77 protein-coding genes, 1 tRNA gene and 1 riboswitch are annotated in these 91,626 nt (G+C 70.5%); of the genes, 46 read left to right on the plus strand and 32 right to left on the minus strand.

Translation table 11 applies throughout. The features are described 5' to 3' along the window. The first annotated feature begins 306 nt into the window (after positions 1-306). On the plus strand, positions 307-3,837 hold the full coding sequence (gene mfd / locus ACWFR3_RS22390) for a transcription-repair coupling factor (RefSeq protein WP_453736361.1): 3,531 nt from the start codon (positions 307-309) through the stop codon (positions 3,835-3,837). 76 nt (positions 3,838-3,913) lie between these two features. On the opposite strand, the gene ACWFR3_RS22395 is transcribed toward mfd, so the two are convergent. Genes ACWFR3_RS22395 through ACWFR3_RS22410 form a run of 4 tightly spaced genes read right to left on the minus strand, consistent with a single transcriptional unit; the run spans position 3,914 to position 10,443 of the window. Next, positions 3,914-5,185, minus strand: a complete 1,272-nt coding sequence (locus ACWFR3_RS22395; RefSeq protein WP_453736362.1) for a beta-ketoacyl-[acyl-carrier-protein] synthase family protein — start codon at positions 5,183-5,185, stop codon at positions 3,914-3,916. Then, positions 5,182-5,445 carry an acyl carrier protein gene (locus ACWFR3_RS22400; protein ID WP_453736363.1) on the minus strand — a complete coding sequence of 88 codons (264 nt, stop codon included), beginning with the start codon at positions 5,443-5,445 and terminating at the stop codon, positions 5,182-5,184. Before ACWFR3_RS22400 ends, ACWFR3_RS22395 begins: the two co-directional genes overlap by 4 nt. A gap of 55 nt (positions 5,446-5,500) precedes the next feature. Then, the gene (locus ACWFR3_RS22405; protein ID WP_453736364.1) at positions 5,501-8,065 is read right to left on the minus strand and encodes an aminotransferase class III-fold pyridoxal phosphate-dependent enzyme; all 2,565 of its coding nucleotides are present in this window, start codon (positions 8,063-8,065) and stop codon (positions 5,501-5,503) included. A gap of 56 nt (positions 8,066-8,121) precedes the next feature. Further along, on the minus strand, positions 8,122-10,443 hold the full coding sequence (locus ACWFR3_RS22410; RefSeq protein WP_453736365.1) for a hypothetical protein: 2,322 nt from the start codon (positions 10,441-10,443) through the stop codon (positions 8,122-8,124). Between the two features lie 618 nt (positions 10,444-11,061). Here ACWFR3_RS22410 and ACWFR3_RS22415 point away from each other — a divergent pair. Further along, positions 11,062-12,132: a saccharopine dehydrogenase NADP-binding domain-containing protein gene (locus ACWFR3_RS22415; RefSeq protein WP_453736366.1), complete on the plus strand. Its 1,071-nt coding sequence runs from the start codon at positions 11,062-11,064 to the stop codon at positions 12,130-12,132. 71 nt (positions 12,133-12,203) lie between these two features. Here the strand turns inward: ACWFR3_RS22415 and ACWFR3_RS22420 are convergent, their stop codons facing one another. Then, positions 12,204-14,600 carry an MMPL family transporter gene (locus ACWFR3_RS22420; RefSeq protein WP_453736367.1) on the minus strand — a complete coding sequence of 799 codons (2,397 nt, stop codon included), beginning with the start codon at positions 14,598-14,600 and terminating at the stop codon, positions 12,204-12,206. A gap of 157 nt (positions 14,601-14,757) precedes the next feature. Between ACWFR3_RS22420 and ACWFR3_RS22425 the strand changes: the two genes are divergently transcribed. Further along, a complete protein-coding gene (locus tag ACWFR3_RS22425) occupies positions 14,758-15,399 on the plus strand; it encodes a TetR/AcrR family transcriptional regulator (protein WP_453736368.1) in 642 nt (213 codons plus the stop codon). Between the two features lie 8 nt (positions 15,400-15,407). Here the strand turns inward: ACWFR3_RS22425 and ACWFR3_RS22430 are convergent, their stop codons facing one another. Further along, positions 15,408-16,151: a GNAT family N-acetyltransferase gene (locus ACWFR3_RS22430; protein WP_453736369.1), complete on the minus strand. Its 744-nt coding sequence runs from the start codon at positions 16,149-16,151 to the stop codon at positions 15,408-15,410. Between the two features lie 132 nt (positions 16,152-16,283). Beyond that, a complete protein-coding gene (locus ACWFR3_RS22435) occupies positions 16,284-16,706 on the minus strand; it encodes a nuclear transport factor 2 family protein (protein ID WP_453736370.1) in 423 nt (140 codons plus the stop codon). A 201-nt stretch (positions 16,707-16,907) separates the two neighbouring features. Between ACWFR3_RS22435 and ACWFR3_RS22440 the strand changes: the two genes are divergently transcribed. From ACWFR3_RS22440 to ACWFR3_RS22450, 3 genes are all read left to right on the plus strand, one after another. After that, positions 16,908-17,579: an MOSC domain-containing protein gene (locus ACWFR3_RS22440; RefSeq protein WP_453736371.1), complete on the plus strand. Its 672-nt coding sequence runs from the start codon at positions 16,908-16,910 to the stop codon at positions 17,577-17,579. 2 nt (positions 17,580-17,581) lie between these two features. After that, positions 17,582-18,325, plus strand: a complete 744-nt coding sequence (locus ACWFR3_RS22445; RefSeq protein ID WP_453736430.1) for an HNH endonuclease family protein — start codon at positions 17,582-17,584, stop codon at positions 18,323-18,325. 76 nt (positions 18,326-18,401) lie between these two features. Beyond that, on the plus strand, positions 18,402-19,145 hold the full coding sequence (locus ACWFR3_RS22450; protein ID WP_453736372.1) for an N-acetyltransferase: 744 nt from the start codon (positions 18,402-18,404) through the stop codon (positions 19,143-19,145). A 40-nt stretch (positions 19,146-19,185) separates the two neighbouring features. On the opposite strand, the gene ACWFR3_RS22455 is transcribed toward ACWFR3_RS22450, so the two are convergent. Then, positions 19,186-19,947 carry a hypothetical protein gene (locus tag ACWFR3_RS22455; protein ID WP_453736373.1) on the minus strand — a complete coding sequence of 254 codons (762 nt, stop codon included), beginning with the start codon at positions 19,945-19,947 and terminating at the stop codon, positions 19,186-19,188. A 196-nt stretch (positions 19,948-20,143) separates the two neighbouring features. Here ACWFR3_RS22455 and ACWFR3_RS22460 point away from each other — a divergent pair, with 196 nt between their 5' ends. From ACWFR3_RS22460 to ACWFR3_RS22525, 14 genes are all read left to right on the plus strand, one after another. After that, on the plus strand, positions 20,144-22,345 hold the full coding sequence (locus ACWFR3_RS22460) for an N-6 DNA methylase (RefSeq protein ID WP_453736374.1): 2,202 nt from the start codon (positions 20,144-20,146) through the stop codon (positions 22,343-22,345). Between the two features lie 183 nt (positions 22,346-22,528). After that, positions 22,529-23,128 (plus strand): hypothetical protein, encoded by a 600-nt coding sequence (locus tag ACWFR3_RS22465; protein WP_453736375.1) that lies wholly within the window; start codon positions 22,529-22,531, stop codon positions 23,126-23,128. A 38-nt stretch (positions 23,129-23,166) separates the two neighbouring features. Continuing rightward, positions 23,167-24,702, plus strand: coding sequence for a protein kinase domain-containing protein (locus tag ACWFR3_RS22470; protein ID WP_453736431.1), 1,536 nt, complete (start codon positions 23,167-23,169; stop codon positions 24,700-24,702). A gap of 132 nt (positions 24,703-24,834) precedes the next feature. Next, positions 24,835-25,500, plus strand: a complete 666-nt coding sequence (locus ACWFR3_RS22475) for a SurA N-terminal domain-containing protein (protein ID WP_453736376.1) — start codon at positions 24,835-24,837, stop codon at positions 25,498-25,500. 45 nt (positions 25,501-25,545) lie between these two features. Further along, positions 25,546-26,541, plus strand: a complete 996-nt coding sequence (locus tag ACWFR3_RS22480; protein ID WP_453736377.1) for a nucleoside triphosphate pyrophosphohydrolase — start codon at positions 25,546-25,548, stop codon at positions 26,539-26,541. 139 nt (positions 26,542-26,680) lie between these two features. Next, positions 26,681-28,003 (plus strand): cytochrome P450 family protein, encoded by a 1,323-nt coding sequence (locus ACWFR3_RS22485; protein ID WP_453736378.1) that lies wholly within the window; start codon positions 26,681-26,683, stop codon positions 28,001-28,003. Between the two features lie 135 nt (positions 28,004-28,138). After that, complete coding sequence (locus ACWFR3_RS22490) at positions 28,139-29,137, plus strand: transglycosylase family protein (protein WP_453736379.1); 999 nt, start codon at positions 28,139-28,141, stop codon at positions 29,135-29,137. A gap of 181 nt (positions 29,138-29,318) precedes the next feature. Further along, a riboswitch (cyclic di-AMP (ydaO/yuaA leader) is annotated at positions 29,319-29,511 on the plus strand. A 3-nt stretch (positions 29,512-29,514) separates the two neighbouring features. Continuing rightward, a complete protein-coding gene (locus tag ACWFR3_RS22495) occupies positions 29,515-30,231 on the plus strand; it encodes a transglycosylase family protein (RefSeq protein ID WP_453736380.1) in 717 nt (238 codons plus the stop codon). A 292-nt stretch (positions 30,232-30,523) separates the two neighbouring features. Continuing rightward, a complete protein-coding gene (eno, locus tag ACWFR3_RS22500; protein ID WP_453736381.1) occupies positions 30,524-31,804 on the plus strand; it encodes a phosphopyruvate hydratase in 1,281 nt (426 codons plus the stop codon). A gap of 101 nt (positions 31,805-31,905) precedes the next feature. After that, the gene (locus ACWFR3_RS22505; protein ID WP_453736382.1) at positions 31,906-32,385 is read left to right on the plus strand and encodes an FtsB family cell division protein; all 480 of its coding nucleotides are present in this window, start codon (positions 31,906-31,908) and stop codon (positions 32,383-32,385) included. Positions 32,386-32,441: 56 nt separating this feature from the next. Further along, positions 32,442-32,990, plus strand: a complete 549-nt coding sequence (locus tag ACWFR3_RS22510) for a DUF501 domain-containing protein (RefSeq protein ID WP_453736383.1) — start codon at positions 32,442-32,444, stop codon at positions 32,988-32,990. Continuing rightward, on the plus strand, positions 32,987-33,913 hold the full coding sequence (locus ACWFR3_RS22515) for a Ppx/GppA phosphatase family protein (protein ID WP_453736384.1): 927 nt from the start codon (positions 32,987-32,989) through the stop codon (positions 33,911-33,913). Before ACWFR3_RS22510 ends, ACWFR3_RS22515 begins: the two co-directional genes overlap by 4 nt. A 398-nt stretch (positions 33,914-34,311) precedes the next feature. Continuing rightward, the gene (locus ACWFR3_RS22520) at positions 34,312-35,709 is read left to right on the plus strand and encodes an NAD(P)/FAD-dependent oxidoreductase (RefSeq protein ID WP_453736385.1); all 1,398 of its coding nucleotides are present in this window, start codon (positions 34,312-34,314) and stop codon (positions 35,707-35,709) included. A 200-nt stretch (positions 35,710-35,909) separates the two neighbouring features. Then, on the plus strand, positions 35,910-37,205 hold the full coding sequence (locus tag ACWFR3_RS22525; protein ID WP_453736386.1) for a class I SAM-dependent methyltransferase: 1,296 nt from the start codon (positions 35,910-35,912) through the stop codon (positions 37,203-37,205). 69 nt (positions 37,206-37,274) lie between these two features. Here ACWFR3_RS22525 and ACWFR3_RS22530 read toward each other — a convergent pair whose 3' ends face one another. Together ACWFR3_RS22530 and ACWFR3_RS22535 are read right to left on the minus strand one after the other, a co-directional pair. Beyond that, entirely contained in the window at positions 37,275-39,806 is a 2,532-nt protein-coding gene (locus ACWFR3_RS22530; protein ID WP_453736387.1) for an ABC transporter permease, read from the minus strand. A 118-nt stretch (positions 39,807-39,924) separates the two neighbouring features. Continuing rightward, positions 39,925-40,695, minus strand: a complete 771-nt coding sequence (locus ACWFR3_RS22535) for an ABC transporter ATP-binding protein (RefSeq protein ID WP_453736388.1) — start codon at positions 40,693-40,695, stop codon at positions 39,925-39,927. 387 nt (positions 40,696-41,082) lie between these two features. On the opposite strand from ACWFR3_RS22535, the gene ACWFR3_RS22540 reads away from it, so the two are divergent. Further along, positions 41,083-41,165 (plus strand) — tRNA-Leu (locus ACWFR3_RS22540). Positions 41,166-41,193: 28 nt separating this feature from the next. On the opposite strand, the gene ACWFR3_RS22545 is transcribed toward ACWFR3_RS22540, so the two are convergent. Further along, the gene (locus ACWFR3_RS22545; RefSeq protein ID WP_453736389.1) at positions 41,194-42,843 is read right to left on the minus strand and encodes an IclR family transcriptional regulator domain-containing protein; all 1,650 of its coding nucleotides are present in this window, start codon (positions 42,841-42,843) and stop codon (positions 41,194-41,196) included. 145 nt (positions 42,844-42,988) lie between these two features. On the opposite strand from ACWFR3_RS22545, the gene ACWFR3_RS22550 reads away from it, so the two are divergent. The 3 genes from ACWFR3_RS22550 to ACWFR3_RS22560 all read left to right on the plus strand — a co-directional run bounded on the left by ACWFR3_RS22550 (position 42,989) and on the right by ACWFR3_RS22560 (position 46,615). Next, positions 42,989-44,167, plus strand: coding sequence for a 4-hydroxybenzoate 3-monooxygenase (locus ACWFR3_RS22550; RefSeq protein ID WP_453736390.1), 1,179 nt, complete (start codon positions 42,989-42,991; stop codon positions 44,165-44,167). 66 nt (positions 44,168-44,233) lie between these two features. Continuing rightward, on the plus strand, positions 44,234-45,631 hold the full coding sequence (locus ACWFR3_RS22555) for an MFS transporter (protein WP_453736391.1): 1,398 nt from the start codon (positions 44,234-44,236) through the stop codon (positions 45,629-45,631). 66 nt (positions 45,632-45,697) lie between these two features. Further along, positions 45,698-46,615, plus strand: coding sequence for a Bax inhibitor-1/YccA family protein (locus ACWFR3_RS22560; protein ID WP_453736392.1), 918 nt, complete (start codon positions 45,698-45,700; stop codon positions 46,613-46,615). Positions 46,616-46,728: 113 nt separating this feature from the next. On the opposite strand, the gene ACWFR3_RS22565 is transcribed toward ACWFR3_RS22560, so the two are convergent. Further along, complete coding sequence (locus tag ACWFR3_RS22565) at positions 46,729-46,959, minus strand: DUF4287 domain-containing protein (protein ID WP_160505450.1); 231 nt, start codon at positions 46,957-46,959, stop codon at positions 46,729-46,731. 132 nt (positions 46,960-47,091) lie between these two features. Here ACWFR3_RS22565 and ACWFR3_RS22570 point away from each other — a divergent pair, with 132 nt between their 5' ends. Continuing rightward, complete coding sequence (locus tag ACWFR3_RS22570; protein ID WP_453736393.1) at positions 47,092-47,373, plus strand: hypothetical protein; 282 nt, start codon at positions 47,092-47,094, stop codon at positions 47,371-47,373. A 54-nt stretch (positions 47,374-47,427) separates the two neighbouring features. On the opposite strand, the gene ACWFR3_RS22575 is transcribed toward ACWFR3_RS22570, so the two are convergent. The 3 genes from ACWFR3_RS22575 to ACWFR3_RS22585 form a co-directional block, all read right to left on the minus strand. Continuing rightward, a complete protein-coding gene (locus tag ACWFR3_RS22575; RefSeq protein ID WP_453736394.1) occupies positions 47,428-48,246 on the minus strand; it encodes a hypothetical protein in 819 nt (272 codons plus the stop codon). A 255-nt stretch (positions 48,247-48,501) separates the two neighbouring features. Beyond that, positions 48,502-49,722: an acetyl-CoA C-acetyltransferase gene (locus tag ACWFR3_RS22580; protein WP_453736395.1), complete on the minus strand. Its 1,221-nt coding sequence runs from the start codon at positions 49,720-49,722 to the stop codon at positions 48,502-48,504. Between the two features lie 141 nt (positions 49,723-49,863). Further along, complete coding sequence (locus tag ACWFR3_RS22585; RefSeq protein WP_453736396.1) at positions 49,864-50,892, minus strand: SGNH/GDSL hydrolase family protein; 1,029 nt, start codon at positions 50,890-50,892, stop codon at positions 49,864-49,866. A 155-nt stretch (positions 50,893-51,047) separates the two neighbouring features. Here ACWFR3_RS22585 and ACWFR3_RS22590 point away from each other — a divergent pair, with 155 nt between their 5' ends. Next, positions 51,048-52,439 (plus strand): cystathionine beta-synthase, encoded by a 1,392-nt coding sequence (locus tag ACWFR3_RS22590; protein ID WP_453736397.1) that lies wholly within the window; start codon positions 51,048-51,050, stop codon positions 52,437-52,439. Positions 52,440-52,771: 332 nt separating this feature from the next. On the opposite strand, the gene ACWFR3_RS22595 is transcribed toward ACWFR3_RS22590, so the two are convergent. Genes ACWFR3_RS22595 through ACWFR3_RS22625 form a run of 7 tightly spaced genes read right to left on the minus strand, consistent with a single transcriptional unit; the run spans position 52,772 to position 58,944 of the window. Beyond that, positions 52,772-53,557 (minus strand): phosphodiesterase, encoded by a 786-nt coding sequence (locus ACWFR3_RS22595; RefSeq protein WP_453736398.1) that lies wholly within the window; start codon positions 53,555-53,557, stop codon positions 52,772-52,774. A 58-nt stretch (positions 53,558-53,615) separates the two neighbouring features. Next, entirely contained in the window at positions 53,616-54,038 is a 423-nt protein-coding gene (locus ACWFR3_RS22600) for a hypothetical protein (RefSeq protein ID WP_453736399.1), read from the minus strand. Between the two features lie 56 nt (positions 54,039-54,094). Further along, on the minus strand, positions 54,095-55,510 hold the full coding sequence (locus ACWFR3_RS22605) for a purine-cytosine permease family protein (RefSeq protein WP_453736400.1): 1,416 nt from the start codon (positions 55,508-55,510) through the stop codon (positions 54,095-54,097). A gap of 32 nt (positions 55,511-55,542) precedes the next feature. Continuing rightward, on the minus strand, positions 55,543-56,478 hold the full coding sequence (locus tag ACWFR3_RS22610) for an ABC transporter substrate-binding protein (RefSeq protein WP_453736401.1): 936 nt from the start codon (positions 56,476-56,478) through the stop codon (positions 55,543-55,545). Positions 56,479-56,499: 21 nt separating this feature from the next. Continuing rightward, entirely contained in the window at positions 56,500-57,171 is a 672-nt protein-coding gene (locus tag ACWFR3_RS22615) for an ABC transporter permease (protein WP_453736402.1), read from the minus strand. 1 nt (position 57,172) lies between these two features. Continuing rightward, positions 57,173-57,820, minus strand: a complete 648-nt coding sequence (locus ACWFR3_RS22620) for an ABC transporter permease (protein WP_453736403.1) — start codon at positions 57,818-57,820, stop codon at positions 57,173-57,175. After that, positions 57,817-58,944, minus strand: coding sequence for an ABC transporter ATP-binding protein (locus tag ACWFR3_RS22625; RefSeq protein ID WP_453736404.1), 1,128 nt, complete (start codon positions 58,942-58,944; stop codon positions 57,817-57,819). The genes ACWFR3_RS22620 and ACWFR3_RS22625 overlap by 4 nt, the downstream gene beginning before the upstream one ends. A gap of 151 nt (positions 58,945-59,095) precedes the next feature. Here ACWFR3_RS22625 and ACWFR3_RS22630 point away from each other — a divergent pair, with 151 nt between their 5' ends. After that, positions 59,096-60,655 carry an aromatic amino acid ammonia-lyase gene (locus ACWFR3_RS22630; RefSeq protein ID WP_453736405.1) on the plus strand — a complete coding sequence of 520 codons (1,560 nt, stop codon included), beginning with the start codon at positions 59,096-59,098 and terminating at the stop codon, positions 60,653-60,655. Continuing rightward, complete coding sequence (locus ACWFR3_RS22635) at positions 60,652-61,485, plus strand: MurR/RpiR family transcriptional regulator (RefSeq protein WP_453736406.1); 834 nt, start codon at positions 60,652-60,654, stop codon at positions 61,483-61,485. Before ACWFR3_RS22630 ends, ACWFR3_RS22635 begins: the two co-directional genes overlap by 4 nt. A 79-nt stretch (positions 61,486-61,564) precedes the next feature. On the opposite strand, the gene ACWFR3_RS22640 is transcribed toward ACWFR3_RS22635, so the two are convergent. The 6 genes from ACWFR3_RS22640 to ACWFR3_RS22665 all read right to left on the minus strand — a co-directional run bounded on the left by ACWFR3_RS22640 (position 61,565) and on the right by ACWFR3_RS22665 (position 66,968). Continuing rightward, positions 61,565-61,939, minus strand: coding sequence for a hypothetical protein (locus ACWFR3_RS22640; protein ID WP_453736407.1), 375 nt, complete (start codon positions 61,937-61,939; stop codon positions 61,565-61,567). A gap of 75 nt (positions 61,940-62,014) precedes the next feature. Then, positions 62,015-62,407 carry a roadblock/LC7 domain-containing protein gene (locus tag ACWFR3_RS22645; protein WP_453736408.1) on the minus strand — a complete coding sequence of 131 codons (393 nt, stop codon included), beginning with the start codon at positions 62,405-62,407 and terminating at the stop codon, positions 62,015-62,017. An 82-nt stretch (positions 62,408-62,489) separates the two neighbouring features. After that, entirely contained in the window at positions 62,490-63,260 is a 771-nt protein-coding gene (locus ACWFR3_RS22650; RefSeq protein ID WP_453736432.1) for a transcriptional regulator, read from the minus strand. Between the two features lie 5 nt (positions 63,261-63,265). Continuing rightward, on the minus strand, positions 63,266-63,679 hold the full coding sequence (locus ACWFR3_RS22655; RefSeq protein ID WP_453736409.1) for a hypothetical protein: 414 nt from the start codon (positions 63,677-63,679) through the stop codon (positions 63,266-63,268). Between the two features lie 324 nt (positions 63,680-64,003). Beyond that, a complete protein-coding gene (locus ACWFR3_RS22660; protein ID WP_453736410.1) occupies positions 64,004-65,371 on the minus strand; it encodes an APC family permease in 1,368 nt (455 codons plus the stop codon). Positions 65,372-65,513: 142 nt separating this feature from the next. Further along, positions 65,514-66,968: a diaminopimelate decarboxylase gene (locus tag ACWFR3_RS22665; protein ID WP_453736411.1), complete on the minus strand. Its 1,455-nt coding sequence runs from the start codon at positions 66,966-66,968 to the stop codon at positions 65,514-65,516. A gap of 125 nt (positions 66,969-67,093) precedes the next feature. On the opposite strand from ACWFR3_RS22665, the gene hutU reads away from it, so the two are divergent. The 7 genes from hutU (at position 67,094) to ACWFR3_RS22700 (ending at position 75,607) form a co-directional block, all read left to right on the plus strand. After that, positions 67,094-68,758 carry a urocanate hydratase gene (gene hutU, locus ACWFR3_RS22670; RefSeq protein WP_453736412.1) on the plus strand — a complete coding sequence of 555 codons (1,665 nt, stop codon included), beginning with the start codon at positions 67,094-67,096 and terminating at the stop codon, positions 68,756-68,758. Between the two features lie 17 nt (positions 68,759-68,775). Next, positions 68,776-69,972 (plus strand): allantoate amidohydrolase, encoded by a 1,197-nt coding sequence (locus ACWFR3_RS22675; RefSeq protein ID WP_453736433.1) that lies wholly within the window; start codon positions 68,776-68,778, stop codon positions 69,970-69,972. Next, a complete protein-coding gene (locus ACWFR3_RS22680; protein ID WP_453736413.1) occupies positions 69,969-71,336 on the plus strand; it encodes a formimidoylglutamate deiminase in 1,368 nt (455 codons plus the stop codon). The genes ACWFR3_RS22675 and ACWFR3_RS22680 overlap by 4 nt, the downstream gene beginning before the upstream one ends. Before the next feature lie 207 nt (positions 71,337-71,543). Continuing rightward, complete coding sequence (gene hutI, locus ACWFR3_RS22685) at positions 71,544-72,716, plus strand: imidazolonepropionase (protein ID WP_453736414.1); 1,173 nt, start codon at positions 71,544-71,546, stop codon at positions 72,714-72,716. A gap of 262 nt (positions 72,717-72,978) precedes the next feature. Further along, positions 72,979-74,226 carry a DNA sulfur modification protein DndB gene (locus ACWFR3_RS22690; protein WP_453736415.1) on the plus strand — a complete coding sequence of 416 codons (1,248 nt, stop codon included), beginning with the start codon at positions 72,979-72,981 and terminating at the stop codon, positions 74,224-74,226. A 296-nt stretch (positions 74,227-74,522) separates the two neighbouring features. Next, positions 74,523-74,906, plus strand: coding sequence for a hypothetical protein (locus ACWFR3_RS22695; protein WP_453736416.1), 384 nt, complete (start codon positions 74,523-74,525; stop codon positions 74,904-74,906). 2 nt (positions 74,907-74,908) lie between these two features. Beyond that, positions 74,909-75,607 (plus strand): aspartate/glutamate racemase family protein, encoded by a 699-nt coding sequence (locus ACWFR3_RS22700; protein WP_453736417.1) that lies wholly within the window; start codon positions 74,909-74,911, stop codon positions 75,605-75,607. A gap of 141 nt (positions 75,608-75,748) precedes the next feature. On the opposite strand, the gene ACWFR3_RS22705 is transcribed toward ACWFR3_RS22700, so the two are convergent. Next, on the minus strand, positions 75,749-76,720 hold the full coding sequence (locus ACWFR3_RS22705; RefSeq protein ID WP_453736418.1) for an RNA polymerase sigma factor SigF: 972 nt from the start codon (positions 76,718-76,720) through the stop codon (positions 75,749-75,751). A 238-nt stretch (positions 76,721-76,958) separates the two neighbouring features. Between ACWFR3_RS22705 and ACWFR3_RS22710 the strand changes: the two genes are divergently transcribed. The 6 genes from ACWFR3_RS22710 to ACWFR3_RS22735 all read left to right on the plus strand — a co-directional run bounded on the left by ACWFR3_RS22710 (position 76,959) and on the right by ACWFR3_RS22735 (position 82,684). Next, on the plus strand, positions 76,959-77,327 hold the full coding sequence (locus ACWFR3_RS22710) for an STAS domain-containing protein (protein ID WP_453736419.1): 369 nt from the start codon (positions 76,959-76,961) through the stop codon (positions 77,325-77,327). A gap of 287 nt (positions 77,328-77,614) precedes the next feature. Then, positions 77,615-78,133: an ATP-binding protein gene (locus ACWFR3_RS22715; protein WP_453736420.1), complete on the plus strand. Its 519-nt coding sequence runs from the start codon at positions 77,615-77,617 to the stop codon at positions 78,131-78,133. Positions 78,134-78,365: 232 nt separating this feature from the next. Further along, a complete protein-coding gene (locus ACWFR3_RS22720; protein WP_453736421.1) occupies positions 78,366-79,103 on the plus strand; it encodes an LPXTG cell wall anchor domain-containing protein in 738 nt (245 codons plus the stop codon). Positions 79,104-79,203: 100 nt separating this feature from the next. After that, positions 79,204-80,181, plus strand: a complete 978-nt coding sequence (locus tag ACWFR3_RS22725; RefSeq protein ID WP_453736422.1) for a COG1470 family protein — start codon at positions 79,204-79,206, stop codon at positions 80,179-80,181. Further along, positions 80,178-81,338, plus strand: a complete 1,161-nt coding sequence (locus tag ACWFR3_RS22730; RefSeq protein ID WP_453736423.1) for a hypothetical protein — start codon at positions 80,178-80,180, stop codon at positions 81,336-81,338. The genes ACWFR3_RS22725 and ACWFR3_RS22730 overlap by 4 nt, the downstream gene beginning before the upstream one ends. After that, entirely contained in the window at positions 81,338-82,684 is a 1,347-nt protein-coding gene (locus ACWFR3_RS22735; RefSeq protein ID WP_453736434.1) for a hypothetical protein, read from the plus strand. The genes ACWFR3_RS22730 and ACWFR3_RS22735 overlap by 1 nt, the downstream gene beginning before the upstream one ends. Positions 82,685-82,810: 126 nt before the next feature. On the opposite strand, the gene ACWFR3_RS22740 is transcribed toward ACWFR3_RS22735, so the two are convergent. Beyond that, positions 82,811-83,647 carry an alpha/beta hydrolase gene (locus tag ACWFR3_RS22740; RefSeq protein WP_453736424.1) on the minus strand — a complete coding sequence of 279 codons (837 nt, stop codon included), beginning with the start codon at positions 83,645-83,647 and terminating at the stop codon, positions 82,811-82,813. Positions 83,648-83,855: 208 nt separating this feature from the next. After that, positions 83,856-85,352, minus strand: a complete 1,497-nt coding sequence (locus ACWFR3_RS22745) for a peptide MFS transporter (protein WP_453736425.1) — start codon at positions 85,350-85,352, stop codon at positions 83,856-83,858. A gap of 473 nt (positions 85,353-85,825) precedes the next feature. Here ACWFR3_RS22745 and ACWFR3_RS22750 point away from each other — a divergent pair, with 473 nt between their 5' ends. Together ACWFR3_RS22750 and ACWFR3_RS22755 are read left to right on the plus strand one after the other, a co-directional pair. Then, on the plus strand, positions 85,826-86,503 hold the full coding sequence (locus tag ACWFR3_RS22750) for a response regulator transcription factor (RefSeq protein ID WP_190083462.1): 678 nt from the start codon (positions 85,826-85,828) through the stop codon (positions 86,501-86,503). Positions 86,504-86,712: 209 nt separating this feature from the next. Then, on the plus strand, positions 86,713-87,984 hold the full coding sequence (locus ACWFR3_RS22755; protein WP_453736426.1) for an ATP-binding protein: 1,272 nt from the start codon (positions 86,713-86,715) through the stop codon (positions 87,982-87,984). Here the strand turns inward: ACWFR3_RS22755 and ACWFR3_RS22760 are convergent. After that, a complete protein-coding gene (locus ACWFR3_RS22760) occupies positions 87,981-88,508 on the minus strand; it encodes a GtrA family protein (RefSeq protein WP_453736427.1) in 528 nt (175 codons plus the stop codon). The two genes, ACWFR3_RS22755 and ACWFR3_RS22760, sit on opposite strands and share 4 nt — an antisense overlap. 187 nt (positions 88,509-88,695) lie before the next feature. Between ACWFR3_RS22760 and ACWFR3_RS22765 the strand changes: the two genes are divergently transcribed. From ACWFR3_RS22765 to ACWFR3_RS22775, 3 genes are read left to right on the plus strand one after another with little or no spacing between them, the layout of a single operon-like run. Next, complete coding sequence (locus ACWFR3_RS22765; RefSeq protein WP_453736435.1) at positions 88,696-89,865, plus strand: 5-(carboxyamino)imidazole ribonucleotide synthase; 1,170 nt, start codon at positions 88,696-88,698, stop codon at positions 89,863-89,865. Then, complete coding sequence (gene purE, locus ACWFR3_RS22770; RefSeq protein WP_453736428.1) at positions 89,862-90,395, plus strand: 5-(carboxyamino)imidazole ribonucleotide mutase; 534 nt, start codon at positions 89,862-89,864, stop codon at positions 90,393-90,395. The genes ACWFR3_RS22765 and purE overlap by 4 nt, the downstream gene beginning before the upstream one ends. Positions 90,396-90,400: 5 nt before the next feature. After that, positions 90,401-91,585, plus strand: coding sequence for a dipeptidase (locus ACWFR3_RS22775; RefSeq protein ID WP_453736429.1), 1,185 nt, complete (start codon positions 90,401-90,403; stop codon positions 91,583-91,585). Positions 91,586-91,626 lie beyond the last annotated feature (41 nt).

Here is a 91,626-nt window from a genome sequence, read left to right on the forward strand (position 1 = left end):
GCCGCTTCTGGGGTTCCTTCTTTTTTTTTTGGGGGCTTCAACTAAAAAATCCCCCCCCCCGGGGGGGGGGGGGACCCGCCCCGGGGGGGCCCCCCGCCCCCCGCCGGGGCCGGCTGCTGTTCCCGGCCGGCCCCCGGGCGTCCCCGGGGCTGTTCCGGACGGGCCGGATCTTGCCAGCAGGCCTCGGACGACCAGCGGCTGTCACTCGGTAGTCGTACGCTGGAGACCCCCCGGCCCGTTTACGTTGCCGGGCGGTTCGCGTTGCCCCCGCGCGCCCTCGAACCTGGACGGAAAGCGAAAGCCCACATGAGCCTGCAAGGTCTGCTCGACGCTGTCGTCAAGGACGCCGCCCTCGCCGAAGCGGTCAAGACCGCCACCGACGGCAACCGCATGCATGTGGACCTGGTCGGCCCGCCCGCGGCCCGCCCCTTCGCCATCGCTGCCCTCGCCCGCGAGACGAACCGCACCGTCCTGGCCGTGACGGCGACCGGCCGCGAGGCCGAGGACCTGGCGGCGGCCCTGCGCACGATCGTCCCGCCGGACGGAGTCGTCGAGTACCCCTCCTGGGAGACGCTCCCGCACGAGCGCCTCTCGCCCCGCTCCGACACCGTCGGCCGCCGCCTCGCGGTGCTGCGCCGGCTCGCACACCCGCGCCCCGACGACCCCGAGACCGGCCCGGTCTCCGTCATCGTCGCCCCCGTCCGCTCGGTCCTCCAGCCGCAGGTCAAGGGCCTGGGCGACCTGGAGCCCGTCGCCCTGCGCACGGGTGAGAGCACGGACCTGAACGAAACCGTGGAGGCTCTCGCGGCAGCCGCGTACTCCCGCGTCGAGCTGGTCGAGAAGCGCGGCGAGTTCGCCGTGCGCGGCGGCATCCTGGACGTCTTCCCGCCGACCGAGGAACACCCCCTGCGCGTCGAGTTCTGGGGCGACGACGTCGAGGAGATCCGCTACTTCAAGGTCGCCGACCAGCGCTCCCTCGAAGTCGCCGACCACGGCCTGTGGGCCCCGCCCTGCCGCGAGCTGCTCCTCACGGACGACGTACGGGAGCGGGCCGCCGCCCTCGCCGAGCAGCACCCCGAGCTGGGCGAGCTGCTCGGCAAGATCGCCGAGGGCATCGCCGTAGAGGGCATGGAATCCCTCGCGCCTGTCCTGGTCGACGACATGGAGCTGCTGCTCGACGTCCTGCCGCAGGACAGCATGGCCGTGGTCTGCGACCCCGAGCGCGTGCGCACCCGCGCGGCCGACCTGGTGGCGACCAGTCAGGAGTTCCTCCAGGCCAGCTGGGCGGCGACCGCCGGTGGCGGCGAGGCCCCGATCGACGTGGGCGCCGCCTCCCTCTGGGGCATCGCCGACGTCCGTGACCACGCGAGCGACCTCGGCATGATGTGGTGGTCGGTCTCGCCGTTCGCCGCCGACGAAGAGCTGGGCGACGACACCCTCAAGCTCGGCATGCACGCCACCGAGACCTACCGCGGCGACACCGCGAAGGCGCTCGCCGACACCAAGGGCTGGCTCGCCGGGGGCTGGCGCACCGTCTATGTGACGGAGGGCCACGGCCCCGCGGCCCGCACGGTCGAGGTGCTCGGCGGCGAGGGCATCGCGGCCCGCCTGGACGCGGAACTCGGCGAGCTCACGCCCTCCCTCGTGCACGTCTCCTGCGGCTCGATCGACTACGGCTTCATCGACCCCGCGCTGAAGCTCGCCGTCCTCACCGAGACCGACCTCTCCGGCCAGAAGGCGGCCGGCAAGGACGGCCAGCGGATGCCCGCCCGCCGCAGGAAGACGATCGACCCGCTGACCCTGGAGGTCGGCGACTACATCGTCCACGAGGGGCACGGCGTGGGCCGCTACATCGAAATGGTGCAGCGCACCGTCCAGGGCGCGACGCGCGAATACCTGGTCGTCGAGTACGCCCCCGCCAAGCGCGGCCAGCCCGGCGACCGTCTCTACATCCCCACCGACCAGCTGGAGCAGATCACCAAGTACGTCGGCGGCGAGGCCCCCACGCTGCACCGCCTGGGCGGCGCCGACTGGACGAAGACGAAGGCGCGCGCGAAGAAGGCGGTCAAGGAGATCGCCGCCGACCTCATCAAGCTCTACAGCGCCCGCATGGCGGCCCCCGGCCACGCCTTCGCCGCCGACACCCCCTGGCAGCGCGAGCTGGAGGACGCCTTCCCGTACGTGGAGACGCCCGACCAGCTCACCACCATCGCCGAGGTCAAGGACGACATGGAGAAGACGGTCCCGATGGACCGCCTGATCTGCGGCGACGTCGGCTACGGAAAGACGGAGATCGCGGTACGTGCCGCGTTCAAGGCCGTCCAGGACGGCAAGCAGGTCGCGGTCCTAGTCCCCACCACGCTCCTGGTGCAGCAGCACTTCGGCACGTTCTCGGAGCGGTACTCCCAATTCCCCGTCAAGGTGAAGGCGTTGAGTCGCTTCCAGACGGAGACGGAGTCCAAGGCGACCCTGGAGGGCCTGCGCGACGGCTCGGTCGACATCGTCATCGGCACGCACCGCCTCTTCTCCTCCGAGACGAAGTTCAAGGACCTGGGCCTGGTCATCGTCGACGAGGAGCAGCGCTTCGGCGTCGAGCACAAGGAGCAGCTGAAGAAGCTCCGCGCCAACGTCGACGTCCTGACCATGTCGGCAACGCCCATTCCCCGTACGCTCGAAATGGCCGTGACCGGCATCCGCGAGATGTCGACGATCACCACGCCCCCCGAGGAGCGCCACCCGGTCCTGACCTTCGTCGGTCCCTACGAGGAGAAGCAGATCGGCGCGGCCATCCGCCGCGAACTCCTGCGCGAGGGCCAGGTCTTCTACATCCACAACCGGGTCGAGTCGATCGACCGCGCCGCCGCCCGCCTCAGGGACATCGTCCCCGAGGCCCGCATCGCCACCGCCCACGGCCAGATGTCCGAACAGGCCCTGGAACAGGTGGTGGTGGACTTCTGGGAGAAGAAGTTCGACGTGCTCGTCTCCACGACCATCGTCGAATCGGGCATCGACATCTCCAACGCCAACACCCTGATCGTCGAACGCGGCGACAACTTCGGCCTCTCCCAGCTCCACCAGCTGCGCGGCCGCGTGGGACGAGGCCGCGAGCGCGGTTACGCCTACTTCCTCTACCCGCCGGAGAAGCCCCTCACCGAGACCGCCCACGAGCGCCTCGCCACGATCGCCCAGCACACGGAGATGGGCGCGGGCATGTACGTGGCGATGAAGGACCTGGAGATCCGCGGCGCGGGCAACCTCCTGGGCGGCGAACAGTCAGGACACATCGCGGGCGTCGGCTTCGACCTCTACGTACGCATGGTGGGCGAGGCGGTGGCCGACTACCGCGCGTCCCTGGAGGGCGGAGTGGAGGAGGAGCCGCCGCTGGAGGTCAAGGTCGAGCTGCCGGTCGACGCGCACGTCCCGCACGACTACGCCCCCGGCGAGCGGCTGCGCCTCGCGGCCTACCGCTCGATCGCGTCGGCGAGCAGCGAGGAGGACATCAAGGCGGTGCGCGAGGAACTCACCGACCGCTACGGCAAGCTGCCGGAGCCCGTGGAGAACCTCCTCCTGGTGGCGGGGATGCGGATGCTGGCCCGCGCGTGCTCGGTCGGCGAGATCGTGCTCCAGGGCAACAACATCCGGTTCGCCCCGGTGGAGCTGCGGGAGTCGCAGGAGCTGCGCCTCAAGCGGCTCTACCCCGGCACGGTCATCAAGGCGAACTCCCACCAGCTCCTGGTCCCGCGCCCCAAGACGGCCAAGGTAGGCGGAAAGCCGCTGGTCGGCCGCGAACTGCTCGGCTGGGTGGGGGAGTTCCTCACCTCGATCCTGGGTTCGTAGCAGGTAGAAGGCGGAACCCCGCGCCCCATCAGGGGCGCGGGGAACTGCGCGACGAGCCACGACGGACCGGCGGATGTCAGCGCTGCCCCAGCCGCTGGAACACCAGAACAACGTTGTGCCCGCCGAAGGCGAACGAGTTCGACAGCACGGTGTCGACGTCAGCCTCCCTGCCGCCCGCCCCCACCACGTCAAGGCCCAGCGCCGCGTCAGGCGTAACGAGATTGGCGGTGGGCGGCACCACCCGGTGGACGATGCTCTGCACCGCGGACACCGCCTCGATCGCACCGGACGCCCCCAGCGTGTGCCCGGTGAGCGACTTCGTGGCGGTCACCGGGATATCCCGCACCGCCTCGCCCAACGCCAGGTGCAGCGCGGCCGCTTCCCCCGCGTCGTTGAAGGACGTGGCCGTCCCGTGCGCGTTGACGAGGGAGACGTCCTGCGGGGCGAGCCCGGTGAAGCGGAGGGCAGCGGTCACCGCCTTGGCCGCTCCCGAGCCGTCGGGGCGGGGCGCGGTGACGTGGTACGCGTCCGAGGCGCGCCCGTAGCCGCTGAACTCCGCGAGCGGCACGGCGCCCCGCGCCGCCGCGTGCCCGGCCTCCTCCAGTACGAGGACGGCGGCGCCCTCACCGAGCACGAAGCCGTCCCGGTCGGCGCTGAACGGACGGCTCGCCTCGGCGGGCGCGTCGTTGCGCGTGGACAGGGCCCGCATCTTGGCGAAGCCGCCGAGCACCGACTCGATGACCGGGGCGTCGGTGCCGCCGGCGAGCACGACGTCGGCCTCCCCGCTGGTGATCATCTGGTGCGCGGCCACCAGGGAGTCGGCCGCGGACGCGCAGGCGGTCACCGATGCGCTGCTGGGCCCGGTCAGGCCGTACTTGATGCTGACCCAGGCGGCCGAGGCGTTGACCATCGTCGCCGGGATGAACCGCGCCGAAAGGCCGCGGTAGCCGCCCTTCTCGTGGGCCGCGTGCAGGTTCTCCTCCGTGCTCCCGCCGCCGCCGACGCCGGAGCCGATGACCACGCCGATCCGGTCGGGGTCCTCGGCCGCCAGGTCCAGGGCGCTGTCCCGCAGGGCGAGTTCGGCCGCAGCGAAGGCGAGGTGGGTCGCCCGGTCGGTGATCCTCTCGGTGCGCCGGTCCGGGGCGAGATCCTCGGGCAGGTCCACCTCGCCGGCTATCCGGACGGGCAGTCCGGAGGCGTCGATGCGGGTGATGGGACGTATCGCGCTGCGGCCCTCCATCTGGGCCACCTGGAAGTGCTTCGCGCCGATCGCGAGGGGCGTGACCGGGCCGAGGCCGGTGACGACGACGCGGCGTGCGGGGGCGCCGGCGCTCCGGGGCGCGCTCACGCGGCGGCCTCGGAGGTGGCGGTGGTGCCGTGCTCCTCCAGGTACGTGACGACGTCCTGGAGGGTGGTGAGGTGCTCCAGGGCGGTGTCGGCGACGGCGGCGCCCAGGTGGGACTCCAGGAGGGAGACGAGCTCGACCATGTCGAGGGAGTCCAGGCCCATGTCCTCCTTGAACCGGGCCTTCGGGCCGATCTCCTCGGGGAGCAGGCCGAGCCGGTCGACGAGGTAGTCGGTCATCTGCTGCTGAAGGGTGTTGCTCATGGTGGACGGTCCTTTCACAGGTGCATGAGGAGTGCGGAAAAGGTGGGGGGAAAGATCACGGTGAGGACGATGCGGTCGGGGAGAGGGCGGGCCGCTGCCAGGCCCCCAGGTCGGCGTGGAGGGCGAGGCCCTGGCACACCTCGGCGACCGCGTCGGCGAAGCGGTCGGCCTGGGCCGTGTCGAGGACGAGCGGCGGCTGGATGCGCAGGACGCCGGTGCGGTTGGCGGTGACGAAGGTCAGCATCTTGTGGTCGCGCGCCAGGGTGCCGACGAACCGCAGGCACATCAGGTCGCCGAGGGTGGACTCCACGGCCCGGCCGACGCCGGACAGGGCGCCGCGCAGCTCGTCGGGCAGCCAGTCCACCAGGGTGTGCAGATCGCCGGGGAAGCGGGTGAGCGCCTCGTCGGTGAGGGCGCGCACGGCTCCCGAGAAGTCCCCGTCGAACTCGATGGCGGTCATCATGCCGATGCCGCGCACATCCTTGACGAAGCCGTACGGAGCGGTCACCTCGCGCAGCCTGCCGCGCAGGTGCTCGCCGACCTTGCGGGCGTGGGCGGGCAGGTCGTCGCCGGTCAGGACGTCGAGCGTGGCGAGCCCGGCGGCCGCCGCGAAGTTGCCGCCGCCGAACGTCGACGAGTGCAGCATGGAGCGGTTGGTGGTGCCGTACGCGGCGTCCCACAGATCGGCGCCGCACAGTGTCGCGCCGATCGGGACCAGGCCCCCGGACAGGGATTTGGCCAGGCACAGGATGTCCGGTTCGAGACCGTCGTGGTCGGCGGCGAACAGGGCTCCGGTGCGGCCGAGTCCCGTCTGGATCTCGTCGAGGATGAACGCGGCCCCGGCCTTGCGGCAGAGCTCACGCGCGGCGCGCAGATAGCCGGGCGGCGGCAGGACGACACCGCCCTCGCCCTGCACGGGCTCGACGATGAATCCCGCCGCCCCTTCGATCGCCCGCTCCAGGGCTTCGAGATCCCCGTACGGCACCTCGGCGGTCTCCGGGAGCAGCGGTCCGAAGGGCGCGCGGTGGCCGTCGCGGCCGGTGACGGAGAGCGCGCCGAGAGTCTTTCCGTGGTAGCTGTTCTCCGCGTACACGAGGCGGGTGCGGCCGGTGCCGGCCCGGGCCAGCTTCAGCGCGGCCTCGACCGCCTCCGTACCGGAGTTGCTGAAGAAGACCCGCTCCAGGCGGCCGGGGGAGAGCGCGCTGAGCCGCTCGGCGAGCTCGGCGGAGTGCGTGGGCATGGAGACGTACTGCACGAAGGTCGGCGTGGACGCGTCGAGGAACTGCCGCAGCCTGCCCGTCACTTCGGGGTGGTTGTGGCCGAGGTTGAGGCAGCCGTATCCGGCGATGAAGTCGAGGTAGTCGGTGCCGTCGGCCGTCGTGAGGGTGGCGCCGTTGCCGCCGGTGAAGACCCGGTCGAGTCCGTGCGCGGCGAAGAGGCGGGCCATGGGCGGGTTGACGTGCTGCTCGAAGCGGCGCGGCGTCTCGGCTGCGGCGTCGGGCAGGGGGGCGGGCCCCGCGGCGGCGGACTTGGCCGGATGCCGGTGGTGGCGGGCCAGGCGCGCCACGTCGTCGTCGTGGACGGTGCGCCCGAAGGAGGCGAGCGGTGTGGGCAAAAAGCCGTGCCGGGCGGCGAGGGAGCCGATGGTGCGCACTCGCTCCAGGTCGAGCTCGCGGCCGAGCGAGAAGGACTCGGCGCGGCCTTCGAGGGCCAGCACGATGGTCTCCGCGAGGCAGCCGTTGAGCTGCTGCGCGGGCGCGGGCAGCGCACCGTCGCCGACCTGGACCTCGTCCGAGGCGCTGACCAGGCCGCCGTCGACGACCAGGACGTCGCTGCCCGGCGGGGGCGGCTCGGCCACGTCGCGGGGCAGTGCCACGTCGACCACGATCGATCCCGGCCGCAGCGCGGTGGGGTCGACGAGTCCGCCGACCGAGGAAGCGGTGACGTAGAGGAGCGTCTCGGCGGTGCACCGGGCGACGTCCTCGACGAGCCGCACCCGGTCGTGGTGGACCGGGTCCAGGTGGCGCAGGAGCCGCTCGGGGGACTGGGTGCCGATGCGGGCCACCAGGTCGAGCGGGTGGCCGTCGTCGAGCAGCAGCTTCGCGATGGCCAGGCCGATGGAGCCGGGGTAGCCGACGACGGCGACCCGGGTGTTCCCGGGGGCGAGCCCCAGGAGCCGTACGACGTGGGAGATCTCGGCGTGGGCGGCGTACACGGTCAGGGAGTTGCCGCTGGTGACGGGGACGCCCACCTGCTCGGCGGTCCACAGGCCGCGGTCGCCCACGATGGAGGTCGCGCCGCCGAGCCCGACGAGCTGCGCGCCCGTCTCCTCGCGCAGCGCGGTGACCTCCGCGACGACGAGCTCCCGTGCGGTCGTCGGTCGGGCGAGCAACTGCTGTGCGGTGTACGGCAGATGGCGGACCTCGCCGGTCGCGGTGACGCCGGTGGCGGAGGTGACGGAGGTGAGGAGCGGTACGGGCACGTGGTGGCGGCGGGTGCCGGGCGGCTCGGGTGTGCCGCGGTGGTCGTCGAAGAGGCGGCCGAGCAGGTCGAGGGCGCGGACCTGGTTGCGGTGGCCGGAACTGATGGGGTGAGCGAGGAAGCCGAAGGTGGCCGGCATGGGGAGATGACTCCGATTCGTGGTTGTCAGGAGACGTCTGTGGTCGCGGTCCGCGGTCAGCGGGCCGCGCGCGCCATGGCGAAGGTCAGCTCGGGCAGGTCGTCGCGCTGCCAGCCGAGCGAGGAGAGCAGGCTCAGTCCGTCGCCCTCGTTGTTGTGGGAGAGCAGGACCGAGGCGAAGGTGACGGCGGCGCGCTGCTGGAGCAGGCCGCGCAGGTCGGTGCGGGCCGCGTCGGTGATGTGCCGGTGCCGGACGGTGAGTTCGCCGTAGCGGCGGGTCCACTCCGGTTCCAGGAGGGAGAGCACCTGCGTCTGGCGGCTGGCCTCGGCGCCGGTGCGGCCCTCGTGGTAGGTGCGGATGACGGAGTGGCCGCCGTCGACGAGGCGGAAGACGGTGACGTTCTTCTTCAACCGCCGTCCGTAGAGCGCCGATTGCTGTACGAGGGTCGGTGTGATGTCGGGGACGAGCGAGGCCGCGCCGTCACCGATGAAGGCCAGGACGTTGTCGTCGCGGGTGAGGGCGACGGTGGGCACGGCCTGCAGCGCGTCACCCATCAGCGCCCTGCCGTACCAGCCGGAGAAGCCGGGGCCCGTACGCGGCAGGTTGCGGACGGCGGAGATGCCGCCGCGCCCCACGTCGAAGACGCCCGTGTAGGTGTAGCCGTGCCGGGTGATCAGTTCTTCCAGCACGGTGCGAAGGTGCTGGAAGAAGTAGTTGGCGCTCATCGGGAGCACGGGGAGCCCGTGCACCACGTCGGAGGCGCTGTCGCGGGTGCGTGCGATGGCCTCCCTGCGTGCGTCGAGTACGCCCGGCGTGACGTCGAGGCGTTCGCGTACGGCCTTGAGGAAGGCGCGCGCGTCGGCGTGCACGGGATGATCCGCGTACGGCGCGAGGTGCGCCTTCTCGTTGCTGACCTGGACGATGCGCAGCTGGCGGCCGAGCGTGCGGGGCGAGAAGGGCGTGGCCGCTTCGGTGATGCGGCTCTTGAGGAAGAACAGTGCCTGTTCGCCGCGCGGGCGCAGTCTGCCGTCCTCGTGCAGATAGGCGTGGACGCGCGAGGAGAACGCGTACAGGCCCAGGGTGCCCAGATACTCCTCTACCACGGCACCGTCGCGGTGGCGGCCCACGCTGCCGGGCCTGGTGAGGGAGTCCGCGAGGCCGACGCCCGCCCTCGACGCGATGTCGTGGACGAGCCACGACTCCTCCGCGTCGAGCGAGCCGCACTGCCAAAGGAGCCTGCTGGGCTCGGAGTTGACGATGCGGAGCACCGGCTCCAGTTCGCTCTCCCGCACCTGGAGGGCGGCGGTGGCGGGCGGCTCGACGGCCTGTGGCCGGTTCAGTCCGTCCGCGGTGCCCGTCGCGTCGAGCACGGCGGGGGTGGCGAGCAGGAAGACCGGGCCGCGGTGCGCGTGGTACGCGGCGTACGCGTCGGCGAGGTCGTCCGCGATGCGCTCCGGGTCGTCGAGATAGACGTACTCGATGCCCTTGGCGGCGAGCACGGAGCGGGAGTCCTCGGCCGCGTGCACCGTCCCCTGGAAGGGGAACCACGCGTCGGGCGGGGTGTCGGCGCAGATGACGAAGCCGCGGGCGCGGGCGTCGCGCAGGTTGGCCAGGGTGCCGCGGAACTCGTCGACCATGCCGCTGGTCACGACGATGACGAACGGCGCCCGGTCGAGCTGCCAGCGCGCGAGGGCCCCGCTGGCCAGGCTGTGTTCGCTCGGCCCGCGCAGGACCGGGTTGCCGGTGGCGGTGGCCAGGCGGTCCAGGTCGGAGATGGTGCCGGAGACCACGGAGCCCGTGTAGTAGTGCAGGCCCCAGGGTCCGTCGTCCTGCGCGCGGGGCTGCCGGCCGAGGAAGTCGTGCAGGGCGGTGGCGAGGGCCGACGGACCCTTCCTGGTGGCCGCGCGCAGGGCGGAGCCGGTGTGCCGCAGCTGGACGTGGTCGGTGAACGCGCAGATGACGTCGGCCGCCAGGACCCAGGCGTCGGCGGGAAAGGCGCGCAGCACGTAGGGGCGGGCGACCTGGGCCGCGGCGAGGCTCTCGGGGGTGCCGCCGAGCCCGTAGACGTAGGTGCTGTGCGCGGAGAGCGTGGCGCGCAGCGGGGCGGGCAGTCCCTCGGCCAGCTCGTCGAGGGCCTCGGGGAGCGAGCGGTCGAAGGCGTCGGCGCTCAGGCCCGCTCCGTCGGCGTCGATCAGGACCAGCGAGAGGGCGGCGGACAGGGGCGATTCCCGGACACTGCGAGCGGCGGCCGCCGTGCTGTCCGCGGTGATGATTTCTATGTCGAGACCGGGAACCGCACGGTCGAGAAAACGTCGGGATCTGGCCAGAGTTTCGCGGTAGGCCGGGGCGTTTATGGAGGAGTCGGCGGACCCGCCCATAAGATCGTGCAACCCGGTGGCAACCTGCTCGTGGAAGTCCGCTCTTTTACTTACGGAGAGGACGAAAAAGCGATTGCTTAATTGGCTCGGCGTTTTTGTTGATGAACTCGATGACACCTTTGCTGCTCCCGGACGGGTAAACGGAAAAGGGCATCGCAAAGGCCTTCAGTCGCACAGTGAAGACCTCGTGCGAGGGTTGCGTGAGGAAAGCGTGAAGCCTGTGATGAAGGCATCAAGCCTGGAATCAAGGCATCGCAAACTAGGCCAAGCGCTGGCTTGACCTGCACTTATGCAGAGACCTTGAGGGAAGTCGGAGAGTCGTCCCCGATCGGTGGCCGGATTTTTGGCCAGATCGCTGGTCTACGACTCGTCGATGAAGTGACACATGTGAGCCCCCGTTGTCGAACGTCACCGGGCGTCGTTGCCCGGTTTTCTGGTTCAAGAGTCATCATTCAGCAGCGAAGTTGTTCGGGTCAAGCAGATCAATGGACGCGTCGCGTGATGCGGGTCACGTAATCCGGGAAACGTGCGGGAAAGTTGAATACTGTTCGGTGTCCGGTAACCCGGAATTGATGTCACCGCTTGCTTCGCCGTGGGTTTAATTGATTCCATTGGGTCATGCAGAATTTAACGAAATCGAAGAAGCAGGACGGGAATATCCTGGTCCTCGGCGGCTACGGCGCCGTGGGTCGGGTCACCGCGATCGACCTCGCGGGACGGCTGCCGGGCCGGGTGATCGTCGCCGGCCGCGACCGGGACCGCGCCGCCGCGCTCGCCGCGGACAGCGGCGGCACCCTGCTCCCCGCGCGCGCCGACCTCGCGGACCCCGCCTCACTGGAACAGGCGCTGGAGGGGGTCTCCCTCGTGGTGCTCTGCGTGGAACCCCGCACCCCGGCCGCGCATCCCGCGCGGCTTCTCTTCGAACGCGGCATCGGCCTGGTCGACGTCACCGCGACACACACGCTGATCACCGAGGTCGAGCGGCACGACGCGCTCGCCCGCAAGACGGAGGCGACCGCCGTGCTCAGCGTCGGAGTCGCCCCCGGCCTCACCAACCTGCTGGCCCGCCGGGCGTCCGAGGCGGTCGGCGGCGCGGAACGCCTCGACATATCCGTCGTACTCGGAGCGGGCGAGGCCCACGGCAAGGACGCGGTGCGCTGGACCGTCGCCCAGCTCACGGCCGGGGGAGCGGGCGGGGCGCGGCCCCTGCGCGCGGCGACCTGGCCGCCCGGCCGGGAGCGCACCCACCATCCGTTCCCGTTCTCCGACCAGCACACCCTGCGCCGCACCCTCGGTGTCCCGGACATCACCACCCGGCTCGGCCTCGACTCCGGCGCGCTCACGGGTCTGCTGTTCGGGCTGCGCCGGGCGGGGGTCTTCCGCGCCGCGCGCCGCGCCCGGCTCGACGGACTGCTCACCGCCTCGCTCACCCGGATCCATCTGGGCGGCGACCGGTTCGCGGTGCGGGTCGACGCGCACCGGGGCGGGCGCCGGGCGACGCGGGCCCTGACCGCCACGGCGCAGTCCCGCTTCACGGGGCTGGCCGCGGCCGAGGTCGCGGCCAGGGTGTACGAGGGCGAAGTGCCCGGCGGGGTGCACCACATCGAGGAGGCCGCGGGCCTCGCGGAGGTGCCCGAGGCGCTCGCCGCGCACGGTCTGACGGCTTGGGCCGGCGACACGGGGATGTAGCCGGCCCAAGCCCGGCCGGTTCCGGGGCGGGGGATGGATGCCCGGAACCGGACCCGGCGCGTGGGGACGCGTCACTTGCCGGCCCCACGCCGTTCTGTGAGCGGGCGGTCGCCGCCCGCGTGGCTGTCGCCGTCCGTGCGTCCGCCGCCCGCGTGGCTGTCGACCAGGCCGTCCTCGTCGCGGCTGCCCGCACCGCCGCCGGCAGCGGAGCCGGCCGTGCCCGGCGTGTCGCCCGCCAGCTGCGCGGAGAGCCGCTCGCCCTCCATGTCGACGTGCGGCACGGTCCGTTCCAGGAAGCGCGGGAACCACCAGGCGGCCTTGCCGAGCAGCGTCATGACGGCGGGCACCAGCGTCATCCGCACCACGAAGGCGTCGACGAAGACTCCGACGGCCAGCGCGAAGCCGATGGGCTGCACGATCGGATCGTGGCCGATGACGAACCCGGCGAAGACCGAGATCATGATCAGCGCGGCGGCCACCACCACGCGCGAACCGTCCCGGAACCCGGCGATCACCGCGTCCCGCGCGGCTGCCCCGCGCGAGCTCTCCTCCTTCATGCGGGACACGAGGAACAACTCGTAGTCCATGGCGAGTCCGAAGAGCACCCCGATCAGCAGGATCGGCAGGAAGCTCACCACGGGCCCCACCTTCGGCACCGCGATGAAGTCCGAAAGCCAGCCCCACTGGTAGACGGCGACCACCGCGCCCGCGGATCCCGCGATGCTCAGCAGGAAGCCGACGACGGCCTTGAGCGGGACGAGCAGCGAGCGGAAGGCCAGCGCGAGCAGGACGAGCGAGATGCCGACGATCACCGCGAGGAACGGCGGCAGGGCGTCGCTCAGCTTCTTGGACACGTCGATGTTGGCGGCGGTGGTGCCGGTGACCGTGAGCTTCATGCCGGCGCCGGCCGCCGTGCGCTCGCCCTCGTCCCTGATGTCGGCGACCAGGTCCTCGGTGGCCTTCGAGTCGGGGCCGCCCTTCGGGATCACGGGAATCGCGGCGAGCTGCCCCGACTTGTCGACGGAGGGCGGCAGCGGCGTCTCCACGCCGGGCAACTGGCCGAGCTTCTGAGTGAGTTGCTTGACGCCGCCCTCGGAGAGGGGAGCGTCTCCCTCGGCCTCGGCGACCGCGATGAGCGGTCCGTTGAAGCCCTGCCCGAACCCCTCGCTGACCAGGTCGTACGCCTGGCGTGCCGAAGTGCTCGCGGGATACGAGCCGTTGCCGGGGAGGCCGAGCCGGAGGTCCTTGGCGGGAATGGCCACCGCTCCGATGCCGAGCAGGCAGGCGATGAGTACGAGGACGGGGCGCCGCGCGACACCGCGCACCCAGCGCTCGCCCGCCGAGGGCTTCGTGCGCCGCGGCTCCTTCCCGCCGCCGTCCTTCCCGCTGTCGTCCCTGCCTCCGCCGTCCTGCCCGCGGCCGTCCTTCCCGCCGCCGAGGCCCGGCAGTGGCAAGCGGTCGACCGAGCGGCCCGCGTACCCGAAGAGGGCGGGCAGCAGGGTGACGGCGACCAGCATGGCGATGATCACGGCCCCGGCCGCCGACAGACCCATCACGGTCAGGAACGGCACCCCGGCCACCGCGAGCCCGGCGAGCGCCACCACGACGGTCGCCCCGGCGAAGACCACTGCACTGCCCGCCGTGCCGCCCGCCCGCGACGCCGCTTCCCGCGGCTCCATCCCCTCGGCCAGGTTCTGCCGGTGCCGGGAGACGATGAACAGCGCGTAGTCGATGCCGACCGCCATGCCGATCATCAGGGCGAGGACGGGCGCGGTGGAGATGATGTCGAAGGAGCCGCTCAGGGCGAGCAGCCCCGCCATGCCGATGCCCACCCCGACCAGGGCGCTGAGCAGCGGAAGCCCGGCGGCGAGCATGGAGCCGAAGGTGATGAGCAGGACGAGCACCGCGACGCCGACCCCGATGGCCTCACCGCCCTCCACGGCCACCGTCGGCGTATAGGCGTCACCCCCGAACTCGACCTGGAGACCGGCCTTTTCCGCGCTCTCGCCGGCTTCCCGCACCGCGTCGCGCGGCCCGTCGCCGAGGTCGTGCAGGCGGGTGTCGAACACCACCTGGGTCAGGGCGATGCGGCCGTCCCGTGACACGGCCTGCGCGGAGAACGGCTCGACCACCTGAGCCACCCCGTCCGCCTTGCCGATGGCGGCAGCGGCGGCGGAGACGGCCTCGCGCCGCTCGGGCGCGGTGAGCGATTCGCCGTCCGGGGCCGCGAAGACGACCTGCGCCGAGGCGTTCGCGTACTCGGGAAGGCGGTCGGAGATGCGGTCGATGGTGGTCTGGGCCTCGGTGCCCGGCACGCGGAACTCGTCGGTGGTCTTGCCGGAGAACGCCGCTGCGAGCCCGCCCACCGCGAGCAGCAGGACGAGCCAGACGGCGACCACGGCATGGCGGCGCCGATAGCAGAGCCCGGCCAATCGGTAGAGGAGCAGGGCCATGGGAGGAGCCTCCATCACGGGTGCGTACGTGGCGCGGGGCCGGGAGAACAGCCCCCCTTCGCCTGTCTACGCCGACCACCATACGCGCAAGTTTGTCACCTGACAAAGTCGGGTGATGAAGTCGTACGTCAGGGTCGACTGATTGAGTCGCCCTCACCGATACTCTGGGCCCATGGCACACATCCCCGCCGCCGAGCGGCGTCCGCAACTCGTCCGAGCCGCCATCGATCTGATGGCCCGCGAGGGCGTCGACGCCGGATCGACCCGCGCCATCGCCGCCGAGCTGGGCGTGGCGCAGGCGACGGTGCACTACACCTTCGGCACCAAGCGCGATCTCTACCGCGCGGTCATCGAGCAGATGACCGCGGAACTCGTCGAGCTGGTGCGCGGCGCCGTACCCGCCGACGAGGAAGGGCCCGCGGACTTCGAACGGTCCGTGCGCCGGATGGCCGAGGCGCTCTATCGCGCGCTCCAGGAGCAGCCCGGCCGCTTCCGGCTCTACATCGAACTGACCACGTACTCCGTGCGCAGCCCCGACCTGCACGAGCTGCTCCGCCGCCACCAGCGCGACCTGGAGGAGACGGCGGCGGACATGATCGCGGGCGTACTCGCCGAGACGGACGGCGTCCACGCCGCCGAACCCCTCGTCGTGGCCCGCTTCTTCCTCCAGGGCTTCGACGGTCTCTCGCTGCGGCACCTGGTGATGGCGGACGGCGAGCCGGATTCGGCGGCGGGCGCGGAAGCGGACGCGGATTCGGCGGCGGACCTGGAGCGCCTGCTCGAAGCGACGCTCAACCTCACGCGGGCGAAGTAGGTGTACTCCTACGCGTACTCCCGCACGAGGAGCTTGAGCCCCGGCGCGCCCAGCAACTCCTCGAACTCCCGCCCCCGGTAGTCGGCGCGCACCTCGAACCCGGCGCGCTCCCAGGTGTGCTGGGCCCGTGCGTTGCCGTTGAGGCAGAGGACCTGCGCACAGGCGTAGCCCTGCTCGCGCCCCAGCTCCAGGGCGTGGTCGAGCAGGGCTTCGACGACGCCGGTGCCCCGGAACTCCGGGACGACGGCGACGTTCTCGATCCCCCAGGCGCCGGCGTAGTCCGCGGGCAGACAGGACCGGAAGATCTGCTGACGCTCGTACACGTCCTCGAAGGCGGCCGTGCCGGGCCAGGCGTCGGTCGCCGCGAGCGCGCCGCACTGCTCGCCGATCGCGGCGTGCCCTTCGGTGGCGGGGTCGTAGGCGGTGAGGGCGCCCACGGGGCGGGGGCCGTGGCCGTCCGCCGTCTCCGCCACCCAGAAGCGGGACAGGTGACACCAGTGGGGGCGCGGCGAGAGCGCGAGCTTGCGCAGGATCTCCCGGGTGACCTCGGTCCGCTCGCCGAGGAGCGGCTCCCAGCAGCAGCGGTCCAGGTGGGAGGTGGCGGCGGTCTCCATGACCCGGACGAGGAAGTCGAGGTCGGCGGTGACGGCGGGGCGGACCGTGACTGCGGGGTTCCGGGGGTTCCGGGGGTTACGAGTGCTTTCGGCGCTCTGGGTGCTCTGGGCGCTCCGGGCGCTCTGGGTGTTCTGCACGATGACCACCTGTTTCCGCAGCTGTGGCTGCCCATGTCCTGGTGGGGGTCGATTGGCTCCCTGTTGTGACGGTAGACGGATCTTGTTCGGCTGACCAAGTCGGGTGAACGGATTTCGGCCGGACGGATGAGGTCAGGGGGTGCAGGCGTCGGCGATCGAGCGGCTGTTCTCGTACAGGTGGTGCCGGGTGACCCGCCCGTCCTCGACGGTGAGCCGCAGCGCGAAGGGGCCTTCGAAGGGCTTGCCGGTCTCGCGCACGGTGCCCCACAGCTGTCCGAAGATCACCGCTTCCGTCCCGTCGACCATGATCGTGTCGACGGTGGCGCCGGCCTTCTCCGGGACCGTGTGCGCGGCGAGTTCGGCCGACTGGGCGGCGCACTCGGCGGCGGTGGACCGCGGCCGGATCCACGGCACGCCCGGGTTCTCGGCGAGCATCCAGTCGACCTCGTCGGAGAAGAGGGCGGCGAGGCCCTCGGCGTCGCCGTTCAGCCGGTAGCCCAGGAAGGCCTGGACTGCGGCGCGGGTGGCGTCCTCGGTGGCGGTCTTGGCGGTCATCCGGACTCCTCGGTCGGTGTTCCTGGTTCCTGCGGTGCCGCGTTCCTGCGCTTCCGCGTTCCTGCGGTGCCTCCGATACTTCCGCAGCGCCGGGGATGGGTCGATTACGCCGGAGGTAATACCGGTGGCCATTACGGTGACGGTGGCAGACCGAAGCGCGAGGGTCAGGGGAGGGGATGTGCCGTGGGGCATGGAGCCGTTGTGGGGCTCGTCTGTTTTCCGGTGAAGTCGATGCTGGGGCAGGAGCGCGAGAGCGTCGTCGTCGACGAGCGGGGCGTGGCCGGTGACCGGTTGTGGGCCCTGCGGTACGAGGACGGGAAGCTGGGGAGCGGCAAGAACAGCCGCAGGTTCCGGCACGCGCCGGGAATGCTGGAGTACTCCGCCGTGTACGAGGACGGCGACCCCGTCGTCACCACCCCGGACGGCGAGACGCTGCGGCCCGGTGATCCGCGTGTCCCCGAACTCTTCGGCACGGGAGCGGAGTTGGCACGCGAGGGCGAGGTGGGCCATCAGGACGCGGGCGCCGTCTCCCTCGTCGGCGTCGCCTCGCTGCGCGCGCTCGGCGAGTTGCTCGGCGACTCCGACCCCGTCGACGTACGCCGGCTGCGCAAGAACATCGTGGTCGGGACCGACGAGCCGTGGATCGAGGAGGACTGGGTCGGGCGGGAGATCGGCTTCGACGGCGGCCTGCGGCTGCGCGTCACCGAGCGCATCGAACGCTGCGTCATGACCACCCAGGCCCAGCGCGGACTCCCGGCCGACAACCGCATCCTGAAGACGCTCACCGCGTCGCGCGACAGGTGCGTCGGCGTGTACGCGGACGTCGTGACGCCCGGCACGCTCGCACTGGGAGCGCGGGTGACCGTCAAGTGAGCATGCGTACCCACGGAGTCCGGACCGCGCTGCTGCTCGCGCTTGTCGTCACCGGAACCGCGGCCGGCACCCTCACCGGCTGCTCGCCGGAGGAGAAGACCGGCGGCGCTTCCGGCCCCGACGGCCCCGATGCCAAGGCAGGACCCGCGCTCACCGCCGTCGACACCCTGACGGTCAAGGGCCGCGCGCCCAAGACCGGCTACGACCGGGACCGGTTCGGCAGCCCCTGGGCCGACACGGACTCCAACGGCTGCGGCACCCGCGACGACATACTCAAGCGCGACCTGGAGGACGTGAAGTACCGCGACGGCGGTGACTGCGACGTGGCCTCCGGGAAGCTCGCGCCCGACCCCTACACCGGCAGAGAAGTGACGTTCGTGCGCGGCCGCAGCCAGGTCGACATCGACCATCTCGTCGCCCTCTCGGACGCCTGGCAGAAGGGCGCGGGCAAATGGGAGCCGAGCAAACGCATCGCCTTCGCCAACGACCCGCTCAACCTCCTCGCGGTCGACGCGGGCCCCAACCGCGGCAAGGGCGACGGCGACACGGCCACGTGGCTGCCGCCGGACAAGGGCTACCGGTGCACCTACGTGGCCCGGCAGGTGGCGGTGAAGAAGAAGTACGGGGTGTGGGTGACGGGCGCGGAACGCGACGCCATGAAGCGGGTCCTGTCCGACTGCCCCGAGGAGAAGCTGCCGACCGGCGACAGTCCCACGGCGGCGCCGGGCCGCTTCCACGCGCGCTGAGGCATGCTCCCGGCTCCGGCTCGGTCGTACGAAAAATGGCTTAACAGGGGAGTCCGTGCCCGCTAGCGTCCGGGGCATGGACCTGAAGATCACGACCCTGTCCGAGCGGCCCGAACTGGCGGGCCCGCTCTGGGCGATGGACGACACCTGGCCGGAGTTCATCGGGAACGACCCCGTCGCGTGGTCGATGATCGGCAGGATCGTCAAGGAGTTCCCCGACTACGTCCTGGTCGCCACGGACGAGCGGGGCGGGGTCGCGGCCAAGGCGTTCAGCGTGCCGTTCGCGCTGGCCGCCGAGGGGCGCGGGGAGCTGCCGGACGGCGGCTGGGACCAGGTCATGCTGTGGGCGTTCTCGGATCTGCGGCACGGCAGGAAGCCCGACACGGTGAGCGCGATCGAGATCACCGTGGCGAAGGAGTGCCTCGGGAAGGGTGTCTCCGGGCGGATGCTCGCCGCGATGCGCGAGAACGCACGCGCGCGTGGCTTCGCGGAAGTCGTCGCCCCGGTACGCCCGAACGCCAAGCACCTCGAACCGGCCGCGCTGATCGACACGTACGCACGGCGCGAGCGGGAGGACGGGCTGCCCGCCGACCCGTGGCTGCGGGTGCACGTGCGGGCGGGCGGCACGATCGTGAAGGTGGCGCACGCTTCGATGACGGTGTCCGGATCGACCGCGCAGTGGCGGGCGTGGACGGGCCTTCCCTTCGACACGGCGGGCCCCGTCGAGGTGCCGGGCGCGCTGGTGCCGGTGCACTGCGAGCCGGAACGCGGGTACGCGGTGTACGTGGAGCCGAATGTGTGGGTGCGGCACGTGCTGTGACGACGTACCGCACCGTTCGTTCGGCCGGGGCCGTGCGGGGCTAGAACTTGTCGATGTCCATGACGTCGCCGGTGGGCGGCGTCGCGTCGACCGGCTTGTCGAAGTCACTGAACGCCAGGACCTGCGGCGTCTCGGCGGTCTCGTTCACCACCTTCAGCAGGTACGGCTTGCCCTCCGTCGCGACGTAGAGGGTGTGCCGGTCCTTGCCGTCCCGCTCGGTGAGCGTGAGGGCCGGTGTGCCGTCGACCGTGGTCGCCTTTCCCCTGCGGGCGGCGGAGTTGACGTCCTTGAACGCGGCGAGCAGGACGTCCAGGTCGCAGAACTCGGCGATCTCCTTGGCGTCCCCGCCGGTCGCGGACGTCTTCACCCACCTGCCGGCGAGCATCTCCACCGCGGCGTCGGTCTCGGCGGCGGGCTCGCCCTTGCCCTGGGCGCGCAGGAAGTCCTCGTCGTACTTCATGTAGACCGTGCTCGCGGTCGTGATGAGGTCGAGGGAGCCTTCTTCACCCATCCCCATCGTGCCCGCGCACCGGCCCTTGGTGTCGAAGGCCATGTCCAGGTCGATGGTGCCGGTCTCGTCCGGGACCTTGCCCTTCACGGTGAGGGACGAGGCGCCGGTCGTCGCCTGCACGGCCTTGTCGACGATGTCGGGCCCGGAAAGGCCGGGGAAGGGCCCCGCCTCCTTCGTCTTCTCCTTCTTCCCGGGCTCCTGCGCGGAGCCGCCGGTCTCGGTGCCGCAGGCGGTCAGCCCGACGGTTGCCGCGGTGACCAGGCAGAAGGCGGCAAGAGTGGTACGTCGCATGAAGATCCCCCCACGGGAACTCGGAAGTGCTACCGATATCTCAGCAGAGCTTGTGAACCGAGTCAACACGAAGCAATCTGATTGGACGGTTAACGGCCGTGAAGTCGGCGCTCCCGCATACGTGAGTAGGATCGGCGCCACAGCGCCGCGGGCGGCACGCTCGCGGCAGGGCAGTGGGACCGAGGGGAGCCGGGCGGTGCGGGACAACGCGACAGAGGTGACCGCCGCCGGGATCGCGCGGCTCGCCGGCGTCGGCCGGGCGGCCGTCAGCAACTGGCGGCGCCGCCACCCGGACTTCCCCCGGCCCGTCGGCGGCACCGAGACCAGCCCCTCCTTCGCCCTCGCGGAGATCGAGGCGTGGCTGCGGGCCCAGGGCAAGCTGGGCGAAGTGCCGCTCCGGGAGCGCGTCTGGCAGCACCTCGCGGGCCACCCCGCGGGCCCCCTCACCGCCCTCCTGCACGCGGGCTGCGCCCTGCTCCTCCTGCGCGACCGCCCGTCGGACTGGCGCACGGTGAGCGCGGCGCCGGACGAGCGGATGGCGGAGTTGCTTCCGGGGGCACTCGCGGATGTCGTCACTCCGCTCTTCGCCGCGCCCCCGGCCGGCGCCCCGGACTCCGGCGGCGGCCCGCGGCAGGCGGTGCGCGTCCCGGACGCCCCGCAGCTCATGCCTTCCGTCCCCCTCCTGCGAGGCGCGGCCGAGCTTGCTTCCGAGACGGGTGCCCGGGAGGCGTACGAATTCCTGATCGGGCGGCACATCGATGCCAACCCCCGGCAGTACACCCTCACTCCGGCCGGACCCGCCGACCTCATGGCCGCGCTCGCCGCGCCGGCGCCCATCGCGCCCGCGCCCATCGCGCCCGCCACCGCGCCCATCACCGTGCTCGACCCCGCCTGCGGCACCGGCGCCCTGCTGCGAGCCGTGCCGCCGGGCCCCGGCCAGTGCCTCTACGGCCAGGACAGCGCCCCCGAACTCGCCGCCCTCACCGCGCTGCGCCTCGCCCTGCACTCCGAAGCCGCCGTGCGCGCCGCCACCTCGAACACCCTGCGCGCGGACGCCTTCGCCGAGGTGCGGGCCGACGCCGTGCTCTGCCACCCGCCGTTCAACGAGCGCAACTGGGGACACGACGAACTCGCCTACGACCCCCGGTGGGAGTACGGCTTCCCGGCCCGTACGGAATCCGAACTCGCCTGGGTCCAGCACGCGTTGGCCCGGCTGCGGGACGGCGGCACCGCCGTCCTGCTGATGCCGCCCGCCGCCGCGTCCCGCCGCTCCGGCCGCCGGGTCCGCGCCGACCTCCTGCGCCGCGGCGCCCTGCGTGCCGTGATCGCGCTGCCCGCCGGCGCGGCACCCCCGTACAACATCCCGCTGCACGTCTGGGTCCTGAAGAGGCCGATCCCCGCAACGCAGACCCCGCCCGGGCTGCTCCTCGTCGAGACGGCGGGGCTCGCCGCCGCCGACGCCAGGGACCGGCAGGCGTGGCGGCCCGTGCAGGATGCCGTGGTGGACGTCTGGCGCCGCTTCGACCGGGACGGCACGGTCGACGAACAGCCGGGGCTCGCCCGCTGCGTGCCGGTGCTCGAACTCCTCGACGACGAGGTCGACCTGGCTCCGGCCCGCCGCCTGCCGCCGCCCGCAGCGGGCGGCGGGGCCGAGGAGCTGACGGCCCTGCGCGAACGGCTCGGGGAAGCGGTACGGCGGACGGCCGACCTCATGCCGCCGCCCGTGAAGGCGGGCGACGCGGTCAGCAGGCCGCTCACCACCGTGGGCGAACTCGCCCGCGCGGGCGCGCTGTCGCTCCGCACGGGGGCGGGCTCCGGGGCGGTGGCGCCGGGCGTCACGCGGGTCCTCACCGAGCACGACGTACTGGCCGGAACACGACCCTCCGGGTCTGCCGACCCGCTGGCTGACCAGGCCCACAAGGCTGACCCGGCCCACAAGGCTGACCCGGCCCACAAGGCCGACCAATCCCACAAGGCTGATCCGGCCGACCAGGCCGATGCCGTGGTGACCCGCCCCGGCGACGTCGTCATCCCCGTCTCCGGCGGCACCACCGCCGCCCGCGTCATCGACGAGGCCACGGCGGGCGCCGCGCTCGGCAGGGGACTCACCCTCCTGCGCCCCGACCCGGCCGCCCTGGACCCCTGGTTCCTCGCCGGGTTCCTGCGCGGCACCGCCAACAACCGCCAGGCGAGCAGCTACGCGTCCACCGCCGCCCGGCTCGACGTCCGCCGAATCCAGCTGCCGCGCCTGCCCCTTGAGGGACAGCGCGGCTACGGAGAGCGGTTCCGTGCGCTCGCCGCCTTCGAGGACACCCTGCGTCTGGCGGGCAGGCTGGGCGAACAGTTGGTGCGCGGCCTGCACGACGGGCTGACGGACGGCACGCTTCCGCCGGAATGACATGACCGGGTTCCGCCGGGGCCCGCGATCAGGACGTGACCAGTACGGCAACGGTTCGGTACAACCCGGGACCGCTTCTCCTTGTCGGCCTATACGCTCGAATCTGCATCCGTTCGTATGAAGACATTCGGCCGTGCGTCCCCGCGGGGGAACGTACGGCCGCATCAGGCACCAGGAGCAGCCATGCACGGCCACGGCTACGCGCCGCAGCAACCGCCGCCGACCTCCGGCGGCACCCATGTGACGCTGCGCGTGATGTTCGTGGTCCTCGCCGTCGTGACGTGCGGACTCGCCGCCTGGGCGCCGATGCTGCGGCTCGCGATCGTGACGCGCAAGTCGTACGACTGGGGGCTCTTCGCGCTCGTGTCCGCGCTCGACCTGACGGCTCTGGTGCTCATCGCCGTCGACCCCGGCGAGGAAGACTTCCAAGGGCCGGGCAACGCGGGCATGGTGGTCATGCTCACGACGATGCTGGCCGCGGTCATCTACTACCTCTTCGCGGACATACGGCACTTCAGCCGGTACCGCCGGCCGACGTACCCGGGCTACGCCGCGACGCCGCCCGCCTACGGCTATCCGCAGCAGCAGGGCCCCGCCCCCGTCCACCTGCAGGCCACGCATCTGTCGCACCAGCCGCCGGTACAGCAGCCGCCGGTGCAGCAGCCGCCCGTCCAGCAGACGCCGCCCCCGCCCACACGTCCCGCACCGGCCCGCATCCACCAAGTACAGGCCGAACTGGACGAACTCAGTGACTACCTGCGCAAGCAGGAAGGCGGCAACTGAACGTGTCACCGGGGACGCCACTGGGGGCGGGCGGCCGTGTGATCGCCGGGCGCTACGAACTCTCCACGCTCATCGGCCAGGGCGGCATGGGCCAGGTCTGGACGGCGTACGACCAACGCCTCGACCGCCGCGTCGCGGTCAAACTCCTGCGCCCCGACCGGGTTGCGGGCGCCGAGGCCGAGGAGCTGCGCCGCCGCTTCGTGCGCGAGTGCCGCGTCACCGCACAGGTCGACCACCCCGGCCTCGTCACCGTGCACGACGCGGGCACGGAGGGCGAGGACCTCTACCTCGTCATGCAGTACGTGGACGGGGCCGACCTCGGCGACCACCTCGCCGAGCACGACCCCTACCCGTGGCAGTGGGCCGTCGCGATAGCGGCCCAGCTGTGCGCCGTGCTCTCCGCGGTGCACGCCGTGCCGATCGTGCACCGCGACCTCAAGCCGCGGAACGTGATGGTCAAGCAGGACGGCACCGTCTCCATCCTCGACCTGGGCATCGCCTCGGTCATGGACACCGACACCACCCGCCTCACCCACACCGGCTCACCCATCGGCAGCCCGGCGTACATGGCGCCCGAGCAGGCGATGGGCGGCGCGGTCGGCCCGTACACCGATCTGTACGCCCTCGGAGTCCTGCTGCACGAACTCCTCAGCGGTGACGTGCCGTTCTCCGGCTCCACCGCGCTCGGCGTCCTGCACCGCCACCTCTACGAACCGCCGGTCCCCGTCCGCCGCCTGCGCGCCGAGGTGCCCGAAGCCCTCGAAGCCCTGGTGCTCCGGCTCCTGGCCAAGGACCCCCAGCACCGGCACGGCAGCGCGCAGGAGGTCTACGAAGAGCTGGCACCGCTCTTGCCCGCACGCGGCATTCCGACCGGCGGCCCGCTGGACCCGACCCGCCCCTTCCTGCGCCCGCACGCACCGTGGCCCGACCGCGCGGCGACACCGGCGCCCACCCCCGACATCCAGCCGGACAGGACCGACCAGCACCGGGGTTCCGGCGGCCCCGGCAGCCAGACGGACGTCGTCCGCGCGGTCGACGAGGTCAAGCGGCTCCTCGGCGAAGGCCGCATCACACAGGCCGTCGACATCCTCGGCTCGATCCTGCCCGCGGCCGCCGCCAAGCACGGCGAGCACTCCCCGGTGGTCCGCTCCCTGCGCAAGCAGTACGCGGCGACGCTCATGGACGACGGCCAGTACCGCCGCGCCCTGCCCGAACTGCGCCGCCTCGCCGACGAACGAGCCGCCGAATCCGGCCAGGCCGACCCGCACTCGCTCCAGTTCCGCTACGAGGCCGCGCAGTGCCTGGAGCAACTCGGCGAACCGGCGGCGGCACTGGCGGAGTACAGGGCGCTCCTCCCGTACTACGAGAACCGCTACGCCTCCGACGACCGCGAACGCCCCCTCGACATCCGCCGCCGCATCGGCCATCTGCTCCTGGCCCTCGGCGACCGGGCGGCGGCGCACGACACGCTGGCGCGGCTGCTCATGGACGCCGAGCGGATGCACGGCGTCGGGCATCCGTTCCCGGCGGAGATCCGGCGTACGTTGCAGTGGTTGGGGCAAGTGCGCGGTTAGCGGGGGCCAGGGGTACCCCAACTGCACCCGAATCGTTGGTCGAATGGGTGGCCGAGAGACCGGCCACTGCCTAACATCGATCACCGCAAGACTTTGTGCACCGCCGCACAATCTCTCGACCGGGAGGCTCACTTGCACCGCCGCCGTCGCACCGCGCTCGTTCTCTCCGCCGCAGCCGTCGCCGCGGCTCCCCTCCTCACCGCCTGCGGCAGCGAGGCCCATCCGGGCGCCGCGGCCGTCGTCGGCGACGACCGGATCACGGTCTCGCAGCTGGAGAGCCGGGTGAACGAGGTACGCGACGCGCAGCGCGCCGCGATCCCGGACGAGCAGCAGTACGAGCAGGCCATCGCCAAGACGGGCGGCCTCACCCGCAGCACGCTGCACACGATGGTCCTGGACAAGGTCCTGCACCGCGCGGCGGCCGACGCGGGCGTCAGCGTCTCGCGCCGCGAGCTCCAGACCCTGCGGTCGGGCCTCGAACAGCAGCAGGGCGGCAAGAAGGCCCTCGAACAGGGCTGGCTCCAGCAGTACAGCGTCGCCCCCGCCCACCTCGACGACAGCCTCCGTACGGAGATCGAGGCCCAGAAGCTGGCGAAGAAACTGGGCGCGGACATGAACGCCCCGGAGGGCCAGGCGATTTTCTGGAAGGCGCTTTCCAAGGCCTCCAAGAAGCTGGACGTGGACCTGAACCCGCGCTACGGCAAGTGGGACGTGAAGAAGAGCCAGCGCGCGGATGCGAAGACGCCGTGGGTGCGCGAGGTGTCCGCGGACGCGTCGGCCAAGCCGCAGCAGGCGTAACGATCGGCCGGAGGCACTGTCGGCGCGGTGGGTTACGTTCGACGGGTGACGAACGAAACCACGCCCCCGGCCGGCGCCCCCGGCCGCGTCATCCTGCTCACGACCAGCCACCGGGTGGCCCCCGGCCTCCTGTCCTGGCCCGCATGGCAGGCCCTGCACGGGGCGGACGAGGTCCTGTGCGCCGACGCCGCGCACCCGCAGCTGCCGTACCTGAGCGAGGCGGGCGTGGCGGTCGACCACGCATCGCCCACGGCACAGGACCTGGTGGACGCCTGCGCGGGCGGTCGCACGGTCCTGGTCATCGCCACGGCCGAGGGCGACAGCGCCCTGACGGACGGCCTGGCGAGGCTCGCGGGCTCGGGCCGCGTGTCGATGCCGGACCTCGAACTGCTCCCGGCGTCGTACGACCTGCCGGGCGCGCGGCTCCTGGACCTCGTCCAGGTCATGGACCAGATCCGGGTCGAGTGCCCGTGGTCGTCCCAGCAGACGCACAAGGGCCTGGCGAAGTACGCGATCGAGGAGGCGTACGAACTGGTCGAGGCGATCGAGGAGGGCGATCGCGAGGAACTGCGGGAGGAGCTGGGCGATGTCCTGCTCCAGGTGGTCTTCCACTCCCGCATCGCGGAGGAGGACGAGGACTCCCCCTTCTCCGTGGACGACGTGGCGGGCACGATCGTCGACAAGCTGATCAACCGCCACCCGCACATCTTCGGCGACGGCTCGGCGGAGACCCCCGAGGACGTAAAGGCACACTGGCTGCGCACCAAGGCCCAGGAGAAGCAGCGTTCGTCGGTCACGGAGGGCATCCCCCTGGGCCAGCCGGGCCTGGCCCTCGCGTCGAAGCTGGCTTCCCGGGTCAGGACGGCGGGCCTGGAGGTCCCCGTCCCCTCCGGAGAGGGCATCGGCTACGACCTCCTGGCGCTGGCCCTACGGGCAGAGTCGGAGGGCATCGACCCCGAGGCAGCGCTGCGGGCGGCGGCCCGGGCTTACCGGGATGCGGTACTGGCCGCCGAGGGGGGTATCAGCCCGTCCGGCGTTTGAGGACGAACCCGGCGAAGCCGGTGATGGACGTGCGCGCGGGGTTTCAGCCTGTCCGGCGTTTGAGGACGAACCCGGCGGAGCCGGTGATGACGGCAACCAAGGCCCAGGGGCCAGTAGAAAGCCGGATAACGTCGTCCCCATGCAAGACCAGCCACCCGCCCCCGCAGCCTGCCCCGCAGGGGCCCACGAGTCCGAGGCCCAGGGGCCAGAACTTTTCACATGGGAGTTCGCCACAGACCCCTACCCCGCCTACGCCTGGCTCCGCCAGCACGCCCCCGTGCGCAAGACCCGGCTGCCCAGTGGTGTGGAGGCCTGGCTGGTCACCCGGTACGTCGATGCCAAGCAGGCGCTCGCCGATCCGCGGCTCAGCAAGAATCCGGCCCATCACGGCGAGCCCGCGCACGCGAAGGGCAAGACCGGCATCCCCGGCGAGCGCAGTGCGAACCTCATGACGCATCTGCTCAACATCGACCCGCCGGACCACACAAGGCTGCGTCGCCTCGTGTCCAAGGCATTCACTCCCCGCCGCGTCGCCGAGTTCGCGCCCCGCGTGCAGGAACTGGCCGATCACCTCATCGACCAGTTCGCGGAGAAGGGGGAGGCCGACCTCATCCACGACTTCGCCTTCCCGCTCCCCATCTACGCCATCTGCGACCTGCTCGGCGTCCCCCGTGAGGACCAGGACGACTTCCGCGACTGGGCGGGAATGATGATCCGGCACGGGGGCGGGCCCAGAGGCGGGGTCGCCCGGTCCGTGAAGAAGATGCGCGGCTACCTCGCCGAGCTGATCCACCGCAAGCGCCTCGAACCCGGCGACGACCTCATCTCCGGGATCATCCGCGCCTCCGACCACGGCGAGCACCTCACCGAGAACGAGGCCGCGGCGATGGCCTTCATCCTGCTGTTCGCCGGCTTCGAGACGACCGTCAACCTCATCGGCAACGGCACTTTCGCCCTCCTCACCCACCCCGAGCAGCGCGAGCGGCTCCAGGACTCCCTCAGGGACGGCGACACCGGCCTTCTGGAGACAGGGCTCGAAGAACTCCTCCGCTTCGACGGTCCCGTAGAACTCGCCACCTGGCGGTACGCCACCGAACCGCTGACCGTTGGAGGGGAGGAGATCGCCACCGGCGACCCCGTCCTCGTCGTCCTCGCCGCCGCCGATCGCGACCCGGAACGATTCCGCTATCCGGACACGCTCGACCTCTCCCGCCGGGACAACCAACACCTCGGCTACGGCCATGGCATTCATTACTGTCTCGGCGCTCCGCTCGCCCGGCTCGAAGGACAGACCGCCCTCGCGACCCTGCTGCGCCGCCTTCCTGACCTGCGACTCGCGGCGGAACCGGATGATTTGAGATGGCGTGGCGGGCTCATCATGCGTGGACTGCGCACGCTACCCGTGGAGTTCGCACCCGCACAGCGGAGCAAATATCAGGTGTCCGGAACGCCGTCCAGCTGACATGCCGTCAAGACTGTGACTTTCACGTGATCTCCGCTGCATCGACTTGTGACAAGCGTTCGACTGCCGCTACGTTCACGACGACTCGGCCTCCCGTGCCGCAGTCGTCGCTCCAGTCACGCGAAAGGCAACCGCATGCTCTCCGGCAATGGTCGTCACCGACGCCCCCGCCAGGCCCCGGCCCTGATCGTCGCGGCAGGAGTCGCAGGATCGGCGATCGCCATCCCGCTGCTCGGCGCCACCAGCGCGAGCGCGGCGGACACCGCCACGTGGGACAAGCTGGCGGAGTGCGAGAGCGGCGGATCCTGGAGCGCGGACGTGGGCAACGGGTACTACGGCGGACTCCAGCTCTCGCAGGAGGTCTGGGAGAACTACGGCGGCCTCGACTTCGCGCCGAGCGCCGACCAGGCCAGCCGTTCGCAGCAGATATCCGTCGCCGAGGCGGTCCTTGACGACCAGGGCACCAAGGCCTGGCCGAGCTGCGCGCCGATCGCCGGTCTCACCCGGGGTGGCGCCGCCGCCGAGGTCGACCCGGGCGCGCCGATCACGACGGTGCCTTCCGACGAGTCGACGGAGTCGTCCGGTTCGTCGGAGTCGACGAAGCCCGGCGGGTCGAAGAAGGAGTCGGACGAACCGAGCGCGTCGCCGAGCGAGTCGGCCGACCCCTCGGACAGCGCCGAGCCTTCGGACGAGGCTTCGGATGAACCGTCCGGTGAGTCCGGTAAGTCCGGTGGCTCCGGTGCCGACGACGAGGCGCGAGACAAGAATCACGACGAGTCGGACAAGTCGGATGACTCGGCCAAGTCCGGCCGGGACGACGCCACTTCGTCCGACCCCACTCCCTCCACCGGTGACGGCGAAGGCCGCCACCGCGGCGGCAGCGCGGCCGACGAGGCCTCGGAAGGCTCCTCCCGCGAAGGTTCGGGCCGGCACGCCTCCCGCGGCGACGAGCGCGAGCAGGACGGCTCCGACGGGACGTACACGGTCCGTTCCGGAGACAACCTGTGGGCCATCGCCGACGACCTGGACGTGAAGGGCGGGTGGACCGAGCTGTACGCGGGGAACGAGGAGTCGGTCGGCTCCGACCCCGACCTCATCCTTCCCGGTCAGAGCCTCGATTTGGGCGAAAAGTAGGGGTAGTTGGCGAGTCGCTTTGCCTCTGATGTCCAGATTGGCGCAAGTGAGACATGGGTCTCAAAGGCCCTGATCGTCTTTGGAATTCGGCCGCGGTCATGCCTACGGTCGTGACCGCTCGCCACAGCGGGCCCCGCCGGTCGGTACGCCGAGTCCTGCCAACGGCCGTTCGGGAACAGTCGTCGCGTAAGCGCCGTAGGCAGGAGCGGGGGACCCAAGGTTTCCGCCGGGCCCGGCCGTTCAGTCTCGCGAGAGCGAGGCGGAGAGACGGTCAGGAACGGCTAGGGGTTAAGTCGCGCTCAAGGAAGCGCGGCCGGGCAACTTCATCGGCCCGAACCCGACAGCTCACCTCGCAGGCGTCGGTGAGGGGATCACTCATGCTGTTTTCCAGCAAGGGCAAGCACCGCCGCCCGTCCAAGGCCACTCGTGTCGCCACGCTCGCCGGCGTCACCGGTGTCGCGGTCGCAGCCCCGCTGATGGCGGCCGGCCAGGCCTCCGCCGCGACGAACTCCGAGTGGGACGCCGTCGCCCAGTGCGAGTCCGGCGGCAACTGGTCGATCAACACCGGTAACGGCTACACCGGCGGCCTGCAGTTCTCGTCGTCCACCTGGTCCGCGTACGGCGGCACCAAGTACGCGCCCAGCGCCGACAAGGCCTCCAAGGCCCAGCAGATAGAGATCGGCGAGAAGGTTCTCGCGGGTCAGGGCAAGGGTGCCTGGCCGAGCTGCGGCGTCGGCCTCTCGGGCGCCTCCAACGAGGGTGGCGGTGCACAGGAGAGCGCCCCGCAGCAGACCCAGGAGCAGCCCAAGAGCCAGCCCACCCCGCAGACCGAGCAGCCGCAGCAGGCCGCTCCGAAGGCCGCGCCCAAGGCCGAGGCTCCCAAGACCGAGTCCAAGAAGACCGTCGAGACCCCGACCGGCAAGAAGGTCAAGAAGGGCGACGGCGAGTACAAGGTCGAGAAGGGTGACACCCTCTCCAAGATCGCCGAGGCGAAGAACGTCAAGGGCGGCTGGCACAAGGTGTACAAGCTCAACGGCGACATCATCGACAACGCCGACATGATCTACCCCGGTCAGCAGCTGCACCTCAGCTAGTTCTGGCGGGGCGCCTCAGCGGTCTTGATCGTCTGCGGGTGCTCCGTGGCTTGTCGCGCAGTTCCCCGCGCCCCTTCGGGCGCTACCCCGTCCCCACGGACTCCCCGCCCCCGGTGCGCGTATCCCCCGTACGCACCGGGGGCGGGGTATGTTTGTTCCGTTCGTAAACATTTTGCTCTCGGTTTGTCCACAGGACGGGCGGTCGGCTGGCTGTTGTCCGGGAGCCGGTTAGGCTCGTGTCCGCGGGGCCGATGCCCCGCGTACTCGCGTCACATCCCAGAAGGAGATGCTCGTGCCGTCCATCGACGTCGTCGTAGCCCGGGAAATCCTGGACTCCCGAGGCAACCCCACGGTCGAGGTCGAGGTCGGCCTCGACGACGGCAGCACGGGTCGTGCCGCCGTTCCGTCCGGTGCGTCCACCGGTGCTTTCGAGGCCATCGAACTCCGTGACGGTGACCCCAACCGTTACCAGGGCAAGGGCGTCGAGAAGGCCGTCCTCGCCGTCATCGAGCAGATCGGCCCGGAGCTCGTCGGGTACGACGCGACCGAGCAGCGCCTGATCGACCAGGCGATGTTCGACCTCGACGCCACCGACAACAAGGGCTCGCTCGGCGCCAACGCCATCCTCGGCGTCTCGCTCGCCGTCGCGCACGCCGCGTCGGAGGCCTCCGACCTCCCGCTCTTCCGCTACCTCGGCGGCCCGAACGCGCACCTGCTGCCCGTTCCGATGATGAACATCCTGAACGGCGGGTCGCACGCCGACTCGAACGTCGACATCCAGGAGTTCATGATCGCGCCGATCGGCGCCGAGTCGTTCTCCGAGGCCCTGCGCTGGGGCACCGAGGTCTACCACACGCTGAAGAAGGTCCTGAAGGACAAGGGCCTGTCCACCGGCCTGGGCGACGAGGGCGGCTTCGCGCCGAACCTCGACTCCAACCGCGCCGCGCTCGACCTCATCCTCGAGGCCATCAAGCAGGCCGGTTACGTCCCCGGCGAGCAGATCGCGCTCGCGCTCGACGTCGCCGCGTCCGAGTTCTACAAGGACGGCAGTTACGACTTCGAGGGCAAGTCCCGCTCGGCCGCCGAGATGACCGAGTACTACGAGGAGCTCGTCTCCTCGTACCCGCTCGTCTCCATCGAGGACCCGCTGTTCGAGGACGACTGGGCCGGCTGGAACGTCATCACCGAGAAGCTCGGCGAGAAGGTCCAGCTCGTGGGCGACGACCTGTTCGTCACCAACCCGGAGCGCCTCGCCCGCGGCATCGAGGAGAAGTCCGCGAACGCCCTCCTGGTGAAGGTCAACCAGATCGGCTCGCTGACCGAGACCCTGGACGCCGTCGAGATGGCCCAGCGCAGCGGCTTCAAGTGCATGATGTCGCACCGCTCCGGCGAGACCGAGGACGTCACCATCGCCGACCTCGCCGTCGCCACCAACTGCGGCCAGATCAAGACCGGCGCCCCGGCCCGCTCCGAGCGCGTCGCCAAGTACAACCAGCTCCTGCGCATCGAGGAGATCCTGGACGACGCCGCGGTCTACGCCGGTCGTTCGGCGTTCCCCCGCTTCAAGGGCTGAGCTGCACCGAGCTCCGGCTCCGCTGAGTAGTTACGTACGTCCCCGTACTCGGTCCCGTACCGTGTGCGGGGACGTTCGTACGTATCGGGGAGGCGGCACACATGGCCGTGAAGGACCGCGACCGGTTCTCCACCGCGACCAGGCTGCGGCTGCTCGGCGAGCAGACCGCGGAGCGTGTCTACCGCTCCCAGACCAAGCGCCAGGCGCGCCGCTCCCGGCTCACGGGACGCGCCGCGCTCCTCGCGCTCGTGCTCTGCTCGCTGGTCGTCGCGCTTGCCTACCCGATAAGGCAGTACGTGTCGCAGCGGGCGGAGATCGCCGATCAGCGCCGCGAGCAGGCCGAGCGCCGCGAGCACGTCGAGAAGCTGCGGGACGAGAAGGCCCGCTGGCGGGACGACGCGTACGCGGAGCAGCGCATCCGGGACCGGCTGCACTACGTGATGCCGGGCGAGACCGGCTATACGGTGATCGATCCGGCGGCGGCGAACAAGCAGCGCGCCGACCAGGGGGCGGCAGCCAGGCCCTGGTACTCGAACGTCTGGGACGGCGTCGACAAGGCGGACCGCCCGGACGAGGACTGACTTTCCACCACCCCTACTTGCACTCCCTCTCGTAGTAAACCGATCGAAAGACAGGCATGGAAACGCCCCCGCCGACCACCCCGCGCACCGAGCCCACCGACGCCGACGTCGAGGCCTTCAAGCAGCAGCTCGGCCGTCCGCCGCGCGGCCTGCGGGCCATCGCCCACCGCTGCCCGTGCGGGCAGCCGGACGTCGTCGAGACGGCGCCGCGCCTGCCGGACGGGACGCCGTTCCCGACGACGTACTACCTGACGTGCCCGCGGGCCGCGTCCGCGATCGGCACCCTTGAGGCCAACGGCGTCATGAAGGAGATGTCGGAGCGCCTGAAGACGGACCCCGAGCTGGCCGCGGCGTACCGCAAGGCGCACGAGGACTACATCGCGCGCCGTGACGCCATCGAGGTCCTTGAGGGCTTCCCCAGCGCGGGCGGCATGCCGGACCGCGTGAAGTGCCTGCACGTCCTGGTCGGCCACTCCCTGGCCGCGGGCCCCGGCGTGAACCCGCTGGGCGACGAGGCGATCGCGATGCTGCCTCAGTGGTGGGCCAAGGGACCGTGCGTCACGCCGTGTGCCGACAAGGAGTCGGACAAGGAGCCCGCCAAGTGACCCGCGTGGCAGCCATCGACTGCGGCACGAACTCGATCCGCCTCCTGGTGGCGGACGCCGACCCGCAGACCGGCGAGCTGGTCGACCTGGACCGCAGGATGACCGTCGTCCGCCTTGGCCAGGGGGTGGACAAGACGGGCCGCCTGGCCCCGGAGGCCCTGGAGCGGACCTTCGCGGCCTGCCGCGAGTACGCGCGGATCATCAAGGAGCACGGCGCCGAACGCCTCCGCTTCGTGGCGACCTCCGCATCGCGCGACGCCGAGAACCGTGACGACTTCGTACGCGGAGTCCTGGACATCCTCGGCGTCGAGCCGGAGGTCATCAGCGGTGACCAGGAGGCCGAGTTCTCCTTCACGGGCGCGACGAAGGAGCTTGCGGGCAGCGACCACCTGGCCAAGCCCTACCTGGTGGTGGACATCGGCGGCGGCTCCACGGAGTTCGTCGTCGGCGACGACGGGGTCCGCGCCGCGCGCTCCGTGGACGTCGGCTGCGTACGGCTCACCGAGCGGCACATCCGCACCGACCCGCCCTCGCCCGCCGAACTCGACGCCGTGCGGGCGGACATCACGGCCGCCCTCGACCTCGCCGAGCAGACAGTCCCGATCGGCGAGGCCCGCACTCTGGTCGGGCTCGCCGGCTCGGTGACGACGGTGGCCGCGATCGCGCTCGGCCTCGACGCGTACGACTCCGCGGCGATCCACCACTCCCGCGTCTCCTACGAGCAGGTGAGTGAGATCGTCGGCCGTCTGAGCCGGGCCACGCACGACGAGCGGGCCGCGATCCCCGTCATGCACCCCGGCCGCGTGGACGTCATCGTGTCGGGCGCTCTCGTACTCCTGTCGATCATGGACCGGACCGGCGCCCGGGAGGTCGTCGTGAGCGAGCACGACATCCTCGACGGCATCGGCTGGTCGATCGCCTGAGCGCGTGATGTAGCGTCTGAGCGGCTGGTGGAGGGGTCGAAAGGCCCCTCGGCGACTCGCTGTCGGGAAACTTCGTGAAGTTCTTCACAAGGAAATCGGCTCGGTTGGACGAGATTCAGGGGTCGCGGACCCCTGAAAGTGACCTCGGAGAGCCTCGCAACCCATGACAGTGAAGGTTCGGGAGTGTGTCCCGAGCGTGAACCGGGCGAGTGGTCCACCGGGCCCGGGACGCCAGAGCGGCAGCTCACAAGGGGTGCACAACGACTCGTGATGTCCCGTGGTTCCCCTGGGGCGCTATGGCCTGTGTCACGTGGGCGGCGAAGTGTAGCAGAGGCCCTGCTCATGCTTGTGAAGGGGCGCACGAGCGACCCCCCTCGGGCAGGTGGATACTCGATGGCATGAGCACCACGGAGCGTCCCAGGATCCTCGTAGTAGGCGGTGGGTACGTAGGCCTGTACGCAGCTCGGCGCATCCTCAAGAAGATGCGCTACGGAGAGGCGACCGTCACGGTCGTCGACCCCCGGTCGTACATGACCTACCAGCCCTTCCTCCCCGAAGCCGCAGCCGGCAGCATTTCGCCTCGGCACGTCGTCGTCCCGCTGCGACGCGTGCTGCCCAAGGCGGAAGTTCTGACCGGGCGGGTCACCACCATCGATCAGGACCGCAAGGTCGCCACGATCGCCCCCCTCGTGGGCGAGGCGTACGAGCTGCCTTTCGACTACCTGGTCATCGCGATGGGCGCGGTCTCCCGCACCTTCCCGATCCCCGGCCTCGCCGAGCAGGGCATCGGCATGAAGGGCATCGAGGAGGCCATCGGCCTGCGCAACCACGTCCTTGAGCAGCTGGACAAGGCTGACTCCACGACGGACGAGGAGGTCCGCCGCAAGGCGCTGACCTTCGTCTTCGTCGGCGGTGGCTTCGCGGGTGCGGAGACCATCGGTGAGGTCGAGGACATGGCCCGCGACGCGGCCAAGTACTACAACAACGTGAAGCGCGAGGACATGCGCTTCGTGCTCGTCGACGTCGCGGACAAGATCCTCCCCGAGGTCGGCCCGAAGCTCGGCCAGTACGGCAAGGAGCACCTCGAGGGCCGCGGTGTCGAGGTCTACCTCAAGACCGGCATGGACTCCTGCGTGGACGGCCACGTGGTGCTCAACAACGGCCTCGAGGTCGACTCCAGCACCATCGTGTGGACCGCAGGCGTCAAGCCGAACCCGGCGCTCGCCCGCTTCGGTCTGCCGCTGGGCCCCCGTGGCCACGTCGACACCCAGACGACCCTCCAGGTCCAGGGCACCGACTACATCTGGGCCGCGGGCGACAACGCCCAGGTGCCGGACATGGTCGGCCGCAAGGCCGGCAACGAGAACGCCTGGTGCCCGCCGAACGCCCAGCACGCGCTGCGTCAGGCCAAGGTCCTCGGCGACAACGTGATCTCCGGCATGCGGGGCTTCCCGCAGAAGGAGTACAGCCACGCCAACAAGGGTGCGGTCGCCGGTCTCGGCCTGCACAAGGGCGTCGCGATGATCGTCATGGGCAAGATGAAGATCAAGCTGAAGGGCCGTCTGGCCTGGTACATGCACCGCGCGTACCACGGCATGGCGATGCCGACGTTCAACCGCAAGATCCGGGTCTTCGCCGACTGGACGCTCGCGGTGTTCCTCAAGCGCGAGGTCGTCTCGCTGGGCGCCATGGAGACTCCCCGCGAGGAGTTCTACGAGGCCGCCAAGCCCGCGCCGAAGCCTGCGGCCAAGGCTGAACCGGTTGCCCCCGTCGAGGAGAAGGCCAAGGCCTCCTGACGGCTCGCTGACCAAACCCCGAAGGGGCTGCTCGCCATCCGTGGTGCGAGTGGCCCCTTCGGGTTTTTCCGGACCGCATACATGGTGGCTACATGTATTTTGCCGATCCATGACGCAATAACGGGACTGCGCAAGCGTGCGGTTGGTGTTTACGTGGTGTCGAACCTATCCGGGATTTCTCTGTCACGGAGGTGTGCACCATGCCCGATGCCGCACTGCGGCTGAAGCACCTTGCCGAACAATTGCTGGGGGCACCGCTCCCCGTACGTATTCGTGCCTGGGACGGTTCCGAGGCGGGACCACCCAGTGGCCCCGTCCTCGTCATACGCAATCGCCGCGCCCTGCGCCGGGTGATGTGGAAGCCGGGCGAACTGGGTCTGGCCCGTGCCTGGGTGGCCGGGGACCTGGACGTCGAGGGCGATCTGTACGTCGCCCTCGACCGGCTCGCCGGGTTCATCTGGGAGCGCGACGAGGAGGCGAAGGGCCTCAGGGAGTCCCTGCGCGACCCGCGGTTCCGCGCCGCCGCCCGCTCCCTGATCGGCCTCGCCGCGCCCTTCCTGCCGCCGCCCCCGCCGCAGGAGGAGATGCGCAGGCCGCGCAGGCTCCACCTGCACACCAAGGGCAGCGACCGGCAGGCCATCAGCCACCACTACGACGTGGGCAACGACTTCTACGAGCTGGTGCTCGGCCCCTCGATGGTCTACTCGTGCGCGTACTGGGAGTCCGAGGACTCCACCCTGGAGAACGCCCAGCGCGACAAGCTGGAGCTCATCGCCCGCAAGCTCGCACTCAAGCCCGGCATGCGGCTGCTCGACGTCGGCTGTGGCTGGGGCTCCATGGCCATCCACGCGGCGCGCGAGCACGGCGTCACCGTCGTCGGCGTCACGCTCTCCCAGGAACAGGCCGCGTACGCCAGGAAGCGCATCGCGGAGGAGGGCCTGACCGACCGGGTCGAGATCCGCGTCCAGGACTACCGCGACGTGCGCGATGGTCCGTACGACGCCATCTCCTCCATCGGCATGGCCGAACACGTCGGCGCCGAGCAGTACTTGGAGTACGCACACGACCTGCACGCCCTCCTGAAGCCGGGCGGCAGGCTCCTCAACCACCAGATCGCCCGGCGGCCGCAGGCCGACGAGTCCGCGTACTCGGTGGACGACTTCATCGACGCCTATGTCTTCCCTGGTGGCGAGCTCGCTCCCGTCGGGTCCACCGTCGGCATCCTGGAGCGCGCCGGGTTCGAGGTGCGTGACGTGGAGGCGATCCGCGAGCACTACGCCCTCACGCTGCGCGGCTGGGTCGCCAACCTGGAGGCCCACTGGAAGGAGGGCCAGCGGCTCACCTCGCCGGGCCGCGCCCGCATCTGGCGTCTCTATATGGCGGCGTCCGCGCTGGCCTTCGAGCGCAACCGCATAGGTGTCAACCAGGTCCTCGCGGTGAAGACCCCGGAGGCCGGCGCCTCCGGAATGCCGCTGCGGGCCCGCGCCTGGCAGTAGCTTCGTATGTGAAAGGGCCCCGGACGGTGAGTGTCCGGGGCCCCGTTCATGTGCGCCTGCCGTCAGGTGCTACTCGGCCTTGATCGCCATCAGCGGGTTCAGCTTGGCCGCGCTGCGGGCCGGCCACATCGCCGCGAGGACACCGACCAGGCCCGCGATGCAGAGGAACACCGCGATACGGCCGAGCGGGATCTCCATGGTGTACGTCTTCACCGAGTCCGTGATGCTGTTGCCCGCGGCCCAGCCCATGAAGAGGCCGAGACCGATGCCGAGCACCGCGCCGAACAGGGAGATGATGACCGCCTCCAGGCGCACCATCTGCTTGACCTTCGCGCGGTCGAGGCCGATGGCCCGCATCATGCCGATCTCGTGCTTCCGCTCGAAGACCGACATGGCGAGGGTGTTGATGACGCCGAGCACCGCGATCAGGATGGCCATCGCGAGCAGGCCGTAGAGCATGTTCAGCATGAGGTTGATCGCGCCGGCGATCTCGTTGCTGATCGCGTCCTTGTCCTGGATCTTGATGGCGGGGTTGTCGCCGAGGGCCTTGACGATGGTGTCCTCGGCCTTGTCGGAGGTGCCGCCCTTCATCTTCACCAGGACCTGCTCGTCGGTGATCTTCGACAGGTGCGGGTCGACCACGGCGAGCGGCGTGAAGAGACCGTTGATCATCTCGTTCTGCTGGTAGACACCGGCGACCTTCAGCTTCGCCGTCTTGTCGTCGTCGAACTTCACCGGGACGGTGTCGCCCGCCTTCAGGCCCTTCTTGTCCGCGGTCTCCTTGTCGATCAGCGTGGAGCTGCCGGTCAGGTTCGCCAGGGAGCCGCTGGTGAAGTCCAGGCTCGTCAGCTTGCCGAAGTCCTGCTCGTCGACGCCGGCGATCCGTGCGTACGAGCCGTCCACCTCGCCGTAGGCCATGCGCATCGGGCTGCTGGCCTCGACCTCGGGGAGCTTGTCCAGCTTCTCGCGGACCTCCGGGGTCAGCGGCTGGTAGTTCGCCATGGAGACGGTGTAGTCGGCCTTCAGGGAGCCCGCGGCCATCTTGTTGATCGCGCTGCTCATGGAGGTCGCCACGACCGTCATCGCGGTGATGAGGGTCAGGCCGATCATCAGGGCCGCTGCGGTGGACGCCGTGCGGCGCGGGTTGCGCACCGCGTTGAGGCGGGACAGCTTGCCCGTGACGCCGAACGGCTTCAGGAGCGGGGCCGACGCGGCGATGAACGGACGCGACAGGAGCGGCGTGAGGACGATGACGCCGACCATGATCACGGCTGCGCCGCCGGCCATCACGTAGTTGTCGTCCATGAAGAGCATGAGCACGCCGAGGGCGACGATGATCGAGCCGAAGGTGTTGCGGACGACCAGGCCGCGCATGGTGGGCGTCGCGTGGACGCTGTTCATCGCGGCGACCGGCGGGATTTTCGCGGCGCGGCGGCCGGGCAGCCAGGCGGCCAGCATGGTCACGACCACGCCGATGATCAGGGCGACGACGATCGTGGTCGGGGCGATGACGATCGGCCCGTCGGGCAGCGAGGCGCCCGCGGAATTCATCAGGGCCTCCAGGCCCATGGCCACGCCGATGCCGAGCGCGAAGCCGGTCACGGCGGCCACCAGGCCCACCAGGAACGCCTCGATGAGCACGGAGCGCGTCACCTGGCGGCGCGAGGCGCCGACGGCCCGCATGAGCGCGAGCTCCTTGGTGCGCTGGGCGACCAGCATGGTGAAGGTGTTGGCGATGATGAAGATGCCGACGAAGAGCGCGATGCCCGCGAAGATCAGCAGGACCTGGCTCATCGAGCTGGTCTGCTCCTCGATCATCTTCTCCTGGTCGTCGGAGAGCTGGGCGCCGGTGACGGCGTCCGTGTCCTTCGGCAGGATCTTCTCGACCGAGGTCTTCAGCGCGGCCTCGGAGGTGCCCGCGGCGGCCTTCACGTCGATCTCGTCGTACTCGGTCTTGCCGAGGACGGTGCGCGCCGTGTCGTCGTCGAACACCACCAGGCTGCCGCCCGCGAGGACGCTGCCGTCCTCGGTGTCGAAGACGCCGCTGATCTTCGCCGTCCTCACCGGTCCGTCGGTGGAGTAGCGGACCGTGTCGCCGACCTTGTAGCCGGTGCGCTCGGCGGTCCTGGAGTCGAGGGCGATGTCACCGGCGGACTTCGGGGCCGCGCCCCGGGTGAAGTCGTAGCGCGGGTCCTTGCCGTCCTTGCCGGGGAAGTAGTTGGCGCCGGAGGAGCCCCACTCGCCGCCGACCAGCTTGCCGTCCTTGTCGGCGACCGCGGTGAACCCGGAGACGGACCCGATCGCCGACTCGGCGCCGGGCAGGTTCTGCGTCTTCTTCAGGAAGGCGTCGGTCAGCCGCGGCGGCTTCTTGGCCTCGCCGCCTTCGTCACCGCCACCGTACGAGGAGGCGGAACCGTCCCCCTGGATGGCGACGGAGACGTGGTCGAAGCTCTTGGCCGACTTGTTCTTGTAGGCGTTGCCGAAGGTGTCGGTGAAGACCAGCGTGCCGGAGACGAAGGCGACGCCGAGCATGACGGCGAGCACGGTCATCAACAGCCTGGCCTTGTGCGCGAGCACGTTGCGCAGGGCGGTACGGAACATGGGTGTGAGTCCTGTGGGAGGAGGGAGGAGCGCTGGGGAGCGCCCCGAAGGGGCGCGGGGAACTGCGCGATCAGCCACGACGTACCCGCAGACAGTGCCTACGGACGTCGCCCGGCGCTTAGCTGGTCCGCCCCTTGGCGTCGAAGTCCTTCATCCGGTCAAGAACGCCCTCGGCGGTAGGCCCGTGCATCTCGTCGACGATCCGTCCGTCCGCCAGGAAGATCACGCGATCCGCGTACGCCGCGGCGACCGGGTCGTGGGTGACCATCACCACGGTCTGCCCCAGCTCCCGCACGGAGTTGCGAAGGAAGCCGAGGACCTCCGCGCCCGAGCGCGAGTCGAGGTTTCCGGTCGGCTCGTCGCCGAAGATGATGTCGGGCTGCGAGGCCAGCGCGCGGGCCACGGCGACGCGCTGCTGCTGGCCGCCGGAGAGCTCGGTGGGCCGGTGGGAGAGGCGCCCGGCCAGACCGACCATGGAGATGACCTGCTCCAGCCACTGCTTGTCGGGCTTGCGCCCTGCGATGTCCATCGGCAGCGTGATGTTCTCCAGGGCCGTCAGGGTCGGCAGCAGGTTGAACGCCTGGAAGATGAAGCCGATCTTGTCCCGGCGGAGCTTGGTGAGCTGCTTGTCCTTGAGGGTGGAGAGCTCGGTCTCGCCGATCCGCACGGAGCCGCCGCTGAAGCTGTCGAGCCCCGCGACGCAGTGCATCAGGGTCGACTTGCCGGAGCCCGACGGGCCCATGATCGCGGTGAACTCGCCCTGCCGGAAGTCGACGGAGACATGGTCCAGGGCGACCACCTGGGTCTCGCCCTGGCCGTACACCTTGGAGAGGTCCGTGGCGCGCGCGGCCACTGCGGTGGTGCGGGCGGCGTAGGGGGTGGTGGTCACGGGGCGGTGCTCCTGTCGGGACGACGAGTGGGGACGTATTCCATCGTCCTTGCGGATCCGCGCCGTGTAGTCAGCCGCTGTTCCGGTTCCGGGGGCCCTCTCCAGTCGGACTCGAGTCGTCTGTGTCATACCTGGGGATGACCTCGGCCCCTGACACGAGTACCACCCGCCAGTGACCCGACGGCGTTCCGGAGGCAGCTAAATTCCGTCATTCCGTACAGGAGGCCCCGCAGCGGCGGAAGGGCCTGCGGCATGTGCCGATGGGCCGGGCCGGTGGCTGATGCACCCTCAGACGTCAATAAAATAAGACAACATCGGGCTGTTGTTCCGCTGTTCGGGGGACGCCTCCCGATAGGGTCGAATCACTTGATGCGGAGCCCATGGCCTGCCCGGATGGTGGAATGCAGACACGGCGAGCTTAAACCTCGCTGCCCCTAGCGGGCGTGCCGGTTCAAGTCCGGCTCCGGGCACCTCCACAAGCCGTCGGCGGCATTTCCGCTACGGCGTCAGTACGCCGTTGAAGCGGGCCGCCGTGTGCAGGTCCGCTTCGATCGCCGCCGCCGTCGCGCGCAGTGCGGGAAGCAGCGCATCGACGGTCTCCGCCAGGGGAGCGGTGCCCGCGTGCTGCGCCACGTTCAGGGCCGCGACCACCCGCCCCCGTGCGTCCTTCAGCGGTACGGCGACCGAGCGCAGGCCCTCCTCCAGTTCCTCGTCCGCGGTTGCGTACCCGTCGGCGGCGGCCCGGTCCAGGATGCGGTGCAGGGCCGCCGGGTCGGTGACGGTGTGCCGGGTGAGAGGGCGGGGCGGGGCGGCCTCCAGGATGCGTGCGCGGTCCCCCTGCGGCAGCCCGGCGAGCAGGACCCGGCCCATGGCGGTGGGGCAGGCGGGGAAGCGGGTGCCGAGCGTGATGTAGACGCTCATGACGCGCGTCGTCGCCGCCCGTGCCACGTACAGGATGTCCGTGCCGTCGAGCACCGTCACGGAGGCCGACTGGTGGACACGGGCCGTCAGTTGGCGCAGATGCGGATCGGCGATGTCGGCGAAGCCGAGGCCGGAGAGGCGGGCGTAGCCGAGCTCCAGGATGCGGGGGAGCGGGCGGTAGAGGCGGCCGTCGTGAGCCGCGTAGCCCTCGAGCTCCAGGGTGTGCAGACAGCGGCGTGCGGTGGCCCGCGGAAGGCCGGTGGCGGCGGCGGTCGCGGTGAGCGGGAGGCCGTCGCCGCGGGCCCCGCCGAGGGCGCGCAGGACGGTGAGGCCGCGGGCGAGCGACTGGAGGTAGCCGGGGCCGAGTTCGGCCTTGGCGTCACTCGGCTGCTCGTGGGGGAGGGTTTCGCCCGCCGTATGAGGTGCCGTCACATCGGCTTGATCGCCCGGTAGTTGCGCCGCAGGCAGGGACTCCAGGTGCGCGGCCTCCGCCCGCAGCCGTGGCAGTACGAGCTCCGCGAGGCCCTGTGCCGTGTGCCTGCTGGTGTGGCTCACCGCGGACAGGGCGTACCGGGCGCGCCCCGTCGCGTCGCGCACCGGGACCGCCGTCGCGATCAGGCCCGGCTCGATCAGCTGGTCGTCCAGGGCCCAGCCCGTACCCCGCGAGTGCTCCACGCGGTCCGTGAGTTCCGGCGGCGGGGAAGCCGGCCCCGGCGGCAGCGCGGGAAAGGCCTCGCCCCCGGGGTCGGCGGCCACCCGGGCCCGCCATGCCGCCCACGCCGCCTCGTCCCACTCGGCGGCGAACAGCGCGCCTGGGGCGCACCGCTCGGCGGGCAGCAGATCGCCGATGCGGAAGGCCACCGACATCGCGCGGCGCCGCGCGGCCTGCGTGACGAAGCGGACGCCGTCGCCGTCCGGCACCGCGAGGGACACCGACTCGTCGAGCTCGTCCGCGAGCCGGGCGGTGCGCGCCGCGACCTCGCCGCTCAGTCCGCTCGCCGCGAGGTAGGCGTTGCCGAGCTCCATCAGGCGGGGCGTGAGGCGCAGTTCCTGGCCGTGCTCGCGCACGTACCCGATGCGGGCCAGGGTCGCCACGACCCGGTCCACCGTCGAGCGGGCAAGGCCGGTCGCGCGCACCAGGTCGCCCGCTCTGACCTGATCGGCGACCGCGAGGGCGCGCAGGACCGCGAGGCCGCGCTCCAGGGGGCGTACGGACTCTTCCGGCATGGCGCTGCTCCTCGTACAGGTGGAAACCGGGTGCCCCGAAAGTGGATGGCCCGCAACCGTTGACAGCCGATGGGTCCGGTCGGAGACTCCCGTCAGCACATTATGAACGAAAGTTCACCAGGCGAACAAGGGGAGAGGTCGGCCGATGCGCACCACCGTCGGAATCATCGGAGCCGGACCGGCGGGGCTGCTCCTCGCCCGCCTGCTGCACAACGCCGGCATCGATTCCGTCGTCCTGGAGACCAGGGACCGTGCCTACGTGGAGCAGCGCCAGCGCGCCGGAATCCTGGAACAGGGCACCGTCGACGTCCTGCGCGAGGCAGGCGCCGGCGCGCGCATGGACCGCATGGGCATCCCGCACGACGGCATCGAGCTGCGCTTCGACCGCCGCAGGCACCGCGTCGACTTCCCCGCCCTCACCGGCGGCCGGTCGGTGATGGTCTACGCCCAGACCGAGGTCTGCAAGGACCTCATAGCCCTCCAGCTCGCCGAAGGCGGCCCGCTGCTCTTCGGGGCCGAGGCGCTGGCCGTGGAGGGCGCCGAGACGCAGAACCCCCGCATCCGCTTCCGTCACCAGGGCCGCGACGACGTACTCGAATGCGACTACGTGGTGGGCTGCGACGGCTCCTGGGGTGTGGCCCGCAAGGTCGTGCCCGCCGATGTCTCGCGGGTCTTCGAGCGGACGTACCCCTTCGGGTGGCTCGGCATCCTCGCCGACGTACCGCCCTCGCACGACGAACTGGTCTACGCCCGCCACGACCGCGGCTTCGCGCTCCTCTCCATGCGCTCGCCCACCGTCACGCGCGCGTACCTCCAGGTCCCGGCCGGAACCGACGCCGAGGACTGGGGCGACGAGGAGATCTGGGACGAGCTCGACCGCCGCCTGGAGACGGACGACCCCGCCTGGACGCTGAAGCGCGGGCCCATCACCGCCAAGTCCGTCACGCCCATGCGCAGCCACGTCCACGAGCCCATGCGGCACGGCCGGGTCTTCCTCGCCGGGGACGCCGCCCACATCGTCCCGCCCACCGGCGCCAAGGGCCTCAACCTCGCCGTCGGGGACGTCGTCACCTTCGCCCGCGCGCTCGCCGAACTCCGCGAGACGGGCTCCGAGGCCCGCCTGGAGGCGTACTCGCAGACCTGCCTGCGCCGCGTCTGGCAGGCCGAGCGCTTCTCGTACGCGATGACCACGATGCTGCACCGCTCGCCCGAAGCCACCCCCTTCGACGACCGCATCCAGCTCGCCCGGCTGGACCGCATCACCACCGCGCGCTCGGCCGAGGCGGACCTCGCCGAGAGCTACACCGGATTCCCGCTCGACTGACGCACTCCGCTCACACCCCGCTCGCACCCCCGTCCCCACCAGGTCCCACAAAGAAGTGAGAGCCCCGTGACCGCTCCCCAAGGCGCCGCGCCCCAGCGGACCTTCAGATCAGTGGCCCCCGTCATAGCCCTGTGCTGGCTCGTCGTCTTCTTCGACGGCATGGACGTCAACATCTACGGCGCCGTGATGCCGCACCTCATCGACGACAAGGGCTTCGGCTTCACCCCGTCGACCGCAGGCACCATCGGCTCCTGGACCACCTTCGGCATGCTCGTCGGCGCCCTCGGCTGCGGCACCCTCACCGACTGGATCGGCCGCAAGCCGATGGTGACGGGGAGCGTCGCGCTGTTCTCCCTGGGCTCCGCGGTCTGCGCCCTCGCGCCCACCGCCGCCGTCTTCGGGGGCGGCCGGTTCATCGCCGGGCTCGGGCTCGGCGGTCTGATGCCGATCAGCCTCGCGATCGTCGCCGAGTTCGCGCCGCCGCGCAGGGCCGCGCTCGCCACCGGCCTGATGATGACCTCGTACCACGCGGGCGGCATGGCGGCCACGGGCCTGGGGCTCTGGCTCGGGCCCGACCACGGCTGGCGCGTCGTCTTCTGGGCGGGCGTGATCCCCGCGGCCGTCGCCATCCCCCTCGTGCTCAAGTGGCTGCCCGAATCGCCCGGCGTGCTGCTCGCCAAGGGACGCACGAGCGAGGCCGAGGCCGTCGCCGCCCGGTACCTCCTGCCGTCCCCGACGCTCGCCGAAGCCCCCGAGGCCGGTGCCAAGGGACGGTTCGCCGCCGTCGCCTCGCTCCTCACCCCCGGTCAGCGGCTCGCCACCCCGCTCCTGTGGATCGCGTCCTTCGCCGGGCTCCTCCTCGTCTACGGGGTCTCCACCTGGCTCCCCGAGCTGATGCGCGCCTCCGGCTACTCCCTCTCCTCCTCCGTGACGTTCCTCATGGTCATCAACGCGGGCGGCATCGTCGGCATGCTGGTCGCGGGCCGGGCAGCCGACAAGTTCGGCGCCGTACGGATCTCCGCGATCTGGTTCCTGCTCACGGCCTGCGGAGCCTTCCTGCTCAAGGCCGAGCTGCCGCTCGGTGTCGCGTACGTGATCGTCTTCGTCACCGGCATCTGGCTCTTCTCGGCGCAGGTGATGGTCTACGCCTCCGCCCCTTCCGTGTACACGCCCGCCCAGCGCGCCACCGGACTCGGCTGGATCACCGGCGTCGGGCGCACCGGCGCGGTCGTCGGCCCGTGGCTGGGAGGCGCCGTCGTCTCCGGCGGGAACGCGTCACTCGGATTCACCACGTTCGCCGTGGCCGCCGTGCTCGGCGCCGTCGCGATCTCGCTGGTGCCACTCGTCCGGCGCAGCCGCCGTACCCCCGCCGACGAGGGAGTATCCGCCGCCGCACCGGGAACAGAGAGCACCGGGCCGAGCGTTCTTGGTCACAAGGAGGGAAAGATCCTCCCCAAGCACTAGGGTCTTCCTTTTGCCTACGCATTACTCTTGAGCCAAAGCCACACACGGTGGCCATGGAGGAGTGAGATGAGGAGCAGTAACCCGGTCTTCTCGCGACGGGGGTTCAGCCGCGACAACGGCTACGCGGGCTTCGGCCAGCAGCAGCCGCAGGCCGGGGGACCCGCGGGCGGGACGCAGACCCAGCAGGGCAATCCGTACGCGACCGCGGGCCAGCAGGCCCCCGCCAACCCGTACGCGACGAACCCGTACGCCCAGCAGGACCTTCAGTACGGCGCGCCGCAGGCGCCCGTAACCACCACCGGCCGTATGACGATGGACGACGTCGTCATGCGTACGGCCACCACGCTCGGCACCCTCCTGGTGACGGCCGCCCTCGCCTGGGCGCTGCTGCCGGTGGACGACGCCAACATCGGCAAGTCGTACGGCATCGCGATCGGCGCGGGCCTCGTCGCGATGGTGCTCGGCCTGGTGCAGGCCTTCAAGCGCAAGGCATCGCCCGCGCTGATCCTGACGTACGCCGCCCTGGAAGGTGTCTTCCTCGGTGTCGTCTCCAGCGTCGTCGACAACCGCATCGCGGACGGCGCGGCCATGCAGGCCGTGCTCGGCACGATGGCCGTTTTCGCCGGCGTCCTGATCGCCTACAAGGCGGGCTGGATCCGCGTCAACCGTCGCTTCTACGGCTTCGTGATGGCCGCGGCGATGGGCTTCCTGCTCCTCACCGCGGTGAACCTGCTGTTCATGGTCTTCGGCGGCGGTGACGGCCTCGGCTTCCGCAGCGGCGGCCTCGGCATCGTCTTCGGCATCGTGGGCATCCTGCTCGGCGCGTGCTTCCTGGCCCTGGACTTCAAGCAGGTCGAGGACGGCATCGCGTACGGCGCCCCGAAGGAAGAGGCCTGGCTCGCGGCGTTCGGTCTGACGATGACGCTCGTCTGGATCTACCTCGAGTTCCTGCGCCTGATCGCCATCCTTCAGGGCAACGACTGACGCGGCTGATCGAGCTGATCCAAACGAAGGGCCCCGCGGAACGGATGTTCCGCGGGGCCCTTCGTGTATGAGTGATTCGCCGTGCGTGTGATGCGCGTGAGGGGACAGGGGAGTCAGAGCAGCTTGCGGGCAGCCCGCCGCAAGTCGTACTCGTGAATGATGGCCTTGGCGTGCCCGTACGCCAGATTGTGTTCCGCGCGGAGCCAGCTGACCTTCTCCTCGAAGCGGAAGAGCGAGGGGCCTTCGTCCACGGCGCGAAGCCAGTCGGAGATTTCACGACCGGTGCAGTGGGGGATGCGGGCGATCAGATTGCGGTGGGTCTCCTCGGAGAAGACTTGTGACATCGGCGCCTCCGGACGCGTCGCGATGTGTTCCGTCCTTCACGACACCGTGCCTGAGTGCCGGGACGTTGGCAACAGTCCCGTCCGGGCGCATAAGGTCGCCGGGTGCTTGATACGACGCCTTTGACGGCCGCAGTGGACCAATTCGCCGACCGCTTGCGGGCCGCCCCGCAGAGTCGCCTGCAGCGGGGGGCGGCGACCGAGGCGCTCGCTCTGGCCAGGGAACTGGCGGCGTGGGCACAGCGGATCGAGGTACCGGACGCGGAGCCGCGGGAGATGCCGGACGCCGGGATGTTCGCGGCGGCCGACCAAATCACGGTCGCGGGGCGGGATTTGGCCCTTGTGCTCGATGATTCCGGTCAGCTTGCGGAGGCACTGACGCTCGTGGAGAAGGCGCAGAAGCGCGCCGGAGTGTGACCGGGGTGGTACGGGGGTGGGGTCCGACCCCGGCGGGCGCCGGGGTCGCGCGGGTCAGACCGACGCGATGACGCGGTCGGCCAGGATGTAGACGTTCTCGGTGCCGCACTCGAAGGTGAGGGCGTAGGCGCCGGAGACTCCGGAGCCGCCGAGCAGGACCGGGGCGTGGCCGTCGCGCAGGGCGTCGGCGAGCAGCTCCGCGGTCTCGCGGTGGCCGGGCGTCATGCACAGCGTGGTGCCGTCGGTGAAGACGTAGACGTCCAGGGTGCCGAGCGGTCCGGGGCGGACGTCGGCGAGCGCGGTGCGGGCGCCGGCCAGCTCTTCCAGGCAGGCGACGGTGCGCTCGTGGTCGCCGTTGACGGGCGACTGGACCGGGACGAAGTCCGGGTGCGAGGGGTGGCGGCGGCGGGCCGCGGCCAGCTCCGGGGAGTCGGCGGCGAACTCGTCGACCTGGTCGGCGTACGGCTCGATGACCGGCTCCAGGCTGTCCGCCTCCAGGCCGGAGAAGTCCGCCTGGCGGGGCAGGAACAGCTCGTCGGCCATGTCGGAGAGGCCGGGCAGGCCGCTGAGCAGGGACGGCGCGTCCGAGGCGTCACGGGCTTCCTGGGCGGCCCAGAAGGCCCGCGCCTCGGCCAGCTCGCGCTCGCGTTCCTCGGCGAGGGCTTCGGCGACGGCCGTGCGTATCTCTTCGGTGTCCGCGGCCGTGCGGGCAGCGGGTACGGCGGCGTTCGCGTTCTCCGAGCGGCTCTGGGCCAGCTCGGCGCGCAGGGCGGTGATCTCTGCGAGCTGCTTTCGCAGGCCGTGTACGGCGTGCAGGGCGGCGGCGCCCACGGCCGTGGCAGCGGCCGTGGAGAGCAGCAAGGCAATAGGCATGGCGCTCACTGACGTACTCCCGGTTTCAAGTCGACCCCCGACTTCCTACATCAGCTTGAAGGCTGCACGATCCACCTGTCAGTGCATTACGTCACGAATTGGACAGGTCTTTCGGCCCGGAGTTTATCCACAGATGTGCTCTGACCTGGGCATATACATCTCCCCCAGGAGATAGGTCACATCCTGGGGGAGATTGAGTCACGAATCAATGGAGACGTGAGGGGTTTCCGGGCCCCGGAGGGGCTGCCGGGGCGCTCAGCTGAGGCGCTCGATGACCATGGCCATGCCCTGGCCGCCGCCGACGCACATCGTCTCCAGGCCGAACTGCTTGTCGTGGAACTGGAGGCTGTTGATGAGCGTGCCGGTGATGCGGGCGCCGGTCATGCCGAAGGGGTGGCCCACCGCGATGGCGCCGCCGTTGACGTTCAGCTTGTCGAGCGGGATGTTCAGGTCGCGGTAGGAGGGGATCACCTGGGCGGCGAAGGCCTCGTTGATCTCGAAGAGGTCGATGTCGTCGACGGTCAGACCGGCGCGGGACAGCGCCTGCTTGCTGGCCTCGACCGGGCCCAGGCCCATGATCTCGGGGGAGAGGCCGGTGACGCCGGTGGAGACGATGCGGGCGAGCGGGGTCAGGCCGAGCTCGCGGGCCTTGGTGTCGCTCATGATCACGAGGGCGGCGGCGCCGTCGTTGAGCGGGCAGCAGTTGCCCGCGGTGACCAGGCCGTCGGGGCGGAAGACGGGCTTGAGGCCCTCGACGCCTTCGAGGGTGACGCCGGCGCGGGGGCCGTCGTCCTTGCTGACGACGGTGCCGTCGGGGGTGGTGACGGGGGTGATCTCCCGCTCCCAGAAGCCGTTCTTGATGGCTTCCTCGGCGAGGTTCTGCGAGCGGACGCCGAACTCGTCCATGTCCCGGCGGGTGACGCCCTTGGCGCGGGCCAGGTTCTCGGCGGTCTGCCCCATCGAGATGTAGGCGTCCGGGATCAGGCCGTCCTCGCGGGGGTCGTGCCAGTTCGAGCCCTCGGTCTTGCTGACGGCCTCGGTGCGGGCCTCGGCGTCGGCGAAGAGGGGGTTGTGGGTGTCGGGGAGCCCGTCGCTCGACCCCTTCACGCTGCGCGAGACCATCTCCACGCCCGCCGAGATGAAGACGTCGCCCTCGCCCGCCTTGATGGCGTGCAGGGCCATGCGGGAGGTCTGCAGGGAGGAGGAGCAGTACCGGGTGATGGTGCAGCCAGGCAGGTGGTCCATGCCCATCTGTACGGCGACGATGCGGCCGAGGTTGTGCCCCTGCTCGCCACCCGGCAGACCACAGCCGAGCATCAGGTCGTCGATGAGCTTCGGGTCGAGCTCGGGGACCTTCGCGAGGGCGGCCTCGATGATCGTGGCGGTCAGGTCGTCCGGCCGCAGGTCCTTCAGGGAGCCCTTGAAGGCGCGGCCGATCGGCGTACGGGCGGCGGAAACGATCACGGCTTCGGGCATGCGGGGCTCCAGAGGTTGCTTCTCGAAAGGCGGACCGCTTCGGAAGTTACCCGGACGTACCGCGAAGGTCACCGGTGCGGGACTGTGATGCGGACCGCATTTTTCTAAGCGCTTGCTCAGGCTGGTACCGGCCTTGGACGCTCACCCCCGCAAGGGCGACGGGTCCTGGTCCGGGGCGTGGTGGATGCGTCGGCGGCGGCGGCGTTTGATGAGGGCCCAGGGGCCGCGCGGGCCCGTCGGCATCGCGGCCGCGACCTCCGTGCCGCCCTCCGAGGCGGCCTGCGCGGCCGCACGCGCCACCGGCAGGAAGCCCTCGCGCCGGGAGACGTCCGGGCGCTCCTCCTCCGGCCACAGGCCGAGCGCGGCGCACAGCGTCGGAAGCACCGCCATCGCCGCGGTCGCGTACCCCTCCGCGGAGGGGTGGTAGTTGTCGGGACCGAACAGCTCCCGCGGGTTCGCCAGGAACTCGGGCCCGAGAAGGTCCCCGAGCGACACCGTCCGCCCGCCCTGCTCGACCACGCCGATCGTCTGCGCGGCGGCCAGCTGCCGCGACACGCGCCGCGCCATCCAGCGGAGCGGCTGGTAGACGTTCTCGACCGTCCCCAGGTCGGGACAGGTGCCGACCACCACTTCCGCCCCCGCCGTACGCAGCCTGCGCACCGCCGCCGACAGATGCCGTACGGAACGCGTCGCCGGCATCCGGTGCGTCACGTCGTTCGCGCCGATCATCACGACGCAGACGTCGGGCACCCAGGACGGGGATTCGGACAGGATCAGCGTCGTCTGGCGATCGAGGTCGTCCGACTGGGCCCCCGGCAGCGCCACGTTCCGCAGCTCCACCGGCCGCTCCGCCACCGCGGCGAGCCCCGCCGCGAGCAGCGACGCCGGGGTCTGCCGGGCCCGGTAGACCCCCTGGCCCGCGGCGGTCGAATCGCCGAGCATCGCGAAGCGCAAGGGCTCCGCGCCGTCCGACCGGTCCGCGAACCCCCAGCCATAGCGTCCGTCCGCCCGCGGCGGAGCCGGATGCTCCCCGCTGTTCCCGACCGTCCGCTTCGCCAGCTGCACCTCGGCGAGGACCACTCCCACGGCCGCCGCCCCGAGCAGCCCGATGCCTCCGCCGCCGTACGCCGCGCCCGCCGCGATCCGCCTCGCCACCCTCGCCCTCGACATGCCCCGCAGCCACCTCCTCGTAGCCAATCCGCCATACATCAACTAATTGCCCCGTAAGCACGGTCGGCCAATCGCATGCGGAGGTGAACGACTGAACGGGACCCTTACGCTGACGACACCCATTCGTCGCACTACATCGCAGCCCGGAGACAACGGTGCAATTCCACGACTCGATGATCAGCCTCGTCGGCAACACCCCGCTGGTGAAGCTCAACAACGTGACCACGGGCATTCAGGCGACCGTCCTGGCCAAGGTCGAGTACTTCAACCCCGGCGGTTCCGTGAAGGACCGCATCGCGCTGCGCATGATCGAGGCGGCCGAGCAGAGCGGGGAGCTGAAGCCCGGCGGCACCATCGTCGAGCCCACCTCCGGCAACACCGGGGTCGGGCTCGCCATCGTGGCCCAGCAGAAGGGCTACAAGTGCATCTTCGTCTGCCCCGACAAGGTGTCGCTCGACAAGATCAATGTGCTGCGCGCGTACGGCGCGGACGTGGTCGTCTGCCCCACGGCCGTCGACCCCGACCACCCGGACTCGTACTACAACGTCTCCGACCGCCTCGTGCGCGAGACCCCCGGCGCCTGGAAGCCCGACCAGTACAGCAACCCGAACAACCCCCTTTCGCACTACCACTCCACCGGCCCCGAGCTGTGGGACCAGACGGAAGGGAAGATCACCCATTTCGTGGCCGGCATCGGGACCGGCGGCACGATCTCGGGTACGGGCGGATATCTGAAGGAGATCTCGAAGGGTCAGGTCACGGTCGTCGGCGCCGACCCCGAGGGCTCCGTGTACTCCGGCGGCTCCGGGCGGCCCTACCTCGTCGAGGGCGTCGGCGAGGACTTCTGGCCGACGGCGTACGACCGCAACGTCACGGACGAGATCATCGCGGTGTCCGACAAGGACTCCTTCCAGATGACGCGGCGCCTGGCCAAGGAGGAGGGGCTGCTCGTCGGCGGCTCCTGCGGCATGGCCGTCGTGGCGGCGCTGCGGGTCGCGGAGCGGCTCGGTCCGGACGACGTCGTGGTCGTACTCCTGCCCGACTCGGGCCGCGGCTACATGAGCAAGATCTTCAGCGACGAGTGGATGAACGACTACGGCTTCCTGGAGCAGGCGGGCGACGCGCCTCGCGTCGGCGACGTACTGAGCCGCAAGGCCGGCGGCCGACTGCCCTCGCTCGTCCACATGCACCCGGAGGAGACGGTCGGCGAGGCCATCGACGTACTGCGTGAGTACGGCGTCTCGCAGATGCCCATCGTGAAGCCGGGCGCGGGCCACCCGGACGTGATGGCGGCCGAGGTCATCGGCTCCGTCGTCGAACGCGAGCTCCTGGACGCCCTGTTCGCCCAGCGCGCCTCGCTCTCCGACCCGCTGGAGAAGCACATGTCGGACCCGCTGCCGCAGGTCGGCTCCGGTGAGCCCGTCGCCGACCTGATGACGGTCCTCGGCAGGGCCGACGCGGCGATCGTCCTCGTCGAGGGCAAGCCGACCGGTGTGGTGAGCCGTCAGGACCTGCTGGCCTTCCTCGCGGAGCAGCAGGGCCAGTAATCGCGGGGGTGTGCCGTGAGCCGTGGTGCGAGCCGTGGGGCGAACTTCGCGGAAGTGGTACGAGCGCGACACGTCCGCGCAGCACCCGCTTAACACGGCTCGGGCACATTGGTCGTTGTCGGCGTACAGGAACTCCGGAGCGGCTCCCGGACCTCTGAACGCCTGGACGCGGGCCCGGTCCTGACCCGGCCCGCGCCCCTCGCGGGGACCGCCGTCGTCCCGCCCCCTGGTTCACCCGGGGGTGCGGCGGTCCCCGCGCACGAACTTCGTATACGGGCCAGTACGGGCCAGGCCCCGGTAGCGGGAGCGCCCCTCAGAACCCCCGGATCAGCTCAGTACCCCTGGATCAGCCCCGCCGCATGGCTCACCGGCACCGTGTGCGTGACCCAGCCGGTGGCCGTTCGCAGGTGGAGCTGGAAGGCCGTCGGTTCGGGTACGTAGCCCATGGCGCCGTCCGGGCTCATCGTCAGGGAGCTCTGGAGGTACGTCGACGGGGCGGTCGACAGGGTCGTGCCCGCGTAGGCGCCGGTGATCGGGCGGTGGACGTGGCCCGCGAGAACTCGGGCGACCCGGGGATGGCGGGCCAGGACCTCCGCCAGGGCGTCGCCGTCCGTGAGGCGCATGCCGTCCAGGAACGGGATGCCGATGTCCGCCGGCGGGTGGTGCACGCAGACCAGGGCGGGGACGTCGGGGCGGGCCGCCAGCCGGGTGTCCAGCCAGGTGAGTTGGGCTTCGCCGAGGTGACCGTGTCCCGCGCCCGGCACGTTCGAGTCCAGGGCGAGCAGCGTCAGGTCCTCGTACTCGACGGCGTAGTGCGTGGCGTGGGTGCCGCCGAGGTGCCCGGTGCCGCCGAACGCCTCGGCCAGGGACGCCGGGTCGTCGTGGTTGCCGGTCGTCAGGTGCAGGGGCAGCGGGAAGTCCGCGATGAGTTCGCGCAGCTGCTCGTACTCCTCGGGGCGGCCGTGTTCCGTCAGGTCGCCGGTGATCACGACGCAGTCGGGCCGGGGCGCCAGGGCGAGGACGCGGGTGAGCGCGTGGCGCAGCCCGGCTGCCGGACCGGCGGCCAGGGCGCCCGTGGTGAGGTGCGGGTCACTGAGGTGCGCGACGGATGTGGTCATCAGGGCAGGATCCCCCCGGAGCCGTGGACTCAGACCTCAGTCGTCCCCCAGCCGTCCCTCAGTCGTCCCACTCCGATTTCCGGTCGCGGTCCTTGCCGCGGCCGAAGTTCATGCCGCGCAGCGAATGCACCGCGTTCACGCCGACGATGCCGCCCCAGGTGACGAAGAGGCCGGGCAGGTCCGCGTTGACCACGCCGATCGCCGAGAGCGGGACCGCGAGGATCAGCGAGATGATGCCGAAGCCGAAGCGCTCGCCCCAGGAGTCCACGGGGCTGTTGGGCGCGCGGGAGCCCCGGGCGACGACCATCTGCTGCTCGGCCATGTGCCGGCGCATGCGGCGGTCGATGGTGCCGTCCAGGCGCTGCTCCACCTTCCCGAGGAAGGAGTCGACCAGCGCGGACTCGTACTCTTCGCCCAGCTCTCTGCGCGCGTGCAGAGTGGCGTCGAGTTCCTTCTTGAGTTCGGCGTCTCGGGCTTCCATAGCTGTTTAAGGTACGCAGCCGGTGCCGTCCTGGCAGTGGGGCTATCCCCCCTTTCTCAGCGGGCCCCAGCACCCGCCTTCGGTGTCGGCTCCGCGCTCTGCCCGGGGATGTGGGACGTGTCGCGGCGGGCGAGCAGCCAGTACAGGGCCGCCGGGACGACCAGGCCCACGATCCACGAGATGTCGGCTCCGCCGAGCGGCTCCACCAGCGGGCCCGTGTAGAAGTGCGTCGCCAGGAAGGGGAGTTGGGCCAGGACACCCACTCCGTAGACCGTCAGCGCGTCCCAGCGCCAGGCTCCGTAGCGGCCGTCGGGGTCCGAGAGCGCCGGGATGTCGTAGCGCTCCTTGGAGATCAGGTAGTAGTCGACCAGGTTGATCGCCGACCACGGCGTGAAGAACGTCAGGAGGAAGAGCAGGAAGTCCTTGAACGACGTCAGGAAGCTGTCCTTGCCGAGGAGCGCCACCACCGTGCCCGCCACCATGATCAGGGCGATGTACGCCGCCCTGCCGCGCGGCGAGAGCGTCTTCTGGCCCCGGAATCCGCTGATGCTGGTCACCATCGACATGAAGCCGCCGTAGGTGTTGAGCACGTTGATCGTCAGCTTGCCCAGCGCGATGACGAAGTACAGGAACGACGCGATCAGGCCCGTACCGCCCAGGCCGACCACGTATCCGACCTGGTTGTCGAGGAACGCCCCGCCCGCGCTGGCCGCCACGAGCACGCCGAACGTCATCGACCACTGCGAGCCGAGCACCGTCCCGGACAGCGTCCACCAGAAGGTGGCCCGCCCCGACGTCGTACGCGGCAGATAGCGCGAGTAGTCCGCGACGTACGGCCCGAAGGCGAGCTGCCAGGACGCCGAGAGCGAGATCGCGAGCAGGAACATCGGCAGGTCGAAGTGCGCGTCGTTCAGGAGCGCCGAGAGGTCCACGCGGTCCAGGAGGCGGATGCCCAGGTAGATGAAGGCCAGCGCGCAGATCACGCTCGCCACCCGGCCCAGGACGTGGATCACGCGGTAGCCGACCGCCGCCACCACCGCGGTGATCACCGCGAAGACGATGATGCCGGTGGTGTCGTTCGTGTGCGTGAGCTGCGCCGTGGCCTGTCCGGCCAGGACGCTGCCGGACGCGAAGAAGCCGACGTACATGAGGATGACGAGGAGCAGCGGCACGACCGCGCCGCGCACCCCGAACTGGGCGCGGGACTGGATCATCTGCGGCAGGCCGAGCTTGGGGCCCTGCGCCGAGTGCAGGGCCATCACCGCGCCGCCGAGCAGATTGCCGAGCAGCAGGCCGATCACCGACCACACCACGTCGCCGCCGAAGACGACGGCGAGCGCGCCCGTGACGACCGCTGTGATCTGGAGGTTGGCGCCGAGCCAGAGCGTGAACTGGCTGAACGCCGTGCCGTGCCGTTCGTCGTCGGGGACGACGTCGATGGAGCGACGCTCCACCAGGTCTTCAGCTGCCATGACTCGGTTTCCCAACTACTCGGCGGTGCGGCCTACTTCTTGCTGATCCCGTGCTTCGCCGCCCAGTCGTCCGCGACGTCCTCCGGGTCCTTCTTGTCCTTGTCCACCAGGCGGTTCAGCTCGGTGAGGTCCTTGGTGGTCAGCGCGTTGCCCAGGCGGGCGAGCGCCTTGCGCACCGTCGAGTCGGCCTTGCGGTCGGCGATGAGCGGGACGATGTGCTGGCCGGGTATGAGGTTCTTGGGGTCGGTGAGCACGACCCACTTCTCGGCGGCGATGTCGGTGTCGGTGGTGAAGAGGTTCGCCACGTCGACGTCGCCCTTCTTCAGGGCGCCCTTCACCAGCGGGCCCGAGGAGTCCAGGGACTTGAACTCCTTGAACTCCACGCCGTAGACGTCCTTGAGGCCCACCGAGCCCACGGTGCGCTTCTTGACCTCGGGTGCGGCGCCGATGACGAGCTTGCCGTTGTGCTTGGCGAGGTCGGCGAGGGTCTTGAGGCCGTACTTGTCGGCGGTCTCCCTCGTGACGGCGAAGGCGTCCGAGTCCTCGGCCTTCCCGTACGGGAGGATCTGCAGGCCGCGCGGCAGGACCATGGCGAGGGCGTTCTGCATCTCGCCCTCCTCGGTGACCTTCGACTTGGCGTCGAGGTAGTGCAGGAGGGCGCCCTGGTACTCGGGCAGGAGGTCGATGTCGCCGCCCTTGAGGGCGGGGATGAGGATCTCGCGGGTGCCGAGGTTGGGGCGGACGGTCGTCTTGACGCCCTCCGCTTCGAGGGCGGCGGCGTAGAGGTAGCCGAGCACCTGGTTCTCGGTGAAGTTGGCGGTGCCGATGGTGACGCCGTTCTTGCTGGAGCCACCGCCCGAGCCGCCGGAGCCGTCGCCGTTGAGCGAGGTGATGCCGCCGCTGCAGGAGGCGAGCGCGGGGACGGACGCGGCGGCGAAGAGTCCGCCGAGGACGTTTCTGCGGTTCATGGGGGCCATCTGGCTTTGCTCCTAGGCCGACTTGGCGGGGCGGTGGCGGAAGAGGGCGCGCTGGAGTGCGGAGAGCGCGAGATCGAGTACGACGGCGACGACGGCCACGAGCACCGCGCCGCCGAGCACCTGCACGAGGTCGCGCTGGGCGAGCCCGTCGAAGACGTACCGGCCGAGCCCGCCGAAGGAGACGTACGCGGCGATGGTGGCGGTCGCGACGACCTGGATGAGCGCGAGCCTCAGGCCGGTCATGATCAGGGGCAGCGCGAGGGGCAGTTCGACCTGGAAGAGGACCTGGTGCCAGCGCATGCCCTGGCCGCGCGCTGCGTCCCGTACCTCGGGGTCGACCGCGGTCATCCCGGCGTACGTGTTGGTCACGATGGACGGCACGGCGAGGGCGACGAGCGCGATGTAGACGGGCCACATCGACAGGCCGCTGGCCAGGAAGACCAGGACGACGAGGCCGACCGTGGGCAGCGCGCGCCCGAAGCTGGAGAGGTTGATCGCGACGAAGGCGCCGCGCCCGGTGTGCCCGATGAGCAGGCCGACCGGCAGCGCGATCGCGGCGGCGATGAGGGTCGCGAGCAGCGAGTACTGGAGGTGCTCCAGGAGGCGGTGCCCGATGCCGTCGGACCCGGCCCACTGCTCGCCGCTGACCAGCCAGGCGCCGAGGTTCTTGAAGAGTTCGTACATGTCACGCGCTCCTCTTGCGGCGGGTCCAGGGGGTCAGGACGTACTGGAGCGTGACCAGCAGCGCGTCCGCGACGAGCGCGAGGAGCAGGGTCAGGACGACGCCGACGATGACGGGGGTGGGGAAGTTGCGCTGGAACCCGTCGGTGAAGAGCTGTCCGAGACCGCCGTCGCCGATGTACGTGGCCACGGAGACGAGGGAGATCGCCATGACCGTCGCGATCCGTACGCCCGCCATGATCACGGGGAGGGCGAGGGGGAGTTCGACGGTGAGCAGGGTGCGCAGGGGGCGGGTGCCCATGGCCTTCGCGGCTTCCTTCGTCTTCGCCGGGACGGAGTCCAGACCCTCGACGGTGTTCCGCAGGAGGACGACGAGGGTGTAGATCGTCAGGCCGATGACGGTCGTGGTGCGGGTGAGCCCGCTGACCGGCAGGAGCAGCACGAAGATCGCGATGGACGGGATGGTGAACAGGACGTTCGACAGGCCGAGGAGCAGGCCGCGCAGGGGGCGCACGCGGTGCGCGATGACGGCCAGGGGGAGCGAGATGAGCAGCCCGAGGAGTACGGAGGTGAGGGCGGCCTGTAGGTGGGAGAGGGTGAGGGAGGTGAGGTCGTCGGTGTGGTCGGATATCCACGACCAGTCGACGCTCACGCGGGGCGCTTCGCTGTGGTGGGGGCGGCTTCCTGGTGCGGGCCGTCCTGGGTTGCTCGCGCAGTTCCTCGCGCCCCTGACGGGGCGCTCTCGCGGCCCTGCTCGTGAGCCGTCCCCGCGTGCTCGTGGATGTCGTCGCGGGACGTGACGCCGGTCAGGACGCCCTCCGCGTCGACGCGGGCGACCAGGCCGCTGGGGGCGGCTATGGACTCGTTGAGGGCCGACAGGAGCGAGTCCGTGTCCCGCAGGGGGCGTACGGGGACGTCCGCGGCCTGTGAGTCCTTGTGCCGCCACGCCACCGGCGCTCCCGCGGTGTCGAGACGCAGCGTCCAGGCGCCGCCCTCCGGGGCCGGGGCCTTGGGGACCTCGGCCAGTGTGGTCAGGGAGAGCAGCTTCAGGCCGCGCTCGGCGCCCAGGAAGTCCGCGACGAAGTCGTCCGCCGGGCGGGCCAGGAGCTCCGCGGGGCTCGCGCACTGCACGAGGTGGCCGCCGGTGCGGAAGACGGCTATGCGGTCACCGAGCCGTACCGCCTCGTCGATGTCGTGCGTGACGAAGACGATGGTCTTGTTCAACTCCCGCTGGAGACGCAGGAGTTCGTCCTGGAGCTGGGTACGCACCACGGGGTCGACCGCACCGAACGGCTCGTCCATCAGGAGCACCGGCGGGTCCGCGGCGAGCGCACGCGCCACGCCGACCCGCTGCTGCTGGCCGCCCGAGAGCTGGTGCGGGTACCGCTTCCCGGCGTCGGCGGCGAGGCCGACCGTCTCCAGGAGCTCCGCCGCCCGCGCCCGCGCCTTCTTGCGGCCCCAGCCGAGCAGCAGCGGCACGGTCGCGATGTTGTCCAGGACCGTGCGGTGCGGGAAGAGCCCGGACTGCTGGATCACGTAACCGATGGAGCGGCGCAGCTCGGCCGCGTCCTGCTCCAGGACGTCCTTGCCGCCCACTCTGATCGTCCCGGAGGTCGGATCGACCATCCGGTTGATCATGCGGAGCGTCGTCGTCTTGCCGCAACCGGAAGATCCGACGAGGACGGTCACGCCTCCTTCCGGCATCTCGAGGGTCAGGTCGTGGACCGCGGTTGTGCCGTTCGGGAAGCGCTTGTGGACCGTATCGAATTGGATCATGAGGAGTCCCTTGCCCGGCTGTATATCGTCATGCAGAGTTCTTGGTGACTGAATAGATTGTCAATAGTTAGTCGGCGCCCAGGCGTAAATCGCGGGTTACAAGTAGCCGCAGGGCAAGACGAAGCGTCCGTTTGAGGAGGAAATTCGAGTGATGTCGTCTCATATCGCGGACAGGGCGACCGGAGACAGTGGCTCGGTCGTCGTCCTGGACGGACGCGGACTGATGGTCGCAGATGTCGTACGTATGGCCGAATCCACCGCTAGGCCCGTTCCCGGGACGGACGGCATGAAGCGCGTGGAGAGCTCGTGGAACGCCGCCCGTGAGATCGCCTCCTGGGGCCGCGTCTACGGCCGCTCCACCGGCGTCGGCGCCAACCGGAACGAGTCCGTACCGACCGAGGCGGCCGCCGACCACGGCCTGCGCCTGCTGCGCAGCCACGCGGGAGCGATCGGCGACGAGCTCCCGGCCAGGCAGGTGCGCGCGATGCTCGCCGTGCGCGCCAACCAGCTCCTCGCGGGCGGCGCGGGCCTGCGCCCCACCGTCGTCACGGCACTCTGCGACGCCCTGACGACCGGCGCGTACCCGAAGGTCAACGAATTCGGCTCGGTCGGCACCGGCGACATCGCCGCGCTCTCCCAGATGGGCCTCGCGCTCGCGGGCGAGCACCCCTGGCAGGGCGCCGGTCTCGCCCCCGAGCCGCAGCCGCTCGACAACAACGACGCCCTCGCCCTGATCAGCAGTAACGCCCTCACTCTCGGCCAGTCCGCGCTCGCCCTGCACGAGCTGCGCGGCCTCGTCGCGGCCACGCAGCTGGTGGCGGCGCTGACCCTGATGGCGGTCGACGGTTCGTACGAGGCGTACGCGCTGCCCGTGCACGAGGCGCGGCGCCACGCGGGTTCGTACGCGGTCGCCGAGCGCATGCGGCAGATCCTCGGCGCCCCCGACCGCCCCACGCCCCCGCTCGGCCGCATCCAGGACCCGTACGGCCTGCGCTGCGTGCCGCAGATCCACGGGCCCGCGCACGACGCCGCGGACTCCCTTGAGGACGTCCTGACGGTCGAGATCAACGCCGCCGCCGAGAACCCGCTGATCTCGGCGGACGACATGGCGGCCTACCACCACGGCGGCTTCTACCTCGCCCAACTCGCCCTGTCGCTCGACCACTTCAGGCTCGCGGTGACGCAGGCGGCGCGCCTGTCGACGTCCCGCCTCTCGACCCTGAACGAACCCGGCTTCACGCGCCTGCGCCCCTTCCTCGCGGACGGCGAGGCGGCGTCGTCGGGCGTGATGATCCTGGAGTACGCGGCCGGGGCGGCGCTCGGTGATCTGCGGGCCTTCTCCGCGCCGGCCTCGCTCGGCCACGCGGTGCTCTCGCGCGGCGTCGAGGAGCAGGCCAGCTTCGCCTCGCTCGCGGCACGCCAGACACTCCGTGCGTGTGACGCGTACCGCCTGGTGGTCGGCTGTGAACTGGTCGCCGCGATAAGGGCATTGCGGCAGCGCGACATGCGCCTCGACCCGGACCTGCCCGTCGGGCGGGCCTTCGACCTGGCGGACTCGGTGCTCGACCCGGAGCTGGCCGACCGGCCGTTGACGGATGATGTGACGGTGGCGGCCGGGCTGCTCGACCGGTTCACGGAACTCTGTCTCGACCTCGGGTCCGGGAACGGAACGGCCCACGAGGGCATGGGTGTTGTGAGGGGAACGGCATGAGTGACAGTCCTGCGGCGCGGCTGCAAGTGCTCTTCGAGGGGCACCGGCTCACGCCCACGCAGCGGCGCATCGCGCACTGCATGGTGCGGCGGGCCGGGGACGTCCCCTTCCTCTCCAGCGTCGAACTGGCGGAACTCGCCGGGGTGAGCCAGCCCTCGGTGACGCGGTTCGCCGTGGCGCTCGGCTTCGACGGGTATCCGGCGCTGCGCAAGCACCTGCGGGAGCTCGCACCGGCGGAGGCGGCCGGCGAGTCCTCCCTGAACGAGTACCAGCAGGCGGTCGAGGCGGAGATCGCCAACCTCCGGCACCTGGCGGAGGTCCTCGCCGACCCGGCGCCGGTGGAACGCGCGGGGCGCCTCCTCGCCTCCTCCCGTCCGCTCCCCGTCCTCGGGCTGCGGGCCGCCGCGTCCCAGGCCTACGGGTTCTCGTACTTCGCGGCCAAGGTCCACCCCGACGTACGGCTCCTCGACGAGGGCGGCACGATGCTGGCCGACCGGATCGACGCGGCGGTGCGGGCGGGGGCATCGGCGCTGCTCTGCTTCGCGCTGCCCCGGCATCCGCGCGAGGTGGTGGACGCGCTCGCCTACGCGCAGGCCGCCGGGCTCTCCGTGGTCACGGTGGCCGACTCGGCGTTCGCCCCCGTGGCGGCACACTCCGACCTGCTCCTCCCGGCGGCGGTCGGCACCGGGCTCGCCTTCGACACCGCGTGCGCGCCGATGCTGCTCGGGCGGGTGCTCCTGGAGGCCATGTGCGACGGACTGCCCGACGCGCAGGCGCGGTTGGAGGAGTTCGACGCGGGGGCGGCGGCGCGGGGGTTGTTCGTGGAGTAGGCGTGGGGGCCTCCTGGAGTGAGGTCGCGCACGACGGGCCGGACCCGAAGGTCCGGCCCGCCGTGGTTTTCGCTCCGGCTCAGACGTCGAGGTTGGCCTCAATGCGTTTGAGCTGGTGCCGGGCCATGGCCAGATTGGCCCGGTCCTTGTCGAGGGCCACGTAGAGGAAAAGCCCGTTGTTGTTGCGCCCCTTGATCAGCCGGATCAGGTGATACTGCGTGCTGAGCGAGATCAGGATGTCCTCGATCTCGTCCTTGAGGCTGAGCATCTCCATCGTGCGCAGCTTGGCGCGCACCACGTCGGTATTGCCGGCCGCGGCTACGGACAGATCCAGCTCCTTTCCGCCGCCGATGGTGCCCAGGGCCATGCCGCTCGTGTAGTCGACCAGGGCGGCGCCGATGACTCCTTCGATCGAGGTGGTGACTTCCTTGAGCGATGTCTCTGTGTTGGCCATGAATTTCGCACTTCCTTTCCGTCTGCTGGGTGTCCGCGGTGACGAGGACGATGAGGGGGTGGTGGGGGACATGGGTCAGGTTTCCTCCGCTCGTTCGACGGCGGCGTCGACCAGCTCCCCGATGAGCACGCTGGAACGGCGGCCCTCCAGATGGAGCCGGCCCACGTTGACGCGGGGCTCGGCGAGCAGGGTGAGCACGGCGGAGGAGCCGGCCGTGTAGGTGGCCAGGTAGCCGTCCTCGCCGCGGATGAGCAGTTCGCGGAAGCCACCCTGATGCGTGGCGTCGGACAGCCGCAGGGCGACTCCGAGCGCCGCCGCGGTGAGGGCGCAGATGCCCTCCGCCTCGACGTCCGTCGCGTCCTGCGCGAGCAGCAGTCCGTCGACGCTGGCCGTCAAGGCGCCCCTGAGTTGAGGAATCCTGGTCCGCAGCCGTTTCAGTTCCACGAGTACGTCGGCTTCGGCAGCCATCAGCTCTCTCCTCCCGGCGCGCCTCCAGGGCGCGAAGAACTTCATGGGCATCGGGACCGAGTCCGCTGACGCGTACGGAGATTCACAGGCTCGCCTCCAGCGCGTCACGGACCCGGCGCAGCAGCGCGATGTCCGGCTCGGAGTGGTCGTCGGGGAACGCGACGGGGAGCATCGGCGGGGCCGGATCCTCCGTCCGCGGGGGTTCCACGAGTCCGGCCGCGGCGAGCCGCCTGACCTCGATCAGGGTGTGGAACGTGGGGCGGCCGAGGGCCCAGGCGATGGCCGTCGGCGTGCGGACGCCGTCCGCGAGCCGAAGGAGTGCGCTCTGGCGGCCGGTGAGCTTCTGACCCGGCGCGGGCGGACGCGGCACGACGGGTGAGGTGTCAAGCTCCGGGCAGGGCCAGACACTGTCCAGGAGCGCCCGCCGCCGCCGGGTCTCGCGCTCCACGGTCTCGGCCGCCACCGGGCGCACCCGGCCGAGCCAGTGTGCGACCCCGTAACGGAATCTGGTGGGCCCGCTCGCCGGGCCCAGGACGAAGAACGCGGCGTCGAACAGCGCTCCGATGTGGCACATCTCCAGCTCGCCCGCGGTTATTCGGCCGCTGTCGACCAGCTGCCGCCCCACCTCGTTGCGGGTGCCCGCGAGGGAGAGGGCTTCCTGCCAGCCCTGCTGCGGCAGCGCGCCGCCGGCCGTGAGCAGGACCTCTATGCCCGGCGCCGCGGGGCTCTCCGCGTGCACGATGCGGCCGTCGACGAGATACAGGGTGCCCTGGTCGCGCAGGAGGGCGCCGGTCGCCTGCTCGGCGGCCAGGCGCATCAGCATGGGCGAGGTGACGGATGCGGTGATGAGCATGGTGTTCACACCAGGACCAGACGTTCGGAGAGGTCCCGCAGCCGCAAGCGCGCCATCGCGAGATTGCCGGTGTGCCGGTCGAGCCAGAGGTAGAGGAAGACGCTGCTGTCGAACGTCGTCTCGACGAAGCGGATCAGATGGAATCCGGTCCGCGTGGTGACCATGAGGTCCTCGACGGGGAGTTCCTTGCGGCCTGTGGCAAGCACCGGGTCCAGCACGTCGTCCTTGGGCGCGAACGCCTGGTACTCGGCCGCCGACCGCGCCACCTCCGCGGTCTCCGCCGCGGTCGCCTCGTGGTCGCCGCCCGGGGGATCGCCGACCGAACCGAGGGCGAGCCCACTGGTCCAGTCGACGATCGCTGCTCCGCGCGCACCGGGCAGTGTCATGGCTTCGAGCAGACACTCGTCGATTCCGGGCACGCGGCTCCCCTTCCCCAGGGTTGAACCGGGTGGCCCCTACCACCCGACCGGGAGCTGTGCGCTGCCCGGTGTGAGGAAGGTAGGCGGAAGTCGTGGAGTTTCCAGGGAAATAGGCACTTTCCAGGGGAACATGCCCGACCTCGACGGGATCGGTGCGAGGAGGGGGCGGGCGGGGCCCGAGCCTGACCGAATGTAGTGGCCTAGCGACCGATTCGCCCTCGCGTCACTCCTGCCGCGTCGTCTTGCCGGGTGGCTCCCCGTGTCACTCCTGCCGCGTCATCCCGCCGGGTGGCTCCCCGCGTCACTCCTGCCCGCCGGGGTGGGTCACTCCTCCCCGCGAGCCTTGAGCACCGCCTTGTTCACGACCCAGAGGCCGATGCCGATGGCGATCAGCACCCCGGCCCGGATGTAGACCTCCGCCGGTCGGTCCGCGAGGGGGCTCGCGAGAACGAGGGCGGTGAGGGCGCCGAGCACCGGAAGGACCGTGGGCGCCCGGAAGTGCTTGTGCTCCACGCGGTCGCGACGCAGCACCAGGACCGCCACGTTGACCACCGCGAACACGCACAGGAGCAGGAACGCCGTGGTGTCGCCGAGCCCCTCGATCTCACCCGTCGACACCAGGCCGATCGCGAGCAGCGAGACGAAGACGATGCCCACCCACGGCGTCTTGCGACGGGACAGGACCCGGCCCATCGCGCGCGGCAGGATGCGCTCGTTGGCCATGCCGTAACAGAGCCGCGAGGCCATCATGATGTTGATGAGGGCCGAGTTGGTGACCGCGAACAGGGCGATCAGGGCGAAGAGTTTGTGCGGGAAGTCGATGCCGCCCGCCTTCACGACCTCAAGGAGCGGGCCGCTCGATCCTTCGAGCACCTTGTAGTCGACGAGCAGCGACGACACCAGCGCCACCAGGACGTAGATCGTCCCCGTCACCGCGACACCGATGAAGATCGCCCGCGGGAACGTGCGCGTCGGATCCTTCGTCTCCTCGGCCATGTTCACCGAGTCCTCGAAGCCGACGAACGCGAAGAAGCCGAGCGCGGTCGCGCCGAGGACGCCCGTCATCAGGGCATAGCCCGTGCCGCCGCCCGCCTCGAAATCCGTGAGGCGGGACGGTTCGCCGTCCCCGCTCAGGACCGCGTACGCGCCGATCGCCAAGATGATGGCCAGGCCCGTCAGTTCGACGAGGGTGAGGACCACGTTCGTCTTCACCGACTCCGAGACGCCCCGCAGATTCAGTGCCGCGAGCGCGAGGATGAAGAGGATCGCGATCAGCGTCGGCGGCAGCGCGTCGTTCGTCAGCTCTCCGAGGTAGTCGCCGCTGAACGCGCGGGCCGCGGCGCTCGCCGACGACAGGCCCGAGCACATCACCATGAAGGCGATGATGAACGTGAAGAACGGGACCTTGAACGCCTTCTGTGTGTAGAGCGCGGCGCCCGCCGCCTTCGGATACTTGCCGACCAGCTCCACGTACGAAGCCGCCGTCAGGAGCGCCACCACGAAGCCGATCGCGAACGGCAGCCACAGCGCGCCGCCGACCTTTCCCGCGACCTTGCCGGTGGTGGCGTAGATACCGGTGCCGAGGATGTCGCCGATCACGAAGAGGATCAGGAGCTTGGGCCCGATCGCGCGGTTCAGTGCGGGTTCTTCCGCGGGCGGTGGGGCGTCGGTGGTGGCCTTGGATGTCGTCACAGGATCATCTCCCCCGAGGGTGTGCCTTGAGGGAGGGCTGCCCCGGAACGCCCGTGACATGCGGGAGTTGAGGAACGTCAGAGGAACTTCGGGGGCGCCCCGGAGGAACCCGGGGAGAACTTCCGGGGCGCCCCGGAGCGATTCAGAGGTCGCGCAGCGCGTCCCGCCGCGCGCCCCCCGACTCGGCCACGATCTCCTCCAGGGTCTGCGGCTCCCGCACGGTGGCGAAGGTGACCTGTTCCCCAGATCCCGCTTCGCCCGGCCCCACTTCCCCCGACCCCACTTCGCCCGGCCCCGCCACGAAGCCGTAGATCCCCGGCCTGGCAAGGCTGTTGTACGAGTAGTGGTGCGCGAAGTAGTAGGCACCCGTGTCCAACACCGCCGCGTAGTCGCCCTGTTCGAGCAGCGGGAGCGGGCGGTTCTCGGCGAGCAGGTCGCCCGCGAAACAGGCCGGACCCGCGATGTCCTGGCCGACGGGCGGCCCGCTCTTGGCGCGGCCCTTCGCGTCGAACGCGGCGATCCGCAGCGGCCAGGACGCGGGCGCGTACACCGTGCGCGCCGCCACCTGGACGCCCGCGTGCGTCACCGCGATGGGCCGGGTGCCCGCCGTCTTGGCGTACTCGACGCGGGCCAGGATCGTGCCGTGCTTGGCGAGCACCGAGCGGCCGAACTCGGTGACGATGCCGTACCGCCCGTCGAGCAGTCCCGGCACGCGCGACTTCAGGCGGCGCGCGTACTGCGCGTGCGTCGGGGTCTCCTCGTCCGAGCCGAAGTTGACGGGCAGACCGCCGCCGATGTCGATGGTGTCGATCTGCTGCCGGCCCGCGAGGCCGTTGATCTCCTCGGCCAGTTCGTACGTCGCCGCCACGCCCCGCACCATCATTTCGAGCGGCATGCCCTGCGACCCGGAGTGGGCGTGCAGGCGGGTCAGCCACGGGCGGTCCAGGTAGGCCTGGACGACCCACTCGCGGGCGCCGTCGTCGAGCAGCGCGACGCCGAACTTGGAGGTCGCCGTCGCGGTGGAGAGGGCGCCGATTGAGCCGCCGCCGATCTGCGGGTTCACGCGCAGGCCGACGGGGGAGCGGGTGGGCGCCGAGCGGGTCATCGCGTCGATGCGGGCGAGCTCCTGCGGATTGTCCGCGTTCACCGCGATGCCCAGCGCGAGGGCCTCGCGCAGCTCGGCCGGGGTCTTCGCGGGCGAGTCGAGGACCGTGTGCCCGGGCGGCACACCGGCGGCCCGCGCCAGGGCCAGCTCGCCGGGGCTCGCCACCTCGGCGCCGATGCCCGCGTCGCGGAGCAGCCGCAGGACCGGGACCAGGGGCGAGGCCTTCACCGCGAAGGCGTGCAGGACGGACGTACCGGACGGTGTGACCGCTTCGAAGGCGGCGCGCAGGGACGCGGCGGTCGCGCGGATCCCGGTGACGTCCAGGAGCCCGATGATCGGGGACGCGGGGTCCACGAGGCCCTGCTCGACGGCGGCGCGGATGGCCTGGTCACGCCGGGCGGCGGGGTCCGCCGACTGCCTGCTTCCCGCCTCCTCACCCGCCCCCTGGCCCAGCTCGGACAGACGTACGGTCTCCGCGTCCTGATCGCTCATGTGTTCCAGCCAATCATTCGTCACGTGGTCCTGCTGCCCCGTCAACGTATTGACTAGCTCTATTCAACATCGCAGGATGTGAATAACAAGGTCACAACAGAGCTTCACGCGAGGAGGCAATCGCCATGTCAGGACCCCGCCCCGTACGGGCACCGCGCGGCAGTGAACTGAGCGCCCTGGGATGGCAGCAGGAAGCCGCCCTGCGCATGCTCCAGAACAACCTCGACCCCGAGGTCGCCGAGCACCCCGACAAGCTCGTCGTCTACGGCGGCACCGGCAAGGCGGCCCGCGACTGGCGCTCCTTCGACGCGATGGTCCGCACCCTGAAGACCCTCAAGCAGGACGAGACGATGCTCGTCCAGTCCGGCCGCCCGGTCGGCGTCATGCAGACCCACGAGTGGGCCCCGCGCGTCCTGATCGCCAACTCCAACCTTGTGGGCGACTGGGCGAACTGGGAGGAGTTCCGGCGCCTTGAGGCCCTCGGCCTCACGATGTACGGCCAGATGACCGCCGGTTCCTGGATCTACATCGGCACGCAGGGCATCCTCCAGGGCACGTACGAGACCTTCGCCGCCGTCGCCGCCAAGAAGTTCAACGGCACCCTCGCCGGGACGATCACCCTCACCGCCGGTCTCGGCGGCATGGGCGGCGCCCAGCCCCTCGCGGTGACGATGAACGACGGCGTCGCGATCTGTATCGACGTCGACCCGCGCGCCATCGAGCGCCGCATCGAGCACCGGTACCTGGACGTGAAGGCGGACTCCCTGGAGCACGCGCTCCAGCTGGCGACGGAGGCCCGCGACCAGCGCAAGCCCCTCTCCATCGGCCTGCTCGGCAACGCGGCCGACCTGCTCCCGCGCATGCTCGCCGAGGGCGCCCCCATCGACATCGTGACCGACCAGACCTCGGCCCACGACCCGCTCGCGTACCTCCCCGTCGGCGTCGACTTCGACGACATGCAGACCCTCTCCGCCAAGGACCCGGCGGGCTTCACCACCCGCGCGCGCGAGTCGATGGCCAAGCACGTCGAGGCCATGGTCGGCTTCATGGACGCGGGCGCCGAGGTCTTCGACTACGGCAACTCGATCCGCGGCGAGGCCCAACTCGCGGGCTACGACCGCGCGTTCGCGTTCCCCGGCTTCGTCCCCGCCTACATCCGCCCGCTCTTCTGCGAGGGCAAGGGCCCGTTCCGCTGGGCGGCGCTCTCCGGCGAGGCATCGGACATCCACAAGACGGACAAGGCGCTCCTCGACCTCTTCCCGGAGAACGAGTCGCTGCACCGCTGGATCAAGATGGCGGGGGAGCGGGTCCACTTCCAGGGCCTGCCCGCGCGCATCTGCTGGCTCGGCCAGGGCGAGCGCGACAAGGCCGGCGACATGTTCAACGACATGGTCGGCAACGGCACCCTCGCCGCCCCCCTCGCCATCGGCCGCGACCACCTCGACTGCGGTTCCGTCGCATCGCCGTACCGCGAGACCGAGGCCATGCTCGACGGCTCCGACGCGATCGCCGACTGGCCGCTCCTGAACGCCATGGTGAACGTCGCCTCGGGTGCCTCCTGGGTCTCCATCCACCACGGCGGCGGCGTCGGCATGGGCCGCTCCATCCACGCGGGCCAGGTGTCGGTGGCCGACGGCACGAAGCTGGCCGGCGAGAAGATCCGCCGCGTCCTGACCAACGACCCCGGCATGGGCGTCATCCGGCACGTGGACGCGGGCTACGACATCGCGGAGTCGGTGGCGGACGAGAAGGGCGTACGTATCCCGATGCGCGAGGGTGACCAGGCGTGAGCGACACGTTCCACGCCATGTGGCGCTCGCTGCGGCCCATCGGCCGCAGCGACGCCTCCGGCGGCTACCGCCGTTACGCCTGGACCGACGCGGACGCCGAGTGCCGCCTGTGGTTCCAGGCGCAGGCCGAGGCGCGCGGCCTCGACTACGAGGTGGACCGCAACGGCAACCAGTGGGCCTGGCTCGGCGACCCGTCCCGCGGCGACGCGGTTGTCACCGGCTCGCACCTGGACTCGGTCCCGGACGGCGGTGCCTTCGACGGCCCCCTCGGGGTCGTCACCTCCTTCGCGGCGCTCGACGAACTCCGCGCCAGGAAGGTGTCGTTCAGCCGCCCCCTCGCCATCACCAACTTCGGCGACGAGGAGGGCGCCCGCTTCGGCCTGGCCTGCGTGGGATCCCGCCTCACCGCGGGTCAGCTCTCGCGCGAGAAGGCGTACGAGCTGACGGACGCGTCCGGCGTGACGCTCCCCCAAGCCATGGAAGCGGCGGGCTACGACCCGGCGAAGATCGGGCCCGACCACGAACGCCTCGCCCGCATCGGCGCGTTCGTGGAGCTCCACGTCGAGCAGGGCCGCGCCCTGGACCTCACCGGTGACCCCGTCGGCATCGCCTCCGCCATCTGGCCGCACGGCCGCTGGCGCTTCGACTTCAGGGGCGAGGCCAACCACGCGGGCACCACCCGCCTGGTGGACCGCCGCGACCCGATGCTGTCGTACGCGGAGACGGTCCTGGCGGCCCGCAGGGAGGCCGAACTCGCGGGCGCGGTGGCGACCTTCGGCAAGATCGCGGTCGAGCCGAACGGCGTCAACGCGATCCCGTCGCTGGTGCGCGGCTGGCTGGACTCCCGAGCCGCGGACCAGTCGACCCTCGACACGGTAGTGACGGGCATCGAGAAGGCGGCCCGCGAGTACGCGGACCGGCACGGCATCGACCTGGATGTAGTACGCGAGTCGTTCACCCCTGTCGTCGAGTTCGAGCACGCGCTGCGGGACGAGCTCGGCAGGCTCCTGGGCGGGGAGCGGCCGATCCCCGTCCTCGGCACGGGCGCCGGACACGACGCGGGTATTTTGTCCGGATCGATCCCCACCGCCATGCTGTTCGTACGGAACCCCACGGGCATCTCGCACTCCCCGGCAGAGTTCGCCGCCGAGGACGACTGCGTCGCAGGGGTGACCGCACTGGCCGACGTACTGGAAGGGCTGGCGTGCAGGTGACGACGGATACGGCGAAGACGACCACGTACTGGCTGGAGCACGGCTGGCTCGACACGAATGTCGAGCCGGGCGTGGCGGTGGAGGTCACGGGCGACCGGATCACGGCAGTCCGCAGGGAGGTCGCGACGCCCCCGCCCGGCGCGACGGTCCTGCGCGGCCTCACCCTCCCCGGCCTGGCCAACGCCCACTCGCACGCCTTCCACCGGGCCCTGCGCGGCACGGTCCAGGTGGGCTCGGGCACGTTCTGGACGTGGCGCGAGGTCATGTACTCGGTGGCGGACCGCCTGACGCCGGAGACCTACCACGCGCTTGCCCGCGCGGTGTACGCGGAGATGGCCCTTGCGGGCATCACGACGGTGGGCGAGTTCCACTACGTGCACCACGCGCGCGGCGGCACGGCCTACGCGGACCCCAACGCGATGGGCGAGGCGCTGATCGAGGCGGCGGCGGACGCGGGTATCCGCATCACGCTCCTGGACACGGCGTACGTGGCGTCAGGCCTGCTGTCGGAGTCCCGTGGCGAGCCCCCGAACCGCCACCAGCTGCGCTTCTCCGACGGCACGACGGAGGCGTGGGCGGAACGGGCCTCGGCCCTCAAGGACCGCGACCACGCCCGCATCGGCGCCGCGATCCACTCCGTACGAGCGGTACCGGCCCGTCAGCTGGGCACGGTGGCGGAATGGGCGTCGGCCCGCCAGGCCCCCCTCCACGTGCACCTCTCCGAGCAGACGGCGGAGAACGAGGCGTGCGCTGCCGTGCACGGCTGTACCCCCACGCAGCTCCTCGCCGACCACGGAGTCCTGGGCCCCCGCACCACAGGTGTCCACAACACACACCTCACGGCCGAGGACATCGCCCTGCTCGGCCGCACCACGACGGGTACGTGCATGTGCCCCACGACGGAGCGGGACCTCGCTGACGGCATCGGCCCGGCGGTCGGCCTGCAGCGCGCGGGCAGCCCGCTCTCGCTGGGCAGCGACAGCCACGCGGTCATCGACATCCTCGAAGAGGCGCGGGCGATGGAACTGAACGAACGCCTGCGCTCGCACACGCGGGGCCACTGGACGGCGGCGGCGCTGCTGCGGGCGGCTACCGCCGACGGTCACGCGGCTCTCGGCTGGGCGGACGCGGGCACGATCGAGCCGGGCGCGCTGGCCGACTTCGCGACGGTCGCGCTTGACTCCGTCCGCACGGCGGGCCCGCTGCCTCGCCTGGCGGCGGAGACAGCGGTCTTCGCGGCCACGTCGGCGGACGTCCGCCATACGGTGGTGGGCGGCCGCCATGTCGTACGGGACGGGGAGCATGCGTCCATCCCGGACGTGGCGGGAGCGTTGGCGGAGGCGGTGGCGGCGCTGCGAGATTGAGGCTTTCCCCCAGACCCTTGAACCGCCGCTGCGCGGCGGATCTTCCCCACCCACCCACCCGATTCAGCCCGTCCGGCGTTTGAGGACGAACTCGGCGGAGCCGGTGATTGCGGTACGCACAAGGCCCCTGCGCCCAGCGGGTTTTCGGGAAGGGGCGGGGTTGGGGAAACAAGCCCGCCCAAAACCTCAGCCCCCACGGAGATCCCCATGCCCACCACCCTCATCACCAACATCGCCAGCCTCGTGACGAACGACCCCTCCCAGGGCGACGGCACCCCCCTGGGCCTCCTCACGAACGCAGCCGTCGTCCTGGACGGCGAGAAGATCGCCTGGGTAGGCCCGGCCGCCAAGGCCCCCGCAGCGGACGAAACCCACGACGCGCAGGGCCGAGCCGCCATCCCCGGCTTCGTCGACTCCCACTCCCACCTGGTCTTCGCGGGCGACCGCACCCAGGAGTTCAACGCCCGCATGTCCGGCCGCGCGTACTCCGCAGGAGGCATCCGCACGACGGTGGCGGCGACCAGGGCCGCCACCGACGCCGAGCTGGAGGCGAACCTCACCCACTACCTCGCCGAGGCCCTCCGCCAGGGCACCACCACCTTCGAGACGAAGTCGGGCTACGGCCTCAACACGGAGGACGAGGCCCGCGCCCTCCGCATCGCATCCCGCCACACCGACGAGGTCACGTTCCTCGGCGCCCACATCGTCTCCCCGGACTACGCCGAGGACCCGGCAGCGTACGTGGACCTGGTCACGGGCCCCATGCTGGAAGCCTGCGCCCCCCACGCCCGCTGGGTCGACGTCTTCTGCGAGAAGGGCGCCTTCGACGGCGACCAGGCCCGCGCGATCCTGACGGCCGGCAAGGCGAAGGGCCTGCACCCCCGCATCCACGCCAACCAGCTCTCCTACGGCCCCGGCGTACAGCTCGCCGTAGAGCTGGACGCGGCATCGGCGGACCACTGCACGCACCTCACGGACGCAGACGTGGACGCACTCGCGAACGGCAACACGGTGGCGACGCTCCTCCCCGGCGCGGAGTTCTCCACCCGCGCCGAGTGGCCCGACGCCCGCCGCCTCCTGGACGCGGGCGCCACGGTGGCCCTCTCCACGGACTGCAACCCGGGCTCGTCCTTCACGTCCTCGGTCCCGTTCTGCATCGCCCTCGCCGTACGGGACATGGGCATGACCCCGGACGAGGCCATCTGGTCGGCGACGGCGGGCGGCGCGGCGGCCCTGCGCCGCACGGACATCGGAACGATCCGCGAGGGCGCCCGCGCGGACCTGGCCTTCCTGGACGCCCCGAGCCACGTCCACCTGGCGTACCGGCCGGGCGTCCCGCTGGTCTCACAGGTGTGGCGGAGTGGTGTACAGATGCGCTGAGCCGGGGTCCGATGTCGCGCTGTCCGAGCCGATGGCCTGCGCATAGCTGATTCCCCGCGTGGCGGTGTGGAAAGGTCACGTGACCGTACGACTCGTCCACCTCGGTCATCAGTTTCGCAAGCCGGGCCCGTGCCAACAGCTCCGGACATGCCCCCGCACTTCGATATGCTCGATGTGATGTGCAGCCTCGGGAGCATCAGGTGCCCCGAGGATTTCTCAGGACGGCAGGGGGCGCGTGGTGACGGAGCAGACGACTGAGTATGTGACCGAAATCGAGCGGGGGCGTGGTGACCCGCTCCGGGTTCTTGAGCTGAGCCCGACCCGTTGTCTGACGACCATGGCGTGGGGCCAGCTCGCGCGCATCGTTCCGGACCCCCGCAAGGCCGAGGAGGTCAAGGCGCTACGTTTCCTGTCTCCCGAGGAGCGGAAGCAGGCGGAGACCCGTAACGAGGTCCAGCGCAACATCAAGTCGACGAAGAAGGCGCACAACGCCAAGGCGTACGCCCGCTATCTGGCCGAGGTGATCCAGGGCGAGCGCGACGAACGCTGGGCTACTCCGCCTTTCGCGCTGTGGACGGGCAAGGGCTTGGACACCGTGCGCGCGGAGAGCCCTTTCGGTGTGGACACGATCGCGTACCTGCCGTTCGACCTCACCGGCGTGCTCATGGATGCGGAGACTCAGCATCTGGCGCACTACCTGCTGCGCGAAGACCCGGACGGGTATGGCTTGACGACAGCGCAGGTCAACGCCCGGCTGGTCGGCGTAGAGATCTACCACGACATCGACCTGGTTGCTGCTCGTCAGATCTTTCACGACCGCAATTTGCTCGGCGTCGTGCCCAACAAGAACGTGGCGCTTGCCTCGGACTCATCCAACGTGGCCACCAACATCACGCTGAGCTTGCTGAAGGAGGTGGAGGTGCCCAACCCGTCCGGTGTCGGCACCGTTCCGCTCGAGCAGGTGGTCTCCGTCCGTCAGCGGCAGCTCAAGGCGGCCGACACCGAATGGATGACGTTGTCGACGATGCGCTCGTTCGTGGTCACGGCGCTCTTCGGGAAGGCGGGCTTCGAGAAGACCAGCGGCCCAATCGACGACCTCCCCGAGGGGTGCACGCGGGAGAACGCCACGATGGAGATCCGGGATGCGTTGATCCGGATCCTCGCGGAGTTTGCCCCGGCGTTCATGGCGCGCCATTCCACTGTGATCGCTTCCCCGGCCGTGTTCGCGGCTCTCGGTGCAGTTACCCACCGCGTCATGTCCTGGAGCAAGGGCAAGACGGAGAGCGGCGGAGAGCTGGACCTGGACGGCCTGATGGCGCTCCTTGCAGATGTGAAGTGGGACAGGGACGCCAAATACTGGGAGGGCACGGCCGGCAAGCAGACCTCCACGGGAGCGTTCTCCCTTGCTGGCGGCGTCAAGGACAACGGGTCCAAGACCACTGCGGCCCTGGGCGATCCGGCATCTCCTCGTTTCCGGTGGGTGCGGTACGGCCGGCCAGCCGGGGAGTGACCTCGAGGGGGCGCAGACATGTGCACTGTGCGTCCCCGCAGTTCCCTCAAAGATTCCCCGCACTTTCCTTAAGCCTGTTTTGGCAGGTCAACTGCCTGGTCGTACCCCCGTGAAGCTCTGGGAATCCTCCAACGCCGCAGAATCCCCGCAGTTTCCGCTAATCTCATCTTTCTCGTCACTCTGAGGCGCAACAAGCGTCTCAGAGTGACCTGTACGCACTGATTGGGGAGATGAGTGGCGACAGAAGCTGCCAGTTGTGCGCCGGGGGCGACCTGGTACCACGGGGAGGCGCGACGGTGAGCGGCGCACAGATCACGGTGGTGGCCACCATTGTTGCGATGCTGGTGGGGGTGGGATCCCTTTGGTACCTGCGAGAGCGGCACCTCCGGGAGGAACGGCAGGAGCGCAAGGCGGAAACAGAGGAAGCGCGAAGAATCCTCGGCGACGTGGAGACGGCATTCCAGCGGCCGGATCCGCCCGCGCCTCAGGAGCTCGCCGACTTCGCCGAGCGTCTCGGTAGGACCGAGACGAGTGCGGCGAAGGAAGTGCGGACCGCCGTTGAGCGCGTGGGTGCGAAAGTGGACTCGTACCACTTCAGGCGCTGTCGAGAGGAAGCGGTACTCAAAGACGTCATCGCAGCCCGTGAGCGGATCGACACATACGTCGAAAAGGGGCGCTGACCATGCGGACCATCGGCCTCATCGGCGGCATGAGCTGGGAGTCCAGCGCCGAGTACTACCGGCTGCTCAACGAGCTCGTGCGCGAGCGTCTTGGCGGGCTGCACTCCGCGCGGTGCGTGCTGTACTCCGTCGACTTCGCCGGGATCGAGCGGCTCCAGGCGGCGGGGGAGTGGGAGCAGGCGGGGGAGGTGCTCGCGCGGGCCGCCGAGGGGGTGGAGGCGGCCGGGGCGGATCTCGTGTTGATCTGCACCAACACCATGCACAAGGTCGCAGAACAGGTCCAGGCGGCTCTCTCCGTGCCGCTCCTGCACCTGGCGGACGCGACCGCCGACGCGGTGCTGCGCGGCGGCGTACGGCGCGTGGGGCTGCTCGGGACCGCGTTCACCATGGAGCAGGACTTCTACCGGGAGAGGCTGGCCGCGCGCGGGCTCGACGTGCTCGTTCCGGACGCGGAGGGGCGCGCGCTGGTGCACCGGGTGATCTACGAGGAGTTGTGCGTGGGGGTGGTGAGTGAGGTGTCCAGGGCTGGGTACCAGAGGGTCATCGAAGATCTCGTACGGGAAGGAGCTGAGGGCGTGATCCTCGGGTGCACCGAGATCGAGCTGCTGATCGGGCAGGAGCACAGCCCGGTGCCGCTCTTCCCGACGACGCGACTGCACGCGGAGGCGGCGGTGGCGGCAGCGCTGGAGACGGACAAGTGAACGGGCACAACGCACCCCACCCGCCTACCCCTTGATGCGGGGCAAACGGGTGGGTGGGTGGGAATGATCCGGATCCGCCGCGAAGCGGAGGTCTGTTCGCCCGCGGAAAAGGCCGCGAACAACGCCGAGCGGCGAGATCCCTCACTCGTCGACGGTCAATCCCTTGCGCAGCTTCACGAGAGTGCGCGACAGCAGTCGCGAGACATGCATCTGCGAGATGCCCAGCTCATCGCCTATCTCCGACTGCGTCATGTTGGCGACGAAGCGGAGCGAGAGGATCTTGCGGTCGCGCGGCGGCAGTTCGGCGATCAGCGGCTTCAACGACTCGACGTACTCGATGCCTTCGAGCCCGTGGTCCTCGTAGCCGATGCGGTCCGCGAGCGCGCCCTCGGAGTCGTCCTCCTCGGGCTGGGCGTCCAGCGAGCTGGCCGTGTAGGCGTTGGATGCCGCCATGCCCTCGACGACCTCTTCGTTGGAGATGCCCAGGCGCTCGGCGAGCTCGCCCACCGTGGGGGCGCGGTCGAACTGCTGGGCGAGTTCGTCGCCCGCCTTGGCGAGGTCCAGACGGAGTTCCTGAAGGCGGCGCGGGACGCGCACCGACCAACTCGTGTCGCGGAAGAAGCGCTTGATCTCACCGACGATCGTCGGCATCGCGAAGGTGGGGAACTCGACGCCCCGGCTGAGCTCGAAGCGGTCGATCGCCTTGATCAGGCCGATGGTGCCGACCTGGATGATGTCCTCCATGGGCTCGCTGCGCGAGCGGAACCGGGAGGCGGCGAACTTGACCAGAGCGAGGTTGAGTTCGACGAGGGTGTTGCGCACGTACGCGTACTCGTGCGTGCCTTCCTCGAGCGACTCGAGGCGTTCGAAGAGGGTCTTGGACAGAGCCCTCGCATCCAGCGGCCCCACCTGGTCGTACGGCGGGATCTCGGGCAGATCGGCGAGCCCCTCGGGGGCTTCCGTCTCCGATACGGCTGTCAGGGCCGGAAAATCGTCCGGCGTGGCTTCCGTGCGGGGACCCGGGATCTCGGTCTCGATACGGTTCGGTGAGAGTGTCGACGTCGCTCGGTCAGTGCGCGATTCGTCGAGCCGGGGTGACATGGTGTCCTCCATCGTTCTCGGCATATGGCTGCCGATGCCAATACGTGCACTGCGGTGTGCGGCGCCTCCAAAGCCGTCCGTGTTGATTACTGTCTCTTCTACCCCTACCCGGTTCTACAGCCCGGTCGCAAGTGCGTTGTGCGGCGAAATGTCCGAATTCGGGGGCTTGTTCGGGTACCGGAGACCGTACGGAAGGCGTAATGTTCAGGGGCGTCATCAACAGCCACGACGGTCGGAAGTGAGTGACGGAATGGACCGCGGGACAGTCGGTAGCGCGCAGGGTGGCCGGCTTCTGGTCGAAGTCCGGGCCGAGAGCCCGAGCGTCGTCGTGACTCCGGCGGGTGAGTTGGATCACCACACCGCCGATTTGTTGCGTGAACCGCTCGAGGCCTGCCTCGACGACGGTTTTTCGCGGCTCGTGGTCGACTGTGCGCGTCTGGAATTCATGGACTCCACCGGACTCAATGTCCTCCTGGGGGCCCGGCTCAAGGCCGAGGCCGCGGGGGGCGGAGTGCATCTGGCCGCGATGCAGCCGGTGGTGGCCCGAGTCTTCGAGATCACTGGAGCCGACGCGGTCTTCACTGTCCACGAGACGCTCGAAGCGGCGCTTGCCGACTGATCGGGCGGCCTGCTGACGGAGCGTGCCAAGAGTTACGCGCCAGTTGTCTCTATGTGATCACTGCGTTACCAGCGTCACACGGGTTGCGTCGAATAAGTGGGTGTTCTCACGGTTCGGCAGGGCAGGAGAGACCTGGATGCGTCGTATCCGTCGACAGCGGTCCGATGTGAATCAATCGTTGCCAAATCAACAGCAGGAACGGCCGAGCAGCCGATGATCTCTCTTGGAGCCCCGCTACTTGTCCAGTTTCTTGTCCAGAGTCCTCTTGTCGGTGAGGTGAAGCGCTGATGAGCACCACCCGGCCTTGCTCGCCGGGCGATCGCGGTCCGGAGTCCGAGACCGTTGTCGCGGACGCTCCCGCGGACCAGGTCGCTCCGGCGGCCGCGGACCGTCAGGGGCGCCAGGTCCGCAGGCTGAGCCTGAGCGGCGCGAGCGGCATCGTGCCGCTCGCCCGGGACTTCGCACGCCAGGCGCTGCAAGCCTGGGGCTGGCTGCCCGCGGCGGGCGCAGATCAGCGGGCGGCGGCGGAGGACGTCCTCCTGGTCGTGTCCGAGCTGGTGACCAACGCCTGCCTGCACGCCGAGGGCCCCGACGAGCTCTGGCTCTCCTCGGACAACAAGGTGCTGCGGATCGAGGTGTCCGACCGCGGAGCGGGCCAGCCCGCGCCCCGCACCCCGCACCGCGTCGGCAGGCCCGGCGGGCACGGAATGTTCATCGTCCAGCGGCTCTGCCTGGACTGGGGGGTCGTCCGTACGCCCGGAGCCCCCGGCAAGACGGTGTGGGCGGAGCTGAGCGCTCCCGTGTAGGCCCCGTGCCGCCGCCGGTGCATATGCCCGCGCCGGCGCGGTGCCAGCCCAGTCCCCGCTCGGTCCCCCCATGGGGTTACCCACGGTTCGTATGCGCGCCGGATCCACGAGATCCGGCGCGTTCTTTGTCTTCCCTCGACAAGGCCTCGGGCGTACCTTGAGCGCCCAATCTGATGTGCCGTCAGTAAATCCGCACCGCGGCACGCCACGACCGGCATGAGGGGAACTCGAGGTGTCGTACCAAAAACGTAGGGCCGCGCTCGCGCTTGCCACGGCCTTGGCCGGCGGCTCGGCGGTGCTGATGGCCGCCCCCGCCGCGCAGGCCGAGGTCCAGGACGTCAACTACCAGTGCAAGACGCCCATCGGGAACAAGGGCGCCGTCTCGCCGATCGACATAAAGAGCGTGAAGAGCGGCAGCGGCTACAAACTCACCATGTCCTTCCAGAAGGGCGTCTCCTCCAGCCCCGTGGAGCTGGGCAAGGGCGCGATGAAACCGAGCGCGCTCATCAAACTGGGCGGCGCGGAGAGCGGCACCGTGCCGGTCTCCGGAGCGCCCAACGACAAGGCGATCCCCGCCAACACCCCGATCAAGATCAGCGACCTGTCGGGGACGTACACGCCGAAGAAGAGCGGCAAGGTCACCTTCACCGCGGGCGTCCTGACGATCAAGGCGCTCGGCACGACGACGACGTGCACGCCGTCCAACAGCCCCAAGCCCTCGCTCTCGCTCGACGTGAAGGGTTCGGGCGGCGGCACCACGGGCGGCGGCTCCGGCGGCGGGAGCGACGACAGCGGAACCGGCGGCTCCGGCGGCTCCGCGAGCGCCCCCTCCGGCGGCGACGAGCTCCCGCAGACCGGCCCCGCGGACTCCGCGATCGCGCTCGGCACCCTCGGCGGCACGGTGCTGCTCGCGGGCGCGGCGGGTGCGCTCTGGCTGACCCGCAGGAACCAGGCGGCCCGGTCGCGCTAGGCGACGCGTACACCAGGGACGCGTACCTCACGTACGACGCGTAATCACGTACGGCGCGTACATCACGTATGCGGCGCGTACGAAGATCCAGGAGCCGCCGATGCCGTCGCTGCTGTCCGTTGCCCGTGTTCTGACCGTGGCCTTACTGGTGGTGACGGGCGCCGCCGCGGCGACTCCGGTGCACGCCGACGACTCCGGAGCGTGGTCCGTCGCGCCCTCCGCGGGAGGAGGGACGCGGCCCGCGAAGGACGGGCGGCCCTACTTCTACGTGGAGGGCACGCCGGGCTCCGTCCTGGAGGACACGGTGACGGTCACCAATCCGGGGTCGAAGCCGCGCACGGTGGAGCTGAGCGGCGCGGACGCGGACAACACGCGCGGCGGGGCGTTCTCCCTGGAGCGGGGCAAGCCGAAGGACACCGGCTCCTGGATCACCTTCGCCGAGCGCAAGGTGAAGGTGCCGCCGCGCACCCGCGCCGAGGTGCCGTTCAGCGTGAGCATCCCCGGGAGCGCGGTGCCGGGCGACCACCCCGGAGCGGTCGTCGCGCGGGAGGGCGGCAGGGACGCCGGGGTGCGCGTGCACCTGCGGGTGAGCGGCCCGACGCTGTCCGCGCTGACGGTCGAGCACGTCAAGGCCGAGCGCGGGCGCATCTCGTACGACGTCGTCAACCGCGGCAACACGGTCCTGACCCCCCGGATCGAGGTCAACGCGGAGGGCGTCTTCGGCCCGCTGCTCGACCGGGACCCCCGCACGCTTCCGGTGGAGCTCCTGCCCGGCCGCCGGGTCACCCTGACGGAACCGTGGACCGACGCCCCCGCGCTCGACTCCGTGAAGGTCACCCTCACGGTCACGGCCGCGGGCGGAGCCCACGACAAGGCCACGGCATCGGCCCGCTTCGTGCCGTGGGGAGCGGTCGCGGGGGCGGGCGCCGGGGTGCTCGGCCTGGCGGCGGCGGGGGTGTGGTTCGTACGCAGACGCTCAGAGTCCGGGGACCCACCGCGGGACGAGCCCGAACAGGGCGGTACGGAGCTGGAGTTGGCGGGAGCGGGCACGGGCACGGGAAGGGGCGAGCAACTGTGAACGGCTACCCAGGCGGCAAGAGGTACACGGCCGCAGTCGCCGCGCTGGCGGCACTCGCGGCACTCGCGTTCCTGCTGCTCCCGGCGAGCGGGGCAGCCGCCGCGGAAAAGCCAGAACTCACCCTCTCCAAGGCCCAGGCCGGCAAGGGCGGCGACATCACCGTCAAAGGCGAGGGATGGCGGAAGAACGCCCTGCTGATGATGCTGATCTGCGGCCAGGCCACCCCGGCCAAGGGTGTACCCGGCGGCACGAACTCCTGCGCCAACGACTCCGGCCGCGCCGTCACCACGGACGGCAAGGGCGCCTTCAGCAAGAAGCTCCCGGTGGCCGAGCCCCCGAAGCCCTGCCCCTGCGTGGTCCACGTGGCCACCGTGACGGGCGAGAAGGCGCAGGCCGACGCCGCTTTCAAGGTCGCGGGCCATCCCGTGGAGCCCCTGCCCAAGCAGCTGGGCGGCGGGCAGCTCTCCGTCCTCACCGACACGGAGCTCGAAGGCTCCAGCGGCGTACTGACCTGGTTCGGCGCCCCGCCGTCCCGCAAGTTCGTCTTTACGGTGGGCAACGTCGGCTCGGCCCCCGTCAAGAACCCCGTCTTCCAAGTCGGCACCTCTCACGGCGTGTTCGCCCCGCAGTGGGAGGAACAGCAGTGGCGCGGCACCATCGCCCCCGGCAAGAAGGCCCAGATCAAACTCCCGGTCGAGCTCTCCGCCGGGGCGCACGGCAACTACCTCGTATCGCTGAAGTTCGGCGGCAAGGTCCTCGCCGAGCAGCCCTGGGGCGTCGGCCGCCCCTGGGGCGTCACCGTCTTCTGGATCCTGCTCTGCGTCGTCGTGCCCGCCGCCGTCTTCCGCATCGGCATGGCGGTGGTGGACAAGCTCCGTCCGGGCCGCCGCCGGGGCGGGCGCGGCTCCCGTCCGGCGGGCCGTCACCGTACCGGCAGGATCTCCGAACTCACCGACCGGATACCGAAGTTGCGGCTGCCCCAGGGGGCGGTCGCGGCGGACGCGGCGGCCCGTACGCCACGTACCAAGGACACCGCCCCGAACACGGCCACCCTCCCGTGGTTCACCCCTGACACCGACCCCGGCGCTGGTAGCGACTCCGCCGGACAGCTCTCCGCACCGTCAGACAACAGCCCGACGACGAAAGGAAACACGTGATCAGCACACGACGGAGAGCGGGCGCGGCCTCGGTCTCGCTGCTGCTTGGCGGGGCGGGGATCCTGCTGGGCGCGAGTCCCGCGCAGGCGGCCGAGACGGCGTACAAGACGGAGTGCATACCGCCGTCGATCTCGGGTCTGCCACCGGTGCAGGGCACCACGAAGGTGGAGATCACCGCGCCGGCCACCGCGAAGGTGGGTGACGAGGTCGAGGTCGTATGGAAGACCACGGAGGCCGCCTCCAAGAACCCGGACGTCCTGGACCTGGACAAGGACACGGTGAAGCCGACCGGCACGATCAAGCTGGGCGGCGGCCAGACCGGTGACCTGGCGATGGCGGGCGAGCGGGTCAATCCGCCCATCAAGAAGAACAGCCCCATGGTCCTCTCCGACATGAAGGGCAAGCTGAAGCTGACTAAGGCGGGCGACGTCACGCTCACGCCGGGCGCGTACAACATCAACGTCAGCAAGCCGATGTCGACCGACACCAAGTGCACGCCGAAGGAAGAGGTCAAGGCGGGCGCGACCATCAAGGTGACGGAGGGCAGCGGCAGTTCGGGCGGTACGTCGTCGGGCAACACGTCCGGCAGTACCTCCGGCAGCACGTCCGGCAGCACCGGTGGCGGGAACACGACCGGCAGCACCGGCGGCGACACCGCGGGCAGCACCGGCGGCGGCTCCACGGGCGGGGACGACGGCGGCAAGACCGACCTCACCGGCAAGGAAGTCCAGACCCCCTACAAGTGCAAGACGCCCATCGGCGACAAGGACGCCACGTCGCCCGTCCAGATCAACGCCAAGAAGGACGGCGGGAACTACGCCCTCACGGTGAAGTTCAAGAAGTCGGTCATGGACAGCCCCGCCGACATCCCCGCGGACTCCGTGAAGCCGTCGATGGCGGTCAAGCTGGGCGGCGCGGACAAGGGCACGGTGGCGGTGGAGGGCCCCACCAACAAGGAGCCCATCAAGTCCGGCGACCCGATGACCATCCCTGACCTGACCGGCACGTACAAGCCGGGCGCCGACGGCAAGTCGACGCTCTCGCCGGGCGTCCTCACGGTCAAGGCCCTCGGTACGACGACGACCTGCACCCCGTCCAAGTCCGAGGTGTCCCTGGAGATCGACACGGCGGCGGTCCCGGGCGGCGCGGGCGGTTCCGACGCCGGTGACAGCGGCTCTGCGGGTGGCCCTGCGTCGGCCGGCGGGGCGGGTGGTGGCGACCTCGCTGAGACCGGCGCCGACGACAACGGCGCGTTGCGGGCCCTCGGCCTTGTCGCGGGCACCGTGATCCTCCTCGGCGGCGCGGTCTTCACCTTCCTCCCCGCACGAAGGAGGAACCTGCGCTAAAAGCGCCCGAAGGGGCGCGGGGAACTGCGCGAGCAACCAGACACGACCCGCACCCGCCGTTGCTCCGCAGGGAGGCAGACGCGACCGCGGGTCCGTCGTGGCTGGCCGCGCAGTTCCCCGCGCCCCTTACGGGGCGGTCCTCTTCCGGAGCCACTTCAGTACCGCCTGTGCGAGGCCCGGATCCTTGAGGAGTACGCCCCCGTGCGCCGAGCCCGGCTCGATGCGCACGGTGACGTCCCGCAGCCCCGCCACCGTCTGGGCATGGGCCAGGTCCGTGGAGTGCGCCACCGGCACGAAGTCCGCCGCCGAGTGCGTGAGGAGCATCGGGGCGTCGTTCGTGCCCGAGGCATGCGACTTGGCGGCGAGATCTTCCCAGCGGGCCAGGCACCGCTGCCCGCCGGTGGCGGCCGAGCACCCCGCGAGCCGCTCGGCCGCCCCCCGCAGCCCGCGCTGGGCAGAAGACGCGGCGGTCATCCCGCCGTCCGTCCAGGCCCGGTAGGGCGAGGCCACGGGGGAGAGCGCCGCCACGGCCCGCACCCGCTTGCGCCCGGCGCCGTAGGTCGCGGCGCTGACGGCGAGATGCCCGCCCGCGGACGAACCGAGCACGACGGGCGTGCCGCCGCCCCGCCGCTTCACCCACCGCAGGGCCGCGAGCACGTCATCGCGCTGCGCGGGCCAGGCGGCGTCGGAGGCCAGCCGGTAGTCGGTGTCGTAGACGGTGAACCCGCGCGCCGCGAACCACCGCGCCCACCCGCTCCAGTCGGTGTCCCGCAGCCAGGAGCCGCCGTGCAGGATCATCAGGGCGGGGTGCCCGGACCGGTCGCCGTACACGGTGATGTTCTGGCGGGCGTGCTGCCCGTACGAGAAGGTCGGGGCCGGCGGCGGCTCGGGGGCGGCCTCGACGGCGGCACTGGACGAGAGCAACGCCACGCAGAGGGCGAGGACCGGCAAGGTACGGCGCATGGGCAGATGCTTCACCGCCAGGACCTGGGACCGCCGCAGAAACGTTCTGCGTCATCACCACGGGTTAGCGAACGATCCTCTGTTCGCGCGAGTGGACGTGAGCCGACGCGAGTGGGCGGCTGAACGCGAAGGGCCGCCGCACCCTCGGGTGCGGCGGCCCTTCGCCGTCTTGCGCAGGCCCGCAGGGGCGGGCCCGGTCGACGTCAGATCAGTTGACGGAACCCATCAGTTCCTTGACCTTCTTGCGGTTCAGATAGATGCCGAAGCCCGCGATGACCGCGATGATCGCCTCCACGGCCACCGCACCCGAGTTGTTCAGGTCGATGCCGAGCTGCGGCGAGGTCAGCAGGCCGGTGACGGAGTCGCCCGCGGTGACCGCGAGGAACCAGACACCCATCATCTGGGCGGTGTACTTCGCCGGGGCCATCTTCGTGGTCACGGAGAGGCCGACCGGGGAGAGGCAGAGCTCGCCGACGGTCTGGATGAAGTAGATCGCGACCAGCCACATCGGGCTGACCTTGCCGCCGTTGTTGGCGGTGTCGATCAGCGGGATGAGGAAGACGAGGAAGGAGATGCCGATCAGCGTGAGGCTGGAGGCGAACTTGACCGCCGTGCTCGGCTCCTTGCCCCGCTTGTTCAGCCACAGCCAAGCCGAGGCGACCACGGGGGCCAGCGCCATGATGAAGATCGGGTTCAGCGACTGGTACCAGGAGGTCGGGAAGTCGAACCCGAGCAGGTTGTTCGTCGTGGAGTGCTCGCCGAAGATCGACAGGGTCGAGCCGTTCTGGTCGTAGATCATCCAGAAGACGGCGGCGACGATGAAGAACCAGACGTAGCCGGAGAGCTTGGACTGCTCCAGGGTCGTCAGTTCCTTGTCGCGCTTCATGCGGACCAGGACGGTGACCGGGATGACCAGACCGGCGATGGTGAGCGGCATCAGCGCCCAGTCGGCGAAGTTGCCGGTCACGGCGAGGAACGTGTAGAGCGCGGCGGCCACGATCAGCCAGATCAGGCCGGTGCGCAGGGCGGACTTGCGCTGCTCGGGCGTCGCGGGCTGCGAGACGACGCTGCTCTCGCCGCTCAGGTGGCGCGAGCCGAGCATGAACTGGGCCAGGCCGAGCGCCATGCCGACCGCGGCGAGCGCGAAGCCGAAGTGCCAGTTGACGTTCTCGCCCACGGTGCCGATCGTCAGCGGGGCGAGGAAGGCACCCATGTTGATGCCGATGTAGAACAGCGTGAAGCCACCGTCACGGCGCGGGTCCTCCGGGCCGTCGTAGAGGTGGCCGACCATCGTGGAGATGTTGGCCTTCAGGAGGCCGGAGCCGAGCGCGACGAGCGCGAGACCGGCGAAGAAGGAGGCCGAGCTCGGCAGGGCGAGCGTGATGTGGCCGAGGATGACCACGCCGGCGCCGATGGCGACCGTCTTGCGCGGTCCCCAGAAACGGTCCGCGACCCAGCCGCCGGGCATGGCGAGCAGGTAGACCATCGACATGTAGACGGAGTAGATCGCCGTCGCCGTCGTGGCCGACATGTTCATGCCGCCGGGGGCGATCAGGTACAGCGGGAGCAGTGCCTTCATGCCGTAGAAGCTGTAACGCTCCCACATCTCGGTCATGAAGAGTGTGGCCAGTCCGCGGGGGTGGCCGAAGAAGGTCTTCTCAGAGCCAGGGGTACCGGCGGAGTCCTTCGTCAGGCTGGACGCCATGGGTCGATCCTCGTGAGTTCGGGACGCGCGGCAAGAGCGTGTGCGCGCCCGGTGGGGGGCGGTCGGCACCGGGGTCGTATCGCCCGCACACCCCCACGCCCGGGGGGAGTTCGCGCTCCGTTCGAGGAGGGCGCTGGACGGCGACTCCGAGATCCACGCCCTGGCGCAGGTGCACGCGCAGGGCCCGACCACAGGTCATTCCTTCTAAGGCTGGCGCAGCCAGCCCGCACATAAAAGAGACCTAAGGCCGCACAGCGGGCCAAAGGTCCTTGGATAGTGCATCAGGCGTTGGGTCACCATACGCCATGTGAAGGTGGCATATGGAAGGACTTGAGAGATGGATCACAGGTTACGGTGGAACCGCCGCCCACATTTGAAGGTGATCCACAGGATCGCACCCCATAGCCGCAGGCGTCGAACGCCAGCGGGCGATCACCCCACGACGGTCGTCCGGCGCGGACTACCATCACTCCATGACCCGTGTACTGCTCGCCGAGGACGACGCGTCCATCTCGGAGCCGCTGGCCCGTGCCCTGCGCAGGGAGGGGTACGAGGTCGAAGTGCGTGAGGACGGCCCGACCGCCCTCGACGCCGGGCTGCAGGGCAGCGTCGACCTAGTCGTACTCGACCTGGGCCTGCCCGGGATGGACGGCCTCGAGGTCGCCCGTCGCCTCCGTGCCGAGGGGCACACGGCGCCGATCCTCATCCTGACCGCCCGCGCCGACGAGGTGGACACCGTCGTCGGCCTGGACGCGGGCGCCGACGACTACGTGACCAAACCCTTCCGGCTCGCCGAACTGCTCGCCCGGGTCCGGGCCCTGCTCCGGCGCGGGGCCGCCGAGCCGCAGCAGGCGCCGGCCACGCACGGCGTACGGATCGACGTCGAGTCGCACCGGGCCTGGATGGGCGAGGAGGAGCTCCAGCTCACGGCCAAGGAGTTCGACCTGCTCCGGGTCCTGGTCCGCGACGCGGGTCGCGTGGTCACGCGTGACCAGCTGATGCGCGAGGTCTGGGACACCACGTGGTGGTCGTCCACCAAGACCCTGGACATGCACATCTCCTGGCTCCGCAAGAAGCTGGGCGACGACGCGGCGAATCCCCGCTACATCGCCACGGTGCGGGGCGTCGGCTTCCGCTTCGAGAAAAGTTAGGGGCAGCGCCCCGCAGGGGCGCGAGCAACGTGCCCCGTAAGGGGCGCGGGGAACTGCGCGAGCAACCCAAGACGACCCGCACCCGCCGTAAAACCGTCGCGGCCGGACGCGTCTGCGACTCCGTCGTGGCTGGCCGCGCAGTTCCCCGCGCCCCTGCGGGGCACGTTCCCCGCACCCTGAGGGGCGCTTCGATCGGCGACACTGAGTAAATGCGCCGCCGACTGATCAGCAGCACCCTCGCCGTAGTCCTCGTAGTGATCGCGGTCTTCGGGGTGAGCCTCGTCATCGTCGAGACGAGGACCATCAGCAGCAGCGCTCAGGAGCGAGTAACAAGCGAGGCCCTCCGCCTGGCCAGCATCGTGGACAGCAGGCTCATCAGCGACGAGCGGATCAACGCCGAGATCCTGCGTGACGTCGCCGCGGTCGACACCGACCGCTACGCCCTCATCGAGATCCCCGGCCGCGCCCCCATCGAGATCGGCGAACGCCCCACCGGCGACGTCATCCACGACACGGCCGACGGCGAGGAGGGCGAGAAGGTCACCGTCGAGGAGCCCCGTACGGCCGTCACCCAGGAAGTCGGCCGCACCCTGCTGATCATCGCCGCGGTGGCGCTGCTCGCGATCGTCGCCGCCGTGCTCCTCGCCGTACGCCAGGCCAACCGCCTCGCATCGCCGCTCACCGACCTCGCGGAGACCGCCGAGCGCCTCGGCTCGGGCGACCCCAGGCCCCGCCACAAGCGGTACGGGGTGCCGGAGCTTGACCGCGTTGCGGACGTCCTTGACGGCAGCGCCGAGCGGATCGCCCGGATGCTGACCGCCGAGCGACGGCTCGCCGCGGATGCCTCGCACCAGCTCCGTACGCCCCTGACGGCCCTCTCCATGCGCCTGGAGGAGATCACCGTCACCGATGACCTGGACACGGTGAAGGAGGAGGCCACGATCGCGCTCGCGCAGGTCGAGCGCCTCACCGACGTCGTACAGCGGCTGCTCACGAACTCACGCGACCCGCGTACGGGCTCCGCCGTCTCCTTCGACCTGGACGAGGTCATCAAGCAGCAGCTGGAGGAGTGGCGCCCGGCCTACCGCAGCGCGGGCCGTGCCATCGTCAGCTCGGGCAAGCGGCACCTGCGGGCCGTGGGCACGCCCGGCGCGGTCGCACAGGTCCTCGCGGCGCTCATCGAGAACTCCCTCATGCACGGCGGCGGCACCGTGGCCCTGCGCACCCGCGTCACGGGCAACCAGACGGTCGTCGAGGTCACGGACGACGGGCCCGGCGTCCCCGCCGATCTCGGCGCGCGGATCTTCGAGCGCACCATCAGCGGCCGCAATTCGACGGGTATCGGCCTGGCGGTCGCCCGGGATCTGGCCGAGGCCGACGGCGGCCGCCTGGAGATGCTGCAGACCAAGCCGCCGGTGTTCGGCCTGTTCCTGTCGCGTACGCCGCCCAAGCGGGCCCAAGAGCCCGAGACGCTGCGTTAGGCGCGCCGCGCGGCCGGCCGCTTCTCCTCGGCCGTCACGGCCGCGGACTCGTCGTCCAGGAACGATTCCGCACGGGCGACGGCCTCCCGCGCGGGCAGCGTCTTGAAGACCCAGGTGCGGTAGGACCAGAAGCGGAAGCAGGTGGCGATGCCGATGCCCACGAACTTGAAGATGTTGCGCTGGAGCGGGCTGTCCCAGTCGAAGCCGTAGATCGCCGCGTACAGAACGCCGTTCTCGATCACCAGGCCGACCGCGCTGAACATCAGGAACAGCGTGAGCTCCTTGGTGCGGGAGCTCTTGTCGCGGTCCTTGTACGTGAAGTAACGGAAACCCACGTAGTTGAAGGCGATGGCGACGACCGTGGCGATCACGTTCGCGCGCACGGCCTGCAGGCTCGTCATGTGCCACAGCAGGTTGGATACGCCGAAATTCACCAGCGTGCCCAGGGCTCCCACCGCCCCGAACTTGGCCACTTCGCGCGCGAGCTGCTCCATTCGCACCCGTAGTGCGCCACGTTCCGTCATGGTGGTCGCCCCAACCCCCGTCGTCGATTCGTTCGGTCTTCGTCTCGTCGACGTATTTGGTGATTCGGTCGCGTCAACCCAGCCATGCTAACCAGCGACCCCCGCCCGTTGCGCGTGGACGCTTCCACACTGTGGCGGCTCTGTGACGGGAGAGCCCGTACGGTGCACGGAAACCGGCCGTTCCGACCTGGCTGATACAGGCCGATACCCTGGGGGTGTGACGTTCCCGGTAGTCGGCATGGTCGGCGGCGGTCAGCTCGCCCGCATGACCCACGAGGCGGGTATCCCCCTCGGCCTTAAGTTCAAGCTCCTCAGTGACACCCCTCAGGACTCCGCGGCGCAGGTCGTCGGCGATGTCGTCATCGGCGACTATCGCGACCTCGACACGCTGCGCGAGTTCGCGAGGGGCTGCGACGTGATCACTTTTGATCACGAACACGTACCCACCGAGCATCTACGGGCCCTGGAGGCGGACGGCATCCCCGTGCGCCCCGGGCCCGACGCGCTGGTGCACGCCCAGGACAAGGGCGTCATGCGCGAGAAGCTCACGGAGATCGGTGTGCCGTGCCCACGCCACCGGATCGTGCGCGATCCGGCGGACGTGGCGGCCTTCGCGGCCGAAGGCGACGGCTTCCCCGTGATCCTCAAGACGGTGCGTGGCGGCTATGACGGAAAGGGGGTGTGGTTCGTCCGTTCCGTCGAGGACGCCGAAGATCCCTTCCGGGCCGGTGTCCCGGTCCTGGCCGAGGAGAAGGTCGACTTCCTGCGGGAGCTCGCGGCGAACGTCGTCCGCTCGCCGCACGGCCAGGCCGTGGCCTATCCCGTCGTCGAGTCGCAGCAGGTCGACGGCGTCTGCGACACGGTGATCGCCCCGGCCCCCGGTCTCTCCGAGGACCTCGCGGGCGCGGCGGCGGAGCTGGCCCTGCGCATCGCCAAGGAGCTCGGCGTGGTCGGCCACCTCGCGGTCGAGCTCTTCGAGACGCGCGACGGCCGCATCCTGGTCAACGAGCTCGCGATGCGCCCGCACAACTCGGGCCACTGGACCCAGGACGGCGCGATCACGTCCCAGTTCGCCAACCACGTGCGCGCGGTGCTCGACCTCCCCCTCGGCGACCCGCGCCCGCGGGCGAAGTGGACGGTCATGGCCAATGTCCTGGGCGGCGACTACCCGGACATGTACCAGGCGTACCTGCACTGCATGGCGCGCGACCCGCAGTTGAAGATCCACATGTACGGCAAGGACGTGAAGCCGGGCCGCAAGGTCGGCCACGTCAACACCTACGGCGACGACCTGGACGACGTGCTGGAGCGCGCGCGTCACGCGGCCGGCTATCTCAGAGGAACGATCACCGAATGACCGCACCTGTAGTTGGCATCGTGATGGGCTCGGACTCGGACTGGCCGGTCATGGAGGCCGCGGCCAAGGCTCTCGACGAGTTCGAGATCCCCTACGAGGTCGACGTCGTATCGGCGCACCGCATGCCGCGCGAGATGGTCGCGTACGGCGAGGAGGCGGCCGACCGCGGTCTCAAGGCGATCATCGCCGGGGCCGGCGGCGCCGCGCACCTGCCGGGCATGCTCGCTTCGGTGACCCCGCTGCCCGTCATCGGCGTGCCCGTACCGCTCAAGTACCTCGACGGCATGGACTCGCTCCTGTCCATCGTGCAGATGCCCGCGGGCGTCCCGGTGGCGACGGTCTCGGTGGGCGGCGCGCGCAACGCGGGCCTCCTCGCGGCGCGCATCCTCGCCGCGCACGACCCCGAACTCCTCGGTCGTATGCGGGAGTTCCAGCAGGAGCTGAACGAACAAGCCACGGAGAAGGGCAAGCGCCTGCGCACCAAGGTCGAGGGCGCGGGGTCCGGCTTCGGCTTCGGCTCGGGGAAGTGAGCGGCATGACGTCCCTCGACGACGCCCGCGCGTTTCTGGCTGAGTTCCCCGTGGTCGACGGCCACAACGACCTGCCCTGGGCGCTGCGCGAGAAGGCCGGTTACGACATCGACCGCCTCGACATCGCGACCGACCAGACGGGCAGCCTCCACACGGACATCGCGCGCCTGCGGGCGGGCGGCGTCGGTGCGCAGTTCTGGTCGGTGTACGTCCGCACGGACCTGACGGGCGACGCGGCGGTGAGCGCCACGCTCGAACAGATCGACTGCGTGGACCAGTTGCTCACGCGCTACCCGGCTGACCTGCGGCGCGCGCTGACGGCAGCGGACATGGAGGCGGCGCGGGCGGAAGGCCGTATCGCGTCCCTGATGGGCGCCGAGGGCGGCCACTCCATCAACAACTCCCTGGCGACCCTGCGGGCGTTGCACGCGCTCGGCGTCCGCTACATGACGCTGACGCACAACGACAACATCGCCTGGGCGGACTCCGCGACGGACGAACCCGGCGTCGGCGGCCTCTCCGCGTTCGGCCGCGAGGTCGTACGCGAGATGAACCGCAGCGGCATGCTCGTGGACCTCTCGCACGTGGCGGCGACGACGATGCGCGCGGCCCTGGACACCTCCGTGGCCCCGGTGATCTTCTCGCACTCCTCGTCGCGCGCGGTGTGCGACCACCCGCGCAACATCCCCGACGACGTCCTTGAGCGGCTGTCCGCGAACGGCGGCGTCGCGATGGCCACCTTCGTGCCGAAGTTCGTCCTCCAGGCGGCGGTCGACTGGACGGCGGCGGCCGACGAGAACATGCGGGCGCACGGCTTCCACCACCTGGACACGACGCCGGAGGCGATGAAGGTCCACGCGGCCTTCGAGGAGTCCACGCCGCGCCCCGTCGCCACGGCAGCGACGGTCGCCGACCACCTCGACCACATGCGCGAGGTCGCGGGCGTCGACCACATCGGCATCGGCGGCGACTACGACGGCACGGCGTTCACGCCGGACGGCCTCGACGACGTCTCGGGCTACCCGAACCTGATCGCGGAGCTCCTGACCCGCGGCTGGTCGAAGGCGGACCTGGCCAAGCTGACGTGGCAGAACGCGGTCCGCGTGCTCGGCGCGGCCGAGGACGTGGCACGGGACGAGCAGTCCCGGCGCGGTCCTTCGAACGCGACGCTTCAGCAGCTGGACGGCTGACAGTTGGGCGGAGAGCGGGGGTGGCCGGGACCGGCCACCCC

Source organism: Streptomyces sp. NPDC055189, from assembly GCF_053606765.1.

What these genes read in the sequence shown, in the direction of transcription:
- ACWFR3_RS22445 (WP_453736430.1), top strand. Translation starts at nt 17,582, where the DNA reads ATGCGTACCCACGGAGTCCGGACCGCGCTGCTGCTCGCGCTTGTCGTC.
- ACWFR3_RS22745 (WP_453736425.1), bottom strand. Translation starts at nt 85,352, where the DNA reads ATGGCGTCCAGCCTGACGAAGGACTCCGCCGGTACCCCTGGCTCTGAG.
- ACWFR3_RS22645 (WP_453736408.1), bottom strand. Translation starts at nt 62,407, where the DNA reads ATGGCTGCCGAAGCCGACGTACTCGTGGAACTGAAACGGCTGCGGACC.
- ACWFR3_RS22630 (WP_453736405.1), top strand. Translation starts at nt 59,096, where the DNA reads ATGTCGTCTCATATCGCGGACAGGGCGACCGGAGACAGTGGCTCGGTC.
- ACWFR3_RS22665 (WP_453736411.1), bottom strand. Translation starts at nt 66,968, where the DNA reads ATGAGCGATCAGGACGCGGAGACCGTACGTCTGTCCGAGCTGGGCCAG.
- ACWFR3_RS22455 (WP_453736373.1), bottom strand. Translation starts at nt 19,947, where the DNA reads ATGCGACGTACCACTCTTGCCGCCTTCTGCCTGGTCACCGCGGCAACC.
- ACWFR3_RS22415 (WP_453736366.1), top strand. Translation starts at nt 11,062, where the DNA reads ATGCAGAATTTAACGAAATCGAAGAAGCAGGACGGGAATATCCTGGTC.
- ACWFR3_RS22495 (WP_453736380.1), top strand. Translation starts at nt 29,515, where the DNA reads ATGCTGTTTTCCAGCAAGGGCAAGCACCGCCGCCCGTCCAAGGCCACT.
- ACWFR3_RS22450 (WP_453736372.1), top strand. Translation starts at nt 18,402, where the DNA reads ATGGACCTGAAGATCACGACCCTGTCCGAGCGGCCCGAACTGGCGGGC.
- ACWFR3_RS22700 (WP_453736417.1), top strand. Translation starts at nt 74,909, where the DNA reads ATGCGGACCATCGGCCTCATCGGCGGCATGAGCTGGGAGTCCAGCGCC.
- ACWFR3_RS22580 (WP_453736395.1), bottom strand. Translation starts at nt 49,722, where the DNA reads ATGCCCGAAGCCGTGATCGTTTCCGCCGCCCGTACGCCGATCGGCCGC.
- ACWFR3_RS22565 (WP_160505450.1), bottom strand. Translation starts at nt 46,959, where the DNA reads ATGTCACAAGTCTTCTCCGAGGAGACCCACCGCAATCTGATCGCCCGC.
- ACWFR3_RS22705 (WP_453736418.1), bottom strand. Translation starts at nt 76,720, where the DNA reads ATGGAGGACACCATGTCACCCCGGCTCGACGAATCGCGCACTGACCGA.
- ACWFR3_RS22575 (WP_453736394.1), bottom strand. Translation starts at nt 48,246, where the DNA reads ATGCCTATTGCCTTGCTGCTCTCCACGGCCGCTGCCACGGCCGTGGGC.
- ACWFR3_RS22490 (WP_453736379.1), top strand. Translation starts at nt 28,139, where the DNA reads ATGCTCTCCGGCAATGGTCGTCACCGACGCCCCCGCCAGGCCCCGGCC.
- ACWFR3_RS22525 (WP_453736386.1), top strand. Translation starts at nt 35,910, where the DNA reads ATGCCCGATGCCGCACTGCGGCTGAAGCACCTTGCCGAACAATTGCTG.
- mfd (WP_453736361.1), top strand. Translation starts at nt 307, where the DNA reads ATGAGCCTGCAAGGTCTGCTCGACGCTGTCGTCAAGGACGCCGCCCTC.
- ACWFR3_RS22675 (WP_453736433.1), top strand. Translation starts at nt 68,776, where the DNA reads ATGTGGCGCTCGCTGCGGCCCATCGGCCGCAGCGACGCCTCCGGCGGC.
- ACWFR3_RS22650 (WP_453736432.1), bottom strand. Translation starts at nt 63,260, where the DNA reads ATGCTCATCACCGCATCCGTCACCTCGCCCATGCTGATGCGCCTGGCC.
- ACWFR3_RS22410 (WP_453736365.1), bottom strand. Translation starts at nt 10,443, where the DNA reads ATGGGCGGGTCCGCCGACTCCTCCATAAACGCCCCGGCCTACCGCGAA.
- ACWFR3_RS22545 (WP_453736389.1), bottom strand. Translation starts at nt 42,843, where the DNA reads ATGCCGGAAGAGTCCGTACGCCCCCTGGAGCGCGGCCTCGCGGTCCTG.
- ACWFR3_RS22615 (WP_453736402.1), bottom strand. Translation starts at nt 57,171, where the DNA reads ATGTACGAACTCTTCAAGAACCTCGGCGCCTGGCTGGTCAGCGGCGAG.
- ACWFR3_RS22435 (WP_453736370.1), bottom strand. Translation starts at nt 16,706, where the DNA reads ATGACCGCCAAGACCGCCACCGAGGACGCCACCCGCGCCGCAGTCCAG.
- ACWFR3_RS22750 (WP_190083462.1), top strand. Translation starts at nt 85,826, where the DNA reads ATGACCCGTGTACTGCTCGCCGAGGACGACGCGTCCATCTCGGAGCCG.
- ACWFR3_RS22725 (WP_453736422.1), top strand. Translation starts at nt 79,204, where the DNA reads ATGCCGTCGCTGCTGTCCGTTGCCCGTGTTCTGACCGTGGCCTTACTG.
- purE (WP_453736428.1), top strand. Translation starts at nt 89,862, where the DNA reads ATGACCGCACCTGTAGTTGGCATCGTGATGGGCTCGGACTCGGACTGG.
- ACWFR3_RS22425 (WP_453736368.1), top strand. Translation starts at nt 14,758, where the DNA reads ATGGCACACATCCCCGCCGCCGAGCGGCGTCCGCAACTCGTCCGAGCC.
- ACWFR3_RS22465 (WP_453736375.1), top strand. Translation starts at nt 22,529, where the DNA reads ATGCACGGCCACGGCTACGCGCCGCAGCAACCGCCGCCGACCTCCGGC.
- ACWFR3_RS22505 (WP_453736382.1), top strand. Translation starts at nt 31,906, where the DNA reads ATGGCCGTGAAGGACCGCGACCGGTTCTCCACCGCGACCAGGCTGCGG.
- ACWFR3_RS22550 (WP_453736390.1), top strand. Translation starts at nt 42,989, where the DNA reads ATGCGCACCACCGTCGGAATCATCGGAGCCGGACCGGCGGGGCTGCTC.
- ACWFR3_RS22775 (WP_453736429.1), top strand. Translation starts at nt 90,401, where the DNA reads ATGACGTCCCTCGACGACGCCCGCGCGTTTCTGGCTGAGTTCCCCGTG.
- ACWFR3_RS22635 (WP_453736406.1), top strand. Translation starts at nt 60,652, where the DNA reads ATGAGTGACAGTCCTGCGGCGCGGCTGCAAGTGCTCTTCGAGGGGCAC.
- ACWFR3_RS22485 (WP_453736378.1), top strand. Translation starts at nt 26,681, where the DNA reads ATGCAAGACCAGCCACCCGCCCCCGCAGCCTGCCCCGCAGGGGCCCAC.
- ACWFR3_RS22605 (WP_453736400.1), bottom strand. Translation starts at nt 55,510, where the DNA reads ATGGCAGCTGAAGACCTGGTGGAGCGTCGCTCCATCGACGTCGTCCCC.
- ACWFR3_RS22715 (WP_453736420.1), top strand. Translation starts at nt 77,615, where the DNA reads ATGAGCACCACCCGGCCTTGCTCGCCGGGCGATCGCGGTCCGGAGTCC.
- ACWFR3_RS22585 (WP_453736396.1), bottom strand. Translation starts at nt 50,892, where the DNA reads ATGTCGAGGGCGAGGGTGGCGAGGCGGATCGCGGCGGGCGCGGCGTAC.
- ACWFR3_RS22420 (WP_453736367.1), bottom strand. Translation starts at nt 14,600, where the DNA reads ATGGAGGCTCCTCCCATGGCCCTGCTCCTCTACCGATTGGCCGGGCTC.
- ACWFR3_RS22530 (WP_453736387.1), bottom strand. Translation starts at nt 39,806, where the DNA reads ATGTTCCGTACCGCCCTGCGCAACGTGCTCGCGCACAAGGCCAGGCTG.
- ACWFR3_RS22625 (WP_453736404.1), bottom strand. Translation starts at nt 58,944, where the DNA reads ATGATCCAATTCGATACGGTCCACAAGCGCTTCCCGAACGGCACAACC.
- ACWFR3_RS22600 (WP_453736399.1), bottom strand. Translation starts at nt 54,038, where the DNA reads ATGGAAGCCCGAGACGCCGAACTCAAGAAGGAACTCGACGCCACTCTG.
- ACWFR3_RS22710 (WP_453736419.1), top strand. Translation starts at nt 76,959, where the DNA reads ATGGACCGCGGGACAGTCGGTAGCGCGCAGGGTGGCCGGCTTCTGGTC.
- ACWFR3_RS22400 (WP_453736363.1), bottom strand. Translation starts at nt 5,445, where the DNA reads ATGAGCAACACCCTTCAGCAGCAGATGACCGACTACCTCGTCGACCGG.
- ACWFR3_RS22520 (WP_453736385.1), top strand. Translation starts at nt 34,312, where the DNA reads ATGAGCACCACGGAGCGTCCCAGGATCCTCGTAGTAGGCGGTGGGTAC.
- ACWFR3_RS22755 (WP_453736426.1), top strand. Translation starts at nt 86,713, where the DNA reads ATGCGCCGCCGACTGATCAGCAGCACCCTCGCCGTAGTCCTCGTAGTG.
- ACWFR3_RS22405 (WP_453736364.1), bottom strand. Translation starts at nt 8,065, where the DNA reads ATGCCGGCCACCTTCGGCTTCCTCGCTCACCCCATCAGTTCCGGCCAC.
- ACWFR3_RS22740 (WP_453736424.1), bottom strand. Translation starts at nt 83,647, where the DNA reads ATGCGCCGTACCTTGCCGGTCCTCGCCCTCTGCGTGGCGTTGCTCTCG.
- ACWFR3_RS22560 (WP_453736392.1), top strand. Translation starts at nt 45,698, where the DNA reads ATGAGGAGCAGTAACCCGGTCTTCTCGCGACGGGGGTTCAGCCGCGAC.
- ACWFR3_RS22760 (WP_453736427.1), bottom strand. Translation starts at nt 88,508, where the DNA reads ATGACGGAACGTGGCGCACTACGGGTGCGAATGGAGCAGCTCGCGCGC.
- ACWFR3_RS22595 (WP_453736398.1), bottom strand. Translation starts at nt 53,557, where the DNA reads ATGACCACATCCGTCGCGCACCTCAGTGACCCGCACCTCACCACGGGC.
- hutU (WP_453736412.1), top strand. Translation starts at nt 67,094, where the DNA reads ATGTCAGGACCCCGCCCCGTACGGGCACCGCGCGGCAGTGAACTGAGC.
- ACWFR3_RS22510 (WP_453736383.1), top strand. Translation starts at nt 32,442, where the DNA reads ATGGAAACGCCCCCGCCGACCACCCCGCGCACCGAGCCCACCGACGCC.
- ACWFR3_RS22610 (WP_453736401.1), bottom strand. Translation starts at nt 56,478, where the DNA reads ATGAACCGCAGAAACGTCCTCGGCGGACTCTTCGCCGCCGCGTCCGTC.
- ACWFR3_RS22640 (WP_453736407.1), bottom strand. Translation starts at nt 61,939, where the DNA reads ATGGCCAACACAGAGACATCGCTCAAGGAAGTCACCACCTCGATCGAA.
- hutI (WP_453736414.1), top strand. Translation starts at nt 71,544, where the DNA reads ATGCCCACCACCCTCATCACCAACATCGCCAGCCTCGTGACGAACGAC.